Genomic DNA, 115,343 nt, shown 5'->3' with positions numbered 1-115,343 from the left:
CTTTCATGACGGCGAGCCCTTGGCCGAGCGAGGCGCACTTCGAATCGATGATCGTCAGGCGAAACTCCGGGTATTCATCAAGCAGCTCGCTGCGGACGGCCATCGCTGTCTGGTATGTACCGGATAATTTTGAAGAAAAGGCGATGTACAAACAAGGCCGGTTTTCTTTGGCGTATGGCAAAAACAGCTCCTTCATCGCCAGCGGGCTTGGCTGTGCGGTTCTCACGACATCTCCGCCGCGCATGGTATCATACACTTGTTTTGGTTCAATCGTCACGCCGTCTTCATAGTCTTGGCCGTTCCAATGGACGACAAGCGGCAAAAACGCGATACGGTGCTCGCGAATGTACGACTGCGGCAAATCCGCCCCGCTGTCGGTGATGATTTGAATGGACATATCCGTTCCCTCCTTAGGCGGGATGAATGACGGTTCATAGGTTTAGTGTATCGATTTTGGCGGGGAAACACAATATGGAAGGAAAAGAAGATGAATCAAAACGAAGGCTGCGGATGGCCCGCAGCCTTTCATTGGGTGATTTGATCAAGCTCAGCTTGAAATTGACGCAACTGCGCTTTTTCTGCCGTGTTGGAATGCGCGTACGCGGATGACAAGGCGTTTTTGGCGATGGCAACAGCGCGCTCGACGCTCATGTCGATCTCGCCGCTTTTGGCTTGTTTCGCCTGCGCGACTGCTTTGCGCGCCTCTTGAAATAGACGATTGCCCATCGTTACGCGCCTCCAAGCGACGTTTCCACCGCTTTTTCCGCTTTGCGCGCTTCCGCCTCGGCGTATGTCAAGTGATAAGGGATTCGCTTGTCATGCCGTTCAACCGCATCGACGCTTTGTTGGACGAAACGCTTCGATTTGTTTCGTTTGCCCATGACCGATTCCCCCTTTAAAAAGTTGAAGACGCGCGTTGCGTCATGTATAGTGTAACCGCGGCCAGGGAACAGTAGTAAGGAAATTCGTTACAGCCGCCCATCTGTTGGCGTCAAACGGCAGGAAAGGGCTGTTTGGGCCGCGGCGTTGATCTACAAGCGCAGAACATCTCGTAAATAGCGGCCGATGCCGTCTTCTTCATTGCTTGCCGCAACGTCGTCGGCCACCGCTTTCAACGGATCAATGGCGTTGCCCATAGCGACGCCCAGTCCAGCCCAGTCGATCATTTCGAGATCGTTGTCCTCGTCGCCAAAGGCGATGACGCGCTCCCTCGGGATGCCGAAGTAGTCGGCGACTTGTTTTAAACCCGCTGCCTTGTGGACGCCATGGCGGATGATTTCAATGACATGCCACGGTTCGCTCCAGCGCCGGTGGTGCACGACGTTGGCGTACACATTCGCTAAATGTGATTGAATCCGCTCGATATGATCATCGTCCGTGTACACGAGCACGCTCGTCGGGTCTTTGCCAAGCGAACGGCGCAAATCGCCGATTTTCACGGTCGGGTTGCCGAGGCGGACGATGTCAAGCAAGACGTCGTCATGTTCGTGAAAATAGACGTCGTCCATCACTTCCGCCAAAATGTTTTTGATTCGGTACGTTTCCCCTAGCTCGACAATGTCTTTGACGACGGAAAGCGGCAGCGGGGAATGGCGCACGCCCCACGACGGCTGGCGGGGGTGATGGACAAACGCGCCGTTGAAGTTGACGATCGGCGTTGTAAGTCCGAGTTCCTCATAATACATACGGCTTGCCCGGTACGGGCGGCCGGTGGCGATGACGACGAGATGGCCAGCGTCGATGGCGCGGTGGATGATGTCTTTCGTGAACGGTGAAATCGTTTTGTCCTCTTTCAGCAGCGTTCCGTCTAAATCCAGCGCGATCAAATATCGTTTCATGCTCGACTCCTTTGCTTGATGATTGTTTCCACTTCATAGTGTAACTCTTTTCCAAAATCGCTGTCTATATGGTACACTATACAGCGATGGAAAAAGACAGAAGGGGTTTGGACTGCCATGGTCATTGTTGAAACAGAACGGCTGGCTGATGTGCCGGTGCTTCATGTTGTCAAGCCGGAAAAGCGGGACGCACGGCTGCCGCTCATTTTCTTTATTCACGGCTTTACAAGCGCGAAAGAGCATAATTTGCATTTCGGCTACTTGCTTGCCGAGGCAGGCTATCGCGTTGTGCTTCCCGACGCGCTGTTTCACGGCGAGCGGGACGAAGGTTTGAGCGAGCGGAAATTGCAGCTGTCGTTTTGGGACATTGTCGTGCGCACGATCACCGAAATCGAGGAGATGAAAAACGACCTTGTCAGCCGCGGGCTGGCTGACCAAGAACGGATTGGGCTCGCTGGGACATCGATGGGCGGCATCGTCACATTCGGCGCGCTCGCCGTCTATCCGTGGGTGAAGGCGGCGGTGGCGCTTATGGGCTGCCCGAACTACAGCGCCTTTTTTGACGCGATGATGGAAGAAGCGAAGCGGCGTCAGATCGACATCCCGATGCCGCCGACGCTGTTGGCGCTTGAAAGAGAAAAGCTCGCTCGCTACGATTTATCCAAGCAGCCGGAAACACTCGCCGGGCGGCCGTTGTTCATCTGGCACGGGAAAGCCGACCAAGTCGTCCCGTATAGTTATACATATGAATTTTACCAGCAAATTAAGCCGCTTTATGAAGGAAACGAAGACCGGCTGCAATTCATCGCCGACCCGCACGCCGGCCATAAAGTGACGCGCGAGGCGTTTTTGGAAACGGTGCGCTGGTTTCGCGAGCATGTGTAAGCGATGGCGACGACGGTGGACACATGGACAAGGCAAATGGAAGTCAGTCTCCCAACACGAAATCCGCCTTTCGAAAGATGGCGGATTTTTCGTTTGCGCACATTTCTCATTCAAATGAATATTTGAATATAGGAAGGAAATATGCTATTCTATATTCAAACAAATATTTGAATGTTAGCGGGGAGCGGGAAGAAATGCATCGCGATGATGTTTGCGACATTTACTGTTATGACGAAGAGAAGGTCGAGCGGGTTCAGCGGCGGCTTCGCGATGAACCCATTGCCGAGATTGTCCCTTTTTTTAAGGCGCTTGCCGATGAAAACCGAGCCAAAATCGTGTATGCGCTTTGCGAGGAAGAGGAGCTGTGCGTCTGTGACCTCGCGAACGTGATCGGGGCGACGGTGGCGACGGCATCGCATCATTTGCGCATCTTGTATAAACAAGGAATTGTGAAATATCGAAAAGAGGGGAAACTTGCCTTTTATTCGTTGGATGATGATCATATCCGCGAGCTGCTGCTTGTCGCGCTCGCCCATCAGAAAGAGGGGGACGGCTGTGGGGAATGAACAGGTGTTGGACCAACTGCAAGCAAAAACGTACCGGGTGCAAGGGTTAACGTGCACAAACTGTGCCGCTAAGTTTGAGCAAAACGTGAAATCCCTGCCTGGCGTGAAAGAGGCGAAAGTGAATTTCGGCGCCGCCAAGCTCACCGTTTGGGGCGAAGCCACCATTGATGAGCTGGAACAGGCGGGAGCGTTTGAACAATTGACCATTCGTGAAGAACGTGAACGACCGGCCAGGCAGGAGCCGTTTTGGAAGAAGAAGGAGAATTGGAATGTCTACATTGCCGCCGCGTTGCTGGCTGTTGGCTGGGCGGCATCGGCGGCGGGCAGCGGCTGGTTGGCGGTGGCTGCCTATGTCGCCGCGATCGTGATCGGCGGCTATTCGCTGTTTCGGACCGGGCTTCGCAATCTGCTTCGCTGGCAGTTTGACATGAAGACGTTAATGACGATCGCCATTCTTGGCGCGGCGGCGATCGGGGAATGGCAGGAAGGGGCGGTTGTTGTCATTTTGTTCGCCATCAGCGAAGCGCTTGAGCGCTATTCGATGGATCGGGCGCGGCGGTCGATTGCCTCTTTGATGGAGATGGCGCCTGTGGAGGCGACGATCCGGCACGGCGCCGAGGAAATAACCGTGCCGGTCGAGGACGTTCGCGTCGGGGATGTCATGATCGTCAAACCAGGGGAGAAAATCGCCTTGGACGGCGTTGTGGTGAATGGTGCATCAACGGTCCATGAGGCGGCGATCACCGGCGAAAGCTTGCCGGCAGAAAAAGCGCCTGGTGCTGCGGTGTTTGCCGGGACGCTGAATGGAGAAGGATTCCTCGAAGTTGAAGTGACAAAGCAGGCGGATGAGACGACATTGGCGAAAATGGTCGACCTCGTCGAAGAGGCGCAAGCGGAGCGGGCTCCGATGCAAGCGTTCATCGACCGGTTCGCCCGCTATTATACGCCAGTGATTATCGCAGTCGCGCTTCTGATCGCCATCGTGCCGCCGCTTGTGATGGGCGGCGAGTGGCTCGATTGGGTGTATCGCGGTCTTGCCGTTCTTGTCATCGGCTGCCCGTGCGCGCTTGTCATCTCCACTCCGGTGGCGATTGTGACGGCCATTGGAAGCGCGGCCCGGCGCGGCGTGCTCATTAAAGGCGGCGTCTATCTCGAGCAAATCGGCCGGCTGCGGGCTGTTGCTTTTGACAAAACCGGGACATTGACGAAAGGGGAACCGGCCGTGACCGATGTCGTCGTGTATGAAGGAACACGTGAGCGGCTGTTGGCCATCGCCGCCGCCATCGAAAAACGGTCGCAGCACCCTTTGGCTTCGGCTATCGTCCGCCGGGCGGAAGAAGAGGGGACGCTGTTTCTCGACGTGCCGGTTGGCGAGTTTCAGTCATTGACCGGCCAAGGGGTGAAGGCTGTTGTCGGAAGCGAAACATACTACATCGGCAGCCCGGCCTTGTTCACCAGCTTGATCGGTGAGTTGCCGGATGAAGTAGAACAACAAATCGTTGCTTTCCGCAATGAAGGAAAAACGGTAATGGCCATCGGCACGGCCGATCGGCTGTTGGGGCTTGTCGCCGCGGCCGATCCACTGCGGCCGTCCGCTCCGGACACGGTCGCCGCGCTGCGGCGCCTTGGCGTGGCGGAAGTGGCGATGGTGACGGGCGACCACGAGCAAACCGCACAGGCCGTCGGCCATCAAGCGGGCGTATCGGACATTCGCGCCGGATTGCTTCCGGAACAGAAGCTTTCGGCGATTCGCGAGCTGAAACAACGTTATGGCATAACGGCCATGGTCGGCGACGGGGTGAACGACGCCCCTGCCTTGGCCGCGGCCGATGTCGGCGTGGCGATGGGCGGAGCGGGGACGGATGCCGCTTTGGAGACAGCGGATGTCGTGCTCATGGCCGATGACTTGCGCCAGCTTCCGTACACGATCCGCCTTGGAAGCCGAACGCTTGCCATTGTTAAACAAAACATCGCCTTCGCCTTAGGGCTCAAAGTGCTGGCGCTCGCCGCCGCCATTCCGGGATGGCTCACCCTTTGGCTTGCACTGTTCGCCGACATGGGCGCGACGCTGTTGGTGACACTGAACAGCATGCGCCTGTTACGGGTGAAGGAATGAGAGGAGGAAGAAGCGAACGCCCCGTTTTCCGCCCCTTTTCCAACTTAGGAAGGAGGGGATTTGTCTTCCTTTGTGGGAATGTATGGAAAATAGAGGTCTTTCTGACAACGAGAGGCGGTATAATGAAGGGGAGAACAGCAAAGCGGATTCGGTCGAATGTTTGCGATGGCGGCTGTTAAACGTTTTGGCCTGTTCAGGAAAATCATGGGGAAGAGGGGGCGTCATGAAGGGATCTCGAGAAGAAGAGAGGCATGAAACGCAACGGACAGAAGAGATTCAACGGATGGACGACCGGGTGTTTTCGCCGACCGAACAGGTGGATCGGATCGCCGCGGGAGGGCCGATGAAGCGGGAAGCTCTCGATTGGCGAGGATTTCCCCGGTGGATTCGATATGTCGGATGCATCGCCTTGGCCTTTTTGGTCATCGTTCCTTTGATGGCATGGTTGTGGAATGTGTTGCTTGAATAGCCGATCAAACGCCAACCGGAGAATTGGAGCAAGAAAGACACGGAATCATGTTCACTTCCGTGTCTTTTTCGTTTTGCGCTGTTTCATTCGTCCTCCATCCCTAACGCGTGCAAATAGTGGCGCAAGCTTTCTTCGACACATGCGGCGATCAGTTGAATGAACGGAGTGGCCTCGCCTTCGACGCTCGCTTTTTCCAGCGCTTCGTAATACTTCCGGCGCTGCTCTGGATTTGTTTTCACAATAGCGGGCGGATAGCCATGCTGCATGAAAATGAAATTCATCAGTAAGCGGGTGGTTCGTCCGTTTCCGTCAGCAAATGGATGAATGGATACGAGCTGAAAATGGAAACGAGCCGCCAGTTCGATTGGATGAAGAGCATATTGATTCGTTTCATACCAAGAAAACAATCGATTCATTCCCTAGAGGCAAAGGGCGCAACGCATCCAACCGTTGTTTCAGCTCGTCGATTTTGGCAAACATCGCTCTCACCTCTTGGTATATGATTCGCGGCCTCGATTCGTTTTTCTTTTGAATAGCCCAGTGACGGTTCTCGTTTTTTCATTATACAAAAAATAAGGAGCGGGGGAGTGTCTCGCGCCGCAGAACAGCGAAAAACCGCCCGCCCAACGCGGGCGAACGGCGAAAAAGGGATGGGGACCGTTTCAGGAAAAATGCCCAAGCTGCCGGAGCGCTTCTTCGCTCATCCGCTCCGGCGTCCATGGTGGGTTCCATGTCACTTGCACACGCACGTCGCGGACGCCGTCGATTTGTTCGAGCGCCCGTTTGACGCCGCCGGCGATCGAGTCGTGAAGCGGGCAGCCCGGGGTCGTGAGCGTCATCAGGACATCGATCTGGCCGCCTGCGATTTTTAAGTCATAAATCAATCCTAAATCGACAACGTTAATGCCAAGCTCCGGATCTATGACCGTTTTCAGCTGTTGCATGGCAAGTTCGCGGACATCCATCGTTTTTTTCCTCCTCATTCGCTTATTTTCGGAAAACTGCTAACATCGTGCCGGCAAAGGCGATGCTTAATCCAGCCAGCAGCGTTTGAGCGACGGCCAACAGCGGCACGCTCGCGACAGCAAGCGCCACGGCCGCCAGCGAGAGGGCGGCAAGCCATAGGCGGCATTGAACGGCGACGGCCCGCTCGTTCATCATTTGCTTTAACGTCGGCACGTGTTGTTGGCCGACTTTTTCGCTGTAGCGGTGCGTCCACCATAAAAACGGCACGATTTTAAACAAATAGCCGATGATGCTAAATACGATCCAGCCAACAATGAATAGATACACAATGATGCCAAGCCACCGTCCGCTGCCGACAACAATGGCGGCAAAGGCGGCAACGTGCAGCGCAAGGCCGATGGCCACCGCCGCCAAGGAAAATCGGAACGGGCGGTCAAGCGTTTTTTTCATCCGCTTTTGCAAAATGGCGCGGATATGCGAGGCGAAAACAACGAATCCGCTCATGAGCAAGGCTGCACCGGCTGCAAGCCATGCGTGGCTTCGCAAGAATAAGCTGGCGAACGCCGCCGCAATCCCGCTGATGTACAGCGCATAGACGTAGCGCGCCGGCCGCATCGAAAAGCTGTGAGCGAGCGAAAACATCGGCGCCATTTTGTACGAAAAGCCCATAATGAGCAGCGTAAACCAGCCGCACAGCCCGAACAGCACGTGCAGCCCGAACACCGCTTCGTGGTGGTTGGCGCCCGTGGCGGCGAAAAAGTGAAAGGCAAGCAATGCCCCGGCGGCGCCCGTCAGCAGCAAAAACAACAGCGATGTGGCGACAAACAGCGTCATGACGGTTTTCGTTTCTTGTTGTCTCAACGTCATCGCCATTTGCCAGACAAATAGCACGATGCCAAAAAGCAGAAGCAAGCCTGGGAGGAACGCTCGCTTTGGCGCCGCCGCCAGGCTCACGGCAAACGCAACGATGCCGACGGCTGTCACGGCAAACTGCCAAAAACCGAGCCGCTCGCTCCAAATCGGTGTCAAAAAGGCGACGGGAACGAGCTGGTACATCGCCCCCATGGCCGTCATTAAGGCGAACCCAAGCAAGCCGAGGTGGGCCGCCGCCCAGACGAGCGGCAGCCGGAACGCGCCGCTGCTAAGGGCAGGAACGGCCCAAAGCAGCAAAAGCTGCGAGGCGGCGAACGCCAACACGGCGAACATGATAAACGAAAACGGCAGACGGACGTCTGTTTCCGTCCCCGTGCGAGTAGGAAACACGCTGCTCATCCTTTCGTAATGCGGATTTCAAAGCTTCCGTCTTCGCGTGCGACCGTCTCGTGTTGGTAACCGAGCTCGTCAAGCTGTTCGTACAAAAACATCGGGCGGCGGTCGTTAATGATCGTCAGCGTCTCCCCAGGATTCAGCTTCGCGAGGGCAGCGAGCGTCCGCATCATCGGCTGCGGCGGCTCGAGTCCGCGGTTATCGAGGATCATCGGTCATCCCCCCTGCTTCACAAACGTTACTTTCCAATGTTTTTTTTCGATTTGTTCCACTTCATACGTAAATCCTTTCGCTTTCATAATCGGAAACAACGGCAGCGGCTTGAATGGAGCGTGCAAAATGAACGTATCACCCGGTTTGAGCGGCTTGATGGCGTTCATAATTTTTTCAAACGGCTCCCGCTTTTGCCGCAAATCTTCGCGTACATCGAGTTCAATCGTTGTGGCCATCCACATTCCCTCCTTTTTGCTATTATGATAATCATTTTCATTGTTGAATGTTGTGATATAGCTCACAACCCCGCGGTCGGAACACGATGTGCCTACCACCGGCTCGAAAAAGATGGATGGTTTGTTCTGAATGTGCGATGTCCAATCATTTCCTCGCCATCTGGCTCTCAAGTGGGGGCAAGAGCGGCATTCATCCCCATTTCCATGATGAGCCGCATTTTAGACAAAAGGGGATTAGAAAAAGATTTCGCGCTCAAGCCCCTCCTGATCGATCAAATAAAAGCCGTGTTCATCGACATCAATCAGCCCTTTTCGTTTCAGCTGGCTCAACGTGCGGCTCACCGTTTCCCGGGCGGTGCCGATCATGTTGGCCAGCTCGCGGTTCGTCACATGGGCGGTGAGACGGTGCCATTTCCCTTGTTTGACGGCGTTCGTGCGCGTCAACCGCAATAAGAGAAGCACGATTTGTTCGTACGTATTATGGAGCACTTGCGCCTCAAGCCGGTTTTGCAAGTCGACGATTTTTTCGCCCATGACGCGGAACAGTTTCATGCATAGCTCAGGACTGGCCATCAGCACTTGTTCGAAATCGTGGATCGGGATCGCGATTAATGTCGCTTCTTCGACCACCTCGGCGTGGGCCGGATAGGTGCCTTTCAAGAAAAAGCCGGCGTGCGGAAACATTTCTCCCGTCTGCAAAATCGAGACGATTTGTTCTTTTCCGCTTAAGTCGGTTTTGTAAATTTTCACCGTGCCCGAATGAATGAAATAGACGCGCTCGAGCGGGTCGCCTTGCATAAAGACGAACGTCCGCGGTTTGTAGACGCGCACGTGGGAAATGGCGATGAGCGAGTCGAGCTCGTAATCGGACAATTCGCGAAACAACGGAACGGATTTTAAGCGATCTTTCATCCAATGGTTCGCCATGGCGTTCTCTCCTTTGGAAATGTGACAAACGTGTGGCAGCTGCCAATGGGGCATCGATGCTTTTTCTTTTTTGAAAAACCGCGCCGTTCGGCGCCTTCTGCCTTCATTGTATAAATTCTCACATGTTGAAGCTGTGATATAAATCATAGTCGACATTTGCCCCGGCTCACAAACCGTCCTCGGTTCAGCACGCTACAATGGGGGCGAACAAACGAGAAGGAGGTTGTCTCATATGGAAGTTCATCGATCCGTTCGCCCCAACATGCGGCCGGGGCGGCAAACGACCAACAGTTTTCTCAAGTCGATTCTCGTTTTCACCATTTTGATTAGCTTTACCGTCCTGCTTGTCGGCGGGTATTGGATTTTTAAAGAAATGGCGCCGAGGCCGAAGGAAGTGCGCAGTGAAGACGGCAAAGTGCTGATGACGAAAGAAACGATTATCGGCGGGCAGGCCGTCTTCCAAAAATACGGGCTGATGGATTACGGCACCGTGCTTGGCCACGGGTCGTATATGGGGCCGGACTATACGGCGGAAGCGCTCAAAATTTACACGGAAGGCATGCAAGACTACAAGGCAAAAGAGAAATACAACAAACCGTTTTCCGAGTTAACAGCTGATGAGAAAGCAGTCATTCGCGAACAAGTCATCAACGAAATGCGGAAAAACCGCTACAACCCGGTTACGGATGTTCTCGTCCTGACGGATGCGCAAGTATACGGGTTGGAAAAAGTGCGCGACTACTACCGCGATGTCTTCACAAATGGCGACGGCTGGGGATTGAAAAAAGGATTAATTAAAGAAGCGGATATGCCCAAAGCGGATCGCGCTTGGGTCGCCGAGGGCGATCAAATCAGGCAAATTGCCGACTTTTTCTTCTGGACGGCTTGGCTGTCGAGCACGCCAAGACTTGGAGACAAGATCACATACACGAACAACTGGCCGTACTATGAAGACGCCGGCAATACGATGTCGTTTTCCGCGGTATGGTGGAGCGGCGCGAGCGTCACGATTTTGATTTTGTTCATCGGGATCATTTTGTACGTGTTCCACCGCTATCAGTTAAGCATGCAAGAAGCGTATGCAGAAGGGAAGTTTCCGGTCATCGACTTGCGGCGGCAGCCGCTCACCGCTTCGCAAGTGAAAGCGGGTAAATATTTCGTTGTCGTCGCGGCACTGTTCTTCGTGCAAACGATGTTCGGGGCGTTGCTCGCCCACTATTACACCGAGCCGGACAGTTTCTTTGGCATCAAATGGATTCATGACTTGTTGCCGTTTAACATCGCCAAAGGGTATCACTTGCAGCTGGCGATTTTCTGGATTGCGACCGCTTGGCTTGGCATGGGGATTTTCATCGCGCCGCTTGTCGGCGGGCAAGAGCCGAAAAAGCAAGGGCTGCTTGTGGATCTGCTCTTCTGGGCGCTTGTCGTCCTTGTCGGCGGCAGCACGATCGGCCAATGGCTTGGCGTCAACGGCTATTTAGGAAACGAATGGTTCCTGTTTGGCCACCAAGGTTGGGAATACATTGAGCTGGGACGCGTTTGGCAAATCGTTTTAGTCGTGGGCATGCTCCTTTGGTTGTTTATCGTCTTCCGCGGCGTCAAGCGCGGGCTGAAGCAAGAACGCGACAAAGGCGGGCTCATCCACTTGCTGTTTTACTCGGCCATCGCCGTTCCGTTCTTTTACATCTTCGCGTTCTTTATCCAACCGGACACAAACTTTACGATGGCGGATTTTTGGCGTTGGTGGATCATCCACTTATGGGTCGAAGGCATTTTTGAAGTGTTTGCCGTTGTCGTCATCGGGTTTTTGCTTGTACAAATGAGGCTGGTGACGAAAACATCGACGGTCAGAGCGCTGTACTTCCAATTTACGATTTTGTTGGGCAGCGGTGTGATCGGCATCGGCCACCACTATTATTACAACGGTTCGCCGGAAATTTGGATCGCTCTTGGCGCGGTGTTCTCGGCGCTCGAGGTCATTCCGCTTACGCTCCTTATTTTAGAAGCGTACGAACAATATAAAATGATGCGCGACGGCGGGGTCAGCTTTCCGTATAAAGCGACGTTCTGGTTCTTAATTTCGACCGCCATTTGGAACTTGGTCGGCGCCGGGGTGCTCGGCTTCCTCATCAACTTGCCGGCGGTCAGCTACTTTGAACATGGGCAATTTTTAACGCCGACCCACGGACACGCGGCGATGATGGGTGTGTACGGCATGTTTGCGATTGCCGTGCTCCTTTACTCGCTTCGCAACATCGTCAAACCGGAAGCGTGGAACGACAAATGGCTGAAGTTCTCATGCTGGATGCTGAACATCGGCCTGGCTGGCATGGTGCTCATCACGCTTCTCCCGGTGGGGATATTGCAAATCAAAGAAGCGTTTGAACACGGCTATTGGGCGTCCCGTTCGCCTTCGTTCTTGCAACAAGACGTCGTACAAAATTTGCTGCTTGTCCGCTTCGTTCCGGATACGATCTTCTTAATCGGCGTCGCCGCCTTGCTTGTCTTTGCCATCAAAGCGATGTTCCATTTGCGCAAGCCAACTCACGGCGAAGGGGAAGAGCTGCCGGTGGCGAATTTGGCGGAGGAAGAATAACCAAAACGGGGCTGGCCCAAATCGCGAATGCGTTTTGGGATTCGCCCCGTTTTTTATACTGAAGAGAATCGTTCGTTTTCTGGCAGAATAGAGTCGCCATAGCCACTATCACCGGAAAAAGAGTGGTTCTTTTATGACACATCATCATACTTTTGAAGAGTGTACCATGGATAACCTCACGTGGCCACCAATATCATTCCAGTGGATCATATGGCTCATGTAGTTTACGAAATGGTCGAACGCATTCCGATGGAGATGTTTCTTCTACTATAAAGGCGGCCGCACCTCAGAAAGGCAAGGAGAGATGCTTCCTCCTTGCTCATGTTGTCTTAATAAGACGAATGCTGGAAATTGCCGCTTCTTGTTCAATCGAACGCCTAGAAAGAAGGTCTAAAATCCGTTCGTGCTTTTCCATGGTTTGTTCTATTTTCTTAACGATTTCATTTGTTTCAAGCACTGCTTGCTGGACGAGAACAAACTCTTGCTTCGTGACCATATTGGCTTTGACATGATCTAATTCTTTCATTAGGTTGTTCTTTACGTCCTCAAGCTCCTGTTTGGTGGCCATGTTGGCTTTGATCTCTTCAAGTTCTTGCTTGGTGGCCATGTTGGCTTTGATCTCTTCAAGTTCTTGCTTGGTAGCCATGTTGGCTTTGATCTCTTCAAGTTCTTGCTTGGTGGCCATGCTGGCTTTAATGTCTTCAAGTTCTTGCTTGGTGGCCATGCTGGCTTTAATGTCTTCAAGTTCTTGCTTGGTGGCCATGCTGGCTTTGATCTCTTCAAGTTCTTGCTTGGTAGCCATGTTGGCTTTAATGTCTTCAAGTTCTTGCTTGGTGGCCATGCTGGCTTTAATGTCTTCAAGTTCTTGCTTGGTGGCCATGTTAGCTTTAATATCTTCTAGTTCTTTTGAGAAGCTTTGTTTTACTTTTTCGAGCTCCTGTTTGGTGGCCATGTTGGCTCTGATGTCTTCGAACTCTTTTGTGAAACTATGCTTCACTTCTTCAAGTTCTTGTTTCGTTGCCATGTTGGTTTTAATACCCTCAAGCTCTGTTGTGAAGTTTTGCTTCACTTCTTTGAGTTCCTGTTTCGTTGCCATATTTGTTTTGATATCGCTTACTTCATGTTCGATCATTTGGAGCTTGTCCAAAATTTGGTTCAATATCGCTTCCAAGGAAAATCCTCCCTTCTACTAAGATATATAGTAGCCCTGAAAGAAAAAGCGTGTGGTGGTGAATCGCTCCTTTCTTTTGAGAACTGGGGAAACGAGCGTGTAGAGTAAGTGGTTGAGGAAAGGGATGGGATTGTAGCGCAGAACAAACGAGGATCATCGTTTCCCATTCATATTATAAATGATTTGTAGAAATTTGAACATCACGTTTTGTGTCATTGTCGCTTTACGTCCATCTAGGAAGAGTGCGTTTTAGCCCGTACGGTCATGTTAACCCCGACAGCAGCATTGTTTTGACGAAAATCGAACTTCCTTTATTAAGGTGAAACATGGGATTTAGTCGGAATCGTTCATGATCAATACACGATTTCATCAAGAAAGAGCTGACACCAAAAGTCCGCTTTTTAGCGGATTTTTGGGTCAGCCCCCTTCATTTGTGAGCGTTTTCAATCACTTGTGGCATTTATCTGGCGTGGCGTGTTCGGTTTCCTTTTGCTTGTCATGGCACGGAAAGCAGTACAATGTTTCGGTGTCTCGACTGACGACGCCGTTTAAAAACCCATGCAGACAATGGATCGGCTTGCCGCATTGCGCGCAAAAGCCAACAAGTTCTTCCAACCGCCATTTCTCCTTTCGTGGGGATTGAACATGTTCACCTTCGGGCTGTGATGCTCGTCACTACCGCCCAAGGTTCAAGCGGTTATGATAAAGTATATAATTCATTATACTACAAAGGAGGCCAATGTTATGAACCAATTTGCCGCCAAAATCCACGCCCCGGACTATCCGCCGCGCGACCGCCATCCGGCAATTTTTCGGCTGTTTGACAGTTTGAAGCCGGGGGAAGTGATGGAGCTTGTCAACGACCATGACCCACGTCCGTTGCAATACCAATTTATGATGGAGCGTCCGGATCAGTTTACGTGGGAGTACTTAGAGGAAGGGCCGGACGTCTGGCGGGTGGCGATCGGGAAAAAATAAATGAACTGTTTCATCGGGATTTCCGTCTGTAGGCGGAAATCTTTTTTTTCGCCGGTTGGTATGGTACGGTAAAAACAAACGATGGATGTCCGGAAAGGGGAAGCATGATGAAACAAACGATTGCTGGAGCGGTGCTCGCCGGCGGCCAGTCGCGCCGGTTCGGGCGGCCGAAGGCGTTCGCGCTGCACGAAGGCGCTCCGTTTTTCACTTGGTCGGTCGCGGCACTGCGATCTGTCGCCGATGAATTGTACATCGTCAGCCACCCGTCGCTTGTCGATGAATTTCGCCGCCAAACGGATATCCCGGTGCTGCTCGATGTCGAGCGCTGCCGCGGCTGTGGGCCGCTGGCCGGCCTTTACACCGTCATGGAACAGAGCCGAGCCGACTGGGTGTTCGTCCTGCCATGCGACATGCCGTACATGCGGCGGGAAGTGGCGGAGCGGCTTGCTTCCTATATCGATCCGATGTTTGACGCCATCGTTCCGCTCCATGGCGGCCGCCCTGAACCGTTAGTTGCTTTATACCACCGTCGGCTTCGTTCCGTGATCGCCGAGCTGCTTGACGCCGGCGAACGGCGGATGTCGTCGCTCTTTGACCGCGCCCGCGTCCGCTGGGTGGATGCCGAGCAGCTTGCCGCAGATGGAGACGTATGGCGCAATGTCAATACGGAGGAAGAGTACCAGTGAAGGGGAGATTGTGGCCGAAGCAGACACAGCATACACCTTTTTCCAATCAGAAGAGCCGTCCTTGAACATGGGATGGTTCTGTCGCCTGAATTGCCGCCACCAAACGTGGTTACTCGAGCAATCCGAGCCTAAACGCTTTTCCGACTGCTCCCGCTCGTGATTTGACGCGAAGTTTTCGCAAAATGGAAGACACGTGGTGTTCCACGGTTCGTTTGCTGATGTTCAGTTGTTCGCCGATTTCGCTGTTTGTTTTGTCTCTAGCAATGAGATCGAGAACGGCCAATTCCATGTCGGTCAAGGGCGAGCCGTCATGGAAAGCAAGATCGGCCGGAAACGATTTCACTCCGCGATAGCTTTCCCGAATGGCGTGAATCAGGGTTTCGGCAGAGTCGCATTTGGATACAAAGGCATAGGCGCCTGCTTCGTGGACGGCATGTACATATTCTGTATTGTCATCCCCCGATAACATGACCACTTTGCTTGCGGGGAATTGTGATGAGATGTTCTTTATCCAAATGAGGTTGTTTTCCCTTTGGCTCGGAGCATCGATGACAATGATATCAGGCTGGAAGTCGGCGATATCCTTCTCTAGTTCGGTTGGAGAGAAGACGGCTCCCACTACTTCCATGTCGGGCTCGCGTTCCAAAAGCTGACGGATGCCATCCATGACAAGGCCATGATCCCCTATGATCAAAATGTTGATTTTCACCATCGTTTCTCCCCCTCCCTCTGTAAAACGCAGCGAGCAGCCACGCATTTGGTTGGAACACGCGTTGCAGTGAAAAATGGAGTTTTACAGGGGATAAGTGATGTGCTGTTTTGATCTATGAGGCCATTTTTCTCAACTTCATTCGTTAAAATTTTACAATATCAATCAATCTCTGTAAACGAAATTTCAAAAATAGGTATTTTCCGCAATGAAATTTGCGGAAAATACGGATGTTTTTTTAATGTTATTTTGGTACAGTAAGGGTGAAGCCGGCCGGTGATCTCTGAAATAATGAGGAGGATGATGCTCAATGAAGAAGAAATTTGCCGTGCTTGCTTTAGCAGCAGGGCTTCTTGCCGCAGGAGGAGTAGCTCAGGCGGGAACGAAGTATGATGATTATGACGTGATTGTTCCAAGATTCAATGATAATGCGTTTACTCCTCAACAAACCAAATCGACGACCGGCGCGTCAGCAGATTTGAAAGTATCGATACTGGGGAAAGCACTGGATGCAAGAGTGTATTCTTATAGCGGAGGAACTGGACCTTGGGTCCGTATCGAAACGGTTGGGGGACCATTCAAACTGCCTAATTCGATCAAAGCAGGCAAGGATGCGAGAGTGGAGTTTAGCTCGGATCTTACTCAATTAGTAGATGTCAGGGTAAAAGGGGAGTGGAGAAGCAATTGATTTATCATGAGAATGGACCAAACCGTTTGGATAGTCCATTCTCTTTCAACATGAAAACAAGCTTGGGAAAGGGTGTAAAACATGTTGGGGCATCAAGTGAAAGTGGAATTTGTGAGAGTCTTTACGTGGCGTCAGTGCATTGTTTGGGCTGCATTGGTGTTGGTTCTGCCTGTCATCCAATTTATGCTAATCAAGGATGGCTACGTTTACTATAGGCAATTGGATCTTTTTCTCCGCTTGAATTCGAATTTTGTGCCGCTGTTGTTTCCCATTATCATGGTTCTTGTGTATTCGATTTCCTTCCCAAGTGAACAAAAAAACCATTTTATCCCATATGTGCGTATCCGCATCCCTTTGACGACTTACTTCTTGAGCAAATTGATCGTCAATGCGATTCTATCTTTTTTGATTGCCTTTTTGATCGTATTCGTCCCTTTTATATTTTCTATGTATATTGAACCTTATTTAGGAATTGTTCGTTTCTATCCAACTAATGGGAATCCTATCCCTTATACAACGTTTGAGCAGTTGCTTGTCCTTGGCACGCTGCCATATGGAGTTCTTTACTCACTATGGGTAGGGCTGAATGGAATGATGTATGCGACAATGGGATTATTGCTCGTCATGATTTTAGAGAAGCCTTTTATAGCGCTTTCCATTCCATTTGTTTATTACTTGTTGGGAAACTTTATTACTCAAGTTTTGGGGTATGACCAATTTTCCCCTACTTTTACGATTTTTCCTTTCAGTATATCGCAACAACCTTTATGGACAGTATTCGTGCCATTCCTCTTCTTATGTTTTGTGGTGATGGTATTGATGTTCTATTTAAAGGAAAGGTTGCATAAGCACCATGACTAGGGTAGTAAACAAATGGAAGGATTTTGTGGATGAACTATTGGCATTCAAATGGATTCTCTTCGGAGTAGTGATTTACATATATGGATTAAGTGCTAAAGAGCATATGTATGTTGCTTCGTTGCAAACAAAATTATTGTTGAATAAATGGGATTTGTTGCATAAGTTTTTTGGTGATATTTACCTTATCTTATATTTTATCTTGCCGGTCTTTCTATACCGTTCTATTTCAATTATGATGTCTGATTTTGATTATGCAGTTTTGATACGGTTGGGTTCTTATCGAAGTTGGGTGTATGCGACACTAGTTCGATTGATTCAAAGTGCCAGCATATCGATAATCGTTTGGGGAGCAGTGAGCCTCGTTTTGTCAATCGGCGCCCCTTCTTTTGCTGGCTGGAGTCCGTTTAGTAGGCTGAATGCTTCTCTAAGCGAAACGCAAATATTGCAAAAATTTATAAACAGTCCCATTTTAGCGTTGGTGTTGCATTTAGCTTTGTTTGTTTTCAGTGTCAGTTGTATTCACCTTGTTTTGGCCATCCTTTATGTAAAGTGGAAAAACAAGGGCATTGTCGTGTTTGTCGCGGTGTTCATATGGGTGTATGGCGTAGTGTCATTTAAACTTCTTTCTCCTCATTCCTTGTTTAATTTGTGCCATTACTTGATTTTGCATTCGGGGGTTGCTCAGTTCAGCAATATATGGGGATCTTTTGCGATGGTTATAGGATGGATGATCCTGCTCATATGGATTGTCAATCGACTGGATTTGAATGTGAAAGGGTACAATTGGAAATATACCGCTTTTATTGTCTTGGTTGTCCTAGCATTATGGTCTGGAATGCGAGAGAACGTGGGACAAACTGTTTGGGACCAGTTTCTTTTCATGTTTATAGGCGGTTCCAGACAAGCGTTTTATTTCAAGTCGTTTTTATGTTATTGGGTTCTTTATTTTGGGGTCATCTATTTGGTCCAATTGCATTTGCAGACGGAATTGTCGGAAATGGGGTATTACAAGTTAGTGCGTTATCAGTCTATCAGCCGATGGTTTTGGGCGTGGTATCATAAGATCATGCTATACATTGGATTATATTTATTCGCTTTAGCATTGCTCGCTTTGTTCATTTTGTCGTTGAAACGTTTTTCTTTTGATTTCCATGTTTCTATTGACCGTTCAGTTACATTGCTTGATATGTTTTATCATTTTTTTGTCAACGGCTACCTTCAAGTTTCGTTTTATGTCCTATTTGTGTTTCTGATCTCTTGGCTGAGCAAAGAAACGTTTTATAGTTTCGTAGGGATCGCTATACTTTCATTTTTTATGTTCCCGGGTCTTAATAACCGGGGGATTATTCCATCTGGATTGAATAGCATGGCGTATTTATTGACAAATGATTCGATTTACCGCATCAGCACCGTTCTATTCTTATGGAATGTTTTCGCCATTGTTTTCTTGCTGTATGTCTTTTCCAAACAAGATCTCGATTTCTAAAAAGGAGTGAGTAAGTTGCCGCATATCCTGTTAGATCAAGTCAGTAAATCATTTAAAGGAGCAACGATTTTTGAAAACGTGAATTTTGCAGTGGAAAAGGGGAAAATTTATGGAATTATTGGTCCTAACGGTTCAGGAAAGTCTGTCTTATTCAAACTAATATGTGGATTTCTATTCCCTGATCACGGTAGGGTGATCGTGGACGGGGAAGAGTTGGGGGTCAATAAACGGTTTCCCAGTGATTTTGGAATTATCATTGATCGGCCTGGATATATAGCGGGAAAGACAGGGTTTGATAATCTAAAAGCATTGGCTCTCATTCGAAACAAAATCAGTGATGACAAAATAAAGCAAACGATGAGGTTGGTCGGTTTAGATCCAGAATCGACGCAAAAGGTCAAACATTACTCACTTGGAATGAAACAAAAGCTTGCTATTGCTCAAGCCATTATGGAAGATCAACAAACGCTTATTTTAGATGAACCATTCAATGCTTTAGATGCTGACAGCGTTGAAAATATCCGAAACTTGCTTCGGAAATTCAAGGAAGAAGGGAGGACGATTTTGCTCACTAGCCATAATCAAGAGGATATTGATGTTCTTTGCGATGAAGTGTACAGGATCAACCGTTTCAAACTTGAAAAAGTAAAGAAATAAGCTCTACAGGGCTGGTGATTTAGTGGAAAATGCTGCTGATCCCAGCCATTTTTCAATTTGCGAAGAATGGTGAAATCCGCTGTTTTTTGATGAAAGGCCGCTCATAGATGCGTGAAAGCTATCAGATTTTTAAATGTTCCATAGTCCGATGACGTCTATGAATGATAATCGAATTTGAAAATAATCGATCGTTTGATTGAGAACGTTTTTTCATCTGTTCTGAGCAAGATGAGAGTTTTCTTTTCCTGACGGATGATGGATGAGGGAAGGAATGAGGCACATGCATAAAAAAATCGTAGTCGCGGTTTCCGCTGTGCAGTTTCTTCTCTTAGCTTTAGTAGGGATTGTTGTTTCGGATGTCCATGACCGCTTTTTTCCGGAACAGCTGGATGTGAAAGCGAAAGTGACATTGGATTTTAGCCAGTCTGATTTGCGTCAGGAAGATGTGTTTCGACAGTTGGGGGCGATGAGCGATCGATGGGAATTAGGATTGATGAAAATCGCGCCAGATTTACGGGGGAATCAGTCAGGGCAGATCTTTGTTCAAGTGGGACAGAAAGGGGATTTTCCAAAGAGGATTCAGCGTTTTGGCCATGAGCCGGATGCCAAGATCCGCGATCGCCGCGCGTTGGCCCATTCGTTTGCCAATGGTGATTATTTGGTGACAGGGAAAACCGATCATATAGACGAGTTGAAACATTGGCTGGCGTCGCATCGGGTCGACCAGAAATGGAGCGAAGAAACACTGTTGACCATTCTCCAATTTTTGATTGTGCAAAGCGATTTCGGTGTAGCGCTATTGGCTGTTTCGATGTTGATGGTGTCGTTAGCCTTGTATTGGCTGGCGGTCAAGGCGAAAGGACGCGCCTTGCGTGTGTTGGCGGGAGTTCCGACGTCGCGCATCCAATGCGAGGATTTCAGCCGCTTTTTGCTGGCTATGGTTTTGGCTGCTTCTATATTGGACGTCTTGGCCGCTCTTTATGTAGGCTTTGTCCATGGATGGGGATTCGTGCCTTACTATAGTAAAGTATTGCTTTTGGCTGAGGCGATGGTGATCTCTTTGACAATGGCTTGCGCGTTGATTTTTTCTGTTGCCTCATGGCCGAATCCAGAGATGTTAGCGATGCGCGAACCTGCTGTCAAGCGTTTGGCCAGAAGTTCGGCTGTGTTGAAGCTGGCTGTATTTGCTTTCGTCCTTTCCACTGTTTCACCAGCGATTTCAGCTTATACGGGGCAAATCAAGATGACGAAAAAAAGATGGTGGGCCATTGGCATTGCCGTAGTGTTGGGCGGGGGGCTTTTGGTGGCAGGAGGAGGGATAGGTTTGTCGCTTATCCCGTTTCCAGGCAAGCAAGAATTCTCTCGACCTGAATGCGGAAAACTGCCGAGCCAATCGGAGGTGGAACGTGCATTGAGTCAGCACCGGGAGCTTGTCGCTCGCTTAGAGAACGTCGGGGAGGGCGTCAGCGTGAGAGTGGGGGCACCGTGCGGAGATCAAGCGGATGAAGCGCTCATCCGCATTGTTTAAAGAAGGAACGGGATGCAGTCTCCTCCATTTTGACTGACCACAGTTTCGGGGTTCCGGTTGAGCTAATTGAAAGATAAGACGGAATTAGTGTTGAGGTGTAAATGTGATCCATATCACATAACGCACCTGAATGTTGCGGTACAATGGAGGCCAAGGAGGGAACTGCCATGCGCGATTTCAATCAAAACCCGTTTATCGTCATTTGGGAGTTGACGCGGGCGTGCCAACTCAAGTGCCTTCATTGCCGCGCTGAAGCGCAATACCATCGCGATCCGCGCGAGTTGACGTTTGAGGAAGGGAAAAAACTGATCGATGAGATTTACGAGATGGATCAGCCGATGCTTGTTTTCACGGGTGGCGACCCGCTCATGCGCCCGGATGTGTACGATTTAGCGAAATATGCGATCGATAAAGGGCTGCGCGTGTCCATGACGCCGAGCGCGACGCCGAATGTGACGAAAGAGGCGATCCGCAAGGCGAAAGAAGTCGGCTTGTCGCGCTGGGCGTTCAGCCTTGACGGGCCGAACGCCGAGATTCACGACCATTTCCGCGGCACGAACGGCTCGTTTGCTCTCACGATCCGTGCGATTCACTACTTGCATGAGCTCGATATCCCTGTGCAAATCAACACCGTCATTTCGCGATACAACGTTCATGTGCTTGATGAGATGGCGGCGTTGGTGGAGAAGCTGAAATGCGTCCTTTGGAGCGTCTTTTTCCTTGTGCCGACAGGCAGGGGGAAGGAGGAGGATATGATTTCCCCCATCGAGCATGAGCGGGTGTTCCGCTGGCTGTATGAGACGAGCAAGCGCGTTCCGTTTGACATCAAAACGACGGCCGGCCAGCATTACCGCCGCGTCGTGCTGCAGGCGAAAAGGCGCGAAGGAAAAACAGCAAAAGGCGGCATCCGTTACGAAGACGTGTTGAACAAAGGCTTAACCGGGCAAGTCGACGGGCTTGGCCGCGCGCCGAAAGGGGTGAATGACGGCAACGGCTTTGTTTTTATCTCCCATATCGGCGATGTCTACCCGAGCGGGTTGCTGCCGGTCAAAGCCGGGAACGTCCGGGAAACGCCGCTGGCGGACATTTACCGGCACTCGCCGATTTTCCAAGACTTGCGCAATCCCGACAAATACAAAGGAAAATGCGGCGTCTGCGAGTTCCGATATGTGTGCGGCGGCTCACGCTCGCGGGCGTACGCGGTGACGGGGGACTATTTGGAAAGCGAGCCGTATTGTGTTTACATTCCAAAGGCGCTGCGGACAAAAGAGCGAAGCTAACGGTAAGAGGGCGGTGGAAAAAACGGGTGTTTCTTCAAATGGCGGCGTTGCCGCGTTCGTTAGACGGCTGTACGGGCGCCGACGTGGAATGTGTGTCCAAAACATACGGGGAAGGAGCAGGCGCCTTCCTCGTTTTTATCATCCTGAACCGAGAAGCCCCCCACTTCCACGCGTGAGCGGAAGTGGGGGATGAATCGGGATTGGCCGTCGCTCTTCCTCTTGCTTCCACAGAACAGAAGGTGTAAAGAACCGTGGGACGAACGGGGATGGCTTGGCGGACAGCCTGCCGTGGGGCAGGTGTTCCCAACAATCTCCCACCTCAAAGCTCAAGCGTAGGTGGAAGAGCGTTCAATGTTGAAAGATCATTCATGCTCCAAATGGACAATAAATGTCTCCGGCCCGGTCGGCGCCGCGCTTCCTCCTTTTGGTTCGAGGCTTGCTTTAATTTGCTTGAACTGTTTGACATCCTCGCCGGTGATGAAAATGCGCGCTGCTCCATGGCGGATCGTCAACAGCTCCCCTTTGACCTCGTTGTTGGCGTAAATGATCCACAATTGATAATCGCGGGCCGCAAACGGCGGCAATCCTTCAATTTCCATCAGCATTTCCTCCGTTTCATCGTTGAGCCAAACCGTGCCGTCCAGCTGTTGAAAGAACGCCGATGGTTCAATCGGAATTTGTTTTGTTGCTGGATTGTGAATAATTCTTTCGATCGGGATGTCGTCGTTTTGATTGACAATTTCGTACCGATACGCTCCGCCCGGTCGGCCATGCGAATCATCCCGCCCGCCGTCCGGAACAAAAAGGCGCAAGGCAAAAAGGGAGACGGCCAAAGCGATGCCGATCAATCCCGAAGCGATGCGGACCTTTCGCTGCGCGCGCGCTGTTTGTCTTTGCGCTTCCGCTTGGGCCCAAATTCGCTCTTTGTGAGAAAGGGGCGGTGCTTCATATTGGGCTGCCTCTTTAAGCCCAATGTCTTTCCACGCTTCAAGCAGGCGCTGGCATTCAAGGCAGTGCTTAAGATGGCTGGACACGTCTTCTTTTTCTTGCTCGGGCAGCGCGCCGAGCAGCCAATCGACGATTTTCGTTTCGGGAATATGGCTATGCTTCATGCTGTTCTTCACCTCTGCCAGCCTCCATCCAGTGGAACAACTCTTTTTGTTTCCGCAGATTGCGCAAGCCGTAGCGGATGAGCGACTTGACGGAGCCTAACGGTTTGTTCATAGCGGCGGCGATTTCCCGCTGGGTTTCCCCGCGAAAGTAAAAGTGAATGATCGCTTGCCGCTGCTCCTCGGGGAGATGGGTTAACGCATCGAGGATGACTTGTTGTTCCAGTTGGCGGAGAAAGTAGAATTCCGCCCCCTTTTCTTTTAAAGCCGCTTCCTCAAGGCGGCTCACTAGCAAATCTCGTTTCTTGCGCAGGCGGTCGAGCGACCGGCTTTTCGTTTTCACGGCAAGAAAGGCTTGAACGCTTCCCCGCTTTGGATCAAATTGGTGCGGTTTTTGCAAGATTTCGAGAAACACATCGTGGCTGACATCTTCCGCCTCGGCCTCGTTGCCGACGATTCGAAGAGCGATATGATAGACCATCGGAGCGTATTTTTCGTAAAAACGGTCAAAGGCGGCGCGCGAGCCTTCCGCAATTTCGGCAAGCAGCTCCACGTCTTCGCGGCGATCTTCCATCTTGCCCCACCTCCCGTCTTGACAGATGATCGGATGCAAGCTCCTACTGTCCATTTTATCATTTTTTTCCGCAAAACAAATCCGTTGTTCGATTTTCGTCGTATACGAAATGAAAACGAGAGGGAAGGAGTGAATGTGATGCGAAACAAGAGATGGATGATGCTCGTCATGATCTTGACGCTCTTTTCTCTTCTGCTTCCGATCCGCCCGATAGCGGCGGCAAGCGGTGTTGTTCTTTTTACGCCATACACCGGGCTTTCGGTGACACCCGGGGAAACGATCGACTATTCGGTCAATGTCATCAACAACGGCTCGGCGATTGAAAACGTCACGTTCTCGTTTGACGGTCTGCCGAAAGGATGGTCGACGTCGATGACCGCTGAGGGGAGAACGATTGAGCAGCTGTCCGTAAGAGGCGGAAAAGAAGAACAGGTCACGTTGGAAGTGACGGTGCCGCTTGATGCCGACAAAGGGGATTATCGTTTTTCCCTTGTCGCGAAAGGAGAAAGCGGCGTCTCCAAATTGCCCTTGCTTGTCCGCGTGACGGAACAAGGATCGTTCAAGACCGAACTGACGTCAGATCAGACGAACCTTGAAGGGCATGCCGACTCAAGCTTCACGTATGATGTCACGCTGAAAAACCGAACCGCCAAGACGCAAAATTACGCGTTAAGTTCGGCGGCGGAAAAAGGCTGGCAAGTCACGTTCAAATCGGAAGGCAATTCCGTGACGTCGGTGAAACTCGAGCCGAATGAGTCGAGAGACATCACTGTCGAGGTCAAACCGCCGGAAAATGTGAAAGCGGGCACATACAAAATCCCGATCAAAGCGCAAACGAGCGATACGTCGGCTGAGCTGACGTTAGAAGCGGTCATTACGGGCACGTATGAGCTCAAGCTGACGACGCCGTCAGGAAATTTGAGCACCGATGTGACGGCGGGGCATGAACGGGTGATCGATCTTGTCGTCAAAAACACCGGAAGCGCTCCGCTTTTGAACATCAATATGACGGCTGACGCTCCGCCTGATTGGGAAGTGGAATTCGATCAAAGCACGATCGCTCAGCTGAATCCCGGCCAGTCGAAAACCGTCAAGGCGAAAGTGAAAGCGTCGGATGAGGCGATCGCCGGGGATTATGTCGTCAACTTCCGCGCGCAAACGGCGGAAACGTCGGCGGAGGCGGCGTTTCGCGTGTCGGTCAAAACGTCGACCGTTTGGGGGGTTGTAGCCGTATTGATCATCGCGGGAGTGGCAGGCGGACTTTACTATTTGGTGAAAACGTACGGGAGGAGGTAAAGATGGAGACAGCGGCGATTATCGAGCTCGACAACCTTTGCAAAACATACGGCGGCCATCGGGCGGTTGACCACTTGTCCCTTTCGATTCAAAAAGGGGAAATTTTTGGCCTGCTCGGGCCAAACGGGGCGGGGAAAACGACGACGATTTTGATGATGCTCGGGCTTACCGAGCCGACATCCGGGGTGGTTCGGGTATGCGGGATCGATCCGGTGCGAAACCCGATTGAGGTGAAACGGAAAGTCGGGTATTTGCCGGATGATGTTGGGTTTTATCCTCATATGACAGGGATGGAAAATTTGTTGTACACGGCGGCGTTAAACGGCATTCCCCGCGCCGAGGCAGAAAAGCGGGCGTGGGAGCTGCTTGAGAAGGTGAAGTTGACCGATGCCGCCCATAAAAAAACGGGGACGTATTCACGCGGGATGCGGCAGCGGCTCGGCTTGGCCGATGTGTTGATGAAGCGCCCGGACGTGATCATTTTGGATGAGCCGACGTTGGGCATCGATCCTGAGGGAGTGCGCGAGCTGCTCCGGTTGATCCGCGATTTGAGCCGTCATGAGGGCATCACGGTTTTGCTGTCTTCGCATCAATTGCACCATGTGCAGCAAATTTGCGACCGGGTCGGCTTGTTTGTCGGCGGCCGATTGTTGGCCGAAGGGAATATCGAACGCTTGGCGCAGCAATTGTTTTTGCAAGATGCGTACGTCATTCATGTCGTCGCCTCGCCGCTCGATGACCGTTTGCTGGTGAAAATTGAAGCGATTCCGGGCGTCAACAAGGTCGAACGCACAGAAACCGGATTGGATGTATATTGCCAAACCGATGTGAGCGCCGCCATCAGCCAGACGATCATCGAAGCCGGATCTTCGCTGTTCCATCTCAGCCGGCGGGATTTTGGGCTTGATGAGATTTATCACCGCTATTTTGAAGGGAGGGATGGGCGTGAAGGCGAGTAACGAAGGGCGATGGGCAAACGATGTTGTTTCCTATGTGAAAAGATGGAGCGAACGGCTGAAGGCGGGGGTGCTTGATGGGAAGAAACAGACAAGAGGGGCCAACAGCGCCTTTTCCGCTATTGTCAAAAAAGAACTGGCCGATTATTTGACGAGCTGGCGCATGATCATTTTAATCGCCCTCATCTTGCTCACTTGCTTCGGGTCGCTGTATACGGCGATGACGACAATTCGCGACGCGTTGGATTCTTCGGACGAAGCGAAAGAAATCGCGAAAGGCGCCTACTTGTTTCTGAAACTGTTCACCGTCTCGGACGGGACGCTGCCTTCGTTTTTGACGTTTGTCAGCTTTCTTGGGCCGCTTCTTGGCATCGCGCTTGGGTTTGACGCCATCAATTCGGAGCGGAACCGGGGGACGTTAAGCCGGCTTATGGCGCAGCCGATTCCGCGCGATTATGTGATCAACGGCAAGTTTGCCGCGGCTCTTTTGTTGAACGCTGTGTTGTTTTTCTCTCTCGGCCTGCTTGTGACGGCATTGGGCATTTTGATCTTGGGCATTCCACCCACGTTCGAGGAATTTGCCCGCATCATATGCTTTTTGTTGTTATGCCTTGTGTATATCGCCTTTTGGCTGAATCTTGGCATTTTATTTTCCGTCATCTTCCGCCAGGCGGCGACATCCGCGTTGTCGTCGATGGCCGTTTGGCTGTTTTTCAATCTTTTCTACTCGATGATCGTGGAAGTGTTTGCGAAACCGTTTTTGCAGTCTGACGCCATTACGTCCGTCGAGCAGGCGGTCGGCCGTCAAGAGCTGGTGCTTGGCCTCATGCGGCTTTCGCCGAGCTATTTGTTCAATGAATCGACGACCGCTTTGCTTTCGCCAGACGTCCGAACGCTAGGGATCGTCACCGTTGAGCAAACAGCCGGCGCTGTTGCCGCTCCGCTGCCGTTCTCGCAAAGTTTATTGCTCATTTGGCCGCAAGCGACCGCGCTCATTGCCGCCACACTCATCTGCTTTGCGATCGCGTATTGGCTGTTTATGAGGCAGGAGATACGGGCGAGGGGGTGAGGGAACATACCGCTTTCAACAAGTGGTTTCGGAGGGGGAGCGTGTTCGTCTGAACAGCGTTCCTTATAGTTTTATATATGGAAAACGTTCTGCCGAATGATGTCCGTTCCTTTTGGGGACGGACTTTTTCTTTTTCTGTATGTGACAAAACCATGGCAGCGGTTTTGACAAAATGGTGACAACCAGCAGAAACGTGATCAACCTCACAAATCTATTTTCCATGCCTGCGTATGATGGAATTACAAACAAAGCCACATATTTTGAAAGTTAGGGAGGGGCTTTTCATGAATAAACAAAAAGCGCTGCTGCCGATTACGACATTCGCCATGATGTTTTCATTCGCCGTGTGGGCCGTGTTTTCGCCGCTTGCGAGCACGTTTCAACAAATGTATGGGCTGACATCGACGCAAAAAAGCATTTTGGTCGCCATTCCGGTGCTGCTCGGCTCGGTGATGCGGTTGCCGCTTGGAATCTGGACGGACCGGATCGGCGGGCGCAGGCTGTTTTCGCTGTTGCTGTTGTTTTTGATCGTTCCGCTTGTTGGCGCAGGGTTTGCCGACTCGTACGCGATGCTCATGTTTTGGGCGTTTTTCATCGGCATGGCGGGAACGTCGTTCGCGATTTCGGTGACGTTTGTGTCGCGCTTAACCCCGCCGGAAAAGCAAGGGACGGCGCTTGGAATCAACGCGATGGGGAATTTCGGCACAGCCGTCGCCGCGTTTTCCGTTCCATCGATTGCCGCATCGTTCGGTGTACCGTGGGCGTTTTGGGGGATGATCATTCCGGTTGTCATCATGCTCGTTCTCGTTTGGTTTTTCACACCGGATATGCCGAAACCGAAACAACAAAAAACGATGCGCGAATCGCTGTCGGTGTTGAAATATAAACATACGTGGACGTTGTCGCTCTTTTACTTCGTCACGTTCGGAGCGTTTGTCACCTTTGGCATTTACTTGCCGTCGCTGCTCGTTGACTTGTATGGATTGACCCCTGTGGATGCTGGGATGCGCGCAGCTGGGTTTACGGTGCTGGCGACGCTCGCGCGGCCAGTCGGCGGCTATCTTGGCGATAAAATCGGCGCTGAACGGGTGTTGGCATTTGTGTATGCCGGGATGACGCTTGGCGCCTTCACGATCGCGTTCGGAATGGAAAACATTTGGGTGATGACAGCGGCTTGTTTGTTTGTAGCCGTGATGTCTGGGCTGGGCAACGGCGCGGTGTTCAAACTCGTGCCGCAGCTGTTCCCAGCCGAAACGGGCGCCGTCACCGGCCTCGTCGGCGCTTGGGGCGGACTTGGCGGCTTTTTTCCGCCGATTGTCATGGGGATTATTAAAGACGCGACCGGTTCGTACGTGCTCGGGTTTTTGCTCCTTAGCTTGTTTACCCTTATTTGCTTTTTGCTGAATCGGCTCGTGTTTGGCAAAAAAGCCGGCGAACCGGCGAAGCGATTTGCTTCTTGAACGGAATGCCGTATAGAGGGGTTGAAAGCTTGTTTGCTTTTAGCCTCTTTTTTATTTGGGCGCGTTTTTCTGTTATTCAATGTGAGTATGCGTTTCACTATTGTTACATGAGTGAACTACCCACCACCTACGCTTCGCTTAGAGGTGGGGGCTTCAAGCGACTTGTGTGTGTTCGCCGAACGGTAAGCCACACACAAGAACCCTTTACGCTTCCCTTCGTTCCGAAGGTGTCCGTTCTAGCCATATTCTATCATACTCGTTGGCTAACGCCAACCGACATTCATCTCCCACTTTCACTTCGTTTAGAAGTGGGAGACTTCTTTCGGAAAGATGTTAAAATATATTGATCATTATTTCACAAATCATTCAAACATGACTGTCTGTTGGTGATACAAATCACCAGGGAAGAAGTGAAAATGCCGTACGTTAAAGGTGTAAATCAAATCATCGAAGGGGGAAGAACGATGAAACGAAGGATGTCTTCGCTATTGTCCGCCGCGTTGGCCGCTTCTCTTTTGGCCGCATGCAGCAACGGGGGAGGAGGAGAGGCAAAGGCGGAGAAGAAAAACGGAACAGCGGCAACTACGCAACAGCCTGTTGCGAACATGTTAGCGGCGCATAAAGGAGTGAACCAAGCACCGGTGCCGTTGAAAATGGAGCAGATCGGTCCGCATGACGTCCGCGTCGAAATGACGGCGCAAATCACTGACATTGAAATCGACAAAGGAAAAACGTATAAGGCATGGACGTTCAACGGCCAAGCGCCAGGGCCGCTCGTCGTCGTCAATGAAGGGGACGTGATCCATTTTACGTTAAAAAACATGGACCCAGCAATCCCGCACAGCATGGATTTTCATGCCGTCCATGCCGCTCCGTCGAAAGACTTTGTTGACGTGATGCCGGGCAAGTCAGGAACGTTCACGTATCCGGCGAACAACCCGGGTGTGTTTATGTACCATTGCGGCACGAAACCAGTCTTGCAGCATATCGCCAACGGCATGCACGGCGTGATCATCGTCAAGCCGAAAAACGGCTATCCGACCGATAAGGAAGTCGACCGCGAATATGTGCTGATCCAAAACGAGTGGTACAAATATAACGATATGAATGACTTCCAAAATGGGGTGCCAAGCTGCGTTGTTTTCTCGACGAAAGCGCTGAAGCCTGGTGATCCAAACACAAACGGGGACACGTTTACGCTGAAAGAAAAACCGTTGCTTGCCAAAGTCGGCGAGAAAATCCGCTTGTTTGTGAACAACGTCGGTCCGAACGAAGTGAGCTCGTTCCACGTTGTCGGCACTGTTTTCGATGATGTGTATCTTGACGGCAACCCGAACAACCATCTGAAAGGGATGCAAACAGTGATGCTTCCGGCAAGCGGCGGTGCGGTCGTCGAATTTACTGTCACCAAACCGGGAACATATCCAATCGTCACGCACCAGTTCAATGACGCGCAAAAAGGAGCCGTCGCCATGCTGAAGGTGACCGAAACCGGCGAAGACGACGGCACGGAAACAAGCGGACATTAATCCATCCCGTTTCCCCAAACGGGATGAATGCCGCCCAAAGCCCTATAGTTCCTAATTATACGGCGGTGAAAAGAAAAAGAAGTGATTCACATCACAACCGACAAGAAAAAAGAGAGCGTCCGGCCGGCCGGACGCTTTTTTCATCAGTGTCCTAAGACGGCTCGATCCGTTGTGTTGGCCTTGGCGTTTTGCTCACTCAATGCAGCAAATATCCGGTGGGCAGTCCTCGCATTGGATTTCGGTTTTTAAATAATTCAAATCGTGGACGGTAATTTTCCCACGCTTCATGGAAATGATTCCTTCTTGCTTTAACGCATTGAGCATCCGGTTGACGCTTTCGCGCGTCGTGCCGCAAAAGTTGGCTAAGTCTTGGTGTTTTAACGTTACGTCAATAAAAATGCTCCCATCTTCAAGCGGAATGCCATAGCTGTTGCAAAGGCGGATGAGCGTTGAATAAAGCGCCCCTTTTTTACCGTTCATAATTAAGTCGCGAAACTTCGTCTGTGTCCGCCGGACATGCTTGCTCATCCAGCGCATATATTCGAGGGTAAGGGGCGGATTGATCAGCAGCTGTTCCTCCAGTTCGGTTTTATTGACTACTGCTGCTTCACCGGGTTCGATCACTTTAGCCGTCAATAAATAACGCGGATCGTTGGTAAATAGTGTCAGCTCGCCGACGATTTCTCCGCTTCCGCAAATGCGGAAGCACATTTCTTTTCCGTCCGGGCAAATTTTGCTTACTTGCACTTTGCCAGAGAGGATCAAATACAATTCATTAGCCGGCATCCCTTCTTGGAACAAAAAGGAGTGCTTGCGAAGCGGAATCACTTTTTTCGACGATTGCAGCAAAGCGCGCAAATGGGAAAAATCACGGCTCACAGTTGCATTCATCGACAGCACCTCCATTCATTCAGCTATTTCTATTGTAAAAATGGTCACAGCGGGAGAGAGTGAAAAAAATCACCGGTTGCGACTTTTTGTGCGAGGCGTCACAATTTTTTCTAAATTGGTTTTTCCTTTTTCTATGTTACAATGTGAGTAGCATCACAGCATTGTACTGATTGTTTTCGTATGGTAAGAGGGAGACGGAACAGAGAGAGGTTCGTTGATGGAAGAGTTTTGGTCACCGGTCTGGTTATCGATAAAGGTTTCGCTTATATCTGGCCTCATCGTCGCTTGTTTAGGGACGATGGCGGCGAGGCGGATGGCGCGCTGCCGGTTTCGCGGGAAGACGATCGTGGAGACAGTGTTTTTGCTGCCGCTTGTATTGCCGCCGTCGGTCGTCGGGTTTTTGCTTGTTGTCTTGTTTGGGCGTCATAGCCTAATCGGACAGCTGGTGGAAAGGTGGTTTCACACAACGATATTGTTTACACCCGGCGCCGCGGTGATGGCGGCGGTTGTTGTGTCGTTTCCGCTCATGTACCAGGCGGCCAAAGCGGGGCTGGAGGCCGTCGACCCCGCCATTGAAGGAGCGGCGCGCATCGACGGGGCGAACGAGCGCCAAGTGTTTTGGCATATTTCACTGCCGCTGGCCCGACACGCTTTGTTGTCCGGAGCGGTGCTGTCGTTTGCCCGCAGCCTCGGGGAGTTCGGCGCAACGCTCATGTTTGCCGGAAACATCCCAGGCAAAACGCAAACGATCCCGACCGCCGTCTACATGGCCATGGAATCGGGGCGGATGGAGTTGGCGTGGGCATGGGTGGCGGTCACGATTGGATTGTCGTTTAGTTTATTGTCCTGTGCGGCGAAACTCGGCCGTTGGCAGCGATAAGGGGCAGGATGCTGGCACATCATGCGTGTCATGGAAGAAAGGAGGGAGCGCCATGGAAGAGCGCGACCAGGTGACGATCGCCGACCGCCTCGCCCGCCCGCTTCGTGATTTGCGGCTGTCGGTCATCGACCAATGCAACTTTCGCTGCGTCTACTGCATGCCCGCTGAAGTGTTCGGGCCGAATTTTCGCTTTTTGGCGGAAGACCAGCTGTTAACCGTTGACGAAATGGTGCTGTTGGCGGAATGTTTCGTCGAGCTTGGGGTCGAAAAAATCCGCCTGACCGGCGGCGAGCCGCTGCTTCGGCGCGATTTGGATGCGCTTATTGAGCGGTTGTCTATGATTCCCGGTTTGCGGGACGTTGCCCTTACGACAAACGGCATCCATTTGGTGAAATGGGCGAAACGGCTGAAAGCAGCCGGGTTGAAGCGCGTCAACGTCAGCTTGGATGCGTTGGACGATGACATTTTCCGCAACATGAACGGCATCGGCGTCGGCGCCGCTCCGGTGTTGAAAGGCATTGAAGCGGCGCGCAAGGCCGGGCTTGGCGTCAAAGTGAACATGGTCGTCAAAAAAGGATGGAACGATTCACAAATCGTGCCGATGGCGGCTTACTTTAAAGAATGGGGCATCCCACTTCGCTTTATTGAGTTCATGGATGTCGGCACGACGAACGGCTGGGATTTTTCCTATGTCGTGACGAAAAAAGAGATGTACGAGCAAATCAACGCCATGCACCCGCTCGAGCCGGTCGAACACGAGTACTTCGGGGAGGTGGCGAGCCGCTACCGCTACGTGGGCACGGACGTGGAAGTCGGCTTTATCGCCTCCGTGACCGAAGCGTTTTGCCGAAGTTGCACGCGGGCGCGCATTTCCGCCGACGGCAAGCTGTATACGTGCCTCTTTGCCTCGAAAGGCGTGTCCTTGAAAGACAAACTGCGCGCCGGAGCGGGGAAAGAAGAGCTGAAGGAGCTCATTACAGTCGTCTGGAACCGGCGGACGGACCGCTATTCGGAAGAACGGACGGCAGAAACGGCGAAACAACGGCCGAAAATTGAAATGTCGTATATTGGCGGGTAAGCAAACAGGATCGCTCCTTAACTCGGGAAGCGATCCTGTTTTTATGCGTTGGCCGCGTTTCAACCGTGCCGATGGCTTGTGGCGTTTACTTTGCTCACGCCTTCACCGCCGCCAATACGCGCGGGAAGAGGATGTTGTTTTCTAAATGAATGTGGGTGAACAAATCGTCTTCAAGCGCCGCAAGCCGGCTGTAGACGAGCCGATACGTGCCGCACGCGTCTTCCGGCGGGGTGAAATCGTTTGTGATGTCGCGAATGTCTTTGATGAGATCGCCAGCGGCGTCATGCTCATGGACGAGTTCGCGAACGGCCTGCTCGACCGCCTCCCGGTTTTCCGGCGACGGGTTGTCGACAAATTGCAAAATGAGCGGGAATGCGCCCGTTTCCTCTTTAATGAGATGTTGCTCAAGCTCCGTTTTTACCTCATGAAACAATTTATGCACGCGGGCTAGGTGCGGGTGGTGCATGCCGTGCACGCGCAACACTTTCGTGACATACAGGCTGAGCTGCGGCAGTTCCTCATTCAAATAGCGGTGGTGCGTGTTGATGATATGCTCGACCAAGTCGGCCAACGGCGCTTCGTTCCAGTTTCCGGCCGGCTTGTTTTGCGCCTCCGCGTAAAGGGCGTTCAGCTCGCGAAGGAGCGCTTCGCCATCCAGACCACGCTCTTCGATGGCTTCTTTGAACGGACGTTGCCCGCCGCAGCAAAAATCAATGCGATGCGCTTTCAACAAGTCAGCCGCTTTTGGAAATTGAGCAACAATATCGCCAATCAACGATTGTTCGGTAAACCGCTGTTCCATTCATCATCCCTCCATTGGTCCAATCGTTGCAGCTTCAGCATATCTTGTTTTGATCGCCAACGTTGTGACCCATCTCACACAAGCGAAAAAAAGCGGACAACAAGGAAATGTGATCAACATCACAACAACAGCCCGTTCTTTCCGGTACAATAAAACGGACGATATGAATAAGGAAAACAACTGTGAATGCGCTGCATAGAAGATGTGAACGGCCGAAAAAAGAGGGAGTCAGCATGTGGCTGCTGGTAGGAAGAAAAAAGATGATTTTGCAACATATTGATGATGCCAGCGTCGTTGATGAAAAATTGGCAAAACCATTAGACAGCTGCAAGATTGGCAATCATCGTGATGAAGCGATAAAATGGGCTTAGTGAAGTGAATGAGGGAAAGAAAGGGGAGAACACCGTTGGTCGAAAGACGAACCCCCATTCCCGTAGCGGAAGCCATCACCCGGGTGATGCGTTACGCTGGGAGAGGAGAAGAGGAGATCGTGCCGCTAAGGCAGTCGTACGGCCGCTATTTGGCCGAAGATTTGCGTGCCGACCATGACGTGCCGCCGTTTGACCGCTCGCCGTATGACGGATTTGCCATTCGCGCCGCCGACTCGGAAGGAGCGGGGCTGGATCGTCCGGTCGAGTTTGAAGTGATCGAAACGATCGGCGCCGGGCAAGTGGCGAAGCGGCCCGTCGGCCCATTTCAAGCGGTGCGCTTGATGACCGGGGCGCAAATTCCGGAAGGATGCGATGCCGTCGTCATGCTCGAGCTCGCCAAACAGTATGAGCGGGATGGAAAAACGTATATGTCGATTAAGCGCCCGTTCCGCCCTGGCGACAACATTTCGTTTCAAGGGGAAGATGCGAAAAAAGGACAGCCGCTCATCGAAAAAGGGACGCGCATCACTCCCGGGGTGGCGGCGCTCTTGGCGACGTTCGGCTATGCGGAGGTGAAAGTGGCAAAACGTCCGCGCATCGGCATTTTTGCGACCGGCAGCGAACTGCTCGACGTCTCGGAACCGCTTGTGCCGGGAAAAATCCGCAACAGCAACGCCTACATGATCGAGGCGCAAGTGCTCAAAAGCGGCGCCGAGCCGATTTATTTCGGCCAGTTGGCCGACGACCTCGAGGCGTGTTTTCATGCGGTGCGCGAGGCGCTCGATCAAGTGGACATGCTCATTACAACGGGCGGCGTCTCGGTTGGGGATTTCGATTATTTGCCCGCCATTTACGAGCGGCTCGGAGCGAACGTCTTGTTTAACAAAATCGCCATGCGCCCGGGAAGCGTGACGACCGTCGCGGAGTGGAATGGCAAGCTGCTGTTCGGTTTGTCGGGCAACCCGTCGGCGTGCTATGTCGGATACGAACTGTTCGTCCGCCCGGTCGTGCGCACGCGGTTGTTTTCCACGAAACCGTATTTGAAAAAAGCGAAGGCCACGCTTGGCGCCGAGTTTTCGAAACCGAACCCGTTCACCCGCTTCGTTCGCAGCCGGGTCGAGGCGGTTGAGGGTCGGCTTGTCGTGAAGCCGGTCGGCATGGACAAATCGAACATCGTCACCTCGCTTGCCTTTGCGAACGCCTTGATGGTGCTGCCGGGCGGAACGAGAGGGTTTGCGGCTGGCGATGAGGTGGACGTATGGCTTTTGGATGACGATGAGGGATCAAGCGAATGAACGTCTGGCAAGTCGTCGGCTATAAACATAGCGGCAAAACGACGCTGATGGAAAAATGGGTGGCGGCCGCGGTCCGGGAAGGATGGCGCGTCGGAACGGTGAAGCACCACGGCCATGGCGGCGAGCCCGCACGGCCCGAAGGCGTCGATTCCGTCCGCCACGAGCGGGCTGGGGCGGCGGCGACGGCGGTCGAAGGGGCCGGGCTGTTGCAGCTTCATCTTCGCCGCCCGTTATGGCGGTTGGATGATGTGTTGGCGCTTTATGCGCCGCTTCAGCTCGATCTTGTGTTGGTGGAGGGCTATAAACAAGAACGGCACCCGAAAGTCGTGCTTGTCCGTTCCGAGGAAGATTGGACGTCGCTTCAGCACCTCGCCGACATTCGCGCCGTCATCGCCTGGGCGCCGCTTTCCCGGCCGTTGCCGTACCCCGTGTTTTTGCTGGCTGATGAGGCCGAATATATCCCATGGCTCATGAATGAGGTGAGAAGGCGGACATGACCGAACCGTTGTTTGTCATTACCGATAGGCCGATTTCGGTCGAGGATGTGATGAAAAAAGTGATGCGCCCGGAAGCGGGGGCGGTTGCTGTCTTTGCCGGGACGGTGCGCGAATGGACGAACGGCAAGCGGACGCTCTTTTTGCAATATGAGGCGTACGTGTCAATGGCGGAGAAAATGCTTGCGCAAATCGGAGCGGAAATCGCCGAAAAATGGCCGGGGGCGAAAACGGCGATCACCCACCGGATCGGGCGGCTTGAGATCGGCGACATCGCCGTCGTCATCGCCGTTTCTTCGCCGCACCGCGCCGAAGCGTATGAGGCGAACCGCTATGCCATTGAGCGGATCAAGCAAATCGTGCCGATTTGGAAAAAAGAGCAATGGGAGGACGGAAGCGCCTGGGTGGGCGACCAGTTGGAAACGACGGCGTATCCGTCCGGAAAACCGGAGGTGAGTGAGGAATGATCCGCCTTTTATTTTTCGCCCATTTAGGCGAACAAATCGGTGAGCGGGAAGTGATGTGGCCGCACGTTCCGGAAACGGTGAAACAACTGAAAGACGAAGTGGAAGAGCGCTACGGCGTCTCGCTCGGGCGCGTCATGACCGCGGTCAATGAGGAGTACGCCCGCGACGAGTCGCCGCTTCATGCCGGCGACACGGTCGCCTTTATTCCACCGGTAAGCGGAGGATGAGACCAATGGAAAACAAAAGCAAATGGGTGATGCCAAAACAGCACGGCGCTTGGGCGATGCTCATCATCCCGTTTTGGCTCGGGGCGTACGCCGGCGGACTCTCCTGGATTCACGCGCCGCTTTTTCTGGCCTGGTTTGCCCTCTATTTGGCGACGTATCCGCTTTTGATGGCGGTGAAAACGAAACGGAACGACCCGTACGTGCCCGCCGCTATCCGCTACGGCGCCATCGCCGCTGCGGCGCTTGCCGTCTCGCTTTGGCAGCAGCCGGCGCTTTTCTACTTCGGGCTCGCCATGACGCCGTTTTTCCTCGTCAACACCTACTACAGCAAGAAAAAAAACGAGCGCGCCTTTTGGAACGACGCGGCGGCCATCGCGGCGTTTTGCGTCGGCGGCCTTGCCGCCTTTTACGCCGGACGCGGGGAGTTGACGCTTGAAGCATTTGAACTCGCCTTGTTTTCCTTCCTCTTTTTCATCGGCAGCACGTTTTACGTCAAGACGATGATTCGGGAAAAGAAAAATGAACGGTACAAATGGCTGTCATGGGGCTACCACGCCTTGTTGATCGTCGGCCTCATCGCCATCGGCGAGCCGTTCGCCGTTTTGGCCTACGCTCCGAGCGTCATCCGCGCCGTCTACTTATACGGCAAGTCGCTGCCGATCATGAAACTCGGCATGCTGGAAATCGCCAACGCGGCGTACTTTTTCATCGCGATGATCGTGCTTTACTCTTGAACGAACCCCAAACGGGAGGCGGCCATGACCGTTTGGGGTTTTTCGTTTGGTTAGGCGGGATTGCTTTTTCATTGCCCGAGCGTGATGTGAAATGGGCGTGAATGCCATGCAACGGTGTTGCAATGGATCGTTTCAAAAGCCTATCTCCTCTTCTTCTATGCTCGTTCTCAAATAAAGAAAGAAGGGAAACATCTCAACATTCATTATAGGATTGTAGACGTTCCAGCCCAAAGCCATGTCGAACTTTGTCTGTCGAAAATGATGGATGGCAGGGGGGAGGAAAGATACAATTTCTTTTTCAAGTACACTTTGTGATGAAGAGCCATTCAGGTTATCAATCTACTTGATTCTAACAACTAGCGAGGTGCCATCATATGCGGAAAAGGAAAGCTAAATGGTATTCATTAGGTGTGTTGATTAACCAATAATATCCATAAAAAGTATAGAAAAGCACCTTATGTGACGAAAAAAACAAATAATTCAAGGGTCTTCACCATTTTCTGTGATTTTCACTCAATCCCAGAAACATGTTAGCTGGATGAAATAGGTTCATCAGTCAGGATCCTTCTTCCGCATACAGACCATGAAGTTGGTAGAATGGAAACAGTCAAGTGCTTTCCTTGACGGGTTCCATTCTACCAACTATCATACCGATAGCGGAAGAAGAGAGCGCTTAGGCAGCCTGACTGCTTGTAGTGTTCCCTGTACACTCCAGAAATACACGCAAACGAAACCGTTCTAAATTTCGATAGCCGTATGCCCGGCGTTTGATGTTTTTGATCTTGTGGTTCGTCCCCTCGATTCGGGCATTGGTATATGAGCACAAAAAGTAGGAAAGAATCGGCTCCTTCCACCTTTCAAGCGTGTTGGCTGCTTCCTGAAAAGAAGTGAAAGGGCTCTGTTTAGCTAACTGAATCCATTCTTCCAAGCGTTCCTTTGCTTCGTGATATCCATCGGTTCGGTAAAAATCCCGAAACAACTCTTTGAGATAATAAGCAATGGAGAGTACCGGATACTCCTCCAAGATATCGTCTAATCGACGCCGTTGGTCCTTACGAAGCTTTTCACAGCCTTTTAAGAGAAGATATCGAGCCTTTTTCAATGGAGAACATTCCTTTCTTGCTTGATCCAAGGCTTGTGTCACTTTTTGAACCACATGGTACTTATCGATGACAATCGAAGCAGATGGAAACAGGGCGCGAACCGCCTTATGATAAGGTTCCCACATGTCCAGAATCACCGTTTGAACCCTTTCTTTCGACAGGACATTTTGGCTCAACAAGTGGATGGCGGAGTTACATTGGCGATCGGCATGCATTCCCATGACCGATCCAGCTTTGACATCCATCAATACGGTTTCATACTGATGTCCCTTTTTTACCGCGATTTCATCTAAGCTAAGCACCATCCCTTCCGGACAAGATGCCTCCATTGTGTTTTGACGCTCTTTTGCTTTTTTTGATGCGATGGAGTAGTAGATGCGTTCCAATGTCGTATAGGGGATGCGCTGCTTTCGACTAACCTCTTGAATGGTGGAGCCTTCACAAAGTTCATACAAGTGCTCACAAAATCGACTAGTGTAATGTTGATTGGGTTCAATCGATTCCAAAGAGGCAGAAAACACTTGGGAACCATTCCAGCACCGATAGCGCTTTACCTTTACGAACAAGTACACCGGCTGATGGAAAATCGCTAAATCCCGTACTTTTCTTGTCCGTCTGTCGTGGACAGAGGAAGTGGCAACCCCACAATGAGGGCAACGTTCCTGTGTCTCTGTTTTCTCTACATGAATCGCATAACCATAGGAATGAAGTTCTTGTTTAATCACTTTTAATTCTGGCAATCCTAGTGGTATCGAAAGCACTTACGAGACCTCCTTAATGTTGATTTCACCACTAACATTATGGCCAGGATCTCGTCAGTGCTTTCTCTTTTTTGTCACTAAATCACAAAATTTGGTGATGAACCATTAATTTTATGTAAAAATTATCGTTGAACCCTACGCAAGGACCTATTTCTATTTTTAGAAAAAATATCTATTTAAAATTCATAAAAAATACTGATAATTTTGTATAGACAATCTTTTTCGGGGGGGTGGAGATTGTTTTGTTGTCGAGAATTTTTTTGATTGTCGCGTCGGTCTTCTTCTTTGTTGCAACACTTCCTCTCTCATCGCATGCTCTCGCAGCCAGAGTCAGCGGATTCGATTTTCAACCTGGAGATATTCTTGTCACAAAGAACACACGGTCAGCTGCTTTTGTCGGACACGCAGGAATTGTCGATCAGTCAGGAAAATATTTTGTTAGCATAGCGGGACCAGGTCACTTTCCTGCTAGATATTCCATCCAATGGTGGCTTGAACGCTACCCGAGCACAAAAGTCGTTCGCTACAAATCGGCCAACGCCGCAAAACAAGCTGGAGCATACGCATATCAAAATTATGTGATAGGAAAATACAAAAAACAACCTTACCGAATCACGAACAATCCTAAGGATCGAACCTATTTATATTGTTCCGAAATTGTTTGGCAATCTTATTATTACGGAGCAAACACGCCTTATTATAACTTTGCGACAAAACCATTTAAAAAAGTGATCCCTACGATTATTGCTCCATACGACTATCTTAACAAAACTCTCCAAAAACTGAACGGGTTCTCAACGGTTCATTCTTTCAATTGGCCATAGAGAAAAAGAACGCTATTTAAGCGTTCTTTTTCTCTATCAACCCTCAATCAACCCCTTGCCCGATCAACACAACATCTGTCTTGCTCCGATCCTTCCAGCTGTAATAATAAACGACGGAAGGATCTTTTTTGAAAACGACATATACCTCATAAGGAAGAACCCCGCCTTTGAAATAATTATATTGAACCCCTATTTTCTTTACATCCTCCATTTCGTGCCCCTCTTTTGCTATTTTCATGGAAACCGCAGAAAGAAGATGCTCCCGCTCTCGAACATCCCCTACCATCACGGTTTTTTCGTAATACAAATATCCCGCACTCCCCAACGAAAAAATGAGCAAACCAATGAACACTAAACGCTTCCATTTCCGACTCAACAGAATCCCTCCTTTTTTTTTATAATATACAAAAAATCCCCTCTATCACAACTATTGCGTTGTTTTATTTTTATGTTCTTCGCACGAAAGAGGATATCCTTTCGGAAAAGATCCATGGGCAGCGTGCTTTGCCCTCCACCCGGCATGAAAATGACTGCTCAAGGCGCTGCATTTTCACGGAAAAGTTCCATGAGCAATTTTTGCTCTCCACCCGGGCATGAAAATGACTCATCGGGGCGCATGCATTTTCACGGAAAAAGTATAGAAAAGCACCTTATGTGACACAAAAAACAAATAATTCAAATTTATATTGACAATTTTAGTAAAGAAGAAATATAATCTAATTGTAAAATAAAGGTTAAAAAAGGGGCGGATAGTTGCCGTCAAAATGTTTCGCACTTAGAGATAGTGGGCAGATCGCGTTGCTTGGCTGCTTTTGGAGGACATAATTTTTGTAATTAGAGGGAGGCTATAATGATAAAAAATCTTCTCAAATCAATCCTTTCTTTTTCGTTAGTTTTTGGTCTGTTGCTGGGTGACAGTGTCATCGCTTCTGCAGAAGAAGAGACTTCAAATGCAGGATGTTCACTCAGTAGCAAGATGAATGTGACAGTAAATGGGTTTTTAGATAGAGCGAAAGAATCGAGTGTGGTCGTATCTCAAAGCGGGAACAAGGTGGTTGAAATAATAGACCTAGAATTTCTTAAAAGATTAGAAACTTCTGTTTCTGGACCAAAGGGGAAAAAACTAGTTGGGGTTTCAATCGCATACACTCAAGCACAAGAATCATCCCTTCCAGGGGATCGTCCCGTGGTGACTCCACAATTAGGAACGGGTTATTATCTAAAAAACATTACTACTAGTGAAGCATGTGGAACAGAAATAATAAGACAATCTACTTTTAAAGGACCATCAACAGCTACCATGTCTATAAAACAAGGGGTTTCTGCCACATGGTCATCGAACACAAATATAAGCGCTGAAACAGTTTCGGCAGTGTTGGGATTTAACGTAACAAAATCTTATGAAGTTACAGACACTTATCAAATTCAAGTTCCAGCAGGAAAAACCTATACCATAATAGCTAGACCGTATTACAAAGTTTATAACTTTGAAGTTTGGTACGACCCACTTATTCGATGGGATTCTAAAGTAGGGTATGGATATGCTGCTAAGCCTGTAGGGGTATGTTTTTATTACTATGAGTAATGTTCTGTGTTCTGTTATTTATAGAAATATTGAAGCAAGTTTCCTGATGGAACTTGCTTCTGTTTTTGTGTTTCGTTTAAGCATAACGGATAGTTAAAAAGTCCTGCGGTAATATGTCAAGGTGAAAAATCATCGAAATTGGAAATTCGATTGTCCGATGATCCGAAAAAAGGCAATACTTAAGAAGCCCAGTCTTGTCTGATGTCATTAACTGGGTTTTGATAGAGCGTGCAAACATTCCGAAAGAATGTGCAAAATCCGGAACAATCCGCAAAAATTTTGCACATTATTTCAGAATCCATCTGAAATAATTTGAAAAAGTGATTCTGAAATAATGTGCTAATTTACAGTATTTTCTCCAAATCACCTTTCCCCCTTGTGGAACAAGGCTTCGAGCAGACGTGAGGCGAAGAAGGGAAATCGTCAAGGTTTTTTGTATTAGAACATAGTAGGGGAAAGGAGAGAAGGGATAAGGAAAAATTGTGCAGGTGATGTTTCACCTAAAACAAAATTTTTCGATAAATTCACTAAGGTATGAGTCGAAGTTTACTTTTGACTTATGTTTTTTTATGATCAATTTTAGAACTTTTCCCATTCATTTCAAAAAGCGTTAATTTTGATTAAAGATATAAGGTAGAGGTTCAAACCAACTTTAGAGATGAGATCAGGCTTATTTTAAACCTCTTAATGCTAACTCTTTAACAAGAATTCAAAGCCAACCTTCAAAAAAGTTCATAACTGTGTGAGACGATTTCTATACAGTTAAGAAGGGAATAATTTATAAAGGGGATGTTACGACATATTATAAAAAACGTTCCAAAATTTCCGTACCAACACAACATTTCACAAAAAATGTTCCAAATTCTCCGTACTGACACGACATTTTATAAAAAATGTTCCATATTTTCCGTACCAACACAACATTTCACAAAAAATGTTCCAATTTTTCCGTACTGACACGACATCTTTAAAAAAGTGTTCCATACTAAGTAAGCTCTTATTTAAGAAGTTTCAAGCAAATTCAGCTACTTTTTGTAACCTATGGAGTTGATCTTTTTTAGTTGATTTATAGTAACAAGATTAGGGCTGATCACGATTTCAAACAGGGGTATTGTTTCTGCCGTTAATTGGGATCTACCTTTTCGATGCTTTTTTTAAGGGAGAGAAAGAAATATATCTCACATTTCGCACCCCAGCAGTGCAGAAACAAAGGATTTTTTATTCATTTTTTTAAAATATTTTTTGAGCCAACACAACAAGCGATGGCAATCCTTTTTTTACCATCGCTCATCATTCCTTATGAGTAGTCAAAGCTACAGGGGGAAGAAGAGTGGCCCCGATGATCCTCAAGATCATTATCCAGGAACATCGCGAAAAGTCCAACCCCGATGTGGTGCGATCCACGGGGGGGAGGGGCGCGCCCCTCCCCCCGTGGGCAAATCACTCAAGCATATACGATTGTCAAGGAGCATATCCAACTGGAAATTCGATTTAAAAATCTTTCTAAACATACTATACGAGGGGGATGCAAAATGAATATTTTAAAAAGCCCAAACAAAATGAAGTTTGTTTCACTCGTTCTTTCCCTCATCGGATTGTGGTTGATGTTAAATAGTCCTGAATTAGGGAGTCGTTTTGCTTCATCCTGGGTTCGATCCATGGGGGGATCTGTGGATTCTCAAGAATATTTGCAAATGTTAAAAGAATATATAAGCACTTATAAAACGCTGGGGGGGATTTTTTTGTTTGTGGGCTTGTTTTCTTTTCTTAACAATCATCATCAGTAAACATCGTGTTTGCCTGCAGGGTGGATCCTTCGTCGCGTTGAACGCAGCTCGAAACGAGAGAATTCACCCCTTTTTGTTTCGATCGATGATACGATTGGCCAAAAAACGAAGCCCTCGTCACGGGCCACGCACGCCATTCAAGGATGTGATTGGCATGATTCTCACGCAGAGAAAAAATCGATCTGGGGACATTCTCTCCTTGATGAATATTGGCCTCATACAGCCGGCCCAAATGGCGAGCAATGGCATCGTCGTTGAACCAAGACGGATCCAACCTTGGCCGGATCAGCTTGGGCAAATCGATGTCATGCGCCCATCGTTCCAAATGAACCAGGGCTTGCCGGCCGCTCAAGATATCCAGGATGAGCAGCCAGACAACATCGCTGGCTCGGGTTTGGCATTGGGGATCCACCGGAACCAGCCGGTCAATCAGCTGAGGGAGGCCAAGATCCTTGAAGATGGCGCTTATGATATTCAAATAGGAACTTTCATAAATAGCCTGAATTCGAACGTCCATGGTGTGGAAACTCCTTTGCTTTCCTTGTGTACCAAGGACCTATTCGACATCGGGATGAAAAAATCCTCCCGATTTTCGTCGGGAGGGTGCGAAATGTGAGATGCATGGCCCCTTATCGCAATACACAGCAATGCCCCAGCCCCCCGTTGTAACGAGGGGGAGCTGTGGGGCGCGATATAGCGTTTCGATGGTGTCGCTGTTCAGATGGAGAATGCGGGTCCGTTTTAGAGCTGGTGAGGATAGGAAATTCTCTTTTGCGTCTCTAGTGTTTCATTGGAACAACGGGTTCTAATTGATAACGGTTGATACGAAAAACATGGTCGCATAAAATATCGATATCTTCTTGATGATGGCTGGTCAATAAAATAGTACGCCCTTCATGTTTGAAAGATAATAATAAACGGCGAATGATGTCCACACTTTCGGCATCTAGCGCGTTGAATGGTTCATCCAATACGAGGATTTGCTGATCTTCCATAATGGCTTGAGCGATGGCTAATTTCTGTTTCATGCCTAAAGAGTAATGTTTCACTTTTTGTTTTGCATTGGGCTGCAATCCAACCTGTTCCATTGTTTGGATAATTTTCTCATCGCTAATCTCTCCTCTTATCATAGCTAATTCTTTTAAATTTTGAAAACCTGTTTTGTTTGCGATGTACCCGGGGCGGTCTATAATAACCCCTATATTATGAGGAAATCGTTTACTTCTGCCGATTTCGATTCCATCCACAACAATCGTTCCTTCATCGGGAAAGACAAATCCGCATATCATTTTAAATAAAACGGATTTTCCAGAACCGTTCGGTCCTACGATCCCGTATATTTGCCCTTTTTCTATATCCAAATTAATGTTTTCGAAAAGGGTTATTCCTTTGTAAGATTTACTTACATTTCGTAAAGAAATAATGGTCGTCATGTTCCATCCCACCTATGTTCATTTATATTTTTAAGCTTTGTTTGAATAAATAATGAATGATAGAGAATGAAACGACATTCGCTATACTTAAAATAAGGGTCAAGGAATAAGGTGAATGATCGGCTAAATAAATAATGCTATTTAATCCTACAGGAATGATTCCTTTTACATTCACTCCGGGCAGCATCGCCACCATCAGGATGCTGATCATCACAATGCTATAGATTGACTCTTTGCTAATCCAAGAAACAATAAAGATTAAGATAATATAAAAAATCATTTGCAGAAAGCCATTGACGAAGAAGTGATAAACAATCTCAGATATGGGTTTGGAGACGAGTGTGGCATAAAACCCAATGTTTGCTCCCCAACAGGCGGCGAGTACACATGTAACGACCGCCAATGCAAACAAAAACAAAGCGATTATGATGATCAATTTTCTCATCCAGCTCCAAAACCATTTTGTTAAACTTCTAAAACGAATGATTTTATAGTATCCTAATTGTTCGATTTCGTTGTTTAGGATAAAGAGGTGAAGGAGATAAATCAATCCGAAAAACACCACTACGTAAAAAAAATACGGAATATATGCAAACCGTTCGGGGCTAACGCCAGCAAAAGACGCGACTAGAGCATCCCAAATGGTGATATCAGAATATTTTTTTAGCGAACGGATGGTCGAACCAATCCCCATTACACAGAGCAAAACATACATAATAAGCGGCAAACTCCCCTTTATTGTCTGGATGTATCGCCTTTTATGTAAGTCTAAAAATGGCAACATCCCTATACAGAAAATCAGCAATATCATTACCATGATATAACCCTCTATTAGGGGATGAAAGACATTTGCTCCGTTTGCAAGCGAAAAAAATGTAATAGGAGATAAAAAGGCGACCTCTTTTGGCAGCAGCTTAAAACCGATGATACTGAAAACGAAAAATAATAGACTAATCAAAATCATCACCCGCTTGTTTTGGGTGAGTACGTATATGATCGCAAAAATGATATGCAACAGCGAAAAGGTGAAAAGGAATAACAGAAACTGTGCTGCAAAAGTAAAGAATGGATTTGCAAAGGAACGGGACAGTTCATAAAGAGTATTTGTAAAATGTTCTGTTCGGCTTAGCTCGCTCCAGTCCCACGAAAAAGGAAATCCTATTGCGCTCCATAATGATACGAGCATCCATACGAACAAGAGTGGGGACGTGTTTGCCCAGAACTTCCTTAACGAATAATAGATCCATCGCTGAAATGATCCGACACGAATTAAAATGTGATAATCAAAATCCATAAAAATAGATTTTAGCAAGAAAAACATGACAATTGGAATAATAAAATAAATGATCAGATACGGATCATTGACTAAACGCAAAGTCACATCCCAATTATTGGGGTGCAATCGTTCCACCGCAGCCACTTGGACGATTTCTTTTTTTAATATTATACTATAAAAATAAAGAACAGCTCCGATCATGATCCATTTGATGCTGATTCCATTTTGAGTACGTTCTTTTATAAAAAACGTCCATTTCCTCATCTTATATCATCCATTCGTTCTCATTTCGTATAGAAAATACGAACAAAGTCACCGAGACAACGAGCAAAAATAAAAACGGGACAAGCACAGTCCATAAAGGCTGCTGTTCAATATTGAATGGAAAAATCGTGCTAAGCGGCGAAAACATAGGTATGTCAAACAAGGCTGTTACAAAATTAAAAATATGGTAAAAGAGAAAAGGAAGCGATAAAGCAATAAAAGGGTTGCTGATATTTAGCAATAGCATAAAGGCAATGGTCGAGTAAAGGACGCCATTGATTGCAACCCATACAGAATACACCAAGCCGTATACAAACTCTCCATAACGCAAAAATTGGGAAAAGGTAACAGCAGGTATGTGCATATTTTCATTTAAAGAGCTATAATGAATCATTCCTAAGTGATTTTCCACATACATAATAAAAATAAATGGGAAAAAAGTAAGCAAAAACGTAACGGCGCCAGTGAGTAGAGCGTTCATAAGGCCTTTACTCATGATATAGATATGCAGCGGCACTCTGGGACGAGTATAGGCAATAAAATGATTTCGTTGTTCTTGTAAAAAGGAAGGCAAATAAACGATCATCGCAATAGCAGGGAAGAGCAACGGAATAATGCCTGATACAGTTTCTTGAAATACTTCAACCGGTTTATAAAATTCATATCCTTTGCTTATCATAAAAAATCGAATCGCTGGCAGTAGCACAATCATACTGAACCATAGTAAGAGATTTTTTTTGGTACATGCCCTTTTGAGCTCCACAACCAATTGTCTATACAGCATGCTTGGCACCTCTTTTTGTGAATAATTCAAAAAAGTCATTCCATTGGATTATAGATGCAACAAAGAAATTTATCCTTGCCAGAAAAGCGGCTTGTCCGTTGTTGACGATCGAAAACAAGCAGCATGCTTGCTTTCGATCGTCGGAAAAAGTGGCTTTCTGTCTATGGGTGAACTACCTACCACCTACGCTTCGCTTAGAGGTGGGGGCTTCAAGCGACTTGTGTGTGTTCGCCGAACGGTAAGCCACACACAAGAACCCTTTACGCTTCCCTTCGTTCCGAAGGTGTCCGTTCTAGCCATATTCTCTGATGTCATTAACTGGGTTTTGATACAAAATCAGTTAGATCGATACCCCTATCGATCTTCCCCCTTTCTTGGCGTGTAGATTTGACCGTTGCGTAGCAGCGCATCGATCACACGCACGAGTTTTCGAGCGGTGAGGACGAGGGCTCGTTTATGTTGGTGCTTGGGCACTTCCTCATACTTCTTCCGGTAATAGGCGCGAAACGTCGCATCATGCCGTTGTACCGAGTTGGCAGCCTCCACTAGGTAGTAACGGAGATAGCGATTGCCGGAACGAATGAGGGAAGTCTCCTCGGCTTGGAACCGACCGGACTGGTGCTTGGACCAAGTCAGACCTGCATACTTCGCTAAGGCGGCTTGATTGTCAAAGCGCTCGATTTGTCCAATTTCGGCTAAGATACCGGCAGCGTAAACAGGTCCGATGCCAGGAATGGTTTGTAACGTATTTGGAATGCCTTCCAAATGGCGAGTAATCGCTTTGTCTAGCTCTTTGATTTGCGCTTGAAGGCTGCGAATGGATTGAATCGATAGGCCTAAAAGCAAGTCGATGGAATCCTCGACACACTTAGAAAGCCGATAGGACGAACGAGCCGCCTTTTGAATGGACTTGGCGATGCATTCCGGATCGGCAAAGCGATTGCGTCCTTTTTGGCGCAAGAAGTCAGCGAGCTGTTGCACGTCCATCTGACTGATTTCGTCTAAGCTAAACGACTCGAGAAGAAGCTCTAAGATGGCATGTCCGAAAACGGAGCTGTCCACCTCTTGGGTAAAGGAACTGCACTTGTAAAACAAGTGTTGGAGGAAGTACTGCTTTTCCCGAGTCAGCTGATGGACGAGATGATAGCGCATGCGAGTGAGCCGTTGAAGGGCGATAAACTGTTCTTGCATGACAGCTGTCACTTTCAAGCGGCCAAAGCGAAGCCGATCGGCGATGATCCACGCATCGATGCCATCCGTTTTATCCAAGTCGGTGTAAGCTTCTTTAAATTTGCGAATGAGCTTTGGATTGATGGTAAACACCTTGACATTCCAAGACCTCAGCTCCTCCTGTTGGTGGAAAAACATTGCCGGATGCCAGCTGTAGACCGAAGTGGCTTCCATCCCGATGAGAATTTCGGATGGTTGGCGCTTGTTTGCCCACAGGAGGATTTGATCGCGAAGGAAGGACGCGCCAAGGAGATGGTTGTCCGCCTTGAATTGCGCGCACGTGGTTCCTTCTTGGTCCATGATGCACGTGTATAAGTCCGTTGAGCTCACGTCAATCCCGACGTAGAGTTTCATGAGATCACCTCCAATCGTAGTAGGATCGTGGGGTTGGGACTCTTCGGGATGCCCCCGGACCGCGCCTGTTGACCAGTCACCCTCGCGTATGAGAACTCACGTTGGGCCATGGGCTGCCTGGAAGCTGCTCCTTCCAGCATGGAAATCCAACGGGAACAGCCTGCGGGTTAGACGTCCGAACAGGAGCCGGGGAGACAGACTTTTCAAGTAGTCAAAGCTACAGGGGGAAGAAGAGTGGCCCCGATGATCCTCAAGATCATTATCCAGGAACATCGCGAAAAGTCCAACCCCGATGTGGTGCGATCCACGGGGGGGAGGGGCGCGCCCCTCCCCCCACCACCTACGCTTCGCTTAGAGGTGGGGGCTTCAAGCGACTTGTGTGTGTTCGCCGAACGGTAAGCCACACACAAGAACCCTTTACGCTTCCCTTCGTTCCGAAGGTGTCCGTTCTAGCCATATTCTATCATACTCGTTAGCTAACGCCGACCGACATTCATCTCCCACTTTCACTTCGTTTAGAAGTGGGAGACTTCTTTCGGAAAGAGGTTAAACGTCTTGGTTGCATCTATATATTTGGGAAGTGAGGCTGGGAGGCAACTTCCCCTCATCAATCACAGGTCTTTTAGAAACTATTACGAAGGTAGCCGTTTAATTGCTCCTCCACTTTCCAGATACTTGAACGTTAACTGGTGTTGTAATATCATTGCTAAATTCCACTCTCGCATTTAGCCCTTTAGGAACAGAGTTCGGCAAACGTCGATAATCGTTATCAGTAACACTGCGCACCCATTCTCCTGTTCCAGAACTAGCCTGCATTCTTGCATCCACTGTATATGATCCGCCTACGACAGCAGAATGTAATTCCCCATATGTTCCAGATGAGGATTTTGTTTGATAGCCTGTGTACCCACTGCCGTTGAATCTTGGGACAGTAGTATTATATTCCGTCCAAGTAGTACCGGCTTGAACTGCAACACCAAATGCTAGCAAACCTGCGAGAAAGCCTGTCGAAACTAATTTTCTCTTCACATTAAACTGTTTCCTATCAAATTCATATTTTGGTACATTTTGATTATAAGTTTTTTTTTTTGTCAATTTCCATTTTTATAGGAGTCAGTCAAGACTTTGTGGAGAACATTTTTTCGGTTCACCACGGGCGTTGTCAATGACCGGTTAGTGAACCATTTTCAGGAATGGATATCGCGAGCACTTTCGGACTCTCATCCCTCATCTTGAGGTGATCATATTACATTCCATTTTTTTACACCCAACCACCATCCCGGAGCGCCGACAACGCTTGATGGATCGGCGTCCCGGATGACTGTTGCAGACACGGTATATTCTGACGCACCACATCCACCCACAACCGTCCGGCCTTCCGTTTGGCCTGTTCGATCCGCTTGGACTTTGTTGAGGCCGAGACGGCCGACTGGGGCTCTTGCTCCTCCCACCGTCCCTTTCTCCACCCGATCCCGTCGATTCGGGCTGCCATCGCCCTCAGAAACGCCCGAAGCCCTTGGTCTTTCCAGCTGCGGCGGGATTTCACCCGATGCGCAAACCGGCTCATCACGCTCTCGACGTGGCCCATCGGACGCATGCCGGTCGTCTCCACCCCTTGCTCCGACAGCCACTCCCGGTAGTCCCTGGTCTTTCCAGCTGCGGCGGGATTTCACCCGATGCGCAAACCGGCTCATCACGCTCTCGACGTGGCCCATCGGACGCATGCCGGTCGTCTCCACCCCTTGCTCCGACAGCCACTCCCGGTAGTCCCTCCCGGATGCATCCCGGCATCGACTCGATCCGGCGGATCATGGCAGAAAGCTGCTGTTCTTTCGCTTCGTCCTTCAACGTGCCGACCGCGCTGTTCAGCTCCACGAGAAGTCCTTCTTCGTCTTGTTTCGCCAGCTTCTTCCGCACCTCCCGCCAACGCGGATGGCTGGACAGACACTGACGCAGCTCCCGCGCCACATGAAACCGATCCAGCTGAAAGCACGCCCGCTTTCCAACATACTCCCGGCAGGCCGTGATCCACGACGCCGCATCGCCGTTGATGACCAACAGGTCCCGGCACGGATCATAGGCATATTCCTGCATCAGCCACTCCTCAAACCGTTCCCACACGTCCCCTGTCCCTTCATGGAGGCAGTGGCGCCGGTTCACCAGCTCAAGCTGCGATCCATTTCGTCTCCATCCTTCGTGAACCGCCAAGATTTTCTCCTCTTTCGCCCGTTTTCCTTTCCCCTGGCGGGAAACAGAGTCCATCCGCCTCCACAAACAGCACCCGGCCGTGCCGTTTGGGAACAGGGTGATGCAGCGAGACAGGGGCCTCGAGCACCAACCGGCGAATCGCCTCGTGGCTCATGACCGCATACCCCACGATCGACTCCAGCGTGCGAGCGGCTTTGCGGTAGGAAGAGCACTCTACGGCCAACTCGACCGCCGTTTCCTCGAGGCAAGGGCTGATCGATTGGGCTCCATCAAATCCCAGTTCGGCATCCAGCAAGAAGGTATAGGCTCCTGTTTGTCGATCGTAGTAGTCGTTCCGGCGGAATGTCACTTCCCCAAACAGCGTTTGGCTCGTAGTCGGCCGTTTGTCTTTCAGCTGATGCCGGCGCTTGTCCCACGCTTCCGCCAGTTATGGATCGATCTCCTCCAAGAGGGCGGCCAACAAGACCGCGAACACCTTTTGAAGGGTTCTCAACAATTGTTCCTTCAACTCTTTTATAAAGGCCATTCTGTGGTAAGATGTGTCATGGACTCTCTCCCTCCTGTTTTCGGCTGATGCTGACAATTACCATCGTAGCAGGGAGAGAGTCCGTTTTGCATGACCTTTGCTTATTCTACCGCGCTGCGCTTGGTGGCCCGACGAGCGTCGCAAACAAAAGTTCGCAAACCTCGTCGGGGATCATTTCGGAATGCCACCCATAAATATTTTACTCACACTTATTAAGTCGTGTGCCTATGAAATTCGGCGTTTTATTTTTTCTAGGATCCACATCGCGAAATCTTTGATATAACAGCACTTTGGCCAGTTTCATTTGCCTAAAATGGCCTCAAAACTGTCGGACTCGGGAACCAAATGATAAGAAAAAGAAACAGAGGATGTCCTCAAAAGGTCGGTTTAACGACCTTTTGAGACAGCCTCCTTCTTTTTCACCGCACCCGCCCGTTAGTCAATGCGGCACAGCTCGGGCGGGCAGCCTTCGCAGGCGATTTCGTCGCGCAAGTATTGCAAGTTGTGGACGCAAATTTTTCCTTTTTCCACGGAGATGACGCCTTTTTTCCGCAAATCGCCGAGCATGCGGTTGACAACTTCGCGGGCGGTGCCGCAAAAGTTGGCAAGCTCTTGGTTCGTCAGCGGCACGTCGATCAAAATGCCGTCTTCTTTCATGACGCCGTAGCTGTTGCACAAACGGATGAGCGTTGAATAGAGCGCTCCTTTTTTGCCGTGTAAAATCAAGTCGCGGAACTTCGTCTGCGTTTTGCGGAAATGGAGGCTCATCCATTTCATCAACTCGATCGCCAGCGTCGGATTGTTGGCGAGCTCTTGTTCAAGCCTTTCGCGCGGAATGGCGGAAACGACGCTGTCTTCCAGCACTTTCGCCGTCAGCATGTAGCGGGCTCCAGGACAAAACAACGTCAGCTCGCCGATCAAATCGCCCTCGCTGCAAATGCGCAGCGCGAGCTCCCGTCCGTCCATGTCCATTTTGCTGATTTGGATTTTCCCCGATTGGATATAGTAAAGGTCGCCTGCTTTTTCCCCTTCTTGAAACAAGTATGTTCCCTTCTCAACGCGAAGATCGCGCCCAAGCGATGTAAGCCACTTCTGCCATTCACGAGATTCCATCTCGTTCATCCGATCACAACCTTACGTAAAATGTATCGCTATCTAAAAGTGTACAGGAAAAAAGAGGGAAGTCAATATAAGGATAGTGGAAAGATTGAAAACTTGTTGAACATCGATGGAATCGTTTGTGAAAGTCTTTGCATCCCGAGGACATGAGGGCGATGGAGTCAAGGATGCACCTTGGATGCGGGGACAAATCGGTATTCGTTTCCCATAGACGGAGGGAGGGGCAAGAAAAAAATCCTCAAAAATTATTAAATATACATTTGATTTTATTTTTATACAGTATTATAATGAGAACTACATGAGGCATACGGGTGAGGGGGAACATGATGAACGTAGCCATTATCGGGGCGACGGGGTACAGCGGCGCGGAGCTGTTCCGCTTGCTATACAAGCATCCGCATGTGGGCCGCTGCGATGTTTTCTCGTCGTCGCAGGACGGAATGCATTTATCGGAAAGTTTCCCGCACGTCGGCGCGGTCGATAGTGCGGTGTTGCATAAACTTGACATCGAGGCGCTTTCCCGTTACGATGCGGTCTTTTTCGCCACGCCGCCCGGGGTGTCGGGGGAGTGGGCGCCGGCGCTCGTGGATCGGGGAGTGAAAGTGATCGATTTATCCGGGGATTTCCGTTTGAAAGACGGAGCGGTGTACGAACAATGGTACGGTCGTGAAGCGGCGCCGGCGGAATATTTGCAAAATGCGGTGTATGGGCTGACCGAGTGGAATCGGGAAGCGGTGCGCGAGGCTGTGCTCTTATCCAACCCGGGCTGTTATCCGACGGCGACGCTGCTTGGTCTCGCCCCGCTCGTGAAGAACAGTCTGATTGAAGGGGACTCGATCATCGTGGACGCCAAATCGGGCGTATCGGGCGCGGGACGGAAAGCAGGGCTTGGGACGCATTTTTCCGAAGTGAACGAAAACGTGAAAATTTATAAAGTGAACGTCCATCAGCATATTCCGGAAATTGAGCAAACGCTGCAGATGTGGAATGAAGCGGTGGCGCCGATTACGTTCAGCACTCATTTGATCCCGATGACGCGAGGCATTATGGCGACGATTTATGCGAAGGCGAAACAGCCGATTTCACCAAACGACTTAGTAGATTTATATAAAACAAGTTATGAAGGTTCGCCGTTTGTCCGCATCCGTCAACTTGGACAGTTTCCCGCGACAAAAGAAGTGTACGGCTCAAATTATTGCGACATCGGCCTCGCCTATGATGAACGGACGGGACGGGTAACGGTCGTGTCGGTGATCGATAATTTACTGAAAGGGGCTGCCGGGCAGGCGGTGCAAAACTTCAACTTGATGATGGGCTGGGATGAGGCTGAGGGCCTCCACTCCTTGCCGATCTATCCGTGAGGGAAGGGGAAAAACGATGACGATCACAAAACAAACGGGGCAAGTGGCGGCGGTCGCCGACGGAACAGTGGTTACGCCGAAAGGATTTCAAGCGGCTGGGGGGCACGCCGGGCTGCGCTACTCGAAAAACGATTTAGGGGTTATTCTATGCGACGTGCCCGCTTCGGCGGCGGCGGTGTATACGCAAAGCCATTTTCAGGCGGCGCCGCTCAAAGTGACGCAGGCGAGCCTCGCTGTAGAACAAAAATTGCAGGCGGTCATCGTCAACAGCGCCTGCGCGAACGCCTGCACCGGTGCGCAAGGGCTCAAAGACGCTTATGAAATGCGCGAATTGTGCGCGAAACAATTCGGCCTCGCGCCGCATTATGTGGCGGTAGCTTCCACCGGCGTCATTGGCGAATGCTTGCCGATGGAGAAAATCCGCGCCGGCATCAAACAGCTCGTCCCAGGGGCGACAGCGGCGGATGCGGAGGCGTTTCAAACGGCGATTTTAACGACGGATACGGTGATGAAGCGCGCCTGTTACCAAACGACCGTCGATGGGAAAACGGTCACCGTCGGCGGGGCGGCGAAAGGGTCGGGGATGATCCATCCGAACATGGCGACGATGCTCGCGTTCATTACGACCGATGCCAATATTTCGTCGCCGGTGCTGCATGCTGCGCTGCGATCGATTACCGATGTGTCGTTTAACCAAATTACGGTTGACGGCGATACGTCGACAAATGATATGGTCGTCGTGATGGCGAGCGGGCTTGCCGGAAACGATGAATTGACGCCAGATCATCCGGACTGGGAAAACTTTTATGAAGCGCTGCGGAAAACGTGCGAAGACTTGGCGAAGCAAATTGCCAAAGACGGCGAAGGGGCAACAAAATTGATTGAAGTTCGCGTGCGCGGCGCAAAAACGGACGACGAAGCGAAAAAGATCGCCAAGCAAATCGTTGGCTCCAACTTAGTGAAAACGGCCGTTTACGGCGCGGACGCCAATTGGGGGCGGATCATCGGCGCGATCGGCTATTCGGATGCTGAAGTGAATCCGGACAATGTTGATGTCGCGATCGGGCCGATTGTGATGCTGAAAGGAAGCGAGCCGCAGCTGTTCTCGGAAGAAGAAGCGACGGCGTATTTACAGCAAGAGACCGTCGTCATTGAGGTGGATTTGCACTTGGGCGATGGCTTCGGCGTAGCGTGGGGCTGCGACTTGACATACGATTATGTGAAAATTAACGCCAGCTACCGGACGTAAGGGGAGAGAACGATGGGGAAAACGGTCGTCATCAAATGCGGCGGCAGCGTGCTCGATGAGCTGTCTCCCGCCTTTTTTGCCAGCGTCAGAACGATGCGGGAACAAGGGATGGATGTTGTCATCGTCCACGGCGGCGGGCCGGAAATCGGACAGATGCTGAAAAAGCTGGGGGTGCCGAGCGAGTTTGTCAACGGCTTGCGGAAGACGACGAAAGACGTGCTCGCGGTTGTGGAAATGGTGCTCTCCGGCAAAGTGAACAAACAGCTTGTCGCGATGCTCAGGCAGAACGGCTTGCCGGCGGTCGGCGTTTCCGGCGTGGACGGGGGGCTATTCGAAGCGGAACCGATCGACTTGGCCAAACTCGGCTATGTCGGCCGTGTGAAAACCGTTCGTTCCCAGCTGTTGCGCACGCTGCTTGTGGCGGGCTACATCCCGGTCATTTCCCCGCTTGGCATCGACCAAAACGGGCAAACGTACAACATTAACGCCGACACGGCCGCCGGGGCGGTCGCAGCGGCCATCGGCGCCAGCCAGCTCGCGTTTGTGACGAACGTGCCCGGCATTTTGCGAGACGGCGCGCTTGTGGCCGAGGCGACGGTGGAAATGATTGAACGACTGATCGAAGACGGCGTCATCACGGGCGGGATGATCCCAAAAGTGCAAGCGGCGCTCTCCGCCTTGTCCGATGCGCTGCCCGAGGTGATGATCGTCAGCGGCAAAACGACGTTTTATCAGAACGGAATGTGGTATGGGACAACGATTCGGAAAGAAAACGAAGTGGGGGTCTACTAATAATGAGCGCGCTGTTTCCGACTTACAACCGTTGGAAGATTGCTGTCCAGTCGGCCAAAGGGACGGTGGTGACCGATGTAAACGGAAAACAATATCTCGACTTTGTTTCCGGCATTGCCGTCTGCAATCTCGGCCATCGCCATCCGCACGTGCAAAAGGCGGTTGAAACGCAGCTGAATCAATATTGGCACGTCTCGAACTTGTTTACGATCCCGATTCAAGAAGAGGTCGCCTCCTTGCTTGTTGCCCACAGCGCCGGCGATTATGTTTTTTTCTGCAACAGCGGGGCGGAAGCGAACGAGGCGGCGCTGAAGCTGGCGCGCAAACATACCGGACGACACAAAGTGATCACGTTTTTCCAATCGTTTCACGGCCGGACGTTCGCGACGATGGCGGCGACCGGGCAGGAGAAAGTGCATAGCGGTTTTGGTCCGCTGCTTCCGGAATTCATTCACTTGCCGCTGGATGATGTCGACGCGCTCAAGCAGGCGATGAGCGAGGACGTGGCGGCAGTCATGCTTGAGGTCGTCCAAGGGGAAGGCGGCGTCCGCCCGGTAGATCCGGCGTTTTTGCAGACGGCGGCGGAGCTGTGCCAACAACACGGCGCGCTTTTGATCATCGATGAGGTGCAAACCGGCATCGGCCGGACCGGGAAGCCGTTTGCGTACCAGCACTTTGATGTGGAGCCGGACATCATCACCGCAGCGAAAGGGCTTGGCAGCGGCATTCCGGTTGGGGCGATGATCGGCAAAGCGTTTTTGAAAGAGTCGTTTGGGCCTGGGGTGCACGGGTCGACGTTTGGCGGCAACCCGATCGCGATGGCCGCCGCCAAGGCGACGCTTGAAGCCGTGTTTGATCCGGCGTTTTTGCAAGAGGTGCAAGAAAAGGGAAATTATTTGCTTGAACGGTTGACCGAAGCGCTCGCTTCGCTTGACATCGTCAACGATGTGCGCGGGCTCGGGCTGCTGGTTGGAATCGAGTGCCAGACGGACGTTGCGCCGCTGTTGCCATTGATTCACGAAAACGGCTTGCTTGTCCTCTCGGCGGGTCCGAAGGTGATTCGCCTGCTGCCGCCGCTTGTCGTGACGAAAGCGGAAATCGATGAAGCGGTGGACATTTTAACAAACGTGTTGAACAACGCCAACGCCTCAGCCGTCTTGTAAACGGACGGCCGACGGCTTAATTTTTATTCCTGTTCATGCATAAAAATTCTTGAACGGTTATAAAAACTCAAACGATGAGGTGGCGCCAATGAAAGCGTACTTGCATGTGGCGAGCGGAAAAACGTTCAGCGGGGAGCTCGCCGCTCCGCTTGAAGAAAAGGTGAGCGGGGAGATCGTTTTTTTCACCGGCATGACCGGGTATCAAGAAGTGTTGACCGACCCGTCGTATAAAAACCAAATCATCGTTTTTACGTACCCGCTGATCGGCAATTACGGCATCAACGAAGACGATTTTGAAAGCAAGCGGCCGCATGTGGAAGCGGTCGTCGTCTACGAGGCGAGCCGAGAAGGGTTTCATTACGGGGCGAAATACAGTCTGGCGGAATACTTGCAGCATTGGAACATTCCGCTTCTCACGCACGTGGACACGCGCGCCCTTGTGAAAGAAATCCGCACCGCTGGAACGATGATGGCGGAATTAAGTTTGTCGCCGATTCCAGCCGTTGCGGATGAGGAAGCGGTGTTTCCCGTGCGCGCGGTGTCAACGAAAACGATCGAAACATACGGCGAAGCCGGGCCGCATTTGGTGCTCATCGATTTCGGCTATAAAAAGTCGATTTTGCAGTCGCTCCTTGCACGCGGATGCCGGGTGACGGTCGTGCCGCATGATACGGCGCCGGAAGCGATTGATGCGCTGAAACCGGACGGACTTGTGCTCTCGAACGGCCCGGGCGATCCGAAACAGTTAAGCCCCCAGCTCCCGGCGATCCGCCGGCTCATCGACCGATATCCGACTCTCGCCATCTGCCTTGGCCATCAGCTCGTCGCCTTGGCGTACGGGGCGGATACGGAAAAGCTTCGCTTCGGGCATCGCGGCGCCAACCAGCCGGTGTGGGACGCGGTGAAGCAAAACGTGATGATGACATCGCAAAACCATAGTTATGTCGTCAAAGAGGGAAGCTTGGTCGGCGCGCCGTTTGACATTCGCTTCATCAACGTCAACGACGGCTCGGTCGAAGGCATCGTCCATCGCCATAAACCGATTTTGTCGGTGCAATATCACCCGGAGGCGCATCCGGGGCCGCACGATACCGGCTATATTTTCGACGAATTTTTGCAAACCGTGTTTAAGGGAGAGAACGTCTATGCCTAAAGATACATCGCTTCAATCGATTCTCCTGATCGGGTCGGGGCCGATTGTCATCGGCCAGGCCGCCGAGTTTGATTACTCGGGAACGCAGGCGTGCATCGCCTTAAAGGAAGAAGGATACCGCGTCATTTTAGTGAACAACAATCCGGCGACGATTATGACCGATGAAGTTCATGCCGATGCCGTGTATTTTGAACCGCTCACCGTCGAGGCGGTTGAAGCGATTATTGCCAAAGAACGCCCGGACGGGCTGCTGGCCACATTCGGCGGCCAGACCGGGCTCAACATGGCGTTTCAGTTGCATGAAGCCGGCGTGCTGGAAAAATACGGGGTGAGACTGCTCGGAACACCGATTGAAGCCATTAAGCGCGGGGAAGACCGCGAAGCGTTCCGCGCGTTAATGCATGAGCTTGGCGAACCGGTGCCGGAGAGCGAAATTGTCACAAGCGTCGAGGAAGCGGTCGCGTTTGCCGAACAAATCGGTTTTCCGATCATTATTCGTCCCGCGTATACGCTCGGCGGGACAGGCGGCGGCATTGCCGAAAACATGGAGCAGTTTCTTGCGCTCGTGGAAAAAGGGCTTGCCGAAAGCCCGATCCGCCAATGTTTGATCGAACGGAGCGTCGCCGGGTTTAAAGAAATTGAATACGAAGTGATGCGCGACCAGTCGAATACGTGCATCACGGTTTGCAATATGGAAAACGTCGATCCAGTCGGCATCCACACGGGCGATTCGATCGTCGTCGCACCATCGCAGACGTTGACCGATGAGGAGTACCAAATGCTCCGTTCGTCGGCGGTGAAAATCATTTCCGCATTGGGGATCATCGGCGGTTGCAACATTCAGTTCGCCTTGGATCCGAACAGCAAACAATATTACTTGATTGAAGTCAACCCGCGCGTCAGCCGCTCGTCGGCGCTGGCGTCCAAGGCGACCGGCTACCCGATCGCCCGTATTGCCGCGAAGCTCGCGGTCGGCTATACGCTTGCGGAACTCGTCAATCCAGTGACGAAAACGACGTACGCCAGCTTCGAACCGGCATTAGACTACGTCGTCGTCAAGTTTCCGCGCCTGCCGTTTGACAAGTTTCCGCATGCGGACCGGAAGCTCGGCACGCAAATGAAGGCGACCGGGGAAGTGATGGCGATCGACCGCAACATGGAGCGGGCGTTCCAAAAAGCGGTGCAGTCGCTTGAAGGAAAAAACAATGGACTGTTTGGGCCGGAGCTTGCGGCGAAAGCGAATGACGAGCTGAAACAGCTGCTTGTTGACAAAGACGACCGCCGCTTTTTCGCGATTTTGGAACTGCTCCGCCGCGGGGTGGCGGTGGAGGAGATCCATGAATGGACGAAAATTGACCGCTTTTTCCTTGCTTCGTTCGAACGGCTCGTGGTGCTCGAAAAACAGGCGGCAGCCACCACGATTGATACGATCGATGAGCCGACGTTCCGCTTTTTGAAAGAAAAAGGATTTAGCGACGCCTTTTTGGCTGAAACGTGGGGCGTGTCGGAGCTTGACGTGCGGAAAAAGCGAAAAGAGCTTGGCATCACGCCGTCGTACAAGATGGTCGACACGTGTGCGGCCGAATTTCATTCGGAAACGGATTATTACTACTCGACCTATTTCGGCGAAGACGAGCGGAAGAAAGCGAGCGGCAAGGAGAAAGTGCTGATCATTGGAGCCGGACCGATCCGCATCGGCCAAGGCATTGAGTTTGACTACAGCTCCGTTCATAGCGTGTTCGCCTTGCAAAAAGAAGGCTATGAAACGGTGATGATCAACAACAATCCGGAAACCGTCAGCACGGACTTTGCCGTCGCCGATCGCCTTTACTTTGAGCCACTTACCTTAGAGAGCGTCTTGGATGTCATTGAAGCGGAGCAAATCAAACATGTCATCGTCCAATTTGGCGGCCAGACGGCCATCAATTTGGTCAAAGGGCTTGAAGAAGCCGGCGTGCCGCTGCTGGGCGTCACGTACGATATGATTGATCAGCTCGAGGACCGCGACCGTTTTTACCAGTTGCTTGAGGACCTTGACATCCCGCACGTACCGGGCTTGATGGCGAACAACGCCGAGGAGCTCGCCGCCAAAGCGGCTGAGATCGGCTACCCGGTGCTGCTTCGTCCATCGTACGTCATCGGCGGGCGCGGCATGTTTATCGTCCATAGCGAGGCGCAGCTCGCCGCTTTGATTGAGCAAGGCGAGTTGACATATCCGATTTTGATTGATGCGTATTTGGATGGGAAAGAGGCAGAGGCCGACATCGCCACGGATGGGACGGACATTTTACTGCCGACGATTATCGAACATGTCGAAAAAGCCGGCGTCCATTCCGGCGACAGCTATGCTTGGCTGCCGGCGCAGACGCTCACAGACGAAGAAAAAGCGAAAATCATCGACTATGCGGGCCGGATCGCCAAAAAGCTTGGCTTTAAAGGAATCATGAACATCCAATACGTCATTGCGGACGGCAATGTATACGTCCTTGAAGTGAACCCGCGCGCGAGCCGGACGGTGCCGATCGTCAGCAAAACGACCGGCGTGCCGCTGGCGCAAATTGCGACAAAATTATTGCTTGGGAAATCGCTTGTCGACATCGTGGACGACAAAGCGCGCGGATTGGCGGTCATGCCGTACGCCGTGTTAAAGTATCCGGTCTTTTCGAGCCATAAGCTGCCGGGGGTTGACCCGATGGTTGGACCGGAGATGAAATCGACCGGTGAAGGCATCAGCATCGCTGCGACGAAAGAAGAAGCGGCGTATAAAGCATTTTATCCGTATTTGCAAAAGAAAGCGAACGCGAACGAGATCTACGTCATCGGCAACATCGACGCCGAACTGGAGGCGGAGATGACAGCGAAACAGCTGACCATCGTTTCAGATGGTTCATTTGCCGATTGGGTGAAGCGCGACACGGCGCTCGCGGTGATCAACTTGGGCAAAGAAGAAGATGAGGCAAACAAACGAATGACTGCGTTGTCCCGACAATTGCTCGTCTTCACGGAACGTGAGACATTGAAGCTCTTCTTGCAGGCGCTCGATGTCGATCATCTTGATGTGCAGCCGATCCACGGCTGGTTGGAAAAGAAAAAACAGGCAGAACAGGCGGTGATCGCATGAATGCAGTCATGTCATTAAAAGGGAGAGATTTTTTAACGCTTCTTGATTTCTCGACAGAAGAAATTTTGGACTTGCTGTCGTTAGCAGCTGATTTAAAAGCGAAACAAAAATCCGGTGTATCGTATACGCCGCTTTCCGGGAAAACAATGGCGATGATTTTTGAAAAGCCGTCAACGCGCACGCGCGTGTCGTTTGAAGTCGGCATGATCCAGCTTGGCGGCCAAGCGATGTATTTAAACGGCAACGATTTGCAGCTTGGCCGCGGCGAAACGATCGCCGATACGGCCCGCGTCTTGTCGCAATACGTCGATGTCATGATGATTCGCACATTTGCCCATCAAAAAGTCGAGGAGTTGGCCGAGTATGCGTCCGTTCCGGTCATCAACGGTCTGACGGACGACGATCATCCGTGCCAGGCGCTGGCGGATTTGCTGACGATTTATGAAGCGAAGAAAACGTTCCAAGGCGTCAAACTCGCCTATGTCGGCGACGGGAACAACGTCGCCAACGCCTTGCTTGTTGCGGCCGCCAAAGTCGGCATGGATGTCGCCATCGCCTGTCCGCCGGGCTATGAGCCGAAGGAGGAATACGTCGAGGCGGCGCGCCGGATCGGTGAACAGACAGGCGCCGCCGTCACGGTGACGCACGACCCGCTTGTGGCGGTGGCGGGAGCCGACGCGATTTATACGGATGTTTGGACGAGCATGGGGCAAGAAAGCGAAAGCGCCGAGCGGCTGAACGTGTTTCAGCCGTACCAGGTGAATGAAGAGCTCGTCAAAGCGGCCAAACCGGATTACCTCTTTTTGCATTGCCTGCCGGCCCATCGCGGCGAAGAAGTGACGGCCGGCGTCATGGACGGCCCGAACTCGGTCGTCTTTGAACAGGCTGGCAACCGGCTTCATGCCCAAAAAGCGATTTTAGTGTCGATCCTATAGGAAAAAGGAATTCCCGTTTCGGGAGTTCCTTTTTCACTTTGAAAAGGATTTCGAGGGGAGAGCTCTTTTTCGTTGTGAACAGCTTGGCGTCCCGTTTGCGGCCTGCCATCATTTTCCTTCTTATGAACGGCGATGAAACCGGGCATGATAACAAATGCAATCGAAGCAAGGGGGATGAAACAAATGGGCCAACCGCGCCATTTCAAACCAGGCGATAAAGCGCCGAACAACGGTGTATACATTGAAATCGGCGAAACGGGAGACAACGTGAAACACCCGAAAAAGCTGAAACTGAAAGCCGGCGATACGTTCCCGGAAACGTCGAACCATAACCGGCATTGGACGTATTTGCGCAAAACGTGAAGCAGAACAAAAGCCATTCCAAGCATGGAGTGGCTTTTCATTTGCCGTGCGCTTCGCAATCCACTATAATGATTTATAGTCAAAAAAGGTCAAATGGAGGGGACGGCATGGAGGCAAGCCGTTTGACGGAAAAACTGCAAGAGGCGCTGATGGCGGCGCAGTCGCTGGCGAAAGAACGCCATCATCAACAGCTTGATGTTGAGCATCTCCTCATTGCGCTGCTCGAACAAGAAGGTGGCCTGGCGCCGCGGCTCGTGGAGCTTTCCGGCGCCGACAAGGAAAAGGCCGCTCACTGGCTTCGCAGCCAGCTTCGTCAAAAGCCGGAAGTGCATGGGGCGGACGGGCAGCTGTACGTTGCGCCCGCCTTGGCGCGGCTGCTTGAGGAGGCGGAAAACGAAGCGAAGCGAATGCAAGACGAGTACATATCGGTCGAACATGTGCTGCTCGCGCTGCCTCATGGCGCCGAGCCGGTTGCCCGGCAGCTGGCATCGTTTGGCTTGACAAAGGAAGCACTGGTAGAAGCCGTGAGAAAGGTAAGGGGGAATCAACGCGTGACAAGTCCACATCCGGAAGCAACCTATGAAGCGTTGGCCAAATACGGGCGTGACCTTGTCGCCGAGGCGAAAGCGGGAAAAATCGATCCGGTCATCGGCCGCGACAGTGAAATTCGCCGCGTCATCCGCATTTTATCGCGGAAGACGAAAAACAACCCGGTGCTGATCGGCGAGCCGGGCGTTGGGAAGACCGCTATTGTCGAGGGGCTCGCCCAGCGCATCGTGCGCAAAGATGTCCCGGACGGGCTGAAAGACAAAACGATTTTCGCTCTTGACATGAGCGCGCTCGTCGCCGGAGCGAAGTTTCGCGGTGAGTTTGAAGAGCGGCTGAAGGCTGTATTGAACGAAATCAAAAAAAGCGAGGGCCGCATCATCTTGTTTATCGACGAGCTGCACATGATCGTCGGCGCTGGCCGGGCCGAAGGGGCGATCGACGCCGGCAATATGTTAAAGCCGATGCTCGCCCGCGGCGAGCTGCGCTGCATCGGGGCGACGACGCTTGATGAGTACCGACAATACATCGAAAAAGACCCGGCGCTCGAACGCCGCTTCCAGCAAGTGCTCGTCCAAGAGCCGAGCGTCGAGGACACGATTTCGATCTTGCGCGGGTTGAAAGAGCGATACGAAGTGCACCATGGGGTGAAAATTCACGATCGCGCGCTCGTCGCGGCTGCGGTGTTGTCCGATCGCTACATCTCGGATCGCTTTTTGCCTGACAAGGCGATCGACTTGGTCGATGAAGCGTGCGCAACGATCCGGACGGAAATGGAATCGATGCCGTCGGAGCTTGATGAAGTCATGCGCCGCGTCATGCAGCTGGAAATTGAAGAGGCGGCTTTAAGCAAAGAAACGGATGAAGCGAGCCGCGAGCGGCTGGTGGCATTGCAAAAAGAACTCGCTGACTTGCGCGAAAAAGCGAACGCCATGAAAGCGCAATGGCAACAAGAAAAAGAGGCGCTTGACCGTGTCCGCCGCGTGCGCGAGGAACTTGAGCGGGCGAAGCGTGAGCTCGAGGATGCGGAAAACGACTACGATTTAAACAGGGCGGCCGAGCTGCGTCATGGACGGATCCCGCAGCTTGAGAAGCAGCTCAGGCAGCTCGAGCAAGAAATCAACGAGCAACGGGAAGGAAAATTGCTGCGCGAGGAAGTGACGGAAGAAGAGATTGCCGAAATCGTGTCACGCTGGACCGGCATTCCGCTCACCCGCCTTGTCGAAGGGGAGCGGGAAAAGCTGCTGCGGCTTCATGAATGGCTCCATAAGCGGGTCATCGGCCAAGACGAAGCGGTGGAGCTCGTCGCCGACGCCATCTTGCGGGCGCGGGCCGGCTTGAAAGATCCTCATCGCCCGATCGGCTCGTTTTTGTTCCTTGGACCGACCGGCGTCGGCAAAACGGAGCTGGCCAAAGCGCTTGCCGAGGCGCTGTTTGACAGCGAGGAGCAGCTTATTCGCCTCGACATGTCCGAATACATGGAAAAACATGCTGTCTCCCGTTTGATCGGGGCGCCGCCCGGCTATGTCGGCTATGAGGAGGGCGGCCAGCTGACCGAGGCGGTGCGGCGCAAACCGTATTCCGTTCTATTGTTCGATGAAATCGAGAAAGCTCATCCGGACGTGTTCAACATCCTGCTGCAGCTGCTCGATGACGGACGGCTCACCGACTCGCACGGGCGGACAGTCGATTTTAAAAACACAGTCGTCATTATGACATCGAACATCGGCTCGCCGTTGTTATTGGAACACAAAGACGGCGGCATCGATGAACAGACGCGCCGCCAAGTGTTTGACCAATTGCGCGCCCATTTCCGCCCCGAGTTTTTAAACCGGATCGACGATATCGTCTTATTTAAGCCATTGTCGATGAATGAGGTGAAGGGCATCGTCGAAAAGTTCGCACGCGAGCTGTCGCGCCGTCTGACAGATCGCCATATTGGACTTGTGCTGACCGAAGCGGCGAAGCAATACATCGCCGAAGCGGGCTTCGATCCAGTATATGGCGCCCGCCCCTTAAAGCGGTTTATGCAAAAGCAGATCGAAACACCGCTTGCGAAAGAGCTGATCGCCGGGCGGGTGAGAGAGTACGGCACCGTCACGGTCGATGTTGACAACGGGAAGATCGTCATTCGTCCGTCGGCGCAAACGAGCTGAAGGGGACGCCGCCGACGCCGAGAGACGTGCTTTTTGTCGGGAGCGTCAAAAGTTTTATGAAAACTTCATACAGACCACCCCATTGAGCATCGCAGAGCACGTGAAGAGCCTGTCGGGGTTGGCCGCATTGTTTGAGCATGGGCGGAAAACACAAGCCCACATCAATCGAGATGGAATCCCCCTCCGCTTACATCTATATGCGTGTTGGAATGGGGCTTCTCGATTAGGGATGACAAAAAACAACGCCTTGGGACTTTCACCCCAAGGCGTTGTCTTATGAGGAGAATGATCAATGGTGATGATCCCCAGCCGGCTCGTCCGGAATCAGGGCTGCAATCACGAAGACTAAGATCGTCACGATGACGCCAAGCAAAGCACCGGTTGCGAAGTTGTAGCCGATGCCTTGCATCGAGCCCATGACGTACGTTGCCATTTGCACAAGCAAAAACGTCCAGAAAAACGTCCAAAACAGGCGCATCACATTTCCTCCTATCTTCGCATCATTCCTTTTCTTATCTTATCACAATTTGTCGTGTAGGCATATACCCGGACGTTTTTTTCAGACGCGCATATCGTATACTGTACCATTATGCATTGCCAAACAAGGGTGAATGGAAACGATGGCAGAACAACGGCGGTTTTTTCAACTCGATGAGCAATGGTGCATCGTTCACGTGCCGGAGCGCCCCAATGGGTTTGCCCTTTTTTTAATGGGCGACGGCGATCATTACGTGAACGAACAGACGAGTTTTTGGCTCGAGCATCCGGGGCGGCGCCAATGGCTGGAAGATTGGTTGGAACGTGGGTATACGGTCTTTTCGTCCCATTTGTACGGCCGGCATTGGGGAAGTCCGAAAGCGGTCCGGCTGGCGCGCCAGCTCATTTACTCGGTGTTGAAAAGCGAAATTGTGAACCAGCGCATCTACATCGTTGCCGAAGGAATGGGCGCGCTCGTTGCCTTGCAGTTGCTTGGCGCCATGCCAAGCCAAATCCGCGCCATCGCCATGATCAACCCCTGTCTTGACGTACGCGCCCAGCTTGACTATGAACAAGAACAACCATTCGTGTACCGGCGGATGGTGAAGGAAATCGCGACTGCCTATGGCTTGAAAGAAGAAGCGGTGCCGGAGGCTGTCCCGTCCCTCTTTCTCAGTCCTCATGACGTTCCGGTCACGATTTGGCAGCTGGCCGGAGTGAGCTCGTATCCATCGGCCTTGCATAGCCGTAAATATGAACAATGGATGAAAACGACAAACAACCGGGTGTGCGTCGTTTACGAGCTGCCGGAGAAACGGCGCCAACTGGCTCGGCAAATCGGGCAATTTTTCCGCCAATACAACGAACTCCCGTAAACGGCAAGACAGACGCATCGATCGGTGCGTCTGCTATTTTTTCCATAAGTCGACGAGCGAGGTGATCTTTTTCACGAGCGGTTTGAATTGTTGCAATGAGTCGGCTAGCGTATTGACGTTTTCAAACAGTTTCATGAAATCGATGTTCGGCAGTAAAGGTGGCTCTGCCCCGTTCCCTTGATCTTCGCGCTCGCCGGTCGTGCGAGAAGGAAAAGATCCGAACATTAGACGGGAAAAACGGTCTTGTCGTTCGCGACGTTGTTGCGCTTCGCCGTTGGCCATGGGCGATCCTCCCTTTCATGCGATGGTTGCTTGTATTTGTATTGTATGGCAGAAAGGAAAAAGCGGTTTGGACAAATGCCTTAGGGGAACGGAAAGCGCTCGTTCCATTTTCGTTTTCTATTGCGCATCCACGCTCTTTCGGCTAAAATTAGTACCAAGTAATAATAATTGGTGATGTAGACTGATTGTACATTCAAGTTTGGTTGCCAGCTTGAGCATTTTTTCGCCATTTTGGGAAAGAGGAGATGGACCATATGGGAGCAGGGATTATCGGGGTCGGCCGCTATGTGCCGGAGAAAGTGTTGACCAACTTTGATTTGGAAAACATGATGGATACATCGGATGAATGGATCCGAACGCGCACCGGGATCGAGGAGCGCCGCATCGCCGCGGATGACATTGATACGTCCGATATGGCGTATTTTGCCGCCAAAAGGGCGCTTCAAGACGCTGGCATGGAGGCGAAGGACATTGATCTCATTTTAGTTGCCACCGTCACCCCGGACCGTCCGTTTCCGTCGGTCGCTTGCATGCTGCAAGAGCGGCTTGGCGCCGTTAACGCCGCTGCGCTTGATATTAGCGCTGCCTGCGCAGGATTTATGTACGGGATGGTCACGGCCGCCCAATTTATTGACACAGGCGCCTACAAGTATATATTAGTAGTGGGGGCAGACAAACTATCGAAAATCACCGATTGGACCGACCGCAACACGGCGGTGCTGTTCGGCGACGGAGCCGGGGCGGTCGTCATGGGTCCGGTGTCGCCCGGGCGCGGCATTTTATCTTTCGAGTTGGGAGCTGACGGAACAGGAGGAAAACATTTATACAAAGACGAATATATCGTGATGAACGGCCGTGAAGTATTCAAGTTCGCCGTCCGGCAAATGGGAGAATCAAGCGTGCGTGTGCTTGAAAAAGCCGGGCTCACGAAAGAGGATGTCGACTTTCTCATTCCTCATCAAGCGAACATTCGCATCGTCGAAGCGGCCAGACAGCGGCTCGAGCTGCCGGAAGAGAAAATATCGACGACGATCCGCCGATATGGCAACACGTCGGCCGCATCTATTCCGATTTCGCTTGTAGAAGAGCTGGAAGCGGGTAAAATCGGTGACGATGATCTCATCGTCATGGTCGGGTTCGGCGGCGGGCTGACGTGGGGCGCGATCACCTTGCGCTGGGGCCGTTAACGGCACGTATATTATCCGAAATAAAAGGAGAGACGGAAACGATGGAAAAAAGACGAGTCGTCGTGACAGGCATAGGCGCCGTCACCCCGCTTGGGAATGACGCAGAAACGACGTGGAAAAACATCATCGCCGGGCAGTCTGGCATCGACATTGTCACCCGCGTCAATCCGGACGACTTTCCGGCAAAAGTGGCGGCGGAAGTGAAAGACTTCGATCCGTCGCTGTTTATCGACCGTCGCGAGGCGCGGAAGATGGACCGATTTACTCAATTCGCCGTCGCGGCGGCGCTCATGGCGGTCAAAGATGCCAATCTCGACATTCATGAAAGCAACGCTGAACGGGTCGGCGTCTGGATTGGTTCTGGCATCGGCGGCATGGAGACGTTTGAACAGCAGTTTGAGATTTTCCAGCAACGCGGTTATCGCCGAGTGAGCCCGTTTTTCGTGCCGATGATGATCCCGGATATGGCGGCTGGGCAAGTATCGATCATCCTTGGCGCGAAAGGGATCAATTCGTGCACGGTGACCGCTTGTGCGACCGGGGCAAACTCGATCGGTGATGCGTTTAAAGTCATTCAGCGCGGCGACGCCGATGTCATGATCACCGGCGGGACGGAAGCGCCGATTACGAAAATGTCGTTCGCTGGTTTTTGCGCCAATACGGCTCTCTCAACCAATCCAGATCCAAAAACAGCCAGCCGCCCATTTGACAAAAACCGCGACGGTTTCGTCATGGGTGAGGGAGCAGGCATCGTTGTTTTGGAGGAATTGGAGCACGCGCTGCGCCGCGGCGCGAAGATTTACGCCGAAATTGTCGGTTACGGCGCGACCGCCGATGCGTACCATATCACCGCGCCGGCGCCGGGCGGCGAAGGCGGCGTGCGGGCGATGCGCCAGGCGCTTCAAGACGCCGGCTTGAAGCCGGAGGACATTGATTACATCAACGCCCACGGCACGAGCACCGAGTACAATGATAAGTATGAGACGGCGGCGATCAAAGAAGTATTCGGCGATCACGCCTATAAGCTCGCTGTCAGCTCGACGAAGTCGATGACCGGGCATTTGCTCGGGGCGACCGGTGCGGTGGAAGCCATTTTCTCCGTGCTGGCGATCCGCGACGGCATCATTCCGCCGACGATCAACTACGAAACGCCGGATCCGGAATGCGACCTCGATTATGTGCCGAATGAAGCGCGCAGGCAAGACGTGCGTGCGGTCTTAAGCAACTCATTTGGATTTGGCGGCCATAATGCGACATTGATTTTTCAAAAATATACGTAATGGATGAAAAGGAGAGCCTTGGTTGAGCAGAGCCGAAAACTCGTGACTGGCGGCGGGTTCGGTTCAGCGTCAGGCTCTCTTTTTTGTTTGATTCACCGTCTTTTCCCTGCCGACATAATGTAAGAGAAAAGTCCTGCGGTAATATGTCAAGGTGAAAAATCATCGAAATTGGAAATTCGATTGTCCGATGATCCGAAAAAAGGCAATACTTAAGAAGCCCAGTCTTGTCTGATGTCATTAACTGGGTTTTGATGTGACAGAAGTGCATCAAAAATGCTGGGAAACCCAATCGTGTCGAGACTTCGACTCCATTTCGAATGTTCACCTATTAGGTGAAGAACCCCGAGTGCAATATTTTGTTGATTGATCCAGTTTTCTTGGCAGCTTTGAACGCGTCTTTATCACGGATTCAGGTGTTTTTGAAAATGATGAAAGAAACCGGGCAAGAATACATCATCCCCGAGCCATACCGTTGGGACGTGCTCGCCAAAAAGGATGGAATCGAGCTGAAAACGTATTACCAACAGCTGCTCATGGCGCTTGGGCAGGAAGAGAACGAACTGTTAAGGCAAATTTACACCGACGCGACGTCCAACATCCGTGAGCCGAAAAACTTGGAAAAAATCATCCGCACCATCGACGCGCTTGACTGGTACAACGCGAAAGAAGAAGGGCTCGGCGCCTTGTACGAAGGGCTGCTCGAGAAAAACGCGAGCGAATTGAAATCAGGCGCGGGGCAATATTTCACCCCCCGCGTGCTGATTGACGTCATCGTCGAACTCGTTGACCCGAAGCCCGGCGAGCGCTGCCACGACCCGGCGGCGGGGACGTTCGGCTTTATGATCGCCGCCAGCCGCCACGTCCGGGCGAAAACGGACGACCATTTTGATTTATCGGAAGAAGAAATTCGGTTCCAGAAATATGAAGCGTTCTCCGGGGTCGAGCTCGTCCGCGACACGCACCGCCTCGCGGTCATGAACGCCCTCTTGCATGATGTGCACGGCGACATTTTGCTTGGCGACACGCTCTCTCCCCTTGGCGAATAGCTGAAAGGGTATGACGTCATTTTGACAAACCCGCCGTTTGGCACAAAAAAAGGCGGGGAACGGGCGACACGGACCGACTTTACGTTTATGACGTCAAACAAGCAGCTGAACTTCCTCCAGCACATTTACCGGGCGCTCAGACCAAACGGCAAGGCGCGCGCCGCGGTCGTTGTGCCCGACAACGTGCTGTTTGAAGGCGGCGTCGGCGCCGACATCCGCCGCGACTTGATGGACAAATGCAACGTCCATACGATCTTGCGCTTGCCGACCGGCATTTTCTACGCCCAAGGGGTGAAAACGAACGTCTTGTTCTTCACCCGCGGGGAAACAGACACGGGCAACACGAAAGAAGTATGGGTGTACGATCTTCGCACGAACATGCCGTCGTTTGGCAAGCGCAATCCGTTGACGAAAGACCATTTCGCCGGATTTATGAAAGCCTACACCGCCGAAGACCGCCATCAAGTCGACGATGAACGGTGGAACGTCTTCACCCGCGACGACATCGCCAAAAAAGGCGACAGCCTCGACATCGGTCTCATCGCCGACGAATCGCTGTCCGTGTACGACAACTTGCCCGACCCGATCGACTCGGCTGAAGAAGCGGTGGAGAAATTAGAGCTCGCCATCTCGCTGCTCAATGAAGTCATTGCCGAACTGAAAGCGGCCGAACACCCGACCCGCTACGAACCGGCCAAAACTGAAATGCTCCACGTCGCTGAACGACTCGAGGTGTCAGAACGATGAGCAAGGCCAAACCAAAATCGATGGAACAGCTGCTCGAAGAAGCGCTCGTGCCCAAAGACGAGCAGCCGTACGAAGTGCCGGGGAATTGGGTGTGGGTGAGGTTGGGGCGTATCGTGAAGATTAATCCACCTAAGCCTAAACTGGCGTATAGTGATGATCATATTTGCAGTTTTCTCCCAATGAGTGCGGTTGATCCGGTAGATGGAAAGATTTCTTATTTGGAGGAACGACCTTTTCGTTCTGTTAAAAAGGGGTACACGTATTTTGAAGAAAACGATGTATTATTTGCAAAAATCACCCCTTGTATGGAAAACGGCAATAGCGTCATTACCGAAGGGTTATTAAATGGATTTGGTTTCGGTTCTACAGAATTTTATGTCATTCGAACTCCTAAAACGGTTGATAATCGTTATATCTATTATCTAGTTCGGTCTGAACGGTTTCGAAAGCAAGCGAAAAATGTAATGGCCGGTGCAGTAGGCCAGCAACGCGTCCCGAAGTTTTTCTTAGAGGAGTATCCGATCGCCTTGCCTCCCCTAAACGAACAAAAACGCATCGCCGATAAAATTGAGCGGCTGTTTGCGAAAATCGACGAAGCAAAGCGGCTGATTGAAGAAGTGAAGGAGTCGATCGAACAGCGGCGGGCGGTCATGTTGGAGAAGGCGTTTAAAGGGCAATTAGGGACAAATGACCCGAGCGAGAAAAGTATATTGGAAACATCTGATGATCTAAGTGAAAAAGACGTCATCCCGAAAGAACAATGGCCTTATGAGGTGCCGGGGAATTGGGTGTGGGTTCGTTTAAAACATTTGGTTGATTTTTTTAGTGGTTCAGCATTTCCGAATCAGTATCAAGGATATAATGATTTAGAAATCCCGTTTTATAAGGTAGGGAATCTTAAAGATACTGATTCTAATTACTATATTTACAGTGAAGAAAATACTATTTCTGAAGAAATAAGAGTCAAGTTAAAAGCAAAAAAAGTTCCAAAAGACACTATTCTGTTTGCTAAAATTGGAGAAGCTATAAGACTGAATAGACGCGGTTTAGTTCCGAAGCCAGCATGTATTGATAACAACTTAATGGGGTTTAAATCGAATGAGAATATACTTGACAATAAACTTTTATTATACTGGTCTCTTAAAGAAGATTTTTACAAATATTCTCAAGCTACTGCAGTGCCATCAATTAGAAAAAGCTCGTTAGAAGCAATCGCTTTTCCACTGCCTCCCCTAAACGAACAAAAACGCATCGCCGAGAAACTCGACAACTTATTAGAAAAATTAGAGAACGAAAAACAACTCGTTTTGGCAGTGGAGGAAAAGCTCGATTTATTAAAACAATCCGTTCTCCAAAAAGCCTTCCGCGGCGAGTTGGGGACGAATGACCCGAACGATGGACACGCGATGGAGTTGGTCAAAGAAGCGTTGCTCTCGTCAAGCGGACAGCGGTGACGCTGTTCGCTTGATCGAATCATGATTTTGCATTGTGGGGGATGGCGATGAAAATTTATGACGAGCCGTTGGCGATATCAGCGGATCAATGGCTGTCCATGCTAAACGATCGAAGCGTTTTCTATGAAGAGGATGTGGAGTTGATTCGAACATTATATTATTTTCCTGATTGCCGTGCATCGGGGAAAGAGTTAGCGCGGGTTTTAAACAAAGCGAGTCATTCTCCTTTCAATGCTCAAATAGGAAGATTGGGAAAACGCATTGTTCGAAAACACCCGGTCTGTCCAAATTGCCATGCGATGTTGCATCGGGGGAATTTATCTATTGAAGAGTTGCGGAGGATTGTGGAAGAACGCAGAACGATTTCAGTTGTTCATGAACCAAACTGACGGTCAAATAAGCGCAGTGCTTTACAGATTTGGGGATGAAGCCTTCTTTAAACATTGCCCCTAAATCACCATGGGGTGGGTTGAAATGCCTCCCAACCTTTCTGTCTCAAAGGATGAGAGGCATTTTGTCTGCCCTGCCACTGTTGAACCCGTTTGAATCAGAATGATCAAAAATGGCTTATTTTAGAAAGAAAAAGGGTGAATGTAAAACATATACATTTTTTGTTTTACCCGTTTGAATCAAGCGAGTGTTTTGGTGCAATCGTAAACTTTTGCACCATTTCTTGCAACGTTTCTGATACATTCGCCAATGAAGCGGCTGCTGACGCAATCTCTTCCATGGAAGCGAGTTGCTCTTCGGCGGAATGGGCCATTGTTTTGGACGTCTCCATCGTCTTTTCGGCTGTAGCGGCTAGTTCAGCAACGGCTGAATCCAGTTCTTGTATGCCTGCTGAAAGCTGCTGTACGGATGCTGATACGTCTTCCAATTGGGCTGAGATTGTTTTCGAGTTTGCTAAAATTGTGTTGAATTTCTCTGCTGTTTCTTGTGAAGCATCGATGCCGTCTTGAACATTTTGCATCACATCTTCCATGCTCGTTGATGTGTTCTCTACATCTTGATGGATACTGGACAACAAATGGGTAATTTGTTTTGTCGCTGCTTGCGTTTGTTCGGCCAATTTTCTCACTTCATCGGCCACGACGGCAAATCCCGCCCCATGTTCTCCTGCTCTCGCCGCTTCTATGGCGGCGTTTAAGGAAAGGAGATTCGTCTGCTCCGCGATTTGATGAATCGTGTGGACGACCGCTTCGATTTCTTTTGACCGTTCCTGCAACGTGTGAATCAGTTGTTCTGACCGGAGCACGGCTTGATGAATGTCCTGCATCTGCTCGGCATTTTTTTCTACAGATGTTTTCCCGTCTACGGCTAAGTTTGTCATATGGACGGACAAGTGGGCGATGGCTGTCGTGCGCTCCGCGATTTGCGAGACGCCCTGCGTCATTTGCTCCATGGCGGCGGCGATTTCATCGGTTTGGCTGCTTTGGCTGTCCGCTCTGCTGGCGACTTCTTGGATGCCGACAGAAACTTGTTCCGTTGACAAGGCTGTTTGCTCCGCGCTCGCTGTCAGTTCCTCTGCAGCCGCGGCGACTTGCTCTGATGCATCCGCGACTCGGGTCAGCATTTGAGAAAGATCGTCTTTCATTTTGTTATAGCTTTCGACAATTTGTCCAATTTCATCACAAGTTTGGTCATTGATGGCAACCGTAAAGTCTCCATTCCCTGCTCGCTGGAGGGCGCTGGAGACGGCGGCCAATCGAGCATGGATGCGACGCGAGAACCATATTGCGGCTGCTGATGCCATCACGAGTATGATGACGGCAGAAAGGATCAATGTTTTCAAAAGGGAAGACACGGCTGTGTCCACATATGTTTGGGGAATCCCCACATAAAACATCCCGATAATTTCTCCGCGATCGTTTTTGATCGGCATATATGCAGCTTGATACCATTGATGCAAAATATTCACTTCACGGAAGAAGGTGTTCCCTTTCTTTAACACTTGTTCCACCACTTCTGGAGGCGCGGTTGTGCCAACAGCCCGTCGATTGTTCACGATAATGTTGGTGGCAACCCGTGTTTCATTTTGAAAGATCGTGGCCGTTCCGCCCGTTAGGTTTCCGATTTCGTCAACGAGTTGATTGTTGCCATTGATTTTCTCGCTTCCTTTATAAAGCTCTCCGTTTTTGACAGCCCAACTCCCTTCATATTTTTCGCCAAGATAGTGATAGGCCAAGGAAAGACTGGATTTGACTCTTTCAAGCGTTTCTTTTTGGATTCCTTTTTTGATTTGGATGATGGCAGCAGCCGTCAAAACAATGGTTAATAGAATAATGATGCAAAAAATCAAAATATTGATTTTTGTTCCTAGCTTCAACGTTTTCAATGAGCGCTCCCCCTCTCTATTCTTTGTCAAACATATCCATTATTATAGTAACAAAAGAGGAATTCATAAATAGTGTATTGTTCCTAATTGGGGTTCTATTCGTGTATCTTAAATGTTTAAAAGCCGAGCCACTTCCGCCCGGCTTTTCGGTAGTAATGGTGAGAAACGAAACCTTTCACCTTTATCATATTCGAACGAGATCTGGTGGTTGATGCAGGAAAATCACTTGGCTTTATGCAACATACGAATAACAAAACTTGCAAGCAAAATGAGGATAACGGAACCGATCAGCGCGGGGATGATGTCAAATCCACCGATGGTGGGCCCCCAATTGCCGAACAGCTTCGTCCCAAGCCAAGCGCCGATAAACCCAGCAATAATGTTGCCAATGATTCCTCCTGGAATGTCTCGACCTGTAAGAAGACCTCCCAGCCAACCGATGACGCCCCCAACAATTAAGCTCCATAAAAAGGACATGGATGATTCCCCCTTAAAGAATGATGAAGATTCCTTCCGTATTGATATTGTATGTCAAAAGGATTGATATTTATGCACATAAAGGTGTTTATGTAAGAGGGGCTATTCTGCTTTTGGAGAATTGTCCCCATAAATGGTCATTTTCTCTTCCGCCCTCGTGCGCGGCCGGGCAGGGGGGATTTGATCGGGATCGAAGAAGCCGAGATGCAAAAAGCCGACAATTTTTTCCCCTGGTCGGACGCCGAGCCGTTCCCGCACTTTTGGGTCGTAAATGTGCGGATTGGTTTTCCACACAACCCCAAGCTGACGTTCCCAAGCGAGCAGTTGGAAGTTTTGGATCAGTGCGCTCACGGCCGCGAAGTTTTCTTCCCATTGTTTTTGGCGCGGATCTTCTCTCATGATGACGATGAGAAAGGCCTTGGCTTGTTCGAGGCGGCGGCGGGTTTTTTCTTGCTCTTCTCCAGAAAATGCTGATGCGACGGTCTCGATAAAATGTTCTTTCTGCTCTGTGGGGACGAATAGAAATCGCCACGGTTCGCGAAGGCCGTGGTTGGGCGCCCAAACGGCCTCATTCAGCAGTTCGGTGATAAGCTCAACCGGAACGGGATCGGGTTTGTATCCTTTTTTGATGGAGCGCCGCTCACGAATCGTTTTCGCAATGCCTGCGTATTGTACCGTTTCGGGAAACGATGGATTCATGGAAGATGTCCTCCTCTTTTTTTTGTTGATAATAATTATCATCATCATAATCATTATACATGATTTTCTGTTCAAATTCCATGGATTTGGTCGAAACAGCGCCGTTGTGCGGCGAGGAAAAACAGCGTTCTCTGAAAGAGGGATTAGGTTTCTACATTAACATGAAAGCCGCGCTTGACTCGCAGTCAAACGCGGCTTTCGGATGAAGGAAAACTAGCGAATGGATTCAAGCTGCTTGGCCAAATGGTGGAGTTTTTTCTCGTGCTGGATGGTTTTGGACGCGAGGAAATGGACGGTTTCTTGCGTTTCGGTCAGCTCCACGCGCAAGCCAGCGAATTTTTGTTCGAGTCGGTCGAACCGCTCGTTCACCTCGGCGCGAAATTGCTGCATCTCCGCTCTCAGCTGGTTGGCCGTTTCTTGCATTTCCGCTCTCAGCTGGTTGGCCGTTTCTTGCATTTCCGCTCTCAGCTGGTTGGCCGTTTCTTGCATTTCCGCTCTCAGTTGGTTGGCCGTTTCTTGCATTTCCGCTCTCAGTTGGTTGGCCGTTTCTTGCATTTCCGCTCTCAGTTGGTTGGCCGTTTCTTGCATTTCCGCTCTCAGTTGGTTGGCCGTTTCTTGCATTTCCGCTCTCAGTTGGTTGGCCGTTTCTTGGATTTCCGTTCTCAGTTGGTTAGTCGTTTCTTGGATTTCTGCTCTCAACTGGTTGGCGGTGTCTTGGATTTCCGCTCTCAGCTGACTTCCCATTTCGTCAATTTGGGTGCGGATGTCGCGGGAAAATATTTTCAGCGCCTCGACCACTTCTTTCACAACCGTATCGCGCTCCATGCTTGTTCACCTCCTCTTTTTTGATTATACAACGTGGAGTGGGGAAAGAAAACTGCGTTTTGAACAAGCTTTTTCTCCGTTTTCATTTGATTGATTGCAGCGTCGTGGGTGAGGTTGGAAAGTTCATGTCAATGATTGTGAAGGCGTTTTGAGGGAACGGGCGGACCTGCCTCTTCGTTAATCAAAGTATTTGTTTCTCGTTTATCACTTTTAGGAATTTATAATAAGTTATTGCTTATTATAAAAATAATAAACTTTTATTTTACTTATTGACAGAAGGGGCATATGATAAAAACAGTTATGTGATACCAATAGGGGGGATTAGAGTGGAGAAGCGAAAGATGGCTGTTTGGCCATATTCGACTGCCCATGAACAGGGGAAACGTTTTTGGTTAGGGGGAGTGGCCTTTACGTTTTTGACGGCCGCTATTGGAATGGAATTGGCCTTCCTACCTGGATTAGATCATGTTGGTCCGCTCGCTTGTGCCATTTTGCTTGCTGTGATGTATCGGCAGCTGTTTGGCTATCCAGAAGCGATTCGGCCGGGCATCCAATTTGTCTCGAAATATTTGTTGCGATTGGCCATCATGTTATTTGGTCTAAAGCTGAATATGGATGTTTTGATTCATCAAGGATGGGGGCTTGTCATTCGCGATGCGGCGGTCATTGTGTTTGCCATTCTTATGACGATTTGGGTTGGAAACATGTTGAAAGCAAGTCCTTCTTTATCCTTATTGCTGGGCATTGGAACAGGGGTATGCGGGGCGGCCGCGATTGCCGCCGTTTCTCCCATTTTAAAATCGAACGACGAGGAAACGGCCATCTCAGTTGGAATGATTGCACTTGTCGGCACGGTGTTCTCGATCGCGTATACACTGATTCGTCCTGTTTTGCCCATTTCGTCTTTCCATTACGGCATTTGGAGTGGGATGAGCTTGCATGAAATTGCCCACGTCGCGTTAGCGGGCGCTCCAGCTGGGCAGGATGCATTGGCTATGGCGTTGCTGGCAAAGTTAGGAAGAGTACTTTGGCTTGTGCCGCTCAGTTTTGTCCTCATGTATTGGAGAAGAAAAAAAGACGATGGCCAGGAGGAGGGAGAAACGAAAGTAGAATTTCCTTGGTTTTTGCTTGGATTTATCATGATGAGTTTGCTTGGCAGTTATGTGCTTGGAAACGCCATTCCTGTTTCTCAAAACGTCTTACGTTATATCTCTTCCTTCACCTCATTTCTTTTGGCGGCGGCAATGGTCGGCCTTGGATTGAATGTGGATTTGCGAAAATGGCGGACAAACGGATGGCGTCCTCTTCTTGCCATGTGTATTGTGTCTCTTCTGTTGTCTTTTTTCTCTTTTTTTATCGCTTAACGTTCAAGGGAAAAAGACGGCCCGCAAACGCTGCCGGGCGTCTTTTTATTAGGGAGATGGGGGGTGTGGTGAATGGATGATGGAAGGTTGGTGAGTACGTACGATGGTTAAAAACACCTCCATGGCTTTTGTATAAAACGGAGTTTTCGATGTCACGAGAGAAAAGTGGCGAAAAAATGGTTCATCATCGATCGGGATGATTGTTAACGTGCCAAATGAAAGTTCTTTTTTGATCGTCCAGAGAGAGAGAAATGTCAGCCCCAAACCAGCTTCTACCGCTTCTTTAATGAGCTGTGTACTGCCGAATTCCATGATTGAAGACGGAAAGAAGTTGTGTTTGAGAAAAAATTCGTCCGTTGCTTTTCTTGTTCCAGATCCTGTTTCACGAACGATCCATGTGGCGTTGCGGAGGTCATCCATCTGTACGCTCTCTTTTTGGGCATACGGATGATGAACAGAAGCAACGACAACCATTTGATCTTTGGCAAATGGTTCAATATATACATTTTTTGTTTCGATATCCATTTCGATGATCCCTACATCCAGTTGATGGCTGCTTACCATTTCGACAATTTCATTCGAGTTCCCGATGGTGATCGTTGGTTTGATTAGTGGATAGTGTTGATGCAATTTTGCGATCATCTGTGGAAGAACATACTCGCCATACGTGTAGCTGGCCCCAATAGACAGCTCCCCGCCGGCTCGATTCAGTAAATCATCAACCAGTTGATTCATGCGTGTATACAGTCCGAGTATTTCTTTCGCATAGTGATACACAATTTCGCCGGCTTTATTCAATTTGACGTACTTGTTTGTCCTGTCCAGAAGTTTCGTATCGAATAATCGCTCTAGGGTTTGGATATGCTGGCTGACAGCAGGCTGTGTCATATGCAGCTCCTCAGCTGCTTTTGTGAAGTTTCCTTTTTCCACCACTTTGACGAACACGTATAGCAACTGATCCAAGGTTGTCCCTCCAAACTTTGTTTGAATATACGCTTAGTTTATCATGGGTTTCGGTTAACGCCAATCCATTCATCTTCTGTTTTTCGGTGATTCAAGGAAAAGATCCATGGGCAACTTTTGTCCTCCACCCGGGCATGAAAATCCCCCTCTTCTCTCGCAAAGAGCCGTTCCACCAACTACAACTGAAAGGCAGACAGGTTATATGAGATGCCTGTCAAGTCATGATCCAAATGAATTTGTCACGGATTCAGGTTTTTCGTATTTCACCTAAATTTCACCTTCCCCCAGTAAAGTAATAAATCGATTACATTCTTGACATTATGCAGCAGTCATTTCGATGTAAGGGGGAAGCAGATTGAGAAAGAATTATGTGAAAATGGTGCTCGACTTGTTCATGGCGATTACGTTTGTGTTGTTAATGAATCCAAGGGTGTTCAACGGGTTGCCGTTTCATGAAATGGCCGGTTTAGTAATAGCAGTAGCTATTCTTATTCATATCGGGTTGAATTATCGCTGGGTGGTCAACACGACGAAAAAAATTTTTGCTCTGGAACTCCCGCGAAAAACACGGTTCAGTTTTTTATTAAACATCTTGCTGCTTATTTCGATGACAACGGTCATTGTATCCGGAATTTTGATTTCCCGAGTCGTTTTTCCGAATCTTGCCATCGAAGGCAACCACTTTGTTCGCGGGATTCACGACCTTTCCGCCAATATGACGCTCGCATTAGTAGGTCTTCATATTGGCGTACATTGGCAATGGATTATGAGTACTTGTAAAAAGGCGTTTAAATCGAAAGAAGGAAAATGGAGAAAGGGCGTTATTGCCTCTGCTGTGCTGTCGCTTGCTGTCTTAGCCGGCGGAATGTATTGGATTTCATTAAACGTCAAGCCCAGCGAAGGGGATTTCAAACCGAAATTTGCTGAACAAAACGCCCCATCATTTGATGAAGAAACGACTGGAACAATGCCAACGCCGCCGGACGGAGAGATACGGGACGGAAAATTCCGTAAAGAACGGGGAAGCAACAACCCGCTGCTCGCCCTACTTACCTACTTTGTCATTTGGGCCGCGGTCATCATCCCTACTTACTATCTTGAAAAACGAATGTTGAAAAATAAACGTGCAAAGGAAGCGAGTGTGTAAACTTTCTATTGCTAGGCTAGCAAAGTTATTTTTGGTAAACTAATGAGGGGGAGCACTGGGGGGTGCTCTCCTTGTTTATTATGCACATATAGAGAAGGAGGAATAAACCGATGAATAAAAAGTTTCCAGAAGGATTTTTATGGGGAGGGGCGACGGCTGCCAATCAAATTGAAGGTGGATGGAATGAAGGAAATAAAGGCTTGAGTATTGCGGATGTTCTTCCCGGCGGGAAAGAACGACTAAAATTATTGAAAGAACCAGGTTTTACCTTTGAAATCGACAAAGAAAAATATAATTACCCAAACCATGAAGCGATCGACTTTTACCATCGGTATAAAGAGGACATTGCCTTGTTTGCCGAGATGGGGTTTAAAGCGTTCCGCCTATCGATCGCCTGGACGCGCATTTTCCCGAGCGGCACCGAGCTTGAGCCGAATGAAGAAGGATTGGCCTTCTACGATCGGGTGTTCGATGAGCTGCATAAATACGGGATTGAGCCGGTGGTGACGATTTCCCATTATGAAATGCCGCTCCATTTGGCCAAAGAATACGGTGGCTGGCGGAGCCGCGAACTGGTAACGTTGTTTGAATGTTACGCCAAGGTGATTTTCCAGCGTTATAAAGATAAAGTGAAATATTGGCTGACCTTTAACGAAATAAACGGCGCGCTCCATTTTCCGCTTATGAGCATGGGGTTTGTGCCGGAAAGCGAAGAGACGAAATATCAAGAGTTGTTTCAAGCGTTCCATCATCAATTTGTCGCCAGCAGCTTGGCGGTGAAAGCGTGCCGCGAGATCATTCCGGACGCAAAAATCGGCTGCATGATTCTCGCCGCCCCGGTGTACCCGTACGACTGCAATCCAGAAAACGTCATGCATGCACTTGAAGAGGAGCGGCTGTTGAATTTCTTTTGCGCCGACGTTCAAGTGCGCGGCGAGTATCCATCCTTTATGAAACGCGTGTTCGACGAGCGCGGGGTGAAACTCGATATTCGCGACGGGGATTTGGAACTGATCAAGAAGCATACGGTCGACTACATTGGCTTAAGCTACTATATGTCCGTGACGCAGAAAAAAGATAAAACGGATGATGAGCGGATTTTTGGCAATGTTTTTGATGGAGTGAAAAATCCATTCCTGAAAGCGAGCGATTGGGGCTGGGAGATCGATCCTATAGGGCTGCGCATCATTTTAAACCGGTTGTACGATCGGTATCACGTACCGCTTTTTATTGTGGAAAACGGGCTTGGGGCGCATGACAAAGTGGAAGAAGACGGCTCGATTCACGATGATTACCGCATTGACTATTTGCGCCGTCATATTGAAGCAGCGAGTGAAGCGATCGCCGATGGCGTCGACTTGCTTGGCTATCTTGTATGGGGCTGCATTGACCTCGTGAGCGCCTCGACCGGCGAGTTTTCAAAACGGTACGGCTTGATTTACGTCGATAAACACGATGACGGCAGCGGCACGCTCGAGCGGAGAAAGAAAAAGTCGTTTGATTGGTATCAAAACGTCATCGCGACGAACGGGGAAGAGTTATAATGGGAATGACCGCAAGGGGAATTTGAAGCAAAAGGCAGCTGCTGGAAGCGAACGGCAAAATAGTAAGGGAATGCGTGCTCGCCTTGCGCTGCGGGGGAAATTGACCATCAATCCCATTTGAAGGAGGACGAAAATGATGAACATTGTGGCTCTTGTCGGAAGCTTGCGAAAAGACTCATATAACCGGAAATTAGCGGAGTGGATGAGGGAACGGTACAAAGACAAATTTCAATTGGACATTGCCGATATCGGCGCTTTGCCGCATTACAATCAAGACGATGAGCTCAATCCGCCCGAAGTCGTGGCGGCATTCAAGCGGCAAGTAGCCAATGCGGACGGGGTTTTGATCGTGACACCGGAGTACAATTGGTCCGTTCCCGGCGTGCTGAAAAACGCGTTAGACTGGCTGTCGCGTGTGGACAAAGTGTTGGTCAATAAACCCGTGATGATTGCCGGAGTATCGACAGGGATGATGGGAACAATCCGAGCCCAGCTTCATTTGCGCCAAATCTTGCAAAGCCCGGGGCTGGCTGCGAAAGTGTTGCCGCCGGCCGGGAACGAGGTGCTGGTGAATGTTGCAAGCCAAAAATTCGACGAAGCGGGAAATCTCGTTGATGCTGCGACGGTGGAATTTTTGGATCAAGTGATCGGGCGGTTTATCGAATGGGTCGGGCGCTAATGGCGACGGACTTCTTGCCTTCATAGATTGTGCGAAACAAAGGGTTGATCCAAAACGCACTCGCATTTTGGGTCAGCCCCTTTTTTGGCGTTAGTACTGTATCTTATTTTTTAGAATGTGTGTACTCTTTGTTTTGAGGACATATTGCACCTTTGGAGTAGTGGGCAAAATCAAATGTTTAACATTTGAGAAGAATGCCTACACTGAATGATGATATCAAAGCTTAGGCGGTTTTCGTTTGAAAAAGGACAATTGATTCGGGACGAAAAGACGATCATCCCCATCACCGACATGACGGCGAACGAAGCATACTCATTATAGAAAAATGTGTGAAGCTGTATCATGAAATTCTGAATATATCCAGCATTTCTTGAAGGGGTAGGCATATGAATGAAGAGTTGATTTCCGCCGAACATATTGCCATGATCGCGACAGCCGTTGTGTTAGGGACTTTAGCCCGTTTGTTGACGATTAAGGAAGATTTCCGACAATATCCGAGCTATCCGAATGGTTATTTCATTCATCTTGTAACAGGTTTTGTTGCTTCTTCCTTAGAAGGCCGGTGAAAAACAGCTGTCACGAGCAAATCAACGGCATTGTGCTAAAAAAAGAAGGCTGATTCCACAAGTTTTATCTAATTGAGAAACAGATGGAGATAGCAGTATTTTGTACTAAATCACCAGGCTTCCGGAAGATTTTAGTAATTAAACTGGGCGTCAAAAATAGAGCGGAGAAAAACGGCGGCAGTGCCGTTTTTCTTGAATGACCGTTTATTTGGCGTAGCGAATCACCGTAAGCATGCCGCCCATTCCCCCCATTGCATGTGCGTTCGTTGTATGGTGAGGTTTATGACAGTGAAAGACCCAATTTCCCGGGTTGTTGGCCAAAAATTCGATGTTCCATGTTTCTCCTGGCGCTACATTAATCGTGTTTCGTTTTAATCTTGCCATCATAGGAATCGGATTTCCGTCAACCGCGGTGACAATAAAATCATGCCCGTGAAAATGCATCGGATGAGAATCCATACTTAAATTGCCAAGGCGAATACGGACGCGTTCGCCATATCGGACAAATAAAGGAGCGGTATCAGGATAGGCTTTGCCGTTAATTGTGAAAAAATTAAACATCATTGACATTGGATCGATGTCATATATATTTGAAGCCGATTGTTTGGAAGGATGATCATTCATTGGATGGCTGCTAGTTTGCTGATGCATCTCCATCTGCACAGCCCACTCTTGAAGCAACAGAACATAATCGCGGTCCACAGGTTCTTCGTATATGCCGCGCGAAATAAGCATGCCTGCTAATCCCATTAACTCTTGTTTTGCATCATGGACATGGCTGTGGTACATAAACGTTCCTGACTGTTGGATGCGAAATTCATACGTAAAACTTTCTCCCGGTTGGATAATTGGGCTGCCCCCAGGGCCGGGTACGCCGTCCATTCGGTTGGAAACAATTAATCCGTGCCAATGGACGGATGTCGCTTCTGGCAAACGGTTTTCGACTGTAATTTGAACATAGTCCCCTTGATTGACAAGAATCGTCGGCCCGGGAATACTTCCGTTGTATCCATACCCGCGGATTTTAATTCCGTTTACCAACTCATGCACGACCGGTTCCGCCCGCAAGTGAAATTGTTTTACCCCGTTTTTGAGAACCCGAAATGGCGCATCTTTTACATTGGGCGTGATAATAGGCGTTTGAGGATTTCCTGGCAAGTAACCATGCATTCCATCTTCCCCCTTTAGAGAAGGTATCACAATTTCATCATATGCTGCGGCATGTGTGGATAGTCGTTTTATGAACAGAATACATGCAGGTGTAAATACAAAAAGCTGTAATCGGATGACACGCTCTCTGTTTTCGTTCAAGCTCAGCCGGTATGTTCACTGACATGGACTAACCTGTTATTTGCACACATATATGTGTACAAATAAACATTTGCAGGAGGGATCATCCGTTGCCGATGTTATTCACTGGGGGGATCGCGGCGGTTTTGTCTTTCATTGTGATTGCTTTCATCTTTATCAAAAGGAAGAAAATCACATGCATGGCTGGAATGATGGCGGCGATGGCGTTAGGAATGTTGGCTGGGCTGACAGGCGGCCTGCTGGCTGGGATTTCTTACAACGGCAATCTCTTTTTGTCAACCATTTTAGGAATGGCTTTCGGGTTTTTAGCTGGATTTTTAGCCGGGATGCCGATTAGCATCATGGCCATCATCGACGGTGTTTTATCAGGAGTCATGGGCGGCATGATGGGAGCGATGTTAGGAGAAATGATTGCGCCTGAATATCGGGATTCTACGGTTCACATCATGCTTGTTCTATTTGTTGGAATGGCTTGTATTGTTCTATACATGCTTCAACAAGAAACGGGGTTTAACCGTGTGTTTTTGATCAATAAACTATTCCATAATCCGCTATGGTTAGCAATCGTTCTTCCGTTGTTTTTCTATTTGTATAACCATTTATACAATGAATTTTCTCGATCTTCTAATCTTCCGATAACGAATCCGCCTATGAACCATTTTATGGAGGACCACAACCAAACTGCATCTCCGTTAAGCATCGAAACAAAGGGGAAAAAGGTAGTGGTTGAAGCGACTGAATTTTATTACTTTCCTGAGAGTTTGCAACTGACTGTAGGACAGCCTGTTACCTTAATTCTGAAAAATAGCGGTCAAATGGAACACGATATCGAATTCGAAAATATGAAGATTTTGTTACAGCAGAATGACCATGGAAACCATGCAGAAAATGCGGGTGTTCATGTTCATTCCTTGCCGGGGAAAACAGCCGAGGTGACGTTCATACCAATCGAAAGCGGTGTGTTTCGATTTTATTGTACGGTTCCAGGGCATAAAGAATCTGGTATGGTTGGATTTGCGAGAGTTTCATAAGATGATTGGCTGCCGAGATCTCTTATGTTGAATCGACGAGAGTTTCTTAGCAGGTCGTTAAAGGGGGCGGCTGGACTGCTGGCTGTTTCGGTATCGCCTGCAGGACTGGCTGCTTGCAGCAACGATAAGAAAACGGTCAATACAAGTTCAATGGCTAATCTCGGTCCTCTAAGCGAATTAGAAAAAGGAGAATTCCCCAAAAAGGTGCCGTATAAAGTCACCATAAAAGATGCATGGACCAAACAGGAAAGGGAAGGGTTTGTCTACATTAACAAAAATGAAGATGGTTCCTTACTCATTATGTCCCCGATTTGCACCCATCTAGGGTGTACCGTTGGAGATGCTGAGGAGAACATGCAGAAAGCAGGCATCCGCTTTTTATGTCCGTGCCACGCGGGGCAATATGACGAATACGGCGTCAATGTAGGAGGGCCGCCGCCAAGGCCGTTGGATATATTTGAGGCTTATGTTCAAGATGGCAATGTGTATATTGCCGTATTGAGCCCGAGAAAAAGAGAAAAATAAAAATTAGTTTTCCGCTTGCTTTAGGTTGAGTCTACCGACATGATATGGGCAAAAGAGGGAGGTTGCTGTGATGAATTTCACAATAGCAATAAAATATCTTCAAATCGTTACAGTTTATTGAAATCCATACATTCTGCAAATTGATCCGGTAAAATATAAAAATATGCAACGATTTACACTGTGTATAAAGGGGAATGAACATCCATGACAAACATGAAGAAAGCCATCATCATGACATCCGCTCTTTTTCTTCTAAGCGCCTGTTCATCGTCCAACGAAAAAGAGCAGAGCTTTATTACAAGCAAAGAACAAGCAAAATCAAACGTATCTGTTGACAACAATCCTTTCTTTCGAGAAAAAAAGGAGGGAAAGATCGAACATTTGCATGGAGTTGGTTATGCAGGCGATCAAAATGCGGTTTACTTCGCTACTCATGAAGGGTTGCTCGTTTACCAAGACAATAAGTGGTATGAAACGATTTCGAATAAACACGATTATATGGGCTTTTCAGCTACGGACGACGGCTTTTATTCATCAGGTCATCCGGAAGAAGGTTCATCGTTGGGAAATCCGCTTGGTCTTGTGAAAAGTTTTGATAATGGACAAACATTGATGAATTTAGGATTTTATAAACAGTCCGATTTCCATTATATGACCGTTGGTTATAAAAGCCATACCATCTATGTGGTGAATCAAGAAGAAAATGAAACGCTCGGACAAGGGGTGTTTTACAGTAAAGACGACGGCAAAACGTGGTCGCAAAGTCAATTGAACGGCCTGCCGCAAACGGCAGCAGGAACGATCGCTGCCCACCCAACGGACGAAAATATGGTTGGAATTAGTACATCTGAAGGAATTTTTGTTTCAAGAGATAATGGGAATACGTTTGAACGGTTCACTCGAAAAATCAATACGACGACGTTTGCGTTCCAAGAAAAATCCATTTTATTTGCAGCTGTAGAGAACAATAAGTCTATCCTAATCAAACAATCATTAGACACAAAACAAGAGGAAGTTCTTTCCGTTCCTGTGTTGGATGAAAAAGATTATATTATGTATATCACCTCTAATCCAGCAAATGACAACGAAATAGTGATCGCTACGATGAACGGGGATATTTTCATGACAAAAAATAACGGTTCGAGCTGGATAAAACTAGCATCGGAAGGAAAAATATAAAAAGACATGCGGGTGCATGTCTTTTTGTTTGCCTAAAAATATATCGCTCCACAATTTTTGCAAAATTCACTGCTACAATATAAGTAACGGATGGAGAGGGTGAGAAGAAGAGTGTATTCATTCCTAAGCCAAATCAGCAGCCTGCTAAGCCAGCCGTTTCTGAATATGGCCAACAGCACAACAGCGCTTCCTGTTTTGTCAGCGTTTCTTCTTGGCATAGTCGGAGCGATGGCTCCGTGCCAACTGACTAGCAACTTGGGAGCGATCACGTTGTACAGCAACCAATCTCTGCAAAGGGGGATCGCTTGGAAAGAACTGCTTTTATTTATTTTCGGAAAGATCATCGCTTTTTCCGGGTTAGGCTTGATCGTCTGGCTGATGGGGAAGGAGATTCAAAGTACACTGACACTATACTTTCCATGGTTAAGAAAGCTGATTGGTCCGATTCTTGTTCTCGTAGGCTTGTATTTGTTAGGGCTTTTTAAAATGTATTGGAATGTCACGTTGTTCAGAGTGCCGGAGAGATGGAGAAAAGGAAAAATCGGTTCGTTTTTCATGGGATTTGGCTTTTCGTTGGCTTTTTGTCCAACGATGTTTGTTCTATTTTTTGTTACTCTAATGCCTCTCGTATACTCAACGTCTTATGGAGTGTTGTTGCCGAGCGTCTTTGCCGTCGGAACTTCTGTACCGGTTATTTTCTTCATCCTCATCCTTTGGTACTTAGGATTGAGCGGTGCTGTCATGAAAAAAGGAAGACGGGTAGGGAAGCTCATTCAGCAAACCGCTGGAATTGTGATGGTATTGCTTGGCGTGTTAGATACCATCACTTATTGGTTTTAAAGAAGATGATGCAATAACAATGTTTGGAAGAACGTTTCAAGATGGTTAGGGTGATGTAGTTATAGTTGTATTTTTTCGTCGCAACGAAGAATCCTTTCTAATACCGATAGAAATATGAATTTTGGGGGAATGGATATTGCAATTCGGCAATATAGTCGTTCAGGGCGAAAATCTTTTGCTGATCAGCGGCTTATTGATAAGTTATGTCGTGTTTTATTATGGTATTAAAGTATTAAAAATAGAACGAAACATCATGGATTTAATTTTGAACAGTTTTATTAACGGTGTACTCATTTGGAAATTTAGTTATGTCGTTTTACATCCAAATTCAGTTTTACAAAATCCGATGACAATCCTTTATTTTAACGGGGGATATGTTGGCATTAGTATGGCGATTGTTTTTATCACGGTCTATACTTGGTTATATGTAAAAAAGCAGAATATTCCTGTGGTTTCTTATACGCGGGCAATGGTTCCAGCATATTTTGGCTATTTTAGCACCTTTGCATGGATCCGAGTAATGGAAAATTCCCAGAATTATTTCATCATTTTGCAAGCAATAGCAGCGATTTGTTTTTTTATAGTAGCATCACGAGTCAAAGCTCAAAAAACTTTATTGCAACTTCTTATATGGTTCCATCTCATTCAATTCGAACTAGCCCTGTATAAAAAATATTTTGTAAATACAGGAATCGTATCAAAAGAAGTATGGTTGTATGGATCTCTCGTTATCGTTTTTATATGTATTTCATATTGGTTAGAGAGGCGAGAAAGAGAAGAAGTTCTTGAGGAGAGGAATAAAGGACGGGGAAGGAAGGCTAATCAACTGGCTTTAGGTGTGATGGTGGTAAGTATTGCTGTATCTTCTATTTTTAACAGTCAACATGAAGTGGGAAAGGTTAAATCAAAATCGGTTCTATCTACTTCATTGGATTCAGGAAAAATCGGTACGAATAAAGGAGAAATTGCCCCAGATTTTGAATTGCGTTCAATTACAGGCGACAACATACAATTGTCTGATTTGCGTGGAAAAACGGTGATATTGAATTTTTGGGCTACTTGGTGTCCGCCTTGCAGAGCTGAAATGCCGGAAATGCAAAAGTTCTACGAAAACAATAAAAATAACAATGTAGAAATTTTGGCAGTCAACTTAACGAATAGCGAAAGAGGTTCTAATGCGGTGAGCGATTTTGTGAAAAATAAGGGAGTGACATTTAAAGTTGTGCTTGATGAGCAAGGAGACATTGGAAATCTATATGGCGCAATAACGATTCCTACCTCGTATATCATTGATAAAAATGGAGTTATCAGAAATAAATATATAGGTCCTATGTCTTATGAAACGATGGATCGCATGATTTCAGGAATTCAATAAAAGGTAAATGATGGTTCCTGCTGAGTGGAAGTGACAGGAATTGTGACTATCCACTCAGTAGGATATTTTTGATATTAAAAACCTGTGAATCCTCCAAACAAATCGGTAAAAAGAGATGATAATCTTTGTCATCCAATCAAGAAACAGCATAATTCCCATGATAACCATCAGAGTTCCCCCGACTCTGACGATGACAGTGTTATATTTTTTATCCAATTTAACTTGCCGATAAAAAACGACATGATGAAAAAAGGTGCGGCAAACCCTAATACATAGGCGAACGTATATAACATGGCTGCACTCGGTTTGGTAGCCGCCAACGCGATCACTGATACAAGAATTGGACCTGTGCAGGGAGTCCAGCCCGCAGCGAATCCTATGCCAATTAAAATTGTGAATTTTTTGTGGAAAGCGGTTTTTTTCCTGCACAGGTATTGATTACGGTTTTGTGGTGAACATGATTTGTATAAGGTATCTCTGTTGCGTTTTATACCCATTACCGGTATAATGTAATGAAAAGAGGTGATGTTTGATGAACCATTATGAAGATCATAATATGGATAAAAAAATGGTTCCACGAACGGAACAGGAAATCGAAAGCATCATCAAGCGCTTGAAGCGCATTGAAGGACAAGTGCGCGGTGTGCAAAAAATGGTGGAGGACAATCGGTATTGCATCGATATTTTAGTGCAAATTTCTGCGATCAGAGCGGCGTTGAACCAAGTCGGGCTGCAGCTGCTTGAACGCCACGTGAGCCATTGCGTGGCGAAAGCGATCCGTGAAGGGAGCGGAGACGAATCGATTCGCGAATTGATGGATGTGATGAAACAATTTTCGAAGTAAGGGAGGGAAAAGGGAAATGGGGGAGCCGAAAACCGTGACGGTGAAGGTGACCGGCATGACATGCGCCGCGTGCGCCAATCGGATTGAGAAAGTATTGAATAAGATGGATGGCGTCAAAGCCCATGTCAATTTGGCAATGGAAAAAGCAACGATTCAATATGATCCATCAAAACAAACGATCGCCGATATCGAAACGAAAATTGAGAATTTGGGGTATGGCGTTGCGACGGAAAAAGTGACGCTTGATATTGAAGGAATGACATGTGCGGCCTGTGCGACGCGGATTGAAAAAGGGTTAAATCGGATGGAAGGTGTGACAAGCGCTGCTGTCAACTTAGCGACAAACAGCGCGGTGGTCGAATACAAGGAGGGTGTTACATCTGTCGAAGACATTTTAGAGAAAATCAAAAAGCTTGGGTACAGGGGGCAAATTCGAAACGAAGAACAAGACGATGCTGACCGGAAAGAAGAGCGGCTTAAACAAAAACAACGGCAACTCGCTATTTCTATCATCTTATCGTTGCCGCTGCTTTATACGATGCTTGCCCATATGCCGTTTGCTATTGGCTTGCCGATGCCGCAGCTCTTGATGAATCCGTGGTTTCAGCTTCTTTTAGCTACACCGGTTCAGTTCTACATCGGCGGTCCTTTCTATGTCGGGGCGTACCGGGCGTTGCGAAACAAGAGTGCGAACATGGACGTCCTAGTGGCGCTTGGAACATCGGCCGCGTACGTTTACAGCTTGTACGAAGCTTTTCGGACACTTGGGAATCCTGAATATATGCCAAGATTATATTTTGAAACGAGTGCCGTCTTGATTACGCTTGTGCTTGTCGGAAAATACTTTGAGGCTCTTGCGAAAGGGCGAACAACAGAAGCTATCTCTAAGCTGTTGAGTCTGCAGGCAAAGGAAGCTACTGTCATCCGTAATGGGGAAGAAATAAAAGTTCCGCTCGAGGAAGTGGTGATCGGCGATACGATCCTTGTCAAGCCAGGAGAAAAAATCCCGGTGGACGGTACGGTCATCGCCGGAGCATCCTCCGTAGACGAATCGATGATTACCGGTGAATCGATTCCGGTTGATAAGAAGGAAGGCGACTATGTGATCGGAGCGACCATTAATACAAATGGGGTACTGACCATTCGCGCAGAAAAAGTAGGGAAAGATACAGCACTTGCCAATATCATTAAAATCGTCGAAGAGGCGCAAGGTTCGAAAGCTCCGATTCAGCGGATGGCGGACACGATCTCTGGCATTTTCGTCCCAATCGTTGTCGGAATTGCCGTGTTAGCATTTATCATTTGGTATCTCTTGGTGGCGCCAAACGATCTACCAAAAGCGCTTGAAGTCGCAATTGCCGTTCTCGTCATTGCGTGTCCGTGTGCGCTCGGTTTGGCCACGCCAACATCAATTATGGTCGGTACAGGCAAAGGGGCAGAACATGGCATTCTCTTTAAAGGGGGTGAGTACCTAGAGGGAACGCATAAAATCAACGCGGTCTTACTCGATAAAACAGGAACAGTGACAAAAGGAAAACCAGAAGTGACAGATGTGTTACAATTCCAAGAAAACATGCTTGACTATGCCGTTTCCGCCGAGAGCGCTTCCGAACATCCGTTAGCGCAAGCAATTGTGGCGTACGGAAAAACAAACGGAATTGTCGCGAAGCCGTTGACGCATTTCTCTGCGCTCGTCGGGCATGGAGTAGAAGCAACGGTGAACGGAAAGCATGTGCTCATCGGCACGCGCAAGTTAATGAACGAACGTGCGGTCGATATTGCCGAACATGAGTCAACAATGATAAAGCTTGAAAATGAAGGAAAAACGGTCATGCTCGTTGCGATCGATGGACAGCTTGCTGGAATGATCGCTGTTGCCGATACGATCAAGGAAACGTCGAAACAAGCAATTGTGACATTAAAACAAATGGGCATCGACGTGTACATGGTAACGGGAGACAATAAACGGACAGCGGAAGCAATCGCGAAACAAGTCGGCATTGAACACGTATACTCGGAAGTGCTTCCAGAAGACAAAGCGAACATCGTGGAGGATTTGCAAAAACAAGGAAAACGAGTCGCGATGGTCGGTGATGGAATTAATGACGCTCCAGCTCTTGCGAAAGCGGATATTGGGATGGCGATTGGCACGGGAGCTGATGTCGCCATCGAGACCGCGGACGTGACCTTGGTCGGCGGCGATTTGCGCCATATCCCGAAAGCCATTGAGTTGAGCCGCCAAACGATGAAAAACATTCGGCAAAATCTGTTCTGGGCGTTGTTTTATAATACGATCGGCATTCCGGTCGCCGCATTCGGATTATTGGAACCATGGATCGCGGGGGCGGCGATGGCGTTCAGCTCGGTGTCGGTTGTTACCAACGCGCTTCGTTTGAAGCGCGTGAAAATATAAACATTTAAGGAGGAATGGATGATGACGATTACGTTGCAAGTGCAAGGCATGACATGCGGACATTGCAAAGCGGCTGTGACGAATGCACTTCAAGCGTTGGATGGCGTCAGCCGTGTAGAGGTGCATTTGCAAGAAGGTACGGTCGATGTGGAGTATGATGAAACAAAGGTCAGCGTAGAAAAACTGAAAGAAGCGATTGAAGAGCAAGGGTATGATGTGAAATAACTTACGGAAGGTGCCCCGAAGTGATGACGGGGCACTTTTTTATCTAGAACGTAGCGGGTCTCGGCTGGGGAAAGTTTTTTCTCTTCTTGAAGAATATCGGGAAAGCGGGATGTTATAATGAAAATAACAGGCGCGGAAAAAAGGGGGGATTTATTTGCTATCGCAACAAGACATCCTTAATGAAATGTCGAAATGTTTAGATTTATGGAAGAAAAAGTATGGTGTGAAGCGGATCGGGTTATTTGGCTCGTACAGTCGGGGGGAACAAAGGGAATCGAGTGACATTGATGTGTTGGTAGAATTTATGGATAATGCGGTGACGTTTGATCATTATATGGAGTTGAAACTGAGTTTGGAAGATCATTTTCAAAAACCAGTGGATTTAGTGATTGTAGATGATATCAAACCAGGATTAAAGCCGACTATTTTAAGGAGTGTTAAGTATGCAGAGGGATCCTAGCGTCTTTTGGCAAGATATTTTGGCTGCTGCAGAGAAAATTGAGAAGTACACCCAAGGGCTTTCTTATGATGACTTTTTAGATAATGACTGTAGATGAGCAAATTCGCTAACATAAATTGACAATCAAACAAAAAAGGAGACATGAACCGGACTCCTTGGTTAGAATAGATGTGCTACCAACTACCCACAAGGAGGTTCATGTCCCATGAATAGATTAGCACATCACCAAGGAATCGACAAGTTTTTCTTCACTTTGGGGTTGACGCTGCAACTTTCCAAACCGGTCTTGAAGCATCTCGTTCACATTGTCGATGCCTTGACCACCAAGGGATTTTCGGGAACGTTGACCGATGTCCATCACTGGGTGAAACGGTATTGGGCGGTGGTGCTGCTCTCCTGCGTGTACAGCATCGCCGAATCCCGACAAACCCTTTCCGCTGGACTGGAGCTTCTTCGATCGCGGAAAGGCCACAGCGTCGTCGAGTTCATTGATGACGCCGCGAAGCAAGATATTCCCATTGATGTGATCAAAAAACAGCTCCATGTGGCCTAAGGAGTATCCTGTTTGTCTCTTAGAACATGGAAATTATTGTAATTAAAAATGCTCATCTACAGTAATGATTTAGTATCAGATGCAGTCATTAAAAACATATTAGTGATTGGAGAAGCAGCGAAAAACATTCCAGACGAAATCAGGCAAGCATCCCCATATATCGAATGGAGAAAGATGGCTGGCATGAGGGATATGCTGATCCACAGTTATTTCTCCATTAATTATCGAATTGTGTGGGATGTCGTTCGAAATAAGATTCCTGTATTAAAACAGCAAGTTGAACGATTGCTAAATGAAAGTTAGACTTCAATTCAAACCGTATGCGCCGTTTGGGGATAGCTCGTTATTCAAAAAAAGGGGGGGCCTAGAAGACCGGTGATTTAGTGAAAAGTCGCGAAAAACGAACTCTTCTCAAATTGAGAAGATCTGTAAACTCAACGACTCTCTTTCACCCAAAAGCAACGGATTCGGCGAAATCGGTCGTTTTTCACCAGTCCTAAAAGTCAGCGTAGAAAAACTGAAAGAAGCGATTGAAGAACAAGGGTATGATGTGAAGAAAGGGAGAAAGGGTGCCCACACAATGTTGGACACCCTCTTTCTTATTCACCTTTATTCGTTGTGTCATTCGGATCTGGGGTATAGTCCGATTTGTAATCGGTATATTTTACTTCTGTGACCATTCCCGCTGAAGCATGGTGCAAGTCATGGCAATGGAACATCCAATTTCCCGGATTATCCGCTTTAAACGCGACGACATATTCTTCACCAGGGTTTACATTTAACGAATCCTTCATCAATGGAGAGCCTGTGACTGGCTTACCGTTTTTGCTTAACACTTGGAAGAAATGTCCGTGTAAATGCATCGGATGTACATCTTTTGGTGAATTGTTCACAATTCTGACTTTTACTAAATCTCCTGTCTTCACATGAATAGGCGCTGTGTCAGGATACGTTTTCCCATTAATCGTGTAGATCATGCCATTTTTGCCCATGGCGGTTCCTAAATCCATTGTGTACTCTACATCATATTTTTGGTCTAACGTAAATGGACCCGTTTCATATTTTCCGTATGTTGTCATATCCACAACAGGAAGGTTTTCTTTTGCGTTCGCTTTGTCCGTATTGTTTGCTTGTCCTTCGTATTGAATTTTCACTTTCATGCCATCGGTGCCTTTCATATTTCCGTGACATTCCAGAAGCCATTCACCCGGGTTATTGGCGATAAACTCAATGTCGTAGCGCTCACCCGGAGCGATATTCAACAGTTCATCTTTGATTGGTTGCGGATCTTTTAATGGCTGTCCGTCTGTTGCGACAATTTTAAACTCATGTCCATGCAAATGAAGCTTGTGGGACATGTACCCTGCATTGACAAGACGAAGCCGCACTTTTTCGCCTTTTTTCACTTTTAACGGTTGGACAGCAGCCCCGCTTTTTCCGTTAATCGTGAAAATATCGTACATATTCATGTTATGCCCCATGCTGTTCATATCCATTTGTTGATGATCAGAGCTATTTCCATTATTCATATTACTATGATCCATGCCGCTCATATTCATGTTCATATTGCTTTCTGCGTTCGGGTCGCTCATCCATTCATCGAATACAAGCGTGTAATCTCGATCGACTTTTTCTTCATTTTTCGGTTCTACGATTAATGTTCCGTACAGTCCTTTGTCCACTTGTTCGGCGCTTTTTTGATGGGAATGATACCAATACGTTCCCGGCACGGTTGCTGTAAATTCATACGTAAACGTTTCACCCGGTTGAATGGCGTCCATCGTGACACCCGGTACTCCATCTTGGTTATTTGGAACAGGATAGCCGTGCCAGTGAATCGTAACCGGTTCTGGCAATTCATTTTTTAAAACAATTTTCACCTTATCCCCTTGCTTCACGCGAATTTGCGCACCGGGTACCGATCCATTATACGTGTATACCGGGAGTTTGACTTGATCGTTGATTTGTAATAATGCTTCCTTCGCAGTAAGGTGAATCTCTTTCCCAGATAACACTTCTGTATCGGTTGCGAAAGGCAATTGCTGCTTGCTCGTTTCTGCGGAAGCATCTTCTTTTTTCATATTCATGCCAGACATGTCGTGTCCCTGCATGGAAGATGGATTTGAGCAAGCTGCGCCAATCGTTGCTACTCCTGCGAAAATGGCGCCAAGCAGCCATTTTTTCATGTCATTTTCCCTCCTTAAGCTTGTAGTGGGAGATGCAATGATATGATAAAAAATAGATGTGCAAAATGTATGGAGAAAATCGTTCAAATGAAATGTAAAAAAAGGCAAGCGATTCGGATTCACCGATGTCTAGCGGTGGTAGGTAATCGCCTGCCGTCCCATTTGAACCCAAGCGTCGATAAAGTCTTGTTTCGGTGCTTTTTGGTTTTTGACAGCGGTCAATGGATCATTGAAATAAATATACTGCTCATCATATCCCGTAATGAGCACCGCATGTTCCCGGTACGTGATTTTGACCGGGCCTTGCGGGGTTTGCCATTCCCGAAAGGCAGAGGGAGGAAGAGGACGAAAGGTGGTGTTGGTGATCACCCAAACTGGTGTGCCTTTGGCCAAGTATGTATAGATGTTCTCAAACGATTGCCCTGTTAAGTCGACGATTTGGTTCGGCAAGTACCGCTCAGCCAACTGCTTGATCGGCTTATGGTACACGCCGTATCCAGGCTTCGATAACGTATACATATCGCCGACAAACCCTTCATTTGGGTGTCCGTAAAACACTTGGCCATTCCGCACTTGATAGGGAGTAGGATTTTTCTTGATTTGTTTCGCCAACGTCATCTTATCGACGCGAATGCCCGCATGATTCAAGAGCATGGCCAAGCTGGTCACTTCGCATCCCCTCGGCAGTTCCGGAAGCTGAGACAAAAGGGGAGCGTCAATCAGGACGGATGTCCTTAGCGCTTGTTTCTTTGAAGAGGCAGCTGATCGATTCGCCTCCTTTGCTTGATTGCTGGTGGACGGATTGGTTTCTCTGCTGTTTCTGTTCTGTATGAAGGCTTTGATGGCATCGCCTGTCTGGGCCGAACTTGCATAATAGGATAATGAGGCGGCCAATATCAAGAAACAGGAAATATACAATCCGAGCGACAGTTGGTCCATCCTCCCGTTTAGAGGTTTTCTCAAGAGAACAAAACAAAGGGAAACAATGAGAAAAGTCAAAAAAAGGATAAACGCTAACAAGCCATTCTCAACTCCTTTGTAACACGTGGATGTTTTTATAGTAGCAAATCTATGTGCAAAAATGGTGAAATTCACACTTTCTCCATATTTGATCGTTACAATTACGGGGAACTGAACATCTTGCCAGCAGTGTCCCTAAAGGGTTGGTGAAACATGTAGTATCGCGCCCAAATCAACGGCATCGGCTCAAAAGTGAAAGCACCTTTGGAAAAGGTTCTCTAATCGAGAAGATAAATGGAGTCTTCATCCTTTTTCACTACATCACCAACCTTCAAAAAAATGGGGAAAGATTATTTTTGAATCTTGACGTTGTGTACGATAGAATAAAAGTGTCTTTGTATCCATCATTTTATTTTTAACAAAAAGTTTTTCGTGAAATTTTTGGATTCTTCTTAGCCAAGTGGAGGGACAATCATCGCCATGTGCGGTTTTATTGGTTGTATTCATGATCACCCGAGAGCGATTGAACAAACATGGAAAACAGTGTTGATGGAGATGAACCGCCTGATTACCCATCGCGGCCCCGACGATGAGGGGTATTTTTTTGATGACTACGTGAGTTTTGGCTTTCGGCGGCTGAGCATCATCGATCTGGAGGCGGGGCATCAGCCGCTGTCTTATGAAAACGATCGATATTGGATCATTTTTAACGGGGAAATTTACAACTATCTTGAATTGCGGGAGGAGCTGGCGGCGAAAGGATATTCGTTTGCGACGCATTCGGATACCGAGGTGATTGTCGCCCTTTACAGCGCCGAAAAAGAAAAAGCGGTCGAAAAACTGCGCGGGATGTTTGCGTTTGTCATTTGGGACAAGCAAGAGAAAACGGTGTTTGCGGCGCGGGATCCGTTTGGCATTAAGCCGTTTTTTTATGCGGAGCAAGGAGGGCGCACATTTTTCGCTTCGGAAAAGAAAAGCATCTTGCTTGCTCTGGAACAGGAGTCGCTAAACGGCGATTCCCTGCAGCATTATTTAACGTTCCAATATGTCCCTGAGCCGCTGACGATGTCGGCCGGCATTTACAAGCTGGAGCCGGGGCATTATCTCAAGAAACAAGTCGGAAAACCGCTCACGATTCATCGTTATTGGAAGGCATCCTTCGACCCCATTCGCCAATCGGAAGAGGAGCTTGTCAAGCAAATCCGCGATGCGCTGTTTGATTCGGTCAGCGTCCATATGCGCAGCGATGTGCCGGTCGGCGCGTTTTTGTCGGGAGGCATTGATTCATCATTCATCGTCGCCATCGCGAAACAATTCCATCCGCACCTGAAGACCTTTTCCGTCGGATTTGAGCGGGCAGGGTTCAGCGAAATTGATGTCGCAAAAGAAACGGCGGAGAAGCTTGGGGTGGACAATATCAGCTACGTCATTTCGCCGCAGGAGTATATCGATGAATTGCCGAAAATCATGTGGCATATGGACGATCCGCTTGCCGATCCTGCGGCTGTGCCGCTTTATTTTGTCGCTCGTGAGGCGAGAAAGCATGTCACGGTTGTGCTTTCCGGCGAAGGGGCGGACGAGCTGTTCGGCGGTTACAACATTTACCGCGAACCAGAGTCGCTGCGGCTGTTTGCGCGCATGCCAAACATCGTAAAAGCGGTGTTGCGGATGATCGCGAAGCTGCTTCCGGACGGGATGAAAGGAAAAAGCTTTTTGGAGCGCGGCACGACGCCGCTTGAAGAGCGGTATGTCGGCAATGCCAAAATCTATAGCGAAAAGGAAAAAGCGGCGCTGCTCAAAACGTACCGAGGAGGGTGCGAATATACGGCGGTGACGGCTCCGTTTTACCGCGAAACGCTTCATGACCCGCCCGTCAACCGGATGCAGTATATTGATCTTCATACATGGTTAAGGGGCGATATTTTAGTCAAAGCGGACAAAATGACGATGGCCCATTCGCTTGAGCTGCGCGTTCCCTTTTTAGACAAAAAGGTATTTGAGGTTGCTAGGCAAATCGCCCCTGACATGAAAACAGCCAACGGCACGACGAAATATATTTTGCGTAAAGCGGCCGAGGGCATTGTGCCGGATCATGTGTTAAACCGAAAAAAATTAGGGTTCCCGGTGCCGATTCGCCACTGGCTGAAAAACGAAATGTATGACTGGGCGAGACAGCTCATCCACGAAAGCGAGACGGATCATCTGTTCCATAAGGACGTGCTCCATCGGCTGCTGGATGAACATGCCCGCCACAAGGCGGACCACAGCCGCAAGCTGTGGACGGTGTTGGCGTTTATGATTTGGCATCAAGTCTATGTGGAAAAGAAGTACGATTTTGCTCCATCCACACAAAGCGAGAAGCGGCCAGCGTCTGTTTTGGAGGTGTAGCAGGGAAATGAAGCGTCCCGAGGCTCAGTCGGGACGCTTGTTCATCTCTTGATTGAAAGAGGCTGATTTCCGAGTGAAGGAATTCGGTTTTGATGGACGGTTGAGATTTGGCGTTTGAATCCCATTTTGCGTCCCCTCCTTCATATGATTCATACATGTTGAATCGTAGCAAATTTTTATGAACGAAATATGAACAACGAACGGTTTTTTGTGGAAAAGAAAATTTGATTCGCTCACTCTTGCAATTTTCCCGGTTTTGGTATATGCTTGTTCCATCAGGATGCTAAACTACTATATATTGGTTTTGAAGCCTTATTGTACAACTACATATCGTTCTGCCAAGCAACGGTGTCCATCAGGACTTAATAGGGAATCCGGTGCGAATCCGGAACTGCCCCCGCAACTGTATGTGCGGACGAAATGGGATGGCCACTGGCGGCAAGAGCCGTTCGGCGCGCCGCTGGGAAGGCCCCAAAGTAGGACGATGCACAAGTCAGGAGACCTGCCTTGCTTGGAACGTTTCATGTTCTTCGGGGTGTGGGAAGATGAAACGATAGGGGAAAAGAACAAGGGGTTCGTCTGCCTTTTTCCGTCTGTCGTTTCATCCGCTCGCCTGCCCGAGCGGATTTTTTTATGGAAGGAGAGGGGAAACGAATGACCGTATTGACGAAAATGATCATCCTCGATGACCAAGGGAAGCCGGTTTCGTTTTCACGTGAAGAGTTTGCGGCGCTGATTGAGCAAGCCGCGGCTGGATTCGGCCGTCTGTCGCTTGATGAATACGTCGAGCGTGTTTGGCAGCTTCTCAGCCGAAAGGAGTCCGTCACGGTAGAACAGCTGTACCAAACGGCTATTTTGGAAGGACTTTCTTACATTGATGAAGAGGAGCCGGACTGGACGTTTGTGTGCGCCCGGCTGTATTTGCGGCAATTGTACCGCGAGGCGGCAAGGCAGCGTGGGTACGATGAACGCGGGCGGTATGGCGATTTCTACTCGCTGCTTGTTGCGCTGACGGAACAAGGGGTGTACAGCCCGTTCTTGCTTGAACGTTATACAAAAGAAGAAATCGACGTCATCGGTGCGTTTCTTGATCCGGAGAAGGACAAGCTGTTTACGTACATTGGGCTGCGCACGCTCGCGGATCGGTATTTGGCCCGCGATTATGAGCGGCGGTTGTATGAATTGCCGCAGGAGCGGTTTTTGGTCATTGCCATGACGCTCATGGCGAATGAACCGCAAAAGCGGCGCCTTGCGCTCGTGAAGGAAGCGTATTGGGCGTTAAGCAACTTATACATGACTGTGGCGACGCCGACGCTTGCCAATGCTGGGAAGTCATACGGCCAGCTGTCGAGCTGCTTTGTCGACACGGTCGATGACAGCTTGCAAGGAATTTATGACAGCAACACCGACATCGCCAATTTGTCGAAATCGGGCGGCGGCATCGGCGTCTATTTAGGCAAAATCCGTTCGCGCGGCAGCGACATCAAAGGGTTTAAAGGGGTCTCTTCCGGCGTCATCCCGTGGATGAAGCAGTTGAACAATACAGCGGTGAGCGTCGATCAGTTGGGACAGCGAAAAGGAGCCATTTCCGTCTATTTGGATGTATGGCATAAAGACATTTTTGCGTTTCTCGATGCGCGGCTCAACAACGGCGACGAACGGCTGCGGACGCATGATTTGTTCACCGGCGTGTGCATCCCTGATTTGTTCATGGAGCAAGTCGAACAGCGCGGCGACTGGTATTTGTTTGATCCGCATGAAGTGCGGAAGGTGATGGGGTTTAGCTTGGAAGATTTTTATGATGAGGAAAAAGGGTGCGGGAGTTTCCGCGAGAAATACTGGCAATGCGTCAACGAACCAAGGCTGTCGAAAGAAAAAGTGCCGGCGATCGACGTGATGAAAAGCATTATGCGCAGCCAGCTCGAGTCGGGGACGCCGTTTATGTTTTACCGCGATGAAGTGAACCGGCAAAATCCGAACCGCCATCTCGGGATGATCTACTGCAGCAACCTTTGCACGGAAATCGCGCAAAACCAAAGCCCGACAGTGACGAAGCGGCAATATGTGAAAGACGGGACGATCATCATTGAAAAAATACCAGGCGATTTTGTCGTCTGCAATTTATCGTCGATCAACTTGGCTCGTGCGGTGACCGATGGGGTTTTAGCGCGGCTCATCCCGATTCAAATGCGGATGCTTGATAATGTCATTGATTTAAACAATATCCCCGTGCTGCAAGCCGGCCTGACGAACGAAAAATACCGCGCTGTCGGGCTTGGAACCTTTGGCTGGCATCATCTTTTGGCGTTAAAAGGCATTCGCTGGGAGTCGGACGAAGCGGTCCGCTACGCCGACGAGCTGTATGAAACGATCGCGTATTTGGCGATTCAGGCGAGCATGGAGCTCGCCAAAGAAAAAGGGAGCTACCCGGCGTTTCCAGGATCGGATTGGCAGACAGGCGCTTATTTTGAACGGCGCGGCTACGAAAGCCACGGTGAACTCGATTGGGATCGGCTGAAGCAAGATGTGGCCCGCTACGGGATGCGCAACGGTTATGTGATGGCCGTCGCGCCGAACGCGTCGACGTCGATCATCGCCGGCAGCACGGCGAGCATTGATCCCATTTTCTTAAAAGTATACGCCGAGGAAAAGAAAGATTATAAGATTCCCGTTACGGTGCCGGATTTAAACGAACAGACGACATGGTATTACAAATCGGCGTACCATATCGACCAACGCTGGAGCATCAAGCAAAACGCCGCCCGCCAGCGCCATATCGACCAAGCCATCTCCTTTAACTTCTACGTTATGAACACGATTAAGGCAAAAGAGCTGCTCGATTTGCATTTGACGGCGTGGAAGTCGGGGTTGAAAACGACGTATTACGTGCGTTCGACATCGGGGACGATCGACGAGTGCGATTCTTGCGCGAGCTGACGGTCTTCCCCCGGACGTTGCCGATTCGGGGGAAAGATTCACGCCGAAGCTTAGCTGAAAGGGAGGAATGGATCATGACAATCAGCTTAGTCAAACGGCCGATTATGGATCCAGAGGCGCCGAACCGTTCGACGGGCATTATCAACGGCCGCTGCTCGAATGTGTTGAACTGGGACGATATCGCCTACCCATGGGCGTATGCGAAATATAAGCGGATGCTCGCCAACTTTTGGACGCCGTTTGAAATCAATATGGCCCAAGATGTGAAGCAGTTTCCGCAGCTGACCGCCCGCGAACAGGAGGCGTTTTTGAAAATCATCGGCCTGTTGGCGCTGCTTGACAGCATTCAAACCGATTACGCGGGACGTGTGGCGGATTACATTACCGATCCAAGCATCAATGCCTTGATGATCATGCTTGCCCAGCAGGAAGTCATTCACAACCATTCGTATTCGTACGTGCTCTCGAGCCTTGTGCCGAAAGCAAAGCAAGATGAAGTGTTCGACTTTTGGCGAAACGAACCGACGCTGCGCAAGCGGAACGATTTTGTGACGAACGGCTACAAGGCGTTTGCCGAAGAGCCAAACGTGGAGAACTTGCTGCGGTCGATCGTTTTTGACGTCATTTTAGAAGGATTGTTTTTCTACTCGGGGTTCGCCTTTTTCTACAACCTCGCGCGCCAGCAAAAAATGGTGGCGACGAGCACGATGATCAATTACATCAACCGCGACGAGCACATTCATGTTGATTTGTTTGCGAAAATTTTCAAGGAAGTGTTGAACGAATACCCGGAGTATCGGACGCCGGAGCTTGCCGATTTTGTCCGTGAAACGTTTACGAAAGCGGCGGAACTGGAAATTGAATGGGCTCAGGAAATTATCGGGAATGACATCGATGGCATCGACTTGGCTGATTTGGAAGCGTACATTAAGTTTTACGCCAACGTCCGCGCCCACCAGCTCGGTTTTGACCGCCCGTTTGACGGCTACCGGACGAACCCGCTCCGCTGGATTAAAGCGTATGAAGAAGTCGACCTTGGCAAGTCGGACTTTTTTGAACAAAAACCACGCCAGTATACGAAAGTGCAAGTGGATAATGGGTTTGATGAGCTGTAAGGAAAACCGCGTTGGGGCATCGTCCAACGCGGGGGTTCACGGTTACGGGAACGATTGAAACCGTGTTTTTCCGAACCGATGGATCACATTATTGTCAATGTAAGGGGAAAGGGGTATCGTTGGGAATGCGAGATCCCTTACCGCATTATTGTTCCTCTGGATGATTATGAATATCTCATTTGAAAGAAAGTTATCAGGAATGAGGCTGTCCCAAAAGTGTTCGCATAGCGTTCGCTTTTCGGACACCCTTCTTTTTTTTCGCAAAAAAAGAAGAAAACCGTTCCTTTTTTGGTATAATAGAGTCGCCATAACCCTACCAAGAAAGGACGGTTTTCTTATGTACATTTATTATAACCGAGATCAACTCATTTTGCCAATGGATCTTGAGATTGTGAGTCAGTCAAGATTTTGTGGGAACTTTTTTGGTTCGCTGAAAACAGGTGTAAGTCATAGGTTGGCGAACCATTTTTTTGAATTTTATCCGTAAGCGCTTTCGAACTCTCATCCCTTGCCATGACAGATCGCCTGAATCCGTGATGGGTTGACGTCGACTTTGATTTTGTTGCTGGCTTTATGGATGTTTGATCCATCATTCCCTTTTTATGTTTAAAACAGATATCATCTTCACTCTCGGAAATGAAACAAATATCTTTTTTGGGTATATAAACCAAAGAAAAACCAAAAAAGGACAGAGGGGGAAGATGCGTACAGAATTACGAACAATTGTTCTCTACCCTTCTGCTCTCCATTTGAGGTACATGTTCAGAAGGGGCTCGCTATAGCCACTCCTTCGCGTCAACTTCATCCATAGCTGCCGTGATCGGCGAACGAGTCGCCCTGCCATCGTGATCACCGTCTGAATGATCGTCTTGATGCGGCGGCGTTTCACTTTGTGGTGCAACGGATGTCGCGGATCGCTTAATAGATCTTGTCCAATCAGACGAAGAAGATTATAAACGAAGGCTCCCATGACCAACACGAGTGCATTCGCTCATAAGGAATGATGAGCGATGGTAAAAAAAGGATTGCCATCGCTTGTTGTGTTGGCTCAAAAAATATTTTAAAAAAATGAATAAAAAATCCTTTGTTTCTGCACTGCTGGGGTGCGAAATGTGAGTTAGATTATAAATTGAGATATAGATATCAATTAGAACATTTACCCGTATCCTTAAGAAGTGTAAAAGCAAGTATAGATATTGCTCACGGTATTTTACTCTATACTTTGCTAACTTTTATCTTTTTAGTACAAATAGTAATAGGTAAAGTAAACTATAGCCTCATTATTGACGGCTACGTTGTTTTTACATGCTTCTATTTTCTGGGTATAGGTATCGAACCTTCTAAAATAAATTTTGATAGCTATGCTGAAAAAGCTCCATCCTACTTTAAATTTATTTTCTTAAGTGTGATAGTAGAAACTCTTTTCTACCTCCATGTGATCTGGCCTGTAAAATTGGTTATTTTATGCCTATGTTTTATCTTTATGTATTACCGAGCGTATCAAAAAAAAAGAAAAATATACTAATATTCCGTCAATTGGAATATATTTCTTATCAAAAGATAAAAATTTCATCAAACACTTGCACCAAAAAAATCGAGAGAATGTTAAATGACAAAACATCATTTATGGAAGCTATGGCAGCCCGAATTTTTTAATTCGGGCTTTTTATTTTTATATGGAAAATAATAGGGATGCTATGATGAAAAATAGGGCAAAAATCAGTAAGAAAAGTACAGAATAGGTTCAATTTTGAACTTAATAATCCCTCCCGTATTCCTTTAGTACACGCATTTGTTAAAATCAGGAGTGTAAGGGGGAGGAGAAAATGAAAGAGGAGAAACCGACTATCACTGAAATCGAATGTAAAATCATAAAAATGATAGCCAGTGAAATTCCCAATAAACAAATTGCTAGCGAATTGAACTATTCTCAAAGAATGATTGAATATTACATAACTGTAGATGAGCAAATTCGCTAACATAAATTGACAATCAAACAAAAAAGGAGACATGAACCGGACTCCTTGGTTAGAATAGATGTGCTACCAACTACCCACAAGGAGGTTCATGTCCCATGAATAGATTAGCACATCACCAAGGAATCTACAAGTTTTTCTTCACTTTGGGGTTGACGCTGCAACTTTCCAAACCGGTCTTGAAGCATCTCGTTCACATTGTCGATGCCTTGACCACCAAGGGATTTTCGGGAACGTTGACCGATGTCCATCACTGATAGAAGGTTTTTTTCATGGTATGAGGCGGGAATTTCTTACGACACCGGCATGATGACCAAACTCTCGATAATGTCTAAAGCGCTCTTTTTTGTATAACGCCTTGATTTTTTTCCGTGTTGAGCGATGATGTCACACAGTTTTAAAAGGAGTTGGACAACTAACGCCTCAGAACACCATAAGGCTTGAAATAAATCCATACCGAACTCCTTGATCATACTCATCGCCTTCTATTCGCTCAATTCCTTTTTCTGTTTTCGATAGAGCCATTCCCGCATTTTAAACATGACAGTGGAGCTGATCAATAAGGCAATCAACGTTCCATACAGGTGGCACTGAAAGCGAGCCCCTTTCATCGGTTTGAATCGATGAATGTGAAACAGGGATTTCCATGTCTTACATACCACTTCCATTTGCCAGCGAAGAGAATACAGCGTATGAATTTCGTGCAAAGAGGTATCAATCGCTGGAATATTGGTGATATATACATATATTGGGTGGGGGCGTCGCGTCACGTACGCGGCCCCTTTTCGTTTCGCCTTCTGTTTCCATTGTCCTTCCTTCTGTCGCTCCTGTTCTTCGGTCAGCCGATACACAATGAGCCGCGGTTGATGAACTTTCTTTCCACTGACATACGCATGTTCCAGTTCCATGGTTTCTCCGGGTTGCAGCACCGCAAGGAAATCCTCTGGTTCCCATTTTCGAAATCGGTCCCCTTCTTTTTGGTAAATCCCTACATTGTGTTTGAGCCGGGAAATATAAAAGGCTCCGGCATCATGAATGGCTTGCAATCCCTCAAGCGAAAAATAGCCTAAGTCTTTCAAACAAAGGTCTCCCTCTTGGATGCTCGATCGAAGGGACGCTCCGTAGGCGGCGTCGTGATGACGGGCATCTTCGACGTCCACATGGAGAAACTTCCCTTCTAGCCATTCATATTCTAGCTGAATTTTCACCCCAGGCCCCGTACATCCCTCGTCAATCCCCCGGATTTCAGGAGGCAGTTGAAACGACGTGGAATCGAGAATGCGAATCCGGCGAAACAGCGAATGTCTTTGACATAAGTGACGGGCTTCCTGAGTCTGATGAATGAGCAGTTTTTCAAACACCGCTTTGAGGAAACTCACCGCTTTTTCATGAAACCGTTGATGGAGCCCTTCCGCACTCAGAGAGGTGTTTTGCTTGAGAGCTAGAGCACTGCAAAGCTGCACCAATGATTTTTGACCGCCTCCTTCCTGGAGAAATGTGCAAAGTGCCACGAAATCATGGGCGCGTAATTTCCCCTTTCGTTGAATAAATTGATGATCTCGGGCCATATGTTCAAGTTCTTCGCACGATAACACGCTTCTTAATCCGTCTAAAAAACAATGCCATTCTTCTTGGAGAGATAAGGACGTCTTCAAAAAAACCACCCTTTCTAAGACTTATGACGCCGCGAAGCAAGATATTCCCATTGATGTGATCAAAAAACAGCTCCATGTGGCCTAAGGGGTATCCTGTTTGTCTCTTAGAACATGGAAATTATTGTAATTAAAAATGCTCATCTACAGTATATAGATTTTAAAAAAATTGAGCAACGAGCTATTCGGGAACAAGTAAAAAAATATATCAAACAACGATTACTGAGTAAAAACAATTTCTCTTGGGGTGCAGCCCGAAATTATATGAAATACCTAACACCATTTATTACATTCATTTTTTCATTAGAGCCTACATGGAATGATTTGAAACAGTTAAAACGGTTTCATATGGAGCAATACATCCAATGGTTACGCGAATATACGAAAAAACATTTAAAACAGAAAAACGCAAATCCTGAAAGATATATTTCTGTAAGTTTGTTTACCATACAGAAGTTCTTAGAAGATATTCAACGGTATGAATATGATATCGCTCCTGAAACACATGTAAGGTTGTTAATTTTTCCAGAAGATAAACCGAAACCAAAGAAAAAATCCATTGACCAAATTGACTACATTCCTGATTATGTATTAGAACAACTATTCGCTCATATCAATGACCTCCATAAAGAGGTTCAGCCTGTCATATGGGTAGCGTTTAAAACAGGATTGCGGATTTCCGATGTATTAGGGTTAACACAAGATTGTTTAGTCAAACTAAACGGGAAATATTATATTGAGACCGATATTGAAAAAACGTATGTAAAAGGACACCGTATTCCGATTGACGACGAATTAGCCAATATTCTTGCGGTGTTAATTGATAAATCCATCAAAAATAGTAATGATGACAACAATCCTGAAAAATATATCTTTGTTCGTTATCGTGGTTCTCGCAAAGGAAAACCATATTCACAAGATTGGATTCAAAGACAACTCAATATATTAGCAAAAGTCAAGAATATCACAGACGAAAACGGTAATCTGTTTCACTTCAAAACACATCAATTCCGCCACACCTATGCGGTCAAAATGCTAAACAGTGGAGCGGATATTCTGACCGTTCAAGAACTATTGGCACACACCTCCCCTGAAATGACCATGCGATACGCTAAGTTGTTGGATAATACCAAACGTAAAGCCTTTGAAGAAGCGATAAAACAAGGTGTATTTAGTTTTGACCTGAACGGTGAGGTCCGAGAAGTAAAACCCGATGAAGATATTCCAGCCGATATATTGGAAACGTTATGGCGCGACCACAAGTTGAACGCGATTGACAATCCATATGGAACTTGTCACGCAAGAATCAATGGGAATTGTCCGTATGCCGAAGCGCCTCCATGTTTAACGTGTAACGGTGGCAACCCATGTAAGGACTTAGCCATTGGTTTTTCTGATTCGGATATAAAGAAGTATGAACTATTAATCGAAACGACCACAAAAACGATAAAATTCGCAGAGCAACATGGCAGATATGACATGGTTGAAAAAAACAAAAAGAATTTAGAGCGTTACAAGAAAATCTTCAACACCATTAAAGAAGGCAATATTATCTTTGGGCGATTAGAACGAATCAAACGAAAGAAAGGTGTTTAAAATGGCTAATTATGACCGTAGAGAGCATTTGAAAGCCATTCATGCCTCCAGAAAGGCTCTCATCTATCAAAAGGTCGAGGAAGCCATTAAAAGGCTGATACGAGCCAATGAGAGCATTAATTTTAATAGCGTAGCAAAGGAAGCAGGGGTAGCGAAAGCGACACTTTACAACCATCCTGAACTGCGTGAGCGTATTGAAACCTTACGCCAACAACAAGCACAAGCTCCTACTGCGAAACAAATAAAGCGAGAAATGAATGAGAGCAACAAAGACGCTCTTATTGAATCGTTGAAACGAAAAATCAAAAAGTTAGAAGACGAAAACAAGCAATTACGGGAACAGTTAAAAGTAGCTTACGCAGAGGTTTATAAAAAGTTTTAGTTTGATGAGAACGGTGTTCTCATCACTTGGTCAACTATCGAGGCAGTATGCTTAACTAAGATAGTTCGTCAAAAAGGAGCATTCCCGTTAGGAGCTTTTCCGGGGACTTGATCAAAAAAAGCCCTCTTGGTATGATGCAGGGGTGTCAAACAACACCTACCATCATGCCAAGGAGGACTTCAGATGAATTGTACACAAAACTAGTCAAAGCTACAGGGGGAAGAAGAGTGGCCCCGATGATCCTCAAGATCATTATCCAGGAACATCGCGAAAAGTCCAACCCCGATGTGGTGCGATCCACGGGGGGGAGGGGCGCGCCCCTCCCCCCGTGGGCAAATCACTCAAACATATACGATTGTCAAGGAGCATATCCAACTGGAAATTCGATTTAAAAATCTTTCTAAACATACTATACGAGGAGGGAAAAGCGATGGGGCTGCTTCCGACCGATCGATGGCTGGAAGAGGATGAGGGGGACCCGCTCCGGTTGTGCGGGAGGTTGAGTTCGTTTTTTAAAGGAGCGTCGGCGCGTGAGATTTACAGCTATTTACGGATGTATGGCATGTACCGAAGCACTCGGCAGGCCGAGCGGCTTTTGCCAAAGATGAAAGAGCGCCGTCTTTGGGAACGTCTTGGCCGTTTGTATGAGCGGCAACGGGGGATATGGAAGGGACCGGATGTTCCGGTATTTTTGCTGCCGGCCGATGACGAAAACCGGAAGCTTGCGCGCGAGTTTCAAGGAAAAGGCGGGGTGGCGTTTGCCGATAAGCTGTTTTTCTTCTTGCTTCCAGATCATAGCAACAAGGAGATCGCCGCGTTGGTGGCGCATGAGTACAACCATGTATGCCGTCTCAAACAGTTGCCGAACGAAGGTGAAGATGCGACGTTGCTGGATGCCGTCGTGATGGAAGGGTTGGCGGAGCATGCCGTCGCCGAGACAGTCGGCGTCAAGCAGTGCGCGGTCTGGACGAAGTATTACACCGATCGGGAGATGGAACGGTTTTGGCGGCGCTATATAGTCCCGAACAAACATTTGCCCGTTTCGCATCCACATACTTCCCGCATTTTGTACGGACTTGGATGGCATCCGAAAATGGGGGGCTATGCCGTTGGGTATGCCATCGTCCGTCGCTGCCTGGAAAGAGGATATTCGCTCGCCCAATTGATGACGATGGAAGCGAAAGACATCGCGGAGTTGGCGGGCTTTTCAGGCGAACAGGGAGCGTCTTAGCTCGAAACCGCATGGCGGACGCCGCTGTCCGGTTATCACAAGAATCTTAGGGACATCGGGCGTGAACAGGCATGTTGTCCATGACGCCGACATATATGTAGAACAAGGACGTGGACAAGAAGGAAGGGAAAGCCCGGTGGTCCGCCTGTTTTTTTATTTGGTCGGTTTCGGTTTTTCGGTCGTCGGCGGCATGATGGTAATCGCCTATTTGAACATCATCACTCCAGAGCGTGGTTTTAGCGAATACTTATCTTATATTTCGACAAGGGTGGAATGTTATTTATTCCCTATTGGCCTTCTTTTGATGTGGGGGAGCTTGACGTTTCCAAGCCGCAGCCCCTAGAGGGGAAAAGAGGACGAAATGGAATAAAATTCTGCCCCTCTGCCTATACTGATGGACAAACACGTCTGGAAGTGAGGGGTCTCGCATGCTTTATCTGCACGACATTTGGGTCAATTGGTTTGAAGGACAAGAGAACGGATACAACGTCTGCCATTTCCATGAATGGCGCAAGGACGATCAAATCGAGCTGCTCGACCAAGTGCCGCTGTTAAAAGTATCCCCGGCGCTGTTTCATTACATTGAAAACAGCTTGTCCGAGCTTCCGAAGCCGCTTTTGGACGATGTGCATCAGAAGGCGTATGTCCGCAAAAACCATGAACGAATTCAGCTGGACTATTGTTTCGTTGTCACGGACGGCGCCGGCGTTTTGGCTGTCGATACAATCGGTTATCAAATCCCGATTCGCAAAAGCCGTCTCATTCCGCGTCAGGAACAACTCGTCTACGAAATGGCGGCCGAAGCGGAGGAACGGGACTATCCGCTGCCAAGGTATGAAAAAGAATACCACATTTTATCGCCGGCTCCGGAACTGATGTGCGGACTCACGCGCAAAGAGCGGCAGTTGAAACAGCTGTTGTTTATGGCGCTGGACCAGCTTTATTCGACAAAAAATACGGCCCAGATGCGCTATTGGTATACGGAATGGGCGCCGGAAAAATACGCCGCTATTCAAAACATGTCTTTTGATGAAGCGTGGGAACAATTGTATAACGAGACGAAATACGGGTGGTCCGAACGGCATGAGCAGCTGTGCGAAAACTTGATCAAAGGGCAGCCATTTTTCGAAAAACTGTGGGAAATGGAGCAAGAACCAAAAGTCAATTAAAAAACGGGCCAAGGCGATAGGCGCCTGCCCGTTTTTGTATGGCTTCGCTCGATGCAGCTATTTACCGCCGCCGCCCGAGCCCCATGGCTTGCTCCATTTTGCGCACCATTTCCGATGCAACCCGATTTGCTTTTTCCGCCCCTTCATCCAACACGCGGTCAAGCTCCTCGCTTTCCGTCCAATGGTGATACCGCTCTTGAATCGGTCGAAGCGTTTCGATGACGACTTGAGCGAGGTCTGCTTTGAAGACGCCGTATCCTTTTCCTTCGTATTGCTGCTCCAACTCCTCGATCGATTGACCGGACAGCGTCGAATAAATATTGAGCAAGTTCGAAATGCCTGGCTTCGCTTCTTTGTCGTAGCGAATCGTTCCTTCGGAGTCGGTGACCGCGCTTTTGATCTTCTTCTCGATCGTTTTCGCATCGTCAAGCAGTGTGATGTACGCTTTCGGGTTCGGGTCGGATTTGCTCATTTTTTTCGTCGGGTCGACAAGCGACATGATGCGAGCGCCGACTTTCGGAATGCGCGCCTCAGGAATGGTGAACAGCTCCCCATACCGTTTGTTGAAGCGCTCGGCCAGATCCCGCGTCAATTCGATATGCTGCTTTTGATCATCGCCGACTGGGACGATGTCGGTGTTATAAAGCAAAATGTCAGCGGCCATCAGCGGCGGGTACGTGAGCAGTCCAGCGCTGACCGCCTCTTTGCCGGCCGATTTTTCTTTAAATTGCGTCATCCGCTCAAGTTCGCCGATATAAACGATGCACTGCAGCATCCAAGCGGCTTGAGCGTGTGCCGGCACTTCTGACTGGATGAACAACGTCGCTTGCGTCGGGTCGATGCCGACTGCTAAATACAAAGCGGCGAGGCGGCGGATGTTTTGCCGCAGTTCGTGTGGGTCTTGCGGAACGGTAATGGCGTGTTGGTCAACGATGCAAAAATAACAGTTGTATTCATGCTGCAACTCGACAAACTGCCGCAATGCCCCGATGTAGTTGCCAAGGGTGATGACGCCGCTTGGCTGAATACCGGAAAAAATCGTTTTCATCGATCTTCACTCCCTCAAGCAGAAAATAAAAAAGGCCCTGCCCGCCCTCTGATAGGGACGGTAGGACCGCGGTGCCACCCTACTTATTGCGCCGACAAGCGCAATCGCTCAGTCCATGCATAGCGCATGGCCCCCTGTAACGCGGGGAACGTCCCCGCCTACTGCGTCGCCGGTTCGGCGGGAAGCTCGAAAGCCCATTCCATATGGCTAGCCGCTTGTTCACACCGTCCACAAGCTCTCTGAAGGCATCGCCATATGTACTTTTCTTTCTCATCGCTCGGTTTATTCGAGATTTGCCTTATATTATACGGAAAACATTCAGCTGTTGCAACCTTATTGCACGGCATATCCGGCGGCAATCATCGTCAGAAACAGAAGCAGACCAGAAAAGAGAAGCGGATACGTGACGGCAAAGCGCCTCGGACCGAGCGGCTCATCCGATTCATGTTCTGCTGCCGCTTCCTCAAGATACCGCTCCACCTTCGTGCTGCTCCTGCGCAATCGGCGAAACCCGTATGCGAATCCGCTGAAAAACCCGCGTTCATAAACAAACAAAAGCCCGCCAAGCGACAGAGGCAAAAGGGATAGCAAAAACGAAACGTTAATAAAGGCCACCGTGGTCCATGCTCCTTGCCCTATTACGATGAGTGCACTCACCGCCAGCATCGCGGCGACGAGCCATCCAGTCCGCACAGCCGTTTGTTTCATGTCGTCTGTTCCCGCCTTTCCCTTCTCACTGCTTATTTTATCATAAATCATGCGGGCGGGAAGATTGTCAAAATTATTAACAAAATTATATTAAAAAATATAGAAGAAACTTGGAAGTTCAGGAGAAATTTGATTCGAAGCTGAGAGGGAGGGCAAAAAAAAATTATATTGTAAGCGCTTTCTTTTTTTCTGTAGGCAGAAATTTTTTGTTTACAATTGTGATAAAAGTCGTTACAATGCAGGTGTAAATGAATCCGATCCCCATCTTGTTTTTAAGTAGTTTGAAATTTTTTTATTTAAGGAAATAAAAAAATCCTTTTCAAATATACTAACACAGGATATAATAAGCGATGTAAGTGCAATCTTCTGAAATCAAATGGTTCAGAAGATTTGCAATACGCTACATAAATTTTTAAGGGGGGTTTTTCGTGAAGAAGCGATTTTCTTTCTTCCTCGTCCTGCTTCTCGCGCTGTCAACGTTCCTCGCAGCGTGCGGCGGGGGCAAGGACAACAATAACGCCCAAGGCGGCAAGAGCGGCGAAAAGCCGGCGGAGAAAAAGGAGCAGGTGCTGAACTTGCTTGAAAGCCAAGAAATCCCGTCGCTTGATTCAGCGCTCGCCACCGACCAAGTATCGTTCATCGTGTTGAACAACGTCATGGAAGGTCTGTACCGTTTAGGCAAAGACAACAAGCCGGTGCCAGGGATCGCGGAAAGCTATGAAGTGAGCCAAGACGGCAAAACGTATACGTTCAAGCTTCGCCAAGACGCGAAGTGGTCAAACGGCGATCCGGTGACGGCGCACGATTTTGAATTCGCTTGGAAGCGCGTGTTGGATCCGAAAACGAAATCCGAGTATGCGTACATCATGTACGACATTAAAAACGCCGAAGAAGCCAACACAGGCAAGGTGAAACTTGACCAAGTCGGCGTCAAAGCCCTTGATGACTACACCTTGAAAGTCGAGCTGAAAAACCCGGTTCCGTATTTCGTCGGCTTGACGGCGTTCGGCACGTTTATGCCGCAAAACGAAAAATTTGTGAAAGCGCAAGGCGAAAAATACGGGCTTGAAGCAAACACGACGCTGTACAACGGCCCGTTCGTGCTGAGCAAGTGGAAGCACGAACAAGGCTGGGTATATACGAAAAACCCGAACTACTGGGACAAAGACAACGTCAAGCTGGAAAAAGTCAATGTGAAAGTCGTCAAAGACACGGCGACGGCCGTCAACTTGTATGAAACAAAACAAGTGGACCGCGTCGGCTTGACGGCGGAGTTCGTCGACAAGTATAAAAACGACAAAAACTTCCATACGAAATTGGACCCGTCGCTTTACTGGCTGCGCATGAACACGAAAAAAGAACCATTGAACAACGTCAACGCCCGCAAAGCGATTGCGATGGCAATCGACACGCAAGCGATGGTCGATACGCTCTTGAACAACGGTTCGATTCCGGCGAAGTTCACCGTTCCGAAAGACTTCGTCACCGGTCCGGATGGCAAAGACTTCCGCGATGTGAATGGCGATTTGGTCAATTACAATCCGGATGAAGCGAAAAAACTGTGGGAGCAAGCGAAAAAAGAGCTGGGCAAAGACAAATTTACGCTTGAACTGCTGAACTATGACACCGACAACGCGAAAAAAATCGGCGAGTATGTGAAAGCGCAGCTCGAGCAAAACTTGCCGGGCTTGACGATCAACATTAAGCAGCAACCGTTTGCGCAAAAACTGAAGCTCGAAAGCAACATGCAATATGATTTGTCGTTCTCCGCCTGGGGCCCGGACTATCAAGACCCAATGACGTTCCTGCAGCTTTGGACGTCGACAAGCCCGCACAACGAAACAG

103 protein-coding genes, 13 pseudogenes, 1 riboswitch and 1 other annotated feature (2 of these 118 running past the window's edge) are annotated in these 115,343 nt (G+C 49.0%); of the genes and pseudogenes, 73 read left to right on the top strand and 43 right to left on the bottom strand.

The window, feature by feature from the left end; translation table 11 throughout:
- The 4 genes from B9L19_RS14690 to B9L19_RS14680 form a co-directional block, all read right to left on the bottom strand.
- Positions 1-397 carry the beginning of a DegV family protein gene (locus B9L19_RS14690; protein ID WP_025948432.1) on the bottom strand. 467 nt of this gene lie to the left of the window's left edge, so the window shows 397 of its 864 coding nt (coding positions 1-397); it begins with the start codon at positions 395-397; its stop codon lies off the left edge, out of view.
- Between the two features lie 128 nt (positions 398-525).
- Positions 526-726, bottom strand: a complete 201-nt coding sequence (locus B9L19_RS14685; protein WP_047753552.1) for a DUF3813 domain-containing protein — start codon at positions 724-726, stop codon at positions 526-528.
- Positions 727-728: 2 nt separating this feature from the next.
- On the bottom strand, positions 729-881 hold the full coding sequence (locus tag B9L19_RS19110) for a hypothetical protein (protein WP_015374103.1): 153 nt from the start codon (positions 879-881) through the stop codon (positions 729-731).
- A gap of 150 nt (positions 882-1,031) precedes the next feature.
- The gene (locus B9L19_RS14680; protein ID WP_025948430.1) at positions 1,032-1,838 is read right to left on the bottom strand and encodes a Cof-type HAD-IIB family hydrolase; all 807 of its coding nucleotides are present in this window, start codon (positions 1,836-1,838) and stop codon (positions 1,032-1,034) included.
- A 117-nt stretch (positions 1,839-1,955) separates the two neighbouring features.
- On the opposite strand from B9L19_RS14680, the gene B9L19_RS14675 reads away from it, so the two are divergent.
- The 4 genes from B9L19_RS14675 (at position 1,956) to B9L19_RS14660 (ending at position 5,874) form a co-directional block, all read left to right on the top strand.
- Complete coding sequence (locus B9L19_RS14675; protein ID WP_025948429.1) at positions 1,956-2,723, top strand: alpha/beta fold hydrolase; 768 nt, start codon at positions 1,956-1,958, stop codon at positions 2,721-2,723.
- A gap of 194 nt (positions 2,724-2,917) precedes the next feature.
- Positions 2,918-3,289 (top strand): ArsR/SmtB family transcription factor, encoded by a 372-nt coding sequence (locus B9L19_RS14670; RefSeq protein WP_047753551.1) that lies wholly within the window; start codon positions 2,918-2,920, stop codon positions 3,287-3,289.
- Positions 3,279-5,405 carry a heavy metal translocating P-type ATPase gene (locus tag B9L19_RS14665; RefSeq protein ID WP_047753550.1) on the top strand — a complete coding sequence of 709 codons (2,127 nt, stop codon included), beginning with the start codon at positions 3,279-3,281 and terminating at the stop codon, positions 5,403-5,405. Before B9L19_RS14670 ends, B9L19_RS14665 begins: the two co-directional genes overlap by 11 nt.
- 223 nt (positions 5,406-5,628) lie before the next feature.
- A complete protein-coding gene (locus B9L19_RS14660) occupies positions 5,629-5,874 on the top strand; it encodes a hypothetical protein (protein ID WP_025948426.1) in 246 nt (81 codons plus the stop codon).
- Positions 5,875-5,957: 83 nt separating this feature from the next.
- On the opposite strand, the pseudogene B9L19_RS14655 reads toward B9L19_RS14660, so the two are convergent.
- From B9L19_RS14655 to B9L19_RS14630, 6 genes and pseudogenes are all read right to left on the bottom strand, one after another.
- A pseudogene (locus tag B9L19_RS14655) lies at positions 5,958-6,290 on the bottom strand (Fic family protein); the annotation flags it as partial.
- Between the two features lie 246 nt (positions 6,291-6,536).
- Complete coding sequence (locus B9L19_RS14650) at positions 6,537-6,839, bottom strand: metal-sulfur cluster assembly factor (protein ID WP_047753549.1); 303 nt, start codon at positions 6,837-6,839, stop codon at positions 6,537-6,539.
- Between the two features lie 22 nt (positions 6,840-6,861).
- Positions 6,862-8,112 (bottom strand): membrane protein, encoded by a 1,251-nt coding sequence (locus B9L19_RS14645; protein ID WP_047753548.1) that lies wholly within the window; start codon positions 8,110-8,112, stop codon positions 6,862-6,864.
- Complete coding sequence (locus B9L19_RS14640) at positions 8,109-8,318, bottom strand: DUF2249 domain-containing protein (RefSeq protein ID WP_047753547.1); 210 nt, start codon at positions 8,316-8,318, stop codon at positions 8,109-8,111. Before B9L19_RS14640 ends, B9L19_RS14645 begins: the two co-directional genes overlap by 4 nt.
- 3 nt (positions 8,319-8,321) lie before the next feature.
- Positions 8,322-8,555: a DUF2249 domain-containing protein gene (locus B9L19_RS14635; protein WP_047753546.1), complete on the bottom strand. Its 234-nt coding sequence runs from the start codon at positions 8,553-8,555 to the stop codon at positions 8,322-8,324.
- 234 nt (positions 8,556-8,789) lie between these two features.
- Positions 8,790-9,482, bottom strand: coding sequence for a Crp/Fnr family transcriptional regulator (locus B9L19_RS14630; protein WP_047753545.1), 693 nt, complete (start codon positions 9,480-9,482; stop codon positions 8,790-8,792).
- A 232-nt stretch (positions 9,483-9,714) separates the two neighbouring features.
- Here B9L19_RS14630 and B9L19_RS14625 point away from each other — a divergent pair, with 232 nt between their 5' ends.
- Positions 9,715-12,078 carry a nitric-oxide reductase large subunit gene (locus B9L19_RS14625; protein ID WP_047753544.1) on the top strand — a complete coding sequence of 788 codons (2,364 nt, stop codon included), beginning with the start codon at positions 9,715-9,717 and terminating at the stop codon, positions 12,076-12,078.
- A 319-nt stretch (positions 12,079-12,397) separates the two neighbouring features.
- On the opposite strand, the gene B9L19_RS14620 is transcribed toward B9L19_RS14625, so the two are convergent.
- Both B9L19_RS14620 and B9L19_RS19105 read right to left on the bottom strand, forming a co-directional pair.
- Positions 12,398-13,249 carry a hypothetical protein gene (locus B9L19_RS14620; protein WP_047753543.1) on the bottom strand — a complete coding sequence of 284 codons (852 nt, stop codon included), beginning with the start codon at positions 13,247-13,249 and terminating at the stop codon, positions 12,398-12,400.
- 447 nt (positions 13,250-13,696) lie between these two features.
- Positions 13,697-13,864: a hypothetical protein gene (locus tag B9L19_RS19105; protein WP_167372789.1), complete on the bottom strand. Its 168-nt coding sequence runs from the start codon at positions 13,862-13,864 to the stop codon at positions 13,697-13,699.
- A gap of 129 nt (positions 13,865-13,993) precedes the next feature.
- On the opposite strand from B9L19_RS19105, the gene B9L19_RS14610 reads away from it, so the two are divergent.
- Together B9L19_RS14610 and B9L19_RS14605 are read left to right on the top strand one after the other, a co-directional pair.
- On the top strand, positions 13,994-14,227 hold the full coding sequence (locus tag B9L19_RS14610; RefSeq protein WP_025950040.1) for a DUF2249 domain-containing protein: 234 nt from the start codon (positions 13,994-13,996) through the stop codon (positions 14,225-14,227).
- 104 nt (positions 14,228-14,331) lie between these two features.
- Complete coding sequence (locus tag B9L19_RS14605) at positions 14,332-14,913, top strand: molybdenum cofactor guanylyltransferase (RefSeq protein ID WP_033024221.1); 582 nt, start codon at positions 14,332-14,334, stop codon at positions 14,911-14,913.
- Positions 14,914-15,022: 109 nt separating this feature from the next.
- On the opposite strand, the gene B9L19_RS14600 is transcribed toward B9L19_RS14605, so the two are convergent.
- The gene (locus tag B9L19_RS14600) at positions 15,023-15,625 is read right to left on the bottom strand and encodes a response regulator transcription factor (protein WP_082131219.1); all 603 of its coding nucleotides are present in this window, start codon (positions 15,623-15,625) and stop codon (positions 15,023-15,025) included.
- Between the two features lie 307 nt (positions 15,626-15,932).
- Here B9L19_RS14600 and B9L19_RS14595 point away from each other — a divergent pair, with 307 nt between their 5' ends.
- The 6 genes from B9L19_RS14595 to B9L19_RS14565 all read left to right on the top strand — a co-directional run bounded on the left by B9L19_RS14595 (position 15,933) and on the right by B9L19_RS14565 (position 22,122).
- Positions 15,933-16,310: a hypothetical protein gene (locus B9L19_RS14595; protein WP_025950037.1), complete on the top strand. Its 378-nt coding sequence runs from the start codon at positions 15,933-15,935 to the stop codon at positions 16,308-16,310.
- Between the two features lie 81 nt (positions 16,311-16,391).
- Positions 16,392-17,171 (top strand): hypothetical protein, encoded by a 780-nt coding sequence (locus B9L19_RS14590; RefSeq protein ID WP_020753631.1) that lies wholly within the window; start codon positions 16,392-16,394, stop codon positions 17,169-17,171.
- A complete protein-coding gene (locus tag B9L19_RS14585; protein WP_047753540.1) occupies positions 17,164-18,657 on the top strand; it encodes a hypothetical protein in 1,494 nt (497 codons plus the stop codon). The genes B9L19_RS14590 and B9L19_RS14585 overlap by 8 nt, the downstream gene beginning before the upstream one ends.
- Before the next feature lie 15 nt (positions 18,658-18,672).
- Positions 18,673-19,314, top strand: coding sequence for an ABC transporter ATP-binding protein (locus tag B9L19_RS14580; RefSeq protein WP_025950035.1), 642 nt, complete (start codon positions 18,673-18,675; stop codon positions 19,312-19,314).
- A gap of 280 nt (positions 19,315-19,594) precedes the next feature.
- Complete coding sequence (locus B9L19_RS14575; protein ID WP_241772025.1) at positions 19,595-20,842, top strand: hypothetical protein; 1,248 nt, start codon at positions 19,595-19,597, stop codon at positions 20,840-20,842.
- A 167-nt stretch (positions 20,843-21,009) separates the two neighbouring features.
- The gene (locus B9L19_RS14565) at positions 21,010-22,122 is read left to right on the top strand and encodes a TIGR04053 family radical SAM/SPASM domain-containing protein (protein WP_033024220.1); all 1,113 of its coding nucleotides are present in this window, start codon (positions 21,010-21,012) and stop codon (positions 22,120-22,122) included.
- 362 nt (positions 22,123-22,484) lie between these two features.
- Here B9L19_RS14565 and B9L19_RS14560 read toward each other — a convergent pair whose 3' ends face one another.
- Positions 22,485-23,234 (bottom strand): anti-sigma factor, encoded by a 750-nt coding sequence (locus B9L19_RS14560; protein ID WP_198527176.1) that lies wholly within the window; start codon positions 23,232-23,234, stop codon positions 22,485-22,487.
- Entirely contained in the window at positions 23,224-23,805 is a 582-nt protein-coding gene (locus tag B9L19_RS14555; RefSeq protein ID WP_047753538.1) for a sigma-70 family RNA polymerase sigma factor, read from the bottom strand. Before B9L19_RS14555 ends, B9L19_RS14560 begins: the two co-directional genes overlap by 11 nt.
- Before the next feature lie 138 nt (positions 23,806-23,943).
- On the opposite strand from B9L19_RS14555, the gene B9L19_RS14550 reads away from it, so the two are divergent.
- From B9L19_RS14550 to B9L19_RS14525, 5 genes are all read left to right on the top strand, one after another.
- Positions 23,944-25,101 carry a COG1470 family protein gene (locus B9L19_RS14550; RefSeq protein ID WP_425268988.1) on the top strand — a complete coding sequence of 386 codons (1,158 nt, stop codon included), beginning with the start codon at positions 23,944-23,946 and terminating at the stop codon, positions 25,099-25,101.
- A 2-nt stretch (positions 25,102-25,103) separates the two neighbouring features.
- Positions 25,104-26,060, top strand: coding sequence for an ABC transporter ATP-binding protein (locus B9L19_RS14545; protein WP_047753537.1), 957 nt, complete (start codon positions 25,104-25,106; stop codon positions 26,058-26,060).
- The gene (locus tag B9L19_RS14540) at positions 26,047-27,126 is read left to right on the top strand and encodes an ABC transporter permease (protein WP_025950029.1); all 1,080 of its coding nucleotides are present in this window, start codon (positions 26,047-26,049) and stop codon (positions 27,124-27,126) included. The genes B9L19_RS14545 and B9L19_RS14540 overlap by 14 nt, the downstream gene beginning before the upstream one ends.
- Before the next feature lie 284 nt (positions 27,127-27,410).
- Positions 27,411-28,586: an MFS transporter gene (locus tag B9L19_RS14535; RefSeq protein WP_047753536.1), complete on the top strand. Its 1,176-nt coding sequence runs from the start codon at positions 27,411-27,413 to the stop codon at positions 28,584-28,586.
- Between the two features lie 464 nt (positions 28,587-29,050).
- The gene (locus B9L19_RS14525) at positions 29,051-30,115 is read left to right on the top strand and encodes a multicopper oxidase domain-containing protein (protein WP_047753535.1); all 1,065 of its coding nucleotides are present in this window, start codon (positions 29,051-29,053) and stop codon (positions 30,113-30,115) included.
- Between the two features lie 192 nt (positions 30,116-30,307).
- On the opposite strand, the gene B9L19_RS14520 is transcribed toward B9L19_RS14525, so the two are convergent.
- Positions 30,308-31,021, bottom strand: coding sequence for a Crp/Fnr family transcriptional regulator (locus B9L19_RS14520; protein ID WP_425268987.1), 714 nt, complete (start codon positions 31,019-31,021; stop codon positions 30,308-30,310).
- 202 nt (positions 31,022-31,223) lie between these two features.
- On the opposite strand from B9L19_RS14520, the gene modB reads away from it, so the two are divergent.
- Both modB and moaA read left to right on the top strand, forming a co-directional pair.
- Positions 31,224-31,886, top strand: a complete 663-nt coding sequence (modB, locus tag B9L19_RS14515) for a molybdate ABC transporter permease subunit (RefSeq protein WP_047753533.1) — start codon at positions 31,224-31,226, stop codon at positions 31,884-31,886.
- A gap of 52 nt (positions 31,887-31,938) precedes the next feature.
- A complete protein-coding gene (gene moaA / locus B9L19_RS14510) occupies positions 31,939-32,964 on the top strand; it encodes a GTP 3',8-cyclase MoaA (protein WP_047753532.1) in 1,026 nt (341 codons plus the stop codon).
- A gap of 94 nt (positions 32,965-33,058) precedes the next feature.
- Here moaA and ric read toward each other — a convergent pair whose 3' ends face one another.
- Positions 33,059-33,766 (bottom strand): iron-sulfur cluster repair di-iron protein, encoded by a 708-nt coding sequence (gene ric, locus B9L19_RS14505; RefSeq protein WP_047753531.1) that lies wholly within the window; start codon positions 33,764-33,766, stop codon positions 33,059-33,061.
- Between the two features lie 233 nt (positions 33,767-33,999).
- Between ric and B9L19_RS19100 the strand changes: the two genes are divergently transcribed.
- From B9L19_RS19100 to B9L19_RS14475, 6 genes are read left to right on the top strand one after another with little or no spacing between them, the layout of a single operon-like run.
- Entirely contained in the window at positions 34,000-34,137 is a 138-nt protein-coding gene (locus B9L19_RS19100) for a hypothetical protein (protein ID WP_157720887.1), read from the top strand.
- A gap of 35 nt (positions 34,138-34,172) precedes the next feature.
- On the top strand, positions 34,173-35,432 hold the full coding sequence (locus B9L19_RS14495; RefSeq protein WP_089113966.1) for a molybdopterin molybdotransferase MoeA: 1,260 nt from the start codon (positions 34,173-34,175) through the stop codon (positions 35,430-35,432).
- Entirely contained in the window at positions 35,429-35,929 is a 501-nt protein-coding gene (gene mobB, locus B9L19_RS14490) for a molybdopterin-guanine dinucleotide biosynthesis protein B (protein WP_047753527.1), read from the top strand. The genes B9L19_RS14495 and mobB overlap by 4 nt, the downstream gene beginning before the upstream one ends.
- Positions 35,926-36,393: a molybdenum cofactor biosynthesis protein MoaE gene (locus tag B9L19_RS14485; RefSeq protein ID WP_011230276.1), complete on the top strand. Its 468-nt coding sequence runs from the start codon at positions 35,926-35,928 to the stop codon at positions 36,391-36,393. Before mobB ends, B9L19_RS14485 begins: the two co-directional genes overlap by 4 nt.
- Positions 36,390-36,620, top strand: coding sequence for a molybdopterin converting factor subunit 1 (gene moaD, locus B9L19_RS14480; protein WP_011230277.1), 231 nt, complete (start codon positions 36,390-36,392; stop codon positions 36,618-36,620). Before B9L19_RS14485 ends, moaD begins: the two co-directional genes overlap by 4 nt.
- 5 nt (positions 36,621-36,625) lie before the next feature.
- Positions 36,626-37,354, top strand: coding sequence for a YwiC-like family protein (locus B9L19_RS14475; RefSeq protein WP_047753526.1), 729 nt, complete (start codon positions 36,626-36,628; stop codon positions 37,352-37,354).
- A gap of 673 nt (positions 37,355-38,027) precedes the next feature.
- On the opposite strand, the gene B9L19_RS14470 is transcribed toward B9L19_RS14475, so the two are convergent.
- Complete coding sequence (locus B9L19_RS14470; protein WP_047753525.1) at positions 38,028-39,218, bottom strand: ISL3 family transposase; 1,191 nt, start codon at positions 39,216-39,218, stop codon at positions 38,028-38,030.
- A 230-nt stretch (positions 39,219-39,448) separates the two neighbouring features.
- On the opposite strand from B9L19_RS14470, the gene B9L19_RS14465 reads away from it, so the two are divergent.
- Positions 39,449-40,042 carry a C40 family peptidase gene (locus B9L19_RS14465; protein WP_128733434.1) on the top strand — a complete coding sequence of 198 codons (594 nt, stop codon included), beginning with the start codon at positions 39,449-39,451 and terminating at the stop codon, positions 40,040-40,042.
- Positions 40,043-40,085: 43 nt separating this feature from the next.
- Here B9L19_RS14465 and B9L19_RS14460 read toward each other — a convergent pair whose 3' ends face one another.
- Entirely contained in the window at positions 40,086-40,418 is a 333-nt protein-coding gene (locus tag B9L19_RS14460) for a DUF3139 domain-containing protein (protein WP_025950016.1), read from the bottom strand.
- Positions 40,419-40,892: 474 nt separating this feature from the next.
- Between B9L19_RS14460 and B9L19_RS14455 the strand changes: the two genes are divergently transcribed.
- The 3 genes and pseudogenes from B9L19_RS14455 to B9L19_RS14440 all read left to right on the top strand — a co-directional run.
- Positions 40,893-41,627, top strand: coding sequence for a hypothetical protein (locus tag B9L19_RS14455; RefSeq protein WP_025950015.1), 735 nt, complete (start codon positions 40,893-40,895; stop codon positions 41,625-41,627).
- A gap of 1,532 nt (positions 41,628-43,159) precedes the next feature.
- Positions 43,160-43,414: a hypothetical protein gene (locus B9L19_RS14445; RefSeq protein WP_025039302.1), complete on the top strand. Its 255-nt coding sequence runs from the start codon at positions 43,160-43,162 to the stop codon at positions 43,412-43,414.
- Between the two features lie 21 nt (positions 43,415-43,435).
- Positions 43,436-43,615: pseudogene (locus B9L19_RS14440) on the top strand (IS701 family transposase); the annotation flags it as partial.
- On the opposite strand, the pseudogene B9L19_RS14435 reads toward B9L19_RS14440, so the two are convergent.
- The 9 genes and pseudogenes from B9L19_RS14435 to B9L19_RS14395 form a co-directional block, all read right to left on the bottom strand.
- Positions 43,614-43,931, bottom strand: a pseudogene (locus B9L19_RS14435) (DUF4277 domain-containing protein); the annotation flags it as partial. The pseudogenes B9L19_RS14440 and B9L19_RS14435 overlap by 2 nt on opposite strands.
- Positions 43,932-44,193: 262 nt before the next feature.
- The gene (locus tag B9L19_RS14430) at positions 44,194-44,847 is read right to left on the bottom strand and encodes an ABC transporter ATP-binding protein (protein WP_025948816.1); all 654 of its coding nucleotides are present in this window, start codon (positions 44,845-44,847) and stop codon (positions 44,194-44,196) included.
- Between the two features lie 22 nt (positions 44,848-44,869).
- On the bottom strand, positions 44,870-46,387 hold the full coding sequence (locus tag B9L19_RS14425) for a hypothetical protein (RefSeq protein WP_047753522.1): 1,518 nt from the start codon (positions 46,385-46,387) through the stop codon (positions 44,870-44,872).
- A 1-nt stretch (position 46,388) separates the two neighbouring features.
- The gene (locus B9L19_RS14420; RefSeq protein WP_025948818.1) at positions 46,389-47,171 is read right to left on the bottom strand and encodes an ABC transporter permease; all 783 of its coding nucleotides are present in this window, start codon (positions 47,169-47,171) and stop codon (positions 46,389-46,391) included.
- 354 nt (positions 47,172-47,525) lie between these two features.
- Positions 47,526-48,755 (bottom strand): IS110 family RNA-guided transposase, encoded by a 1,230-nt coding sequence (locus B9L19_RS14415; protein WP_025950322.1) that lies wholly within the window; start codon positions 48,753-48,755, stop codon positions 47,526-47,528.
- 648 nt (positions 48,756-49,403) lie between these two features.
- Positions 49,404-49,850: a hypothetical protein gene (locus tag B9L19_RS14410; protein WP_241772023.1), complete on the bottom strand. Its 447-nt coding sequence runs from the start codon at positions 49,848-49,850 to the stop codon at positions 49,404-49,406.
- Positions 49,851-50,016: 166 nt separating this feature from the next.
- Positions 50,017-50,409, bottom strand: a pseudogene (locus B9L19_RS19605) (UPF0236 family transposase-like protein); the annotation flags it as partial.
- A pseudogene (locus B9L19_RS19180) lies at positions 50,393-51,509 on the bottom strand (ISLre2 family transposase); the annotation flags it as partial. The pseudogenes B9L19_RS19605 and B9L19_RS19180, both read right to left, overlap by 17 nt.
- A gap of 415 nt (positions 51,510-51,924) precedes the next feature.
- Positions 51,925-52,611 (bottom strand): Crp/Fnr family transcriptional regulator, encoded by a 687-nt coding sequence (locus tag B9L19_RS14395; protein WP_047753521.1) that lies wholly within the window; start codon positions 52,609-52,611, stop codon positions 51,925-51,927.
- 323 nt (positions 52,612-52,934) lie between these two features.
- On the opposite strand from B9L19_RS14395, the gene argC reads away from it, so the two are divergent.
- The 9 genes from argC (at position 52,935) to clpB (ending at position 65,447) form a co-directional block, all read left to right on the top strand.
- Positions 52,935-53,969, top strand: coding sequence for an N-acetyl-gamma-glutamyl-phosphate reductase (gene argC / locus B9L19_RS14390; protein WP_047753520.1), 1,035 nt, complete (start codon positions 52,935-52,937; stop codon positions 53,967-53,969).
- A 16-nt stretch (positions 53,970-53,985) separates the two neighbouring features.
- Entirely contained in the window at positions 53,986-55,218 is a 1,233-nt protein-coding gene (gene argJ, locus B9L19_RS14385; protein ID WP_025948690.1) for a bifunctional ornithine acetyltransferase/N-acetylglutamate synthase, read from the top strand.
- Between the two features lie 12 nt (positions 55,219-55,230).
- Positions 55,231-56,010 carry an acetylglutamate kinase gene (gene argB, locus B9L19_RS14380; RefSeq protein ID WP_025948689.1) on the top strand — a complete coding sequence of 260 codons (780 nt, stop codon included), beginning with the start codon at positions 55,231-55,233 and terminating at the stop codon, positions 56,008-56,010.
- A 2-nt stretch (positions 56,011-56,012) separates the two neighbouring features.
- On the top strand, positions 56,013-57,173 hold the full coding sequence (argD, locus tag B9L19_RS14375; protein ID WP_025948688.1) for an acetylornithine transaminase: 1,161 nt from the start codon (positions 56,013-56,015) through the stop codon (positions 57,171-57,173).
- Between the two features lie 88 nt (positions 57,174-57,261).
- Positions 57,262-58,326, top strand: coding sequence for a carbamoyl phosphate synthase small subunit (locus B9L19_RS14370; RefSeq protein ID WP_025948687.1), 1,065 nt, complete (start codon positions 57,262-57,264; stop codon positions 58,324-58,326).
- On the top strand, positions 58,319-61,447 hold the full coding sequence (carB, locus tag B9L19_RS14365) for a carbamoyl-phosphate synthase (glutamine-hydrolyzing) large subunit (protein ID WP_025948686.1): 3,129 nt from the start codon (positions 58,319-58,321) through the stop codon (positions 61,445-61,447). Before B9L19_RS14370 ends, carB begins: the two co-directional genes overlap by 8 nt.
- Entirely contained in the window at positions 61,444-62,382 is a 939-nt protein-coding gene (argF, locus tag B9L19_RS14360) for an ornithine carbamoyltransferase (RefSeq protein ID WP_025948685.1), read from the top strand. The genes carB and argF overlap by 4 nt, the downstream gene beginning before the upstream one ends.
- 183 nt (positions 62,383-62,565) lie before the next feature.
- Positions 62,566-62,745 (top strand): YjzC family protein, encoded by a 180-nt coding sequence (locus tag B9L19_RS14355; protein ID WP_025948684.1) that lies wholly within the window; start codon positions 62,566-62,568, stop codon positions 62,743-62,745.
- A 107-nt stretch (positions 62,746-62,852) separates the two neighbouring features.
- Entirely contained in the window at positions 62,853-65,447 is a 2,595-nt protein-coding gene (gene clpB / locus B9L19_RS14350; protein WP_047753519.1) for an ATP-dependent chaperone ClpB, read from the top strand.
- Between the two features lie 289 nt (positions 65,448-65,736).
- On the opposite strand, the gene B9L19_RS14345 is transcribed toward clpB, so the two are convergent.
- Positions 65,737-65,925 (bottom strand): YjzD family protein, encoded by a 189-nt coding sequence (locus B9L19_RS14345; RefSeq protein WP_011230302.1) that lies wholly within the window; start codon positions 65,923-65,925, stop codon positions 65,737-65,739.
- A gap of 133 nt (positions 65,926-66,058) precedes the next feature.
- On the opposite strand from B9L19_RS14345, the gene B9L19_RS14340 reads away from it, so the two are divergent.
- Positions 66,059-66,799: an alpha/beta fold hydrolase gene (locus B9L19_RS14340; protein WP_033023955.1), complete on the top strand. Its 741-nt coding sequence runs from the start codon at positions 66,059-66,061 to the stop codon at positions 66,797-66,799.
- 33 nt (positions 66,800-66,832) lie between these two features.
- On the opposite strand, the gene B9L19_RS14335 is transcribed toward B9L19_RS14340, so the two are convergent.
- The gene (locus B9L19_RS14335; RefSeq protein WP_025948681.1) at positions 66,833-67,081 is read right to left on the bottom strand and encodes a hypothetical protein; all 249 of its coding nucleotides are present in this window, start codon (positions 67,079-67,081) and stop codon (positions 66,833-66,835) included.
- A 254-nt stretch (positions 67,082-67,335) separates the two neighbouring features.
- Here B9L19_RS14335 and B9L19_RS14330 point away from each other — a divergent pair, with 254 nt between their 5' ends.
- The 5 genes and pseudogenes from B9L19_RS14330 (at position 67,336) to B9L19_RS14310 (ending at position 73,184) form a co-directional block, all read left to right on the top strand.
- A complete protein-coding gene (locus B9L19_RS14330) occupies positions 67,336-68,268 on the top strand; it encodes a beta-ketoacyl-ACP synthase III (RefSeq protein ID WP_025948680.1) in 933 nt (310 codons plus the stop codon).
- 41 nt (positions 68,269-68,309) lie between these two features.
- Positions 68,310-69,548 carry a beta-ketoacyl-ACP synthase II gene (gene fabF / locus B9L19_RS14325; RefSeq protein ID WP_047753518.1) on the top strand — a complete coding sequence of 413 codons (1,239 nt, stop codon included), beginning with the start codon at positions 68,310-68,312 and terminating at the stop codon, positions 69,546-69,548.
- A 353-nt stretch (positions 69,549-69,901) separates the two neighbouring features.
- Positions 69,902-71,341, top strand: a pseudogene (locus B9L19_RS14320) (HsdM family class I SAM-dependent methyltransferase).
- Positions 71,338-72,795 (top strand): restriction endonuclease subunit S, encoded by a 1,458-nt coding sequence (locus B9L19_RS14315; RefSeq protein WP_047753496.1) that lies wholly within the window; start codon positions 71,338-71,340, stop codon positions 72,793-72,795. The pseudogene B9L19_RS14320 and the gene B9L19_RS14315 overlap by 4 nt, the downstream one beginning before the upstream one ends.
- A gap of 47 nt (positions 72,796-72,842) precedes the next feature.
- The gene (locus tag B9L19_RS14310; protein WP_047753495.1) at positions 72,843-73,184 is read left to right on the top strand and encodes a hypothetical protein; all 342 of its coding nucleotides are present in this window, start codon (positions 72,843-72,845) and stop codon (positions 73,182-73,184) included.
- A 227-nt stretch (positions 73,185-73,411) separates the two neighbouring features.
- Here B9L19_RS14310 and B9L19_RS14305 read toward each other — a convergent pair whose 3' ends face one another.
- The 4 genes from B9L19_RS14305 to B9L19_RS19845 all read right to left on the bottom strand — a co-directional run bounded on the left by B9L19_RS14305 (position 73,412) and on the right by B9L19_RS19845 (position 76,861).
- Entirely contained in the window at positions 73,412-75,130 is a 1,719-nt protein-coding gene (locus B9L19_RS14305; RefSeq protein WP_053004414.1) for a methyl-accepting chemotaxis protein, read from the bottom strand.
- 222 nt (positions 75,131-75,352) lie between these two features.
- Positions 75,353-75,607, bottom strand: coding sequence for a GlsB/YeaQ/YmgE family stress response membrane protein (locus tag B9L19_RS14300; RefSeq protein ID WP_047753493.1), 255 nt, complete (start codon positions 75,605-75,607; stop codon positions 75,353-75,355).
- A gap of 102 nt (positions 75,608-75,709) precedes the next feature.
- Positions 75,710-76,306, bottom strand: a complete 597-nt coding sequence (locus B9L19_RS14295) for a nitroreductase family protein (RefSeq protein ID WP_053915507.1) — start codon at positions 76,304-76,306, stop codon at positions 75,710-75,712.
- 213 nt (positions 76,307-76,519) lie between these two features.
- Positions 76,520-76,861: an SPFH domain-containing protein gene (locus B9L19_RS19845; protein WP_053004418.1), complete on the bottom strand. Its 342-nt coding sequence runs from the start codon at positions 76,859-76,861 to the stop codon at positions 76,520-76,522.
- 611 nt (positions 76,862-77,472) lie between these two features.
- Here B9L19_RS19845 and B9L19_RS14285 point away from each other — a divergent pair.
- The gene (locus B9L19_RS14285; protein WP_047753485.1) at positions 77,473-78,495 is read left to right on the top strand and encodes a YeiH family protein; all 1,023 of its coding nucleotides are present in this window, start codon (positions 77,473-77,475) and stop codon (positions 78,493-78,495) included.
- A gap of 48 nt (positions 78,496-78,543) precedes the next feature.
- Here B9L19_RS14285 and B9L19_RS14280 read toward each other — a convergent pair whose 3' ends face one another.
- Positions 78,544-79,458, bottom strand: coding sequence for a LysR family transcriptional regulator (locus B9L19_RS14280; protein WP_025948617.1), 915 nt, complete (start codon positions 79,456-79,458; stop codon positions 78,544-78,546).
- 376 nt (positions 79,459-79,834) lie between these two features.
- Between B9L19_RS14280 and B9L19_RS14275 the strand changes: the two genes are divergently transcribed.
- The 4 genes from B9L19_RS14275 to B9L19_RS14260 all read left to right on the top strand — a co-directional run bounded on the left by B9L19_RS14275 (position 79,835) and on the right by B9L19_RS14260 (position 83,394).
- Positions 79,835-80,605 carry a DUF4405 domain-containing protein gene (locus tag B9L19_RS14275; RefSeq protein WP_047753491.1) on the top strand — a complete coding sequence of 257 codons (771 nt, stop codon included), beginning with the start codon at positions 79,835-79,837 and terminating at the stop codon, positions 80,603-80,605.
- Positions 80,606-80,715: 110 nt separating this feature from the next.
- Positions 80,716-82,149, top strand: a complete 1,434-nt coding sequence (locus B9L19_RS14270; protein ID WP_047753484.1) for a glycoside hydrolase family 1 protein — start codon at positions 80,716-80,718, stop codon at positions 82,147-82,149.
- A 136-nt stretch (positions 82,150-82,285) separates the two neighbouring features.
- Complete coding sequence (locus tag B9L19_RS14265; protein WP_047753490.1) at positions 82,286-82,828, top strand: NADPH-dependent FMN reductase; 543 nt, start codon at positions 82,286-82,288, stop codon at positions 82,826-82,828.
- Positions 82,829-83,214: 386 nt separating this feature from the next.
- On the top strand, positions 83,215-83,394 hold the full coding sequence (locus B9L19_RS14260) for a YIEGIA domain-containing protein (RefSeq protein WP_047753483.1): 180 nt from the start codon (positions 83,215-83,217) through the stop codon (positions 83,392-83,394).
- 204 nt (positions 83,395-83,598) lie between these two features.
- Here the strand turns inward: B9L19_RS14260 and B9L19_RS14255 are convergent, their stop codons facing one another.
- Positions 83,599-84,564, bottom strand: coding sequence for a multicopper oxidase family protein (locus B9L19_RS14255; RefSeq protein WP_047753482.1), 966 nt, complete (start codon positions 84,562-84,564; stop codon positions 83,599-83,601).
- A 236-nt stretch (positions 84,565-84,800) separates the two neighbouring features.
- On the opposite strand from B9L19_RS14255, the gene B9L19_RS14250 reads away from it, so the two are divergent.
- The 5 genes from B9L19_RS14250 (at position 84,801) to B9L19_RS14230 (ending at position 89,655) form a co-directional block, all read left to right on the top strand.
- Positions 84,801-85,736 carry a cupredoxin domain-containing protein gene (locus B9L19_RS14250; RefSeq protein ID WP_089114007.1) on the top strand — a complete coding sequence of 312 codons (936 nt, stop codon included), beginning with the start codon at positions 84,801-84,803 and terminating at the stop codon, positions 85,734-85,736.
- 24 nt (positions 85,737-85,760) lie between these two features.
- A complete protein-coding gene (locus B9L19_RS14245; RefSeq protein ID WP_047753481.1) occupies positions 85,761-86,261 on the top strand; it encodes a QcrA and Rieske domain-containing protein in 501 nt (166 codons plus the stop codon).
- A gap of 204 nt (positions 86,262-86,465) precedes the next feature.
- Positions 86,466-87,440 (top strand): F510_1955 family glycosylhydrolase, encoded by a 975-nt coding sequence (locus B9L19_RS14240; protein ID WP_047753480.1) that lies wholly within the window; start codon positions 86,466-86,468, stop codon positions 87,438-87,440.
- Positions 87,441-87,551: 111 nt separating this feature from the next.
- On the top strand, positions 87,552-88,280 hold the full coding sequence (locus B9L19_RS14235) for an urease accessory protein UreH domain-containing protein (RefSeq protein ID WP_047753479.1): 729 nt from the start codon (positions 87,552-87,554) through the stop codon (positions 88,278-88,280).
- A gap of 136 nt (positions 88,281-88,416) precedes the next feature.
- Positions 88,417-89,655, top strand: a complete 1,239-nt coding sequence (locus B9L19_RS14230) for a redoxin domain-containing protein (protein WP_425268985.1) — start codon at positions 88,417-88,419, stop codon at positions 89,653-89,655.
- 74 nt (positions 89,656-89,729) lie between these two features.
- Here B9L19_RS14230 and B9L19_RS14225 read toward each other — a convergent pair.
- Positions 89,730-90,050, bottom strand: a pseudogene (locus tag B9L19_RS14225) (urease accessory protein UreH domain-containing protein); the annotation flags it as partial.
- A 137-nt stretch (positions 90,051-90,187) separates the two neighbouring features.
- Here B9L19_RS14225 and B9L19_RS14220 point away from each other — a divergent pair.
- From B9L19_RS14220 to B9L19_RS14190, 7 genes and pseudogenes are all read left to right on the top strand, one after another.
- A complete protein-coding gene (locus B9L19_RS14220) occupies positions 90,188-90,499 on the top strand; it encodes a metal-sensing transcriptional repressor (protein WP_025948613.1) in 312 nt (103 codons plus the stop codon).
- A 16-nt stretch (positions 90,500-90,515) separates the two neighbouring features.
- Positions 90,516-92,912, top strand: coding sequence for a heavy metal translocating P-type ATPase (locus tag B9L19_RS14215; RefSeq protein WP_025948612.1), 2,397 nt, complete (start codon positions 90,516-90,518; stop codon positions 92,910-92,912).
- Between the two features lie 21 nt (positions 92,913-92,933).
- On the top strand, positions 92,934-93,137 hold the full coding sequence (gene copZ, locus B9L19_RS14210) for a copper chaperone CopZ (RefSeq protein ID WP_011230404.1): 204 nt from the start codon (positions 92,934-92,936) through the stop codon (positions 93,135-93,137).
- 154 nt (positions 93,138-93,291) lie between these two features.
- Positions 93,292-93,597: a nucleotidyltransferase family protein gene (locus tag B9L19_RS14205; protein ID WP_013523215.1), complete on the top strand. Its 306-nt coding sequence runs from the start codon at positions 93,292-93,294 to the stop codon at positions 93,595-93,597.
- A gap of 205 nt (positions 93,598-93,802) precedes the next feature.
- Positions 93,803-93,958: pseudogene (locus B9L19_RS19425) on the top strand (IS701 family transposase); the annotation flags it as partial.
- A 3-nt stretch (positions 93,959-93,961) separates the two neighbouring features.
- Positions 93,962-94,150 (top strand): annotated as a pseudogene (locus tag B9L19_RS19840) (IS701 family transposase); the annotation flags it as partial.
- Between the two features lie 48 nt (positions 94,151-94,198).
- Complete coding sequence (locus B9L19_RS14190; RefSeq protein ID WP_047753477.1) at positions 94,199-94,453, top strand: HepT-like ribonuclease domain-containing protein; 255 nt, start codon at positions 94,199-94,201, stop codon at positions 94,451-94,453.
- Positions 94,454-94,749: 296 nt separating this feature from the next.
- On the opposite strand, the gene B9L19_RS14185 is transcribed toward B9L19_RS14190, so the two are convergent.
- Together B9L19_RS14185 and B9L19_RS14180 are read right to left on the bottom strand one after the other, a co-directional pair.
- Positions 94,750-96,336: a multicopper oxidase family protein gene (locus B9L19_RS14185; RefSeq protein WP_047753476.1), complete on the bottom strand. Its 1,587-nt coding sequence runs from the start codon at positions 96,334-96,336 to the stop codon at positions 94,750-94,752.
- Positions 96,337-96,465: 129 nt separating this feature from the next.
- Positions 96,466-97,356, bottom strand: a complete 891-nt coding sequence (locus B9L19_RS14180) for a C39 family peptidase (RefSeq protein ID WP_025948609.1) — start codon at positions 97,354-97,356, stop codon at positions 96,466-96,468.
- Between the two features lie 420 nt (positions 97,357-97,776).
- Between B9L19_RS14180 and asnB the strand changes: the two genes are divergently transcribed.
- The 3 genes from asnB to B9L19_RS14165 all read left to right on the top strand — a co-directional run bounded on the left by asnB (position 97,777) and on the right by B9L19_RS14165 (position 103,736).
- Positions 97,777-99,684, top strand: coding sequence for an asparagine synthase (glutamine-hydrolyzing) (asnB, locus tag B9L19_RS14175; protein WP_089113963.1), 1,908 nt, complete (start codon positions 97,777-97,779; stop codon positions 99,682-99,684).
- Between the two features lie 328 nt (positions 99,685-100,012).
- Positions 100,013-100,208: riboswitch (cobalamin riboswitch) on the top strand.
- A 130-nt stretch (positions 100,209-100,338) separates the two neighbouring features.
- A complete protein-coding gene (locus tag B9L19_RS14170; RefSeq protein WP_025948607.1) occupies positions 100,339-102,621 on the top strand; it encodes a ribonucleoside-diphosphate reductase subunit alpha in 2,283 nt (760 codons plus the stop codon).
- 74 nt (positions 102,622-102,695) lie between these two features.
- A complete protein-coding gene (locus B9L19_RS14165) occupies positions 102,696-103,736 on the top strand; it encodes a ribonucleotide-diphosphate reductase subunit beta (protein WP_025948606.1) in 1,041 nt (346 codons plus the stop codon).
- A gap of 730 nt (positions 103,737-104,466) precedes the next feature.
- On the opposite strand, the pseudogene B9L19_RS14155 reads toward B9L19_RS14165, so the two are convergent.
- Positions 104,467-104,724: pseudogene (locus tag B9L19_RS14155) on the bottom strand (IS1380 family transposase); the annotation flags it as partial.
- Between the two features lie 838 nt (positions 104,725-105,562).
- Here B9L19_RS14155 and B9L19_RS18795 point away from each other — a divergent pair.
- Together B9L19_RS18795 and B9L19_RS14150 are read left to right on the top strand one after the other, a co-directional pair.
- Positions 105,563-105,715, top strand: coding sequence for a LuxR C-terminal-related transcriptional regulator (locus B9L19_RS18795; RefSeq protein WP_128733402.1), 153 nt, complete (start codon positions 105,563-105,565; stop codon positions 105,713-105,715).
- 95 nt (positions 105,716-105,810) lie between these two features.
- Positions 105,811-105,966, top strand: a pseudogene (locus B9L19_RS14150) (IS701 family transposase); the annotation flags it as partial.
- Positions 105,967-106,005: 39 nt separating this feature from the next.
- Here B9L19_RS14150 and B9L19_RS14145 read toward each other — a convergent pair.
- Positions 106,006-107,367, bottom strand: a pseudogene (locus B9L19_RS14145) (IS4 family transposase).
- A gap of 147 nt (positions 107,368-107,514) precedes the next feature.
- Between B9L19_RS14145 and B9L19_RS14140 the strand changes: the two are divergent.
- From B9L19_RS14140 to B9L19_RS14120, 5 genes and pseudogenes are all read left to right on the top strand, one after another.
- Positions 107,515-108,960, top strand: a pseudogene (locus B9L19_RS14140) (tyrosine-type recombinase/integrase); the annotation flags it as partial.
- 1 nt (position 108,961) lies between these two features.
- Positions 108,962-109,342: a DUF6262 family protein gene (locus B9L19_RS14135; protein ID WP_047753429.1), complete on the top strand. Its 381-nt coding sequence runs from the start codon at positions 108,962-108,964 to the stop codon at positions 109,340-109,342.
- A 430-nt stretch (positions 109,343-109,772) separates the two neighbouring features.
- Positions 109,773-110,573, top strand: a complete 801-nt coding sequence (locus B9L19_RS14130) for a DUF2268 domain-containing putative Zn-dependent protease (RefSeq protein ID WP_025948678.1) — start codon at positions 109,773-109,775, stop codon at positions 110,571-110,573.
- Between the two features lie 136 nt (positions 110,574-110,709).
- Positions 110,710-110,916, top strand: a complete 207-nt coding sequence (locus B9L19_RS14125) for a YuzI family membrane protein (protein ID WP_011230308.1) — start codon at positions 110,710-110,712, stop codon at positions 110,914-110,916.
- Positions 110,917-111,001: 85 nt separating this feature from the next.
- Complete coding sequence (locus B9L19_RS14120; protein ID WP_025948677.1) at positions 111,002-111,742, top strand: YjbA family protein; 741 nt, start codon at positions 111,002-111,004, stop codon at positions 111,740-111,742.
- Between the two features lie 61 nt (positions 111,743-111,803).
- Here B9L19_RS14120 and trpS read toward each other — a convergent pair whose 3' ends face one another.
- Both trpS and B9L19_RS14110 read right to left on the bottom strand, forming a co-directional pair.
- Positions 111,804-112,790, bottom strand: a complete 987-nt coding sequence (trpS, locus tag B9L19_RS14115; protein ID WP_025948676.1) for a tryptophan--tRNA ligase — start codon at positions 112,788-112,790, stop codon at positions 111,804-111,806.
- A gap of 50 nt (positions 112,791-112,840) precedes the next feature.
- Positions 112,841-113,073: a binding site (T-box leader), on the bottom strand.
- Between the two features lie 50 nt (positions 113,074-113,123).
- Positions 113,124-113,498, bottom strand: coding sequence for a DUF3899 domain-containing protein (locus B9L19_RS14110; RefSeq protein ID WP_025948675.1), 375 nt, complete (start codon positions 113,496-113,498; stop codon positions 113,124-113,126).
- Positions 113,499-113,926: 428 nt separating this feature from the next.
- Between B9L19_RS14110 and B9L19_RS14105 the strand changes: the two genes are divergently transcribed.
- Positions 113,927-115,343: the 5' portion of a peptide ABC transporter substrate-binding protein gene (locus B9L19_RS14105; protein ID WP_047753516.1), read on the top strand. 236 nt of this gene lie beyond the right edge of the window; the window shows 1,417 of its 1,653 coding nt (coding positions 1-1,417); its start codon is at positions 113,927-113,929; its stop codon lies off the right edge, out of view.

The sequence above is a fragment of the Geobacillus thermocatenulatus genome, assembly GCF_002217655.1.
Classification (GTDB): Bacteria; Bacillota; Bacilli; order Bacillales; family Anoxybacillaceae; genus Geobacillus; species Geobacillus thermocatenulatus.
This window is presented reverse-complemented; position numbering and strand designations above follow the sequence as displayed.

Coding starts and splice junctions, on each gene's coding strand:
- B9L19_RS14685 (WP_047753552.1), bottom strand. CDS start 726: ATGGGCAATCGTCTATTTCAAGAGGCGCGCAAAGCAGTCGCGCAGGCG.
- B9L19_RS19110 (WP_015374103.1), bottom strand. CDS start 881: ATGGGCAAACGAAACAAATCGAAGCGTTTCGTCCAACAAAGCGTCGAT.
- B9L19_RS14680 (WP_025948430.1), bottom strand. CDS start 1,838: ATGAAACGATATTTGATCGCGCTGGATTTAGACGGAACGCTGCTGAAA.
- B9L19_RS14675 (WP_025948429.1), top strand. CDS start 1,956: ATGGTCATTGTTGAAACAGAACGGCTGGCTGATGTGCCGGTGCTTCAT.
- B9L19_RS14670 (WP_047753551.1), top strand. CDS start 2,918: ATGCATCGCGATGATGTTTGCGACATTTACTGTTATGACGAAGAGAAG.
- B9L19_RS14660 (WP_025948426.1), top strand. CDS start 5,629: ATGAAGGGATCTCGAGAAGAAGAGAGGCATGAAACGCAACGGACAGAA.
- B9L19_RS14650 (WP_047753549.1), bottom strand. CDS start 6,839: ATGGATGTCCGCGAACTTGCCATGCAACAGCTGAAAACGGTCATAGAT.
- B9L19_RS14645 (WP_047753548.1), bottom strand. CDS start 8,112: ATGAGCAGCGTGTTTCCTACTCGCACGGGGACGGAAACAGACGTCCGT.
- B9L19_RS14640 (WP_047753547.1), bottom strand. CDS start 8,318: ATGATCCTCGATAACCGCGGACTCGAGCCGCCGCAGCCGATGATGCGG.
- B9L19_RS14635 (WP_047753546.1), bottom strand. CDS start 8,555: ATGGCCACAACGATTGAACTCGATGTACGCGAAGATTTGCGGCAAAAG.
- B9L19_RS14630 (WP_047753545.1), bottom strand. CDS start 9,482: ATGGCGAACCATTGGATGAAAGATCGCTTAAAATCCGTTCCGTTGTTT.
- B9L19_RS14625 (WP_047753544.1), top strand. CDS start 9,715: ATGGAAGTTCATCGATCCGTTCGCCCCAACATGCGGCCGGGGCGGCAA.
- B9L19_RS14610 (WP_025950040.1), top strand. CDS start 13,994: ATGAACCAATTTGCCGCCAAAATCCACGCCCCGGACTATCCGCCGCGC.
- B9L19_RS14605 (WP_033024221.1), top strand. CDS start 14,332: ATGATGAAACAAACGATTGCTGGAGCGGTGCTCGCCGGCGGCCAGTCG.
- B9L19_RS14600 (WP_082131219.1), bottom strand. CDS start 15,625: ATGGTGAAAATCAACATTTTGATCATAGGGGATCATGGCCTTGTCATG.
- B9L19_RS14595 (WP_025950037.1), top strand. CDS start 15,933: ATGAAGAAGAAATTTGCCGTGCTTGCTTTAGCAGCAGGGCTTCTTGCC.
- B9L19_RS14590 (WP_020753631.1), top strand. CDS start 16,392: ATGTTGGGGCATCAAGTGAAAGTGGAATTTGTGAGAGTCTTTACGTGG.
- B9L19_RS14585 (WP_047753540.1), top strand. CDS start 17,164: ATGACTAGGGTAGTAAACAAATGGAAGGATTTTGTGGATGAACTATTG.
- B9L19_RS14575 (WP_241772025.1), top strand. CDS start 19,595: ATGCATAAAAAAATCGTAGTCGCGGTTTCCGCTGTGCAGTTTCTTCTC.
- B9L19_RS14565 (WP_033024220.1), top strand. CDS start 21,010: ATGCGCGATTTCAATCAAAACCCGTTTATCGTCATTTGGGAGTTGACG.
- B9L19_RS14560 (WP_198527176.1), bottom strand. CDS start 23,234: ATGAAGCATAGCCATATTCCCGAAACGAAAATCGTCGATTGGCTGCTC.
- B9L19_RS14555 (WP_047753538.1), bottom strand. CDS start 23,805: ATGGAAGATCGCCGCGAAGACGTGGAGCTGCTTGCCGAAATTGCGGAA.
- B9L19_RS14550 (WP_425268988.1), top strand. CDS start 23,944: ATGCGAAACAAGAGATGGATGATGCTCGTCATGATCTTGACGCTCTTT.
- B9L19_RS14545 (WP_047753537.1), top strand. CDS start 25,104: ATGGAGACAGCGGCGATTATCGAGCTCGACAACCTTTGCAAAACATAC.
- B9L19_RS14535 (WP_047753536.1), top strand. CDS start 27,411: ATGAATAAACAAAAAGCGCTGCTGCCGATTACGACATTCGCCATGATG.
- B9L19_RS14525 (WP_047753535.1), top strand. CDS start 29,051: ATGAAACGAAGGATGTCTTCGCTATTGTCCGCCGCGTTGGCCGCTTCT.
- B9L19_RS14520 (WP_425268987.1), bottom strand. CDS start 31,021: ATGGAGGTGCTGTCGATGAATGCAACTGTGAGCCGTGATTTTTCCCAT.
- modB (WP_047753533.1), top strand. CDS start 31,224: ATGGAAGAGTTTTGGTCACCGGTCTGGTTATCGATAAAGGTTTCGCTT.
- moaA (WP_047753532.1), top strand. CDS start 31,939: ATGGAAGAGCGCGACCAGGTGACGATCGCCGACCGCCTCGCCCGCCCG.
- ric (WP_047753531.1), bottom strand. CDS start 33,766: ATGGAACAGCGGTTTACCGAACAATCGTTGATTGGCGATATTGTTGCT.
- B9L19_RS19100 (WP_157720887.1), top strand. CDS start 34,000: ATGTGGCTGCTGGTAGGAAGAAAAAAGATGATTTTGCAACATATTGAT.
- mobB (WP_047753527.1), top strand. CDS start 35,429: ATGAACGTCTGGCAAGTCGTCGGCTATAAACATAGCGGCAAAACGACG.
- B9L19_RS14485 (WP_011230276.1), top strand. CDS start 35,926: ATGACCGAACCGTTGTTTGTCATTACCGATAGGCCGATTTCGGTCGAG.
- moaD (WP_011230277.1), top strand. CDS start 36,390: ATGATCCGCCTTTTATTTTTCGCCCATTTAGGCGAACAAATCGGTGAG.
- B9L19_RS14475 (WP_047753526.1), top strand. CDS start 36,626: ATGGAAAACAAAAGCAAATGGGTGATGCCAAAACAGCACGGCGCTTGG.
- B9L19_RS14455 (WP_025950015.1), top strand. CDS start 40,893: ATGATAAAAAATCTTCTCAAATCAATCCTTTCTTTTTCGTTAGTTTTT.
- B9L19_RS14445 (WP_025039302.1), top strand. CDS start 43,160: ATGAATATTTTAAAAAGCCCAAACAAAATGAAGTTTGTTTCACTCGTT.
- B9L19_RS14430 (WP_025948816.1), bottom strand. CDS start 44,847: ATGACGACCATTATTTCTTTACGAAATGTAAGTAAATCTTACAAAGGA.
- B9L19_RS14425 (WP_047753522.1), bottom strand. CDS start 46,387: ATGAGGAAATGGACGTTTTTTATAAAAGAACGTACTCAAAATGGAATC.
- B9L19_RS14420 (WP_025948818.1), bottom strand. CDS start 47,171: ATGCTGTATAGACAATTGGTTGTGGAGCTCAAAAGGGCATGTACCAAA.
- B9L19_RS14415 (WP_025950322.1), bottom strand. CDS start 48,755: ATGAAACTCTACGTCGGGATTGACGTGAGCTCAACGGACTTATACACG.
- B9L19_RS14395 (WP_047753521.1), bottom strand. CDS start 52,611: ATGAACGAGATGGAATCTCGTGAATGGCAGAAGTGGCTTACATCGCTT.
- argC (WP_047753520.1), top strand. CDS start 52,935: ATGAACGTAGCCATTATCGGGGCGACGGGGTACAGCGGCGCGGAGCTG.
- argJ (WP_025948690.1), top strand. CDS start 53,986: ATGACGATCACAAAACAAACGGGGCAAGTGGCGGCGGTCGCCGACGGA.
- argB (WP_025948689.1), top strand. CDS start 55,231: ATGGGGAAAACGGTCGTCATCAAATGCGGCGGCAGCGTGCTCGATGAG.
- argD (WP_025948688.1), top strand. CDS start 56,013: ATGAGCGCGCTGTTTCCGACTTACAACCGTTGGAAGATTGCTGTCCAG.
- B9L19_RS14370 (WP_025948687.1), top strand. CDS start 57,262: ATGAAAGCGTACTTGCATGTGGCGAGCGGAAAAACGTTCAGCGGGGAG.
- carB (WP_025948686.1), top strand. CDS start 58,319: ATGCCTAAAGATACATCGCTTCAATCGATTCTCCTGATCGGGTCGGGG.
- argF (WP_025948685.1), top strand. CDS start 61,444: ATGAATGCAGTCATGTCATTAAAAGGGAGAGATTTTTTAACGCTTCTT.
- B9L19_RS14355 (WP_025948684.1), top strand. CDS start 62,566: ATGGGCCAACCGCGCCATTTCAAACCAGGCGATAAAGCGCCGAACAAC.
- clpB (WP_047753519.1), top strand. CDS start 62,853: ATGGAGGCAAGCCGTTTGACGGAAAAACTGCAAGAGGCGCTGATGGCG.
- B9L19_RS14345 (WP_011230302.1), bottom strand. CDS start 65,925: ATGCGCCTGTTTTGGACGTTTTTCTGGACGTTTTTGCTTGTGCAAATG.
- B9L19_RS14340 (WP_033023955.1), top strand. CDS start 66,059: ATGGAAACGATGGCAGAACAACGGCGGTTTTTTCAACTCGATGAGCAA.
- B9L19_RS14335 (WP_025948681.1), bottom strand. CDS start 67,081: ATGGCCAACGGCGAAGCGCAACAACGTCGCGAACGACAAGACCGTTTT.
- B9L19_RS14330 (WP_025948680.1), top strand. CDS start 67,336: ATGGGAGCAGGGATTATCGGGGTCGGCCGCTATGTGCCGGAGAAAGTG.
- fabF (WP_047753518.1), top strand. CDS start 68,310: ATGGAAAAAAGACGAGTCGTCGTGACAGGCATAGGCGCCGTCACCCCG.
- B9L19_RS14315 (WP_047753496.1), top strand. CDS start 71,338: ATGAGCAAGGCCAAACCAAAATCGATGGAACAGCTGCTCGAAGAAGCG.
- B9L19_RS14310 (WP_047753495.1), top strand. CDS start 72,843: ATGAAAATTTATGACGAGCCGTTGGCGATATCAGCGGATCAATGGCTG.
- B9L19_RS14300 (WP_047753493.1), bottom strand. CDS start 75,607: ATGTCCTTTTTATGGAGCTTAATTGTTGGGGGCGTCATCGGTTGGCTG.
- B9L19_RS14295 (WP_053915507.1), bottom strand. CDS start 76,306: ATGAATCCATCGTTTCCCGAAACGGTACAATACGCAGGCATTGCGAAA.
- B9L19_RS19845 (WP_053004418.1), bottom strand. CDS start 76,861: ATGCAAGAAACGGCCAACCAACTGAGAGCGGAAATGCAAGAAACGGCC.
- B9L19_RS14285 (WP_047753485.1), top strand. CDS start 77,473: ATGGCTGTTTGGCCATATTCGACTGCCCATGAACAGGGGAAACGTTTT.
- B9L19_RS14275 (WP_047753491.1), top strand. CDS start 79,835: ATGGTGCTCGACTTGTTCATGGCGATTACGTTTGTGTTGTTAATGAAT.
- B9L19_RS14270 (WP_047753484.1), top strand. CDS start 80,716: ATGAATAAAAAGTTTCCAGAAGGATTTTTATGGGGAGGGGCGACGGCT.
- B9L19_RS14265 (WP_047753490.1), top strand. CDS start 82,286: ATGAACATTGTGGCTCTTGTCGGAAGCTTGCGAAAAGACTCATATAAC.
- B9L19_RS14260 (WP_047753483.1), top strand. CDS start 83,215: ATGAATGAAGAGTTGATTTCCGCCGAACATATTGCCATGATCGCGACA.
- B9L19_RS14255 (WP_047753482.1), bottom strand. CDS start 84,564: ATGCATGGTTACTTGCCAGGAAATCCTCAAACGCCTATTATCACGCCC.
- B9L19_RS14250 (WP_089114007.1), top strand. CDS start 84,801: ATGTTATTCACTGGGGGGATCGCGGCGGTTTTGTCTTTCATTGTGATT.
- B9L19_RS14245 (WP_047753481.1), top strand. CDS start 85,761: ATGTTGAATCGACGAGAGTTTCTTAGCAGGTCGTTAAAGGGGGCGGCT.
- B9L19_RS14240 (WP_047753480.1), top strand. CDS start 86,466: ATGACAAACATGAAGAAAGCCATCATCATGACATCCGCTCTTTTTCTT.
- B9L19_RS14220 (WP_025948613.1), top strand. CDS start 90,188: ATGAACCATTATGAAGATCATAATATGGATAAAAAAATGGTTCCACGA.
- B9L19_RS14215 (WP_025948612.1), top strand. CDS start 90,516: ATGGGGGAGCCGAAAACCGTGACGGTGAAGGTGACCGGCATGACATGC.
- copZ (WP_011230404.1), top strand. CDS start 92,934: ATGACGATTACGTTGCAAGTGCAAGGCATGACATGCGGACATTGCAAA.
- B9L19_RS14190 (WP_047753477.1), top strand. CDS start 94,199: ATGCTCATCTACAGTAATGATTTAGTATCAGATGCAGTCATTAAAAAC.
- B9L19_RS14185 (WP_047753476.1), bottom strand. CDS start 96,336: ATGAAAAAATGGCTGCTTGGCGCCATTTTCGCAGGAGTAGCAACGATT.
- asnB (WP_089113963.1), top strand. CDS start 97,777: ATGTGCGGTTTTATTGGTTGTATTCATGATCACCCGAGAGCGATTGAA.
- B9L19_RS14170 (WP_025948607.1), top strand. CDS start 100,339: ATGACCGTATTGACGAAAATGATCATCCTCGATGACCAAGGGAAGCCG.
- B9L19_RS14165 (WP_025948606.1), top strand. CDS start 102,696: ATGACAATCAGCTTAGTCAAACGGCCGATTATGGATCCAGAGGCGCCG.
- B9L19_RS18795 (WP_128733402.1), top strand. CDS start 105,563: ATGAAAGAGGAGAAACCGACTATCACTGAAATCGAATGTAAAATCATA.
- B9L19_RS14135 (WP_047753429.1), top strand. CDS start 108,962: ATGGCTAATTATGACCGTAGAGAGCATTTGAAAGCCATTCATGCCTCC.
- B9L19_RS14130 (WP_025948678.1), top strand. CDS start 109,773: ATGGGGCTGCTTCCGACCGATCGATGGCTGGAAGAGGATGAGGGGGAC.
- B9L19_RS14120 (WP_025948677.1), top strand. CDS start 111,002: ATGCTTTATCTGCACGACATTTGGGTCAATTGGTTTGAAGGACAAGAG.
- trpS (WP_025948676.1), bottom strand. CDS start 112,790: ATGAAAACGATTTTTTCCGGTATTCAGCCAAGCGGCGTCATCACCCTT.
- B9L19_RS14110 (WP_025948675.1), bottom strand. CDS start 113,498: ATGAAACAAACGGCTGTGCGGACTGGATGGCTCGTCGCCGCGATGCTG.